Here is a 103051-nt window from a genome sequence, read left to right on the forward strand (position 1 = left end):
TGGGGTCAGTGTTTAATACTGGTTAGTAGTACTGACCACATTGAGATAATTGTTAATGGTTTGCACATACAATGTGCAGATATTATAAGAAATTCATCACCAATAACAAGTATTTTCACAAGTTATTGGTGTATTCCCCACAGGAGCACTACATAGATAGACCATGTACTGCTCTAGTTTTGGGATTTACTCGTCGTCATCTTTAGAGTTGTACTTAGAGATGATCGCTTCTGAAACTGATTTTGGAATCTCAGCGTACTTTTCAAACTCCATAGAGTAAGTAGCACGGCCTTGTGACATTGAGCGCATTTGAGTGGCATAGCCAAACATTTCTGCCAATGGTACTTCAGCACGGATCTGCTTGGTACCACCAGGCAAGTCTTCCATACCCTGTACCATACCACGGCGACGGTTAAGATCGCCCATGATATCACCCATGTAGTCTTCAGGCGTTTCAACTTCTACTTTCATTACTGGCTCAAGTAGTGCTGGGTTGGCTGCCATGAAGCCTTTTTTGAATGCCATAGAACCGGCCATTTTGAACGACAACTCATCAGAATCGACGTCATGGTAAGAACCGTCATACAAGGTGGCTTTTACGCCAACTACTGGATAACCAGCAAGTACACCGTTCTTCATGCGCTCTTGAATACCTTTATCGACCGCACCGTGGAATTCTTTTGGTACCACACCGCCCACGACTTCTTCGGCGAATTCGTATTCAGTGTCGCCTGCTGGATCAAGCGGCTCAAGACGTAGCCAAACGTGACCGAATTTACCACGACCACCAGTCTGACGTACAAATTTGCCTTCTTGCTCAACCGTGTTACGAATCGTCTCACGATAAGCAACCTGTGGCGCACCGATGTTGGCTTCAACGTTAAACTCACGCTTCATACGATCAACCAAGATCTCTAAGTGAAGCTCACCCATACCACTGATGATGGTCTGACCTGATTCTTCATCCGTATGAACGCGGAATGATGGATCTTCTTTAGCCAGACGACCAAGGGCGATTGACATTCTTTCTTGGTCAGCCTTGGTTTTAGGCTCAACCGCCAGGCTGATTACTGGATCTGGGAATTCCATACGCTCAAGGGTGATTACATCGCTTTCATCACACAAGGTATCACCAGTGGTGACATCTTTCATGCCAACCAATGCTGCGATATCACCAGTACGAATCTCTGCAAGCTCTTCTTGAGAGTTTGCCATCATCTGTACGATACGGCCAACACGCTCACGTTTCATTTTAACTGGGTTATAAACGCTGCTGCCTTGCTTGATCACACCTGAGTAAACACGAACGAAGGTTAGGTTACCAACGAATTTGTCATTCATGATTTTAAATGCAAGGGCTGAGAATGGCGCATCATCAGATGCTTCACGGCTGCCTTCGCTTTCGTCTTTGTCATCAAGAATACCTTTAATAGCAGGTACGTCGATTGGTGCTGGCAGATACTGAATAACCGCATCCAACATCTTTTGTACACCTTTGTTTTTAAAGGCAGTACCACAAAGAAGTGGGATGATTTCGTTATCAATAGTCAACTGACGAATCGCTGTATGAATTTGCTCTTCAGACAATTCACCATTGTCCAAGTACTCATTCATAAGCTCTTCTGACGCTTCGGCAGCGTTTTCTACCAAGTACTCACGGTACTCGTCTGCTTTGTCTTGAAGCTCAGTTGGGATATCACGCTCTTCATACTTCATGCCCTGAGATGATTCATCCCAGTAGATGGCTTTCATGGTAACAAGATCAACAACACCTTCAAAATCGTCTTCTTTACCAATTGGAATAACGAGTGGTACAGGCTTGCCGCCTAGACGGGTTTTGATTTGATCGATGACACGATAAAAGTCAGCACCAACACGGTCCATTTTGTTAACAAAGGCCAGACGTGGTACTTTGTATTTGTTTGCCTGACGCCATACGGTCTCAGACTGTGGCTGAACGCCGCCTACTGCACAGTAAACCATGCACGCGCCATCAAGTACACGCATAGAACGTTCAACTTCGATCGTGAAGTCAACGTGACCTGGGGTGTCAATGATGTTAATACGGTGTTCATCAAACTGCTTGGCCATACCAGACCAAAAACAGGTTGTCGCCGCTGAAGTGATGGTGATACCGCGCTCTTGCTCTTGTTCCATCCAGTCCATGGTGGCTGCGCCATCATGTACTTCACCGATTTTATGACTGACACCTGTATAGAATAAGACACGCTCAGTAGTGGTCGTCTTACCAGCATCAATGTGCGCTGAGATACCAATATTGCGATAGCGCTTTAGGGGAGTTATACGAGCCATAGTGTTTTCCTAGGGAAAGTCGTGTATGTATTAATATTTTATATGTCACTACCGTATATTCTGTAAAGAAGCGGCCAGCTCTTGCTCTGACTAACTGATTAGTAACCCTAATGCGGTTAAGATATGAGCCTGTACGAAGAATATAGTGGTATTAGATTCGAGACAACATCATCATAGAGTGCTGCCATCTTAGCGATAAGTTATACCATCGCTACATGGGTGATGGCAGGCATTGATAGAGTAATCAACAATAGTATCTTGCATGTTTCCAGATATGAGGTATTGCGTCATTGTTGTCGCGCTATTCTCTATCTGAAATAATGGTCAATGATACGCTCTCATTGACCACCATAAAAAGCAAATGGGCTGCTTAGAAGCGGTAATGAGAGAATGCTTTGTTAGCATCTGCCATGCGGTGAACTTCGTCACGCTTTTTCATAGCAGCGCCTTTACCGTCAGCAGCGTCATTCAATTCGCCAGCTAGGCGTAGAGCCATTGATTTTTCAGAGCGCTTAGCGGCAGCTTCAGCCAACCAACGCATGGCCAATGCAGTACGACGGGAGGGGCGTACTTCCATTGGTACTTGGTAGGTAGCACCGCCAACGCGACGTGCTTTTACTTCAACCATTGGGCGTACATTTTCAAGTACGTCTTCAAAGAAAGATACTGGATCTTCGATGTTACGCTTTTGGCTTACTGTCTCTAGTGCACCGTATACGATACGCTCAGCAGTAGATTTTTTGCCATCGCTCATAACATGGTTGATGAATTTAGCAATAGTTTGGCTACCGAACTTAGGATCTGGAAGGATCTCACGGGCAGCAACGACGCGACGTCTTGGCATAATAAATTTCCTTGTCTTCAGGAGTGTCTGACATTCACAACCTCGCATTGACTTTCGGTCTACGTGGTATCTGGCGAGTTGTCAGTCAGCCTTACTGCATGGTGGTATGTCTAAAATAGGCTTGAAGTAATAAGCATTATCTACAAGCAATTTTTAGCACCAAACCCATGCACAGTTAATGTGTCGTACAAATCAGCTTTTGGCTTATATTAAGCTTTAGGCTTCTTCGCACCATATTTAGAACGACCTTGCTTACGGTCTTTTACGCCTGCACAGTCAAGAGCGCCACGAACGGTGTGATAACGTACACCGGGTAGATCTTTTACACGACCACCACGGATAAGTACAACACTATGCTCTTGGAGGTTATGACCTTCACCGCCGATGTAGCTTGATACTTCATAGCCTGAAGTCAAACGTACACGACATACTTTACGCATGGCTGAGTTAGGTTTTTTAGGGGTGGTAGTATATACACGAGTACATACACCGCGACGCTGTGGGCACGCTTGCAACGCAGGAACTTTTGACTTTTCCTTGATGGTTTTGCGACCCTTGCGAATCAATTGGTTAGTTGTTGCCATAAGGCATCCTTCTCCCGTTTGGTATAAAACAAAAAAATGGGGATAGCCAAAAAGACCCAGCGCAGTACGCAGGTTTTTTCGGGAGACCCATTTTTAGGACAGTGTATTATAAAGACTTGTTACTGCTATTTCAACCACTTATCAGCATTTTTGCTTTACAAATATTCTCAGATGTGCTTTGAGCACAAAGCTGACAATGAGCAGTAAATGGTGACATCATGACATTTTTCAAGTATTTACTGATAGGAATGATGCTTGTGGATGAATGAGTGGCATTATACCGCGTTTTTGATGACGCCGCAGTGACATTATCACCACTGCGGCGCCTATGAATGATATTATTTTTTTGTACCTGTTTTTGCGTTTTCAGCCGTATCACTCGCGTCTTGATCTTCAGCTGCATCCTCTGAGCTATCGCTTGTGTCCGTCTGCTCAGTGCTTGCCTTGTCTGTAGCGGTTTGTCCTGCAGCATCGGCACTGTCATCTTGGTCAGCGGCACTGTCTGTATCGCTTGCTTGGTCGGCATCTTGTTTTTGGACTTTGGCTTCGCTACTGCTGTCGTCAGTAATCAGTTGATTGGCCAGTTTGGGCTCTGGGGCAAAAGTTGCTTGCGCCACGCCGATCACTTCGTCAATCAATTGGCTGTTATAACGCATGCCAACGCCAACAGCAGTCACTGGTAACAGACTACGTACCCAAGTTAGGTTAACCTGATCGAGATCAATACCCACTTGGCTGGCAACGCTATCAACTTGCTCAGCATAATAGTTGACGTTTTTGTTTTTGAGGCCGAGGTTTTTGAGCTCGCTGTGCAGGCCGCGAGTTTGGGCATTATCAAGCAACTGCTTGCCCACGCCAATACCAGCCAGCAAGGCTTGTTTTTCTTGCATTTTGCTGAGGTCTGCCTTGCTGAGTAGCTCATAAGCCATCTTCATACCTTGCTTGCCTGTCAAGGGCTTGTCATAAACGGCGGCCAACTGATATACCGTACGCAGTGACACCAACAACAACCATAAGGTATCAGCCAGCAAACCCGGTAGACCTATCAAACCGGTAATGCCGCCTAGCGTGGCAAGGGCGCGATTTTGGTTGGCAATGTCGGTGGCGAGCGCATAGCGCTGCTCGTCGTCTAGGGTGGTGATGTCAGCAAAGCGATGTTCGTTTGGTAAGTCAAGCTGACTCCAACTGGCTGCCATTTTTGCCATTTGCAAAAAGACGCTGTCTAAAAATGATTGCAGCAAACTGTTTGGCACCACCTTTTTGGCATACTTGCCATACATGGCAAAACGTGGGCCCAAAAGCTCTTGCGTGGTTTTTAGGGTTTGATCGCGAAACGGGTTTTGTCTCTCGCCGTCATCTTCAAGGTTGACCGCTTCGTATTTGCGCGGTTTGCCAGTTTTGGCGTTGATGCTATCAATCAGGGAGCCTGCGCGTTCTAGATTGTTGCGAGTCATGCGCCCTACAGTGCTGATGCCTTGAGATAATGCGCTACGTTTTGCCATGTTTACGTCCTTAGTATTATGATTATAAAAATGAGGTACAAATGATGATTAAAATCGCGTTATGTATGAATCAGTGTATGACGATGCCAACACGTCATCAACCTGTCATGATAAAGGGGATTTTATAATACATCTGCGCTCGTTAACAGATTTATAGCTATTGTAGTTAAAACTGAATGAAGCTGTCAGTGATAACAATGTTATTGCAATGACAGGGTTTGTATCCTTATTGACCATGAATACCGAGCTGAGGTATCAGAAAACCATCAACACGCCCTATTATCTGCAAACAGTTTTTGCGATTATTTTACAGTTTGGCAAAGATTTTGCGGTGGTGATACGGTATCATACCGCAGATAAAATCATGATGGCACAGCATCGATATTGCCGCTGTTATGACGCGTCAACTTATTTTATTGCCAACAAATTTTTGGCAATCAGCTTAAAACAGTTATCATAAGGAACATAGTATGCGCCGAGTTGTCATCACTGGAGCCGGGATTGTCTCTTGTATCGGACATGATTTGGACACCGTCACCAATGCGCTCAAGCAAGGGCAATGTGGTATCACATTCAATGAGACTTATGCAGAACATGGCTTTAAGTCACAAGTTAGCGGCAGCATCGATAAATCAGCATTGAATACTGCTGCTATTGATCGCAAATTAAAGCGCTTTTTTAGTGATGCCAGCTTATATGCATACATCAGCGCCTTAGAAGCGATTGAGCAATCTGGACTGACGCTTGATTATGTCAATCACAATCCGCGCGTAGGTGTGGTGGCAAGCTCAGGCGGCGCGTCTACTCAAGATGTGGTCAATGCCGTCGATGCAATGCGCAACAAGGGCTTGCGCGGTGTGGGTGCGATGGCAGTACCTAAGACCATGGGCAGCTCGGTATCCGCAGCGCTGGCTACGGGTCTAAAAATCCAAGGCATCTCTTACTCTATTTCGTCTGCATGCGCGACGTCTACCCACTGTATCGGTCATGCGGCAGAATTGATTCAATTGGGCAAAGCAGATGTGATCTTGGCAGGCGGTAGTGAAGCAGAACACTGGACGCAGTCGTGCATGTTTGATGCGATGGGTGCGATGAGCACGCAGTATAACGACACCCCAAAACAAGCCTCACGCGCTTATGATAAAGACCGTGATGGTTTTGTCATCGCTGGTGGCGGCGCTATGGTAGTGGTTGAGAGCTTAGAGCATGCACAAGCACGCGGTGCAACCATCTTGGCCGAAATCGTTGGCTACGGTGCCAGCTCAGACGGCGCAGAGATGGTCGCTCCCAGTGGTGAAGGTGCGGTACGCTGCATGAAGCAAGCACTGGCAGAAGCAGGTCTATCCACTGTTGACTATATCAACAGTCACGGTACCAGTACACCACTTGGCGATATCACTGAGCTCAAAGCCATCGCACAAGCATTTACCACGTCAGGTAGTGACAGCGTACCGCCCATCAGCTCAACCAAGTCGATGACCGGTCACAGCTTGGGTGCTGTCGGCGCGCAAGAGTTGATTTACTGCCTATTGATGCTAAAAGAAGGCTTTATCGCGCCAAGCATCAACATCGAGCAGCTTGATGAGGCTGCCGCGGACTACGATATCGTCACCGAAACCCGCCAAGCCCCGCTAAAAACCTTGATGAGCAACAGCTTTGGTTTTGGTGGCACTAACGCAACCTTGATCATCAAGCAGTTTGATGCCTAATAATGATCGATCACCGCCATACACACCATACGACAACAGCGCCACTCATGACATCACATGAGTGGCGTTTTGGCGAGATGAGCGCCGCTCTATTGTTGCCACATTTGCAGCAGCAGTTGATGACCTGTGATGCTTTCATGCATTGGCAATTGATATGGTTGAACAATGATGGACAGCCGATCATTGCACTGGCACCAAAAGTAGCATGGAGCGTTTACCTCAGCGTACAGTCCGATATTCAACTGCCTGACTCTGATATCAATGCTGAGCTTAATACTGGTGATTATATCGTTGCCACCACTTATCGAGGTCATGCTCATCCTGTTGTCACGCAGATGAGTTATGACGTGTGGCAACAGCAGCTGATTGCCTATAGTCAGCAGCAGTTGGACGCGCTCACCAGTACTGAAAACCAAGCGCAAAAGGATGAATCATCACTCCGTTATACGCGTGGATTGATGGGCTTTATCGGCTATGATGCGGCAGCAGCAGCACTCAGCCCTCATACGATGATCGGGCAGGCCGAGGATCAACCACTGGCATTTATGGGTGATTATGATGTGTATCTGACCCAAGGGGCTGATAAGCAGCGCTGGGTGCTGTGTGATGCGCGCACAAACACTGATAAGGACTCAGAACTGTGGTTTGGCGATCTGATTGATCATTTAAACCAGTTGGATGGTAAGCTCAGCGCAACTGTTGAGGCGCCGCGTTTGCCAGAGGTGGTGCTTAATACTGCATGGATGCCATCCGATTATCAGCACGCCTTTGCCCGCACGCAGGACTATTTATATCAAGGCGACTGCTATCAAATTAACCTAACACAGTTATGGCAAGGTCATCTGCCAGTAAAGAATACGGCAACGCAAGTGCTACTCGATTATCTGCCTGCGCTTGATGCCAATACACAAGCGCCTTTTGCCGGTTATTTGGGGCTACAACACCCACTGTCTGCTGAGACACTGACCTTTGAACTACTCAGCTGCTCGCCTGAGCTGTTTTTTACCTTTGTCCGTGATAAACGGTATGATAACCCACTTATCCGCACCAAACCCATCAAAGGCACGCGGCCGCGCGGCGCTACTGCCGAACAAGACAATGCTTTGCAGCAGGAGCTAATAGACAGCGAAAAAGACCGCGCCGAAAACGTGATGATCGTCGATTTGCTGCGTAATGATTTGGGGCGCTTTGCCAAAACGGGCAGTGTCAAAGTACCGCATTTATTTGCAATCGAAAGCTTTAGCAATGTCCATCATATGGTCAGTACCATCACCGCTGAACTTAAACCTGATGCTCATTCACTGGCCGTGTTGTTTGGTAGCTTACCTGCAGGCTCTATCACTGGCACGCCCAAAAAACGCGCTGTTGAAATCATATCCGAACTAGAAGCTGCCCCGCGCGGCGCGTATTGCGGCACCATGGGCTATATGAATTTTGATGGTAGCGGTCAATGGAACGTCTTAATTCGCACCTTACAAGCTCAGACAAATCAGGATGAAGACGAGCTTAATCGTCAGGTAAGTCTATGGGCGGGTGGCGGTATTACTGTTGCCTCAGAGGTTGAGGCAGAATATCAAGAATGTTTGGACAAAGTGGGTAATCTACTAAAAGTGCTGGCGCAAAAAGCGTAGGCGGCCAAAGTAAAATACCATTTTTAATGACAAATAAAAATAAAGCCTGCCAACACATCATTGGCAGGCTTTTTATGAGTTCGTATACGTATAAAGGGGACACTTCGTTAACGTACAATAACTAAGTCTTTGTGTACATCACAGATATATTGCTCGGTACATGACATCCGTTCGTAGTACGTATTTAACACCTGATACCACTGGTGCACCTTCATGACATTGCTGATGAGCAAACAATAGCGCTTGCCCCTTTTTCGGTGTGACAACATAAGTCGGCGTGTCATTGTCATACCAACCACCTTGCCATTGATAAAATTTCGTTTCACCACCTGCAAAGTCATCATTCAAATAAAACAATAATGTTAAAAAGCTCTTATGAAACTTAGTCTGCTCATAGGCACCATCAAAGTGCGGTTTGAAAGTTTGACCTTCGCCATAACGATAATAACGGAAACGCTCATTTAGCCCCGACAATTCCCATAAACCCTCATCCCATGTTTTGGGCAAGTAACCCTTCACTTGGTCAAAAAGTTCTGTTGCCAGTATCGTATCATCAAATATGATACGGTCATTATTCCGAACGTTTGTATCTGTCCTAAATTCACCTTTACCTACGGTGATTTGTGCTTGTTCGTATGGTTGCCTCTCACTTTTTTCAATCAGCTTATCGCAAAAAGCGTTATCAAAAATATTATCTATAGTACAAATGAGTGGTCGCTCTCTAATGATGTTCTTCAGAGCTTTCATTTATCTGTGTACCTCTTGCAACGCATCAAGCAGACGCTGGTGCTGCTCAGCAGTACCAACGGTGATCCGCAAATACTCACTAATGCGCGGTTTATTGAAATGACGCACGATAATCCCTTGCTCGCGTAGCATAGTCGCAATCTCACTGGCATTACCCGCTGGTGGACGGGCAAAAACAAAGTTGGCGTGTGATGACAGTACCTCATAATCAAGCGCCCGCAGCTGCTCAGTAAGCGACTCACGCAGCTCGATCACTTGCTGGCAAGTTTGCTCAAAATAGGCATTATCAAGCACGCTGGCGGTCGCTCCAGCTTGCGCCAGTTTATCTAACGGAAAGCTGTTAAAGCTATTTTTCATACGCGTTAATGCTTCGATCAGTGACGCATTACCAAACGCCATGCCCACACGCAGTCCTGCCAATGAGCGCGATTTTGAAAAGGTTTGCGTCACCAATAAATTGTCAAATTGATTGATCAAACTGATTGCAGAAGCGTCCGTACTGGCAAAATCAATATATGCCTCATCAATCACCACCACCGCGTCAGGATGTTCTGTTGCCAAGGTACTGATGTCTTCTAGCGACAGCAATAATCCTGTCGGCGCATTGGGATTGGCGATGATGATGCCATCACAAGGCTGGCGATAATCATTGATATCCACGCCAAAATCAGCCGCCAGCGGTACTTGAGTGAAGTTCACCCCAAAGGTCTGCGCATACACAGGGTAAAAGCTGTAGCTGATATCCGGTGCCAAGATCGGCTGCGGCTTGATAAAGAAACTGGCAAAAACCAATGCCAGCACTTCATCTGAGCCATTACCGACGAACACCTGTTTGCTGTCTAAACCATGCAGCTGTGACAGCGCTTGACGCAGTGCGTCTGATTCAGGCGCAGGGTACAAGCGTAGCTCATCAGCTTGCTGACTCAATACGGCACTAATCGCCTCTTGCACTTTTGGCGATGGTGGAAATGGATTTTCGTTGGTGTTTAGTTTGCACAAATTGTCATGCTGTGGCTGCTCGCCTGGGACGTAAGGTGACAAGTTACGGGCGTTTTCTGACCACAGGCGGGTATCAACAGTTGCAGTACTCATAAATAATCCTACGACAGAGCGCGACAAGGGCGCTAAAAAAGGGGCATTGATAAAAAAGGTAACCGCGTCATGGTCTACTGATAACGGTAGCGGGCAGAACGTGCATGGGCATCCAAATCTTCGCGCTGCGCCAACACGTCAGCAGTTTTTGCTAAGGGCTTGCTACCCGCCTCAGAGCAATAAATCAGCGATGACTTCTTTTGAAAGTCATAAACGCCAAGCGGTGAAGAAAATCTTGCGGTACCTGATGTTGGCAACACATGGTTGGGCCCTGCACAATAGTCGCCAATGGCCTCAGGCGTGTGCCGACCCATAAAGATTGCCCCTGCATGACGGATGTCGTCAATCAACGCATCTGGCTCATCCACAGACAGCTCTAGATGCTCGGGTGCCACGCGGTTGATTAAGGCCAAGCCTTCAGCACGGTCTTTGACCAAAATGAGTGCGCCACGGTTTTGTAGCGAATCGCGCGCAATACCTGCCTTTGGTAACTCAGCCAATGCTTTTTCGATCTCTTTTGCCACTTCTTTTAACTGCGTTTCACTGGTGGTCACAAAAATCGCTTGGGCAATACGGTCATGCTCTGCTTGTGACAACAAATCCATCGCCAGCCAATCGGCACGATCTGCCGCCTCGCCTTCGGCATAAACCAGTACCTCAGATGGCCCAGCAATCATGTCGATACCCACTTGACCAAATACCGCACGCTTGGCCGCCGCTACGTATTTGTTACCCGGGCCTGTGATCTTGTCTACGGCTGGAATGGTTTGAGTACCATAGGCTAAGGCTGCAACCGCTTGCGCACCGCCAATCGTAAACACACGATCCACTTTAGACAAATGCGCGGCAGCAAGCACCAAAGGATTCAGCACGCCTTTGGGTGCAGGTACGACCATAATCACTTCATTAACACCCGCCACCTTGGCTGGAATGGCATTCATCAACACTGACGACGGATAAGAGGCCAGACCACCGGGCACATAGATGCCCACGCGATCAAGTGGCGTCACCTTCTGACCCAAACGGTTGCCCAACTCATCGGTATACTGCCACGTCTCTTGCACTTGGCGCTCATGGAATGTCTGCACCCGCGTCGCTGCCGTAGTGAGCGCCTCTTTGACCTCATCATCAAGCCCTGCAAACGCTTGCGCCAAGGCATCTTGGCCGATTTCAAGCTCGTGCATATGATGGGCAGGATGCTGATCAAATTGCTGCGTCAAAGACAGCACCACGCTGTCGCCCTCGGTGCGCACTTGCGCGATGATGTCGTCAACAGTCGTGAGTAACGCGCTGTCATTGACGGTTTCAAAAGCAAGCAAATCCGCGAGCTGCTGCTCAAAATCGGCTTCTTGGGTACTTAACTGACGCATAACCTAATCCTATATATTAGCAAAAAATGATCATTAACGGGTCACGTCTGATGTTGCCAGTGGATTGCTATCCATGCTATGGCTAGCATCTGGTGGTAAAGGTTTGCTGGCAAGCAGACACAAAAAAACCAGTGTAGCACGCCAAATATATCTTGGCGGGCAAAACTGGTTTAAAAATTTATATGCTGGGGTTTTAATGCATTAACAGCATACGCTTAAGCAGTGGCAGCAGCGATGCTGTCTTTAAAGCTGTCCAAAATCGGCTCCAGCAAAGCAAATTTGCGCTTGTAACTGACTTGATTGACGATCAGGCGTGAAGACACATCACAAATATGATCGAGTGGCTCAAGTCCATTGGCACGCAAGGTATTACCCGTATCGACCACATCGACGATCAAATCACCAAGGCCGACCAAAGGCGCAAGCTCCATCGAGCCATACAGCTTAATCACATCGACCTGCTGCCCTTGACTGGCAAAATAGGCACGCGCCACATTGACGTACTTAGTCGCGATACGCAGACGGCGATTGGGCAGTGTTGCCCCCGTAATACCTGCAGTCATCAGCTTGCACTGGGCAATCTGTAGATCGAGCAGCTCATAGACATGATTGGCCCCATGCTCAAGCAAGACGTCTTTACCCGCTACCCCAAAGTCCGCCGCGCCGTGCTCGACGTACGTCGGCACATCACTTGCGCGTAAAATCAGTACGCGCACATGCGGATTGGACGTTGGAAAAATCAACTTGCGCGAAGCATCAGGGTCTTCGAGCAGCTCGATACCCGCCGCTTTTAATAACGGCATGGTTTCTTTTAAAATGCGGCCTTTGGATAATGCCAGCGTGAGGCCTGAAAACTCATTATCCACTTCATTTAACAAGCCGCTTTTTGGGGTGCGCTTGGTTTGCTCATTCATAGGGGCATGGTGTCCGTATCTGTGGGTGATCTTTGGCTGATCAAAGGCCGTCAGCCAGTAGGTATCATTGATTTTGTTATGGATGCTGCTTAGCCGCTGATATCAAGATCCTTGGAGTTGACTCGCTCAATATTAACGCCAAGCGCGCGCAGTTTGTTTTCCACATCTTCGTAACCGCGGTCGATGTGATAAATGCGATCAATCAAGCTCTCACCCTCTGCTGCTGCAGCGGCCATCACCAGCGACATCGAGGCACGTAAGTCAGTAGCCATGACAGGCGCGGCGGTAAAGCGCTCAACCCCTTTAACCACTGCGGTATGACCATCAACTTTGATGGCTGCTCCAAGGCGTTTGAGCTCAGGCACGTGCATGTAACGGTTTTCAAAGATGTTTTCGATAATGGTGCTGGTGCCATCGGCCAAGCAGCACACCGCCATCAACTGCGCTTGCATGTCAGTTGGAAAACCCGGATGTGGCTGAGTGCGAATGTCCACCGCCTTGGGACGACCGCTCATTTGCGCCCGAATCCAATCATCACCTGTGGTAATCACCGCACCCATCGCCTCAAACTTTGACAATACAGGCAGCAACAAATCGGCAGACGTGTTTTTGGTCAACACATCACCGCCCGTCATCAATGCGCCTGCCAAGTAAGAGCCCGTTTCGATGCGATCAGGAACGACCGAATACTCGCAGCCTTGCAAGTGCTCAACCCCTTCAATGGTCATGGTCGCGGTGCCAATACCGCTGATTTTAGCGCCCATTTTGACCAGCATGTTAGCCAAATCGACCACTTCAGGCTCAAGCGCACAGTTGCCAAGCACCGTGGTGCCTTTAGCAAGTACCGCTGCCATGATGACATTTTCAGTGCCACCAACGGTGACCATATCAAACGAGAAGTTACCACCGATTAGGCGACCGCCTTGAGGGGCGCGGGCTTTGACATAGCCGTTTTCGACGGTAATCGTCGCACCCATGGCTTCAAAAGCCTTGAGGTGCTGATCGACAGGGCGTGAACCAATCGCGCAGCCGCCCGGCAACGACACTTCGGCTTCACCAAAACGTGCCAGCAGCGGCCCAAGCACTAAGATTGAGGCGCGCATGGTTTTTACCAAATCATAGGGCGCATAAAAGCTGTCGATATTTTTGGTGTCACAAGTGACAGTGTCGCCTTGCTTTTCAATATCAATACCCATACCAGCGATCAGCTTGATCAATGTGCGTACATCTTGTAATGACGGCACATTATGTAGTGTCGTTGGACTTTCGGCCAATATCATCGCGGCGAGCAATGGTAAGGCGGCGTTCTTAGCCCCTGAAATGGTAACTTCCCCTGCGATACGACTACTACCGGTGATTAAAAACTGATCCATAAAGGTAACAACCTGACTGTAAGTATAAAAAATAAAAGTGGAATAAGTCTCTAGCCGCGTGGCTGAGCTTCCCATTCCTCTGGGGTTAATGCTTGAATATTGAGCGCGTGAATCTCGCCGCTGGCAATTTTGTCATTCACAAGCGCATAAACGGCCTGCTGACGCTGCACCAAGCGCTTGCCTGCAAAACTGGCATCCACCACACGCACGTCAAACTTATTGCCTTGGTTGGCGGCCTGAATCAAAGCGTCTGGGAAATGCTGCTGTAAAAATGTGATCAAGTCATCCGCGTTCATACTCATAAAACTACCTATATGGGTGGTTGAAAAGGTGCCATTGCTATCAGATAGATGGCCAAAGTGGCGCCATTATAACAAGACTTTATCCATCATACAGTATTGTCTATCAGCGTCGGCTCGGTATTTATTGTCGCTAATAGCTGATGCGTGATGGGCTTACTTGGCAAGTGTTGTATCCAAGTAATCCAGCACTTGGACGCGGCTATCATTGAGCCAGCGCAGTGGCATGGCCATTGAACCAATACTGCTGGCATGGCTGGCACCCTCGATGACACCATTTTCAACGCTAGCACCATGATCTTTTAGCGCTTGGGTCATATTGATCGTATTTGAGTCGTGGACGACTTGGTCATCGCCTGCCGTCAGCAACAAATATGGCGGCTGCGCCCCTTTAATCCGCCGATCTGGCATCACCTCATCTGGTGTGGCATCTGCTGGAAACGCGGTCGCCGTTGGGTAATTGCGAAAATCATAGCTGTATGGCCCCGCGATACCCACGACGGCACTGATGTCTGTAGGCTTCATCCCGTAGGGTGCTAAAAAGTCGGCGTCTGAAATCGCTGCCATCATGTTAAACGCGCCAGCAGAATGGCCCACCACCGCAAAGCGCTGTGGATCGGCGTGCAAAGCAGACGCATTATCATAACTCCACGCTATGGCTCGCGCCGTATCGTCAACATAATCTGGATAGACATGCTCAGGTGCTTTGCGATAATTGATCACCGCTGTCACGTACCCTGCTTGCGCCAAACTCTCGCCTACAAAGGCATAGTCTGCTTTGCTGCCATTTTGCCATGAGCCGCCATGCACAAAGACCACCATCGGATAGGACTGGATGCTACCTTGATCGGTGCGCATCGCTTGAGCCAGTGGTTTTGGATAATAGATATCCAAATCCTGCAATGGCGCATCGCCATACAAGATGTCTTTGCTCACGCCCACGCCGCCGCCTGTACTGATCTTATTGACCACATCCAGTGCGGAAAACGCTTGAGCTTGCTGAGCAGCAAAAACCAAACCGCCAATTGCAACGATGGCACTGATACCAACGGTGCCAAAACGTTTTGCATGGTGCGTAGTACGGCTTTTTGAGCGCATGACTGCACCTGAGGCGGCCGTATCGGTTACTGACTGTTGGTTCAACTCTTTTTCTACCACGTCTGTTTTTATTTTTTTCATCAGGCAAATCCTTTCTGCATCAGTGCTTATATCGTCACTATGGTGCTACATAGTGTACCGACTACGTGCGGATTTGCCGTGTTTTTCCTGTTATGTCTGTTTAGCATTCTTGTGAGTGCGCCTTGCGCCTACTGACGCGGCAGCACTCATGGCTGCCGTCGACGACTACTGGTTTTGATAACGCTCGATATAGCCGCTGGTCGTGCCTTGGCTCGCTGGTGCCTCATCAATGACGATCACAGGGCCGCTATTGCCACTTCTCACCACAGGTGCGGCGACAGTAGACGCACTGGGCGCGGCTGCCACTTGGCCTTCTTGCATAATGTCATCATCATCAACAGGCTCGCCTCTGTCATTAACCAATGTGGTCAGTAGCACCAGTTCCGTCACACCCACGGTGGTATTGGCAATATCAATTAAATAGTTCTGCTGCGTCGGGGTCAAGCGTCCCATGACATAGACCACGCCATCATCAGTCACGACTTTGACCTGTGAGGCTTTGACGCCATCGCTGGTGGCTACTTTTGCCATCAACTTTGAGGTGATGTAACCATCATGAACGGTGGCGCTATAACCACGCGCCACGCTGACATTGAGCTCGTTATAGACGCGGCGTACATCTGGCATGGAGCTGACCATTTGCTCAATTTCGGTCTTAATGGCTTCAGTAGGCACTTCACCACTAAGCAGCACTTCACTATAGAAGCTGTCGATACTGATACGGCTATTGGCCTGTAAGTTTTCTTGTAGACTGTAGGCGTTGACCTTGACGGTATGCTCAATGCTGCTATCAAGCAAGCGCTGGGGGATGGTACGCTCTGTGACAGGTACACCATACGTTCCTTGCGTGCTGTTGGTCAGGTAATTGGTGGTACATCCAGTGCTAACGATGCTGGCCACCACCATCGACCCCATCACCATGCGGCGCGGCCAGCCAAAAGTTGGTCTTAAAAGCGTGGTAAGCGTGTGCAACCTTGTCATGATCTACCCCATAAAGCCATAAAAATTGTCGTTAAATGATGATGTTACCGTTTCGTTCGCTACTTTACTGAATTTTTGCTACCAACGGTTAGGTTTTTAGTAACGGTAACTTGTTGTAATACGTCCAGCAATCTAAAGCCGCTGCTGACTTTTCTTTGTGTTGCCACTACCATGCATTGGCCATAAACGCGCCTTGTATCCATGTGACCGCTGGCATATTCGGCGCATATTGCGGCAAATAATTGGCATGGTCACTTTGATGCGTACCATCATAGGTGACCACGTCAAAACGGCACTCATAATCGGCATATTGCGGGTGCTGCTGCAAAAAATAACGTGCCGCTTTGATCAGTTTGCGCTGTTTGGCTTTGGTAACGCTCATTGATGCGTCACCAAATTGTGAGCGAGCGCGCTGGCGCACCTCCACAAACACCAAAATTGGCCACGCTGACCCCTGCTCAATCATAATCAGATCAATTTCACCGATTTTTGGCTGCTGCCAGTTTTGCGCAATCAGCGTCAAACCTTGCTGCTGTAAAAAGCTCAGCGCCTGCGTCTCAAAGTGCTGACCTTGGCGCTGTTTTGGTGCGTTTAATAGCAATGGACGGCGTTGATGCGGCGTGGACATGGTACAGAAGACTTGTCTTTAACATTTGTAAATTATCATAGCACAACATGCTAAACTAACCACTTTTAAGCGTTATTATCCTGTCTGTTGGTGGGATTTTTTTGCGTTTTTTGATTTATCATGCTCAATATGCCAAAGAGGTTTTCATGTCTACCCCTACCACCATGCCAGCGTGCCTGTATATCGTTGCCACGCCGATTGGCAACTTAAGCGACATGACGCCGCGCGCCATTGATACCCTAAAGCAGGTCGCTATCATTGCCTGTGAGGACACGCGCACCTCAGGCAAATTGCTGGCACACTTTGGTATCGATACCAGAGCGGGCGACAACAAGGACAGTGATGGCAAAGCGACCAACGATGGACAGGCAAATAATCAGGGCGAGCAAAAAAGCCGTGGTCATCATAAGCTGTGGGCCTATCATGAACACAATAGCGCCATTCAAACACCCAAAATTATCGAGATGATCCAGCAAGGCCATTCGGTTGCCTTGATCAGTGATGCAGGCACACCACTGGTCAGTGATCCCGGTTATCAATTGGTGCAAGCAGCGCATGACGCAGGCGTGACCGTATCACCCATCATTGGTGCGTCCGCTGCGATTGGTGCATTGTCGGTGGCAGGTCTGCCCTCAGATCGATTCAGCTTTATTGGGTTTTTGCCTGCCAAAACGCATGGTCGCCAAAAGCAACTCAGCGCCTTAAGAGAGCGTGCCGAAACGCTGATATTTTATGAAGCACCGCACCGCATCATTGCAAGCTTAGCAGACATGGCAACGATATTTGGGGACGAGCGCGAAGTGACGTTTTGTCGTGAGCTGACCAAAACCTTTGAGACGGTTCATAAAAGTACGCTTGGCGATTTGGTCGAGTTTGTCAAAGCCGATGACAATCAGCAACGCGGCGAGATCGTGGTGGTGGTTGCAGGTAACAGTGCAGGACAAGAGGACGACGACATCAGCGTCCATGACGAGCTATTGCAGCGCTTGTTGCTGGACTTGTCGGTTAAGAAAGCGGCCACCTTGGCTGCTGATTTAACAGGGGTGAAAAAAAACGCCCTCTATCAGCGGCTGCTCACGCTACAAGCCTAAGGCTGCGATTTGATCGTTTTATTGATATGATTTTGATTACTGAAAAAGTGGGAGAGAGACAATGTACGATGTGATGGCAATAGGTAATGCCTTGGTGGATCATGAATATGTGCTCAGTGATAAAGCGCTTGCTGAAACCGAGTTGACCCGTGGCAACATGACCTTGGCAACGATTGAAGAGCAGCAGCAGCTACTGGCATATTTTCAGCTGGCAGAGATTGCACCGTCAAAACAAGCGGGCGGCGGCTCAGCAGCCAACTCGATGTTTGCGTTTGCCAGTTTGGGCGGTAAGCCCTTTTATGCCTGCCGCGTGGGTGATGACGCGCAAGGCCAGTTTTATCTTCAAGATTTGAATAACGCAGGCGTGGCAACCGCCCCGCAATCTGTGCAGACAGGCGGCGTTACTGGATCTTGTGTGGTGGTGGTCACTGATGATGGTGAGCGCACCATGCAGACCTATCTTGGTACCTCAAGCGAGATCGCCGCAGAAAATATTGATTTTGATGCCTTAATGCAGTCTGACTGGCTATATCTGGAAGGCTATTTGGCGATGTCTGAAAGCATTCAACCTGCCATGACCCAACTGCGCCAACAAGCGGGCTTGCACAATACCAAAATCGCTGTCAGCTTTGCCGATCCTGCGGTGGTCAAATTTGCCAAAGACGGCTTGCTCAATATGCTGGGCAATAAAGTGGCGGTCATCTTTTGCAACAGCGAAGAAGCGCGTTTGTTTACCGATAAAAAGCAGCTAAAAGCAGCAGCGCGCGCCTTACTCGACCACAGTCAGACTGCGGTGGTGACCGATGGCGCCAATGGTGCCATCATCGCCCATAAAGCAGATGACGATAGCGAGATCGCCATTTATGAGATTGCCACCCCAGCCGTGGCTGATGTCATCGATACCAATGGCGCAGGGGACAACTACGCAGGTGCCTTCTTGTATGCCTTATCTCAGCATCACGCGCTGCCTGAATGTGGTCGTCTTGCCAGCGAAGTGGCGGCGCAAGTGATTCAGCAGTTTGGCCCGCGTCTTGCCTCTAAAGTTTATCAAGATATCGCTCAGCGTGTCCTATCTGCCTAGGGCGCGTCCTCATCGCGAAGATTATCTGATGGCTACATTGTTACATTGCTGCCAAACAAAAAGCCCATATCGACTTGATATGGGCTTTTTACTAATAGGCTCTATGACAGAGCTTACAAAATGGTTTTATTTTTTCAGCTTAGCAGGCAGACATATTTTATATTATGCTGCTGCTAGCGCTTGCGCCAAATCAGCTTTTATATCTTCAATATGCTCGATACCAATCGACAATCTGACCATATCTTCACTTACCCCTGCCTGCTCAAGCTCTTGCCCATTTAACTGACGATGGGTCGTTGAGGCTGGGTGACAGGCCAGTGATTTGGCGTCACCAATATTCACCAAGCGCGTAATCAGCTGTAGCGCATCGATAAAACGCGCACCTGCCTCACTACCACCGCCCTCATCACTACTACGAACACCAAAGGTTAAAATCGCAGACGGTGTGCCTTTCATATACTTTTGGGCAAGCGCGTGCTCGGGATGGTCAGATAAACCGGCATACTTCACCCAAGCGACTTTGTCATGTCCACGCAGATATTCGGCGACCGCCTGCGCGTTTTGTACATGACGCTCCATGCGTAGGCTGAGTGTCTCCATACCTTGCAAAATACCAAACGCATTGAGTGGGCTAAGCGCCGCGCCAGTATTGCGTAATGGTGCGACGCGAGCACGAGCAATAAAGGCTGCCTGCCCCACGTCTTTAACAAAATTAACCCCATGATAGCTGGCATCTGGTGTGTTCAATAATGGAAAGCGCTCAGGATGATCTCCCCACGCAAACTGACCACTATCGATAATCGCACCGCCAATGGATGTGCCCGTACCGCTCATGTATTTGGTCAACGAGTGCACCACAATGTCTGCGCCAAACTCAAACGGACGGCATAGCGCAGGCGTTGCTACTGTATTGTCAATGACTACGGGCACGCCCTGCTCATGAGCAATATCGCTTAATGCTTGGATATCAACGATGTTACCCAGTGGATTACCGATACTCTCGGCAAAGACCATTTTGGTTTTGTCATCGATCAAATCACGAATCGCTTCTGGGTTTTTGTGGTCAAAAAATCGTACCTCAATCCCTTGGCGCGGCAACGCATGAGCAAACAAATTATAAGTGCCGCCATATAGCGTTGAGACCGCAACGATGTTATCGCCCGCTTCGCAAATAGTCTGCACTGCATAAGTGATGGCCGCCATACCAGAGGCGACGGCTAGCGCGCCGATACCACCTTCGAGCGCCGCGACGCGCTCCTCTAGCACCGCATTGGTCGGGTTCATAATACGCGTATAGATATTACCCGCCACTTTTAGATCAAACAGATCCGCACCGTGCTGGGTATTATCAAACGCATACGAGCTGGTGTGATAAATCGGTACGGCAACCGCTTTGGTGGTCGGCTCCACGCTGTAGCCTGCGTGAATCGCCAAGGTCTCTAAACGCTGCGCCTGCTCGGAGTTATTTGCTGCTCCATCACTCATGGTCTACTCCTGTATGATATTGTAGTTACTTAATAGTTACTTATTAAAATAAGAGGTAAAATCGGCTTATTAAAAACGGTCGACCCACCTGTATTATCAGTATCTGCTATCAGACACCCATAAAAAAAGCTGAGTTCATCATAACTCAGCTTTTTTATGAATAAAACCATCTATTGTTGAGCGCCTAATGAATGATATTCATAAGCGGCCAATAAGGGCTTATTTGTAGTACGCGTTTTCGGTGCGCGTGTGGTCGGTATCATCAACGACTTGGGTCAGCTCAGGGATTTGCTGCTTAAGTTGTACTTCGACACCTTGACGCAGCGTCATGTCTACCGCTGAACAGCCTTGGCAACCGCCGCCGAATTTGAGCACCGCAGTCAGGCCAATGCCTTCTTCTTCAATCAGCTCAAGCAGTTGGACATCACCGCCGTGCGCGGCAAGGCCTGGGTTGATCTCTGACTGCAAGACGTAGTTGATACGCTCCTCAACGCTCGCATCCGCACCGACTTTGGGCACCTTAGAGTTGGGCGCGCGGAAGGTCAGCTGACCACCGAAACGGTCTTTATTATAATCAATCACTGCATCTTCTAGATAAGGCACCGATGCCGCTTCGATAAAGGCCGAAAAGTCATCGTAAGTGAAACGCAGATCAGCACTGTCTTCTTCACCCGGCTGGTTATAAGCCATACAGCACTCAGCACGCGGCGTACCAGGGTGCTCAACAAAGATACGCACACCAATACCATCAGTATCTTGCTTTGAGAGCAGCTCAGCCAGATAGCCTTGTGCCGACTCAGTGATGGTGATATTGCTTTTTGCTTCGGCTTGCTCAGTATCTAATGCTGACTCATAGTCAGCAGCTTGGTTTTGCTCAGTCATAATATTTCCTATGCGTTGTGACACAAGCGCAATATCTATGATGGCTATTGTGTCGTGAATGTGGAGGCTGACAATGTCTACAGTTTTGTTTACAGTTTTGACAAGATTGGCAGGCTATCAGTGAGTCAGGTTTATTATTGTATGACGTTGGCTGCCATAAGTAGCGTTGTTAAGCCGTTTATACCCGCTATTATACCTGAACTAAGCATCAATTCCGACCGCGCTACTATGGATTGGAGGACGAGTGCGACTAATGGTTGTGATTGATTTTTTTAATAATAAAACAACGCATAATAAAATCAAAAGCACCGATCCCATGTATCACCAAGCGTACCACGTAAAAGAGGCTCATCACTCAAGCCATTGCTGCTTATATTAAGCCTGCCAAGCCATTTATCAAGGATAAAAAAGTAGTGGCGATTGGCTAGGGCGTTTTCCTATTTTAAAAATGGTAATAAAAATGAGAAAGGTAGCCGCCAGACAAGGCTACATCTATTAAAACTAAACTCACATAACATAACCGAGTGGCACAGCTTGGTTGTTTAGACTCAATTTAGTAAAAAGACAGATCCAAAATAATAGATAAAAAGGAATAGATTATGAAGTTATATATCATGCCGGGCGCGTGCTCAGTGGTTCCACATGTGGCGCTTGAGTGGACAAACGCAGATTATGAATTGGAAGTACTAGATCACGACTCTGTCAAATCAGAAGCGTATTTACGCATTAATCCGCAGGGCTCAGTACCTGCCATCGTAGACGGCGATACCATCGTCACGCAGAATCTTGCCGTACAGACCTATATTGATGCTAAGTATCCTGACGCCAATATTTTTGGTTCTGCTAACTCGCCTGCGCAGCGTGCAGAAATCATGCAATGGTTGGCTTTTATCAACTCAGACGTTCATAAAAGCTTTGCACCGCTGTTTGGCCCTGATGGCTTTGTTACCGACGACGCGGCGCAAGCAGAATTAAAAGAAACTGCCAAGAAAAAAATCGTTAGCCTGCTTGAGTATCCCAATAAGCAGCTTGGCATACAGGACTATCTGACAGGCACTAAAACCACAGCCGATATCTATCTTTATGTCATACTCACTTGGGCGAAAAAAATGGAGTTAGACCTCTCTGATTATCAGAACTTTAATGCCTTCATTAGTCGCATCGAGTCCGATGCTGGCGTGACTGAAGTGATACGCCAAGAAGGTATCAGCAAGATTGAGTCGCTTTAAGCGTTGTTAGTCATATCTATTGTCGTTTTGTCGTTTTTGTATGCCGACTTCTCTAGGGCGTGTCCCTATTTTAAAAATAGTGATAAACGATTGAAGTAGGGACACGCCCTAAACATGTAGAGAGGCTTTCGTTATTACTGTGTTTGAAGCACGCTCAAAATTATAGCGCGTAAAACATCTTTACACTTGTCAGGAAGTCACAGGCTGTGTCAGTATGAGCGTCATTAATTTTTAATCGTAAAAAAAGTCGTAGGAAATGGACGTCTATGAGTGAATCAGCAGCGCAATACACAGGCCAACCAGAAGCGAATAAACAACCTGCCGAGCAGCAAGATAACAAACACTATCGTTATCTGGTCTTTATCGGCCGTTTTCAGCCGTTTCATCGCGGCCACAAAGCAGTCATTGATGAAGCACTCAAGCGCTCGGATGACGTCATCATGCTGATCGGCTCTGCCAACCTACCACGCAGCTTACGCAACCCCTTTAGCGTCGCTGAGCGCTCGGCGATGATTAAAGGCGCTTACTCCGCAGAAGACGCTGCACGGATTCACTGCGTTGGGCTAGACGACGCGCTTTACAATGACACGCGCTGGTTACAATACGTGCAAGCAGGCGTCAAATCAGTGACGGGCGATCTGCACGCGGATATTGGTCTGATTGGACATTCTAAAGACAGCTCATCGTACTATTTATCGCTGTTTCCCAACTGGGCATCAGTCTCCGTGCCCAATTATCATAACTTGTCCGCTACCCCTATTCGTGACAGCTACTTAATGGGGGCGACACCAACGCCTGAGCGTACGCCTGAGTCCACCCGTCATGTCCTTGATAACTTCAAAAAAACGGACGAGTATCAACGACTACACGAAGAAGCCGACTTTATTGATAAATACAAAAGACAATGGGCATCTGCGCCTTATGCGCCAACCTTTATGACCGCCGATGCGTTAGTGGTGCAGTCAGGGCACATTTTATTGGTTGAGCGCCGCAGTATGCCAGGACGCGGACTATGGGCACTGCCAGGCGGGTTTTTGAATCCAAAAGAAACCCTCTTTGATGCTTGTATCCGTGAGCTGCGTGAAGAGACGCGCCTCAAAGTGCCAGAGCCTGTATTGCGCGGCTCTTGCCACAGCCAGCACACCTTTGATGATCCGTATCGCTCAGCGCGTGGACGCACGATTACCCAAGCGTTTTACTTTCAGCTCAAAAATGATCCCAAAGGGTTGCCAAAAGTAAAAGGCGGCGACGATGCCGCGCAAGCCTTCTGGCTGCCGCTCGCTGAGCTAGACGCTGAGATGATGTTTGAAGATCACTATGCGATTATCACCAAGATGGTTGGGCTGTAGTTTTTTAGTCACTAAAGTACACTGTTTTAACACCAAATATCGTCATAATAGACGGTATCCGTTTCACGCCAACGCCGATAGACGGCAATGGTTCACCGCCGCAGCGATGCTGTTATCAAAGCAGCCGCGGCACATCAAAGCAGAGGAGTTCTGTGATGTACACCAGCAATTTCAATAATTTAATATTAAACAGCGACAGCTATAAAACCTCTCACTGGGTGCAATACCCAAGTGGCAGTGAGTATATGTCGAGCTACATAGAGGCGCGTAAAGGCGACTATGATGTGGTGTTCTTTGGTCTACAAGCCTTTATCAAAGAGTATCTTAGCACCCCCATCACACACCAACATATCGATGAGGCCGAAGCCATCATCACCGCCCACGGCCTGACCTTTAACCGAGAAGGCTGGGAGCACTTGGTAGACAAACATGGCGGCTATCTGCCCCTGCGCATCCAAGCTGTCCCCGAAGGTAGCATCGTCCCTGTATCCAATGTCGTCTGTCAGGTCGTCAATACCGACCCTGGGTTTTACTGGCTGTCCAGCTATATCGAAACCGCCCTACTGCGTGCCGTTTGGTATCCATCAACCGTCGCTAGCGTCTCTCGCTACTGCAAAGGCATCATCCGCCAAGCCTTAGAAAAATCAGCAGACAACACAGAGTCCCTACCATTTCGTTTGCATGACTTTGGCGCGCGCGGCGCATCAAGTATGGAGACCGTAGCGCTTGGTAGCTTGGCGCACTTGGTCAACTTTGCTGGTACTGACTCCATGACCGCGTTGGTGGCTGCCAGTCGCTGGTACCAGATGACTGAAGACATGCCTGCCTTTTCTATTCCAGCAGCCGAGCACAGCACCATGACCGCATGGGGACGCGATAGCGAAACGGCGGCATTTGCCAATATGATTGAGCAATTTGGCGGCGAAGGCAAAGCGTTTTCGGTGGTGTCTGACAGCTATGACTTGTGGAATGCCATTGATAATATTTGGGGCGATGCCTTAAAAGATGACGTCACAAATATGGGCGGTACCTTGGTCATCAGACCTGACAGTGGCGAGCCGACCAAAGTAGTGCGTGAAGCATTGGAGCGCTTGGCAGTGAAGTTCGGTACTACCGTTAATAGTAAAGGCTATAAAGTGCTGCCCGATTACGTGCGTATTATTCAAGGCGACGGTATCAGCGCACAAAGCTTGAGCAACATTATTGATGTGGTGCTACAAGCAGGCTTTAGCGCCGAAAATATCACCTTTGGCATGGGCGGTGGTCTCTTGCAGCAAGTCAATCGCGACACCATGAGTTGGGCGATGAAAGCCAGCGCCATCTGTATCAACGGCACATGGAAAGACATCTATAAAGACCCTGTAACCAGCCGCTCTAAACGCTCTAAAAAAGGCCGCTTGGCCCTTGTCAAAGACGAGAGCGGTCAACCCAAAACCATCAAAGAAGACGCCCTTAATAGCAGTGATGACAACTTACTGCGTGATGTGTATGTCGATGGTCAATTACTCATTGAAGATAGCCTGACGACTATTAGAGAGCGTGCCGGATGGTAGACACCACCAAACTGACCTCAGTGGCAAGAGATGTGCTGTTTGCGCCGATATACCTGTATCAAGGCCGTAAGATCAAACGTGACACCGTTCGACTGCCAGAGCCTGTAGGCGAACGTTTCGGGCAAGTTGATTTGATACCCAAGGCGGATATAAACACCAGTCAGCGTCAGCAGACTCTGACGCTAATGGTCGTCGGTGACTCGGCAGCGGCTGGGGTCGGTAGTGACACCCAGCAGGCCGCACTGACAGGCCAGCTGATTCCTGCATTACAGCAGCAGCCAACAATAGAGGCACGATTTGCAACACTAAGCTGGTTATTACAAGCCACCACAGGGCATACCAGCTTTGATATTTTACGTCGTCTCTATGTGCTGCCAGTACCACCGCAGCCTGTTGATGTCATGGTGGTCAGTGTTGGCGTTAATGACACCACCAAAAACGTCGCGCGGGTACGGTGGCAGCAGCAACTTGAGCAAATCATTGCCATTGCCCAGCGCAAGTTTGGCGTACAGGTATTGATTTTTCCAAGCTTACCACCAATGGCAAAAATGCCTGCCATACCCGCGCCGCTCAATGGTTTTATCGGTGCCAAAGCGCAGCGCATGGATCAAGACCTACAAGCCATTTGCGCGCAGCATAACGGTGTGTATCATATACCCGTTGATTTTTTAGAACTGGCGGCCACCCACAGTAGCAACCCTGCCATGATATTTGCCAGTGACGGCTTTCACCCAAGCAGCCTCACCTACCAGCAGTGGGCGGAGCAACTGGCACAGACGATTGCAGAACTGATATAGCGCATGCAGGCCATGCAGGCCATGCAGACATAGCCATCCAGTTATCATACAAACGAAAAAAAACCGCTGAAACATCAGCGGTTTTTTTGACTTGCTATATCGCGCAGTTTGATTATCAATATGCAATCATCAAGCTGCTAATACAGCAAACGGTGATCTCAAAGAACAATCTTGCTTATTCGCCAGATTTTTTCTTGTTACGACCACCAAATGCGCCAAAGCGCTTGTTGAAGCTAGCAACACGGCCTTCGGTAGACGTTTTACGTTGCTCGCCTGTGTAGAACGGATGTGACGCACTTGAGATATCAAGTGGGTAGTATGGGTATTCTTTACCTTCATACTCACGAGTTGCTTTAGTCTTAGCCGTTGAACGCGTCAAGAAATACACGTCAGCATTGGTGTCATGGAATAAAACTTCTTGGTAATCAGGATGGATATCTTTACGCATAATATACTCTCTAGGTCCGATGTATGGATGGCAACCCATCACATACGTAACTGAGGCACTAAGAACATCTCAAAACATGGCAACTCGGTCACTGGCTTATTCCAGCACAAAGCACCACCTTTTTGTTCACTTAGCCTTCCCCAGTGGGAAAATCAAACCGCGATTCTAACGGTTTTTTGTCACTGGTGCAAGTTATCCGCAACCCTACCTGATCCTTATCTGGCAAGTACTGGTACGCACCTTACCATAACGATCATAACCGCTCGCTTAACACCCAATCAAACAGATGATTTAAGTTTACAATGTCACAATTAGGTTAAGATTAAATTAATAATACTGACTTTTTACCGACAATACGTTATAAATAGCAGGCAGTATTTTAATTTTTATTGAACACTTTCTATTTATATTAAGGAAATTTAACGATGGCCACATTATCTATGCTAACAACAAAACGCGCCGTGACCACCATGGGCAAAACCCTACTACTTTCATCAGCGCTTGCTGTTACCACGGTTGCCAGCGCCGCGCTACCAATGCATTGGCAGCTTGATAACTCACATACTCACGTGGGTTTTTCAGTTGAGCACATGGGCTTTTCAACGGTAATGGGACACTTTAGCGATGTTGACGGCAGCATCACTTATGACATGAAAAACCCTAATCAAGCACAAATGAATTTTGTTATCGATACCGACAGCATCGACACCGCATGGGAAGCACGTGATGAGCATCTAAAAACCGAAGAGTTTTTTAATGTTGAGCAGTATCCAACTGCGACGTTTAACTCCACTCAGGTCACCTTTATCAACCCGCAACAGGCCAAGGTCATGGGTAATCTGACCATGCTCGGTCAAACCAAACCAATGATCCTAAACCTGACCCTCAAAAAGATTGCCAAGAGTCCTTTAACCAAAGAGCCTGTGATTGGCTTTCGTGCAACAGGCAACATTGATCGTACCGCCTACGGTATGGACGCTTATGCGCAGGGCATCACCACCAATGTACCGATCCAAATCGACGGTGAGTTGGTTGAGAAAAAAGCAAACTAAGCACAGATCAGGTTAAGCAAATGGTCTGATCAAAAAAAATGCTGATGGTTCGTTTTTCTGACTGTCAGTCATTATGATAAAACATGATCATAAAAAAAGCAGCAACGGATAACGTTGCTGCTTTTTTATCAAGCAAATGCGGTCAGATTATTTGGTTGGCACCACATGCCACACTTCAAATTTTCCGTTGCCATTCATATCGCCTGCTTTGGTATCATTGGCATAAAAGTATAGCGGCTTACCGTTCATCGCCCACTGATATTTACCATCTTTACGTTTAAACGCATCGAATTCGCCAGACGCTTCGGCATCAGCAGGAGCCATAAAGGGAGGCCATGCAACCATACATACTGAGCCACACTCAGATTTGTTCATGGTGTCTTTGTCATACGTGTATAGGGTCATGTGGTTGGCTGCATCAACCAATACGCCATTTTTGCTGTCCACAGGTGCCGTATCGCCATAGGTGCTGTGCGTGTCGTGCATGCCTGTTTCATCTTGACCGATCAGTCCTTTAAATGTTGAACAACCAGTAACCGTCAATATGCCAGTCAATGCTGATAATGCGATAATACGTTTCATAATGATTTCCTTGGGATGATAAGTGGAGCTGATATCCATTTTTTAGTGGTTGCGGCGCGCTACCTGTCAGGGCGGGTCGGCAGATATGGCCTGATTTTGGGTATGCTTGGTTGGTATGGTTGTCGGTTAAAACTGTATCGTGACACTCATGACGCACAGTATACGCCCAATCTGATAAGGGTTGTTGAGTAACAGCATTAAGCTGCTATGCATCACCGCAAGTGATTTTACTATAGCATACGCCCCAAAACTCTCAGCAATGACAGCGTGAAAAATTACAAAATCGTGAGAAAATTACAAAATACATATGTGAAATGTGTTGTTACTGCACAGTTATTTTTAGCAAAAGAACAGACTATTTTTTATTAGTAAACATTTGATTATTAAGACAGTTTTTTTTGATTTGTAACATACTCGTAGTGCACAGATAACCACCTGTGGTGACAAAATGTATGCAACTGCTTACGTTTTTACTGCGCTATTTGAGGCGATTTTTCGTACACTACTTTAATGAATAACTAGTTATGGGCGGTGCACCTATTGTAGCGCTGTCGTACCAGATTTGACCGAATGCGTTGACGTTTTTTGTTGATAAGGACAGCTCCACTTGGATCTGAACCGCACTACCCAAAACCTATGGCAAAAACTTTAAAAAATGGCCTCAGGATAAAAGACAGTCTCTATAAAAGACGACCTCTATAAAAGACGACCACTTAAAATAAAGATGATGATACTTTCTGAGTACAGCCCATACCCATATTCTATATTTTCATCCATACAACCTTAACCGATTACGATATTTCTTTTACCTATGATGATGACATCAAGGACATAATAACAACCATGACTGACTCTGCTATGAACATTTTACCCCAAGCCAGTAACGACACCGATATCAATAACCAAGGCAATACGAGCGCCGCAAAACGCGTGGGTATTTTGGGCGGCGGTACGGCTGGCGCAACCATCGCTATCCGTTTGGCAGCGATGGGACTCAAGACCTATTTATTTGAACAAAAGACCTCGCTCATCGATGGCCCGCCAATGTGTCACCTGCATGCTGGTGGCAACTTATACCGCGAAATACCTGATGAAGACTGCGTGGCACTCCTTGAGCAATGTATTGATATTTTGCGTCTCTACCCCTACACCATCGATGTGCGCCCAACCGTATTTGCTGTGCCCACGCGTGATGATGGGTTTCCTGAAGACTTATTGCCACGCCTTGATACCCTGACAACGGCTTATCGTGAGCTGATCGCAGCAGATGACAACAATAAAGTGCTGGGCGAGCCTGATAACTACTATCGGCTTTATAGCCGCGAGCAGGTTATCGCACTGTCTGAACGTGAACAAGTGGCGGTGCCGCACAGTATGGATGAGTGGATGATTCCTGTTGCCAAGCATTTGGACTTAAACAAGGTCAAGTTTCCGCTGATTATGGTACAAGAGTACGGCTGGAATATCTTTCGCTTGGCAGCGTCTGCGCAACTGGCACTTGAACAGTATGACAATGCCCATATCTTTACCCAGACCACGGTTAAGCAGGTGACACCAGTCACTGATGGTCACCATCAGACAGATGGCACAGGCGAGTCCTCAGATAGTGTCCAAAAATGGCGCATCGACTATCAACCACAAGACCGCGCCCAAGGGCATGTTGAGGTGGATTACTTGATCAATGCCTGCGGCTTTCGTACAGGTATGATTGATGATATGGTCGGTGTTGAGGTCAAGCGCATGGTGGAGTTTAAGTCCTCTTATGTCACGCACTGGAATGATGCAGGCGGACAAATACCTGAGATCATCATCTACGGAGAGCGCGGTACACCTGAGGGCATGGCGCAGCTGACCCCGTATCCTGATGGGTATTTTCAGATTCATGGCATGAGCAAGTTTATTACCCTCTTTGAGGATGGTTTGGTAGCCTCGACTGATGACAGCGCCCAACCCGAACTGCCTGACCAGTACCTGCACTATATCGACGATGGCTGGGACAAAGCGCCGCTACAGGCGCGCAGTCAGCAAGCGATTGATTATGTTGCCGCGTTTGTGCCGACTTTCAACAGTGCCCATACGGTGGGTAATGCTCTATACGGTGGTCAGCAGATCCCTGGTGAAGATGACACCTTGCGTGTGGCTGATGTCAGCCTCTACCCTGCCAAGCACTATGCGCGCGCCGAAAATGTCAAAGCCTCATCGACCCTGCTGGCTGCTGATGAAATCGTCAAGCAGCTGTGCGCGCTTGGGTTATTAGCGGACAACTTGCCTGCCGATCAAAACCGCTACGCTCACGAATGGCAATATCTGGCCCACACTGACAATGGTATCGTAAATGCTGTTGCAGCGGACCTAGCCAAGCAGCGCGGTTTCCCTGTTGCGATGGCAGGCGTCAATCACAGTATCCGCGAGCTAACCTTGGCCAGTATCACTCCTGCGGATGCCTAAGCTGTTCATAACGGCAGATAACCATCCGTCTACAGCGCACACAAAAAAGCGCCCATCTAATATGTAGATTGATACCACTCTAGATAAACATACTAGAATAGCGTTATAAATACGGGATGAGGTGGGATAGCTAGGGATATACTGGGATAGATATGTAATGAGGTTGCACTAGGTGTAATTAGAAAGCCAGATTAAATATGAAGACCTACTCGTTATCGAATAGGTCTTTTTGTGGTTTAGGGAGGGTGCTTTGAATGTCAGCTAGGATTTGATAGACCGTTGGTGTTGCCAGATCATACTTTTGAGCGAGCTGATGATGATTGTTGCCTGTGAAGTCATTCCAAATGGCCAGATTACGTTTTAGAATCTTTTCAGGGTTGGTTTTGGGGACATAGAGCATGCTGCCGCCCCAATGCGCAGTCATAGACTGAGCGAGATCATAAGCTATCTGCTGGGCTTGCTCGGTCGGTATCTGTGCGCTGGTAGCGATAATGCCAGAACCGATGCCTACCATGTCCTGCAAGAAAGCAGTGCCTAGAGAGGTAAATTTGCCGTTTGGTTTGGGGTATGACATCATCGCTCCGATTGTTTGACCTTATTGTTTGAATCTTACTATAGTTGATAAAAATAAGGTGTAGGTAAGATGGCAGGTCTGCCATTTATAACCGATTATTTATTATCAATATTGGCCATCAATTGGGTGTCTTCTACTCGCTGTTGCCACTTCTTTAGAGTTTCGATGACTCGGCTGGCATCCTCTGTGCTGATAAATTGTAGTGCTGATTTGCCTGTTTGACGCTCGACGTACTTGGCTAATGCACGCTCGCTTGCATTGCGGACTGCACCTAAATCACGCAGGGTGAGCCATAGGCTGCGTATCTTACGTGATTGGGCATCGTCTGCTTGAGCGACCTTGCCCGCTGATTTGGCAGGTGTGGTCTTAAAGCCTAAGGATTTTAGATGCTCAAATACGACGACGAGTTCGCTTTTAGACATTTTGCTACAACTGTCCTTACCAGTTTGCTCGGTGAGCATGTGGCGGTAAGTGGCGTCATCAAGCTTAAGCTGGCTCTTAGCTATGTGAATGAATTGGATCAGCTTTGGTTTGTTTGGGGTACGCTGTGACATGGTTATGCTCCTATTGGGCGATTCGTTTGGTTTGGTGCGCGTCGGTGTTCATGCCATGGTTTAGCTGGGCGTCTTTGCCTACTATGCGGCCGTTATGAAAATCATTGGTTGCGGTTTTGGCTTTACTCTTGGACACTCGGTCTACGCCGCTTGTAGACTTTAAGTCTAACTCTGAGCGCATCGCCCGCTCTATAAGTGTCATGTCAGTCGATAAAGGCACTAGTTTTCTGACCAACTGGTGCACTGTTGATACCCAGCCAAGACAAAACGCATCCGCGCGGGCTGCTTTGTTTTTGGTAAGTCTGACTCGTTTTAACTCTGTTTTAATATAGGCTTGGCGAGCTTGTTTTAGCTGACGAAATAGCGTGTCGTAAGAGTAGCTGGCAATGTCGCTGTGTATCTCTAAACCTACAAAACACATCACGCGAAGATGGCTACGGTCACCAGTACCATTGCCCATATAATTCTGACAACCAAAAAGCTTGGCGATCATGTTGGCAAGGGAAATTTGATAGATAGGTGGACGCTTTGCAGAGCGTGTGTTTGAGGCTTTAAACTTGATATCGGCTAATTCAACATCTTTCACGCTGATGTCGTGCTTTTGCATCAGTGCATGAGCTTGACGCAATGCTGTGGCAGCCTCATGTTCGTTACTTGATTTGCTAAGCGCTAAGCAGCGGATAATCTTATCCATGATGCGTTGTTTGCTTTGATGACTCATATGGGTTCCTTATTATGAAAGTAAAAAAGGTGGATAGCGCTAATGCGTTACCCACCTTTGTGTTTACCCAGAGGGCTTAATGATTGCTTAAGACAGCTTGTTTTGTTCCGCGCCTTGTACGGCTTGGAATAGTGCTTCCTTAGCATTAAAGCCGTAAAGCTGCCATAGCTTGCTAAAGGCATTCTGGTAAGCCAAATCTTTACCTACCTCAGCATCAAACATTGACTGGTCGATACAAGCGCTTTGACCAATGGTGTTATAACCATTCTCTAAGGTTAGGCAGCAGATGGTGACTGTCGTGCCGTCAAACTGGTGATAGGCTTCGCCTGTGATTTTGCGTTTTAATAGTTCGGGAGTTAGTTTTGCCATTTTTATAATGTCCTATAATGATGAGTGAAAAGTTAGGTACCAAATTAATTAACAGCGTCTTTTAGGGTTTTGCCTGCACTAAATGTGACCGCTGTCTTAGCAGGGATTTGAAGTTCCTCGCCTGTCTTTGGATTGCGTCCAGTTCGGGCTTTGCGCTCGGAGGTTTTGAAAGTACCAAAGCCTACTAATTTCACTTCGTTACCTTGTGTGAGTGAATAGCCTACGATATTTATAAAACCATCTAATGCAGCCGCTGCTTGCTCGTTCGTAAGTTCTGCTTCGACAGCGATTGCTTTGATTAATTCTTGCTTGTTCATAATGTATACCCTTAAGTTGAGTTGGTTGCCAGTGTCCGACTGGCGGCGGTTAAAAACCTTTTAAAAATGTGTTGAGTTTGATATCTGTCATGGCCATTAGGTGGCCTAAGATATAGTCGTCTAAATAAAAGCCAGTACCGACAATCTGATCCAGACCATGGGTGTTGATAAAATACGTGTCGCCCTCCCACCAAACGCTCATATTCATTTTTGCTAGGCGCTCATTGAGCGGCGTAACTCTGATAGTGAGCTGATAAGCAGTGTGGGCGGCCTGTATTTTTAGCTCATCAATAGTTGTCATATTCAGTGGGATGTTATTCATGTTTGCCGCCTTACACTTTGCTAAAGTCGAGCGGGATCTGGACGTATTTGCCTTTGTCGTCCCGCTCATACATGCGAATGTACTCAGTGGTACTGGCGGTTTGGCTGGCGTCTGCTATGGCTGCCATTGCTTTGAGCCACTTGGGGTGATCAAAATCATGGCGGCGCAAACCTAAAACACGGTGCGTTGATACTTTTCCTTCTTTATCAACCTGAAACGCGTCGTTTACCAGAGTCATGATTTCAGTGGCGCTGCCTGCACTCCATTCACTAATGCACTCGTCAATGAGGTTTTTGGCGATCTGCAAGCGCTCATCAAAGACAATATTGTCACTCATGGCGATCTGGACTTTGTATCTGCCGTCAAAACTTGGCAGGGATACGTTGCCTTTTTTGCCACCATATTTGGTGTCGTACTCGGCTGCGGATAGTTCCAAAAAGTCATAGACCAATGCGAACAGGGCTTCTTTTTCGGACTTCATTGTCTGATGTAAAGCGACGACTTTTTGCGCAGCTTGGCAAACGGTTTCGTCACGTAATTTGTCAATAGGCTTGATGGCGTCAACAGGTGTTAAGCGGCCCTTGTCATCGCTCATGTATTCTTTGCCATCAATGGTAGTGATTGGACTGGTGGTTTGATCAATCATTAGTGTCTTCCTGTGTTTGAGAGGCTGCAATATCAGCCAGAATAGTGTTAGTGACTTGTTCAGTCGTAAATCTGATAGGCTCAGCTAGCCTTGTTCTATCAGACTCAGGGTGCGCTTCTAAAATTTCATTAGCAGACCTTGTCATCTCATCTACTAAGTTGGGAGATAATCGGACAACGGTTCTAATAAGTAGTTGACGTTCAAGGAGCTTACACATTGCCAGCCAGTCGCTTTCATCGTTTAAATCAAATTGATGCCGCATATTTATTCCTTATACATTCATAATGATGTCGCGGGTGACGGTGGGGACGCCTAAGTCGGCTGCCATGTTCATTGCGCCTGTAATGAGGTTGCCGACGGCTAGCGGATATAGCAGGCTTTGCATAACACGTCCTTTGCTATCGGTACGCACGAGGCGACTGACCATGGCATCAATGCCAGACTCATCAATGATGCCGCTAAGCTCGGACTGCTTGCCCAAACGCTTGGCAAAATAGCTTGATAACTCGCTTGGGGCTATCGGCTCTAAGGTGACAATCTCACAGCGCTGGACGACTTCGCGGATAGAGGGGTTTTCCTCCGATAGTTTGAGCGCTAATTCGTTTTGTCCAATTAAGACAATTCCTAAAAGCTTGTCATAACCGTCTTCTAGTTCAAAAAAGCGTTTGAGGTGCTTCAATGTCGGGATCGGTAAGCTGTGCGCCTCTTCAATAATCAGCACATGGCTGTTGCCTGCTTTGTGCGACTCACGTAGTAAGTTATGCACTTGACGGAAACGGGCTTCAGGGCTGCGCTTTGGGTTGTCGAGTGGGCTTAGCGCGTGCAAGATGGCCTCGGCAATATGCGCGGCTTTTAGCGTTTTGCCTTTCATATCGTTGTCTTCAGCGGCTAACACGTACGGCTCAATGGTGATGATGGATTGGTTCTCACGCTTGAGACGGTCAATGAGGTCGCGCTTCAACGTGGTTTTTCCTGCGCCCGACTCGCCAGTGACTGCGATGAAGCCGCCATGTTTTGCGGTATGGTGCATGGCGGCTCGGACGTATGCGGTATCGCTTGACTGATAAAGTTCATCCGCACTGCGAATGTCACTGGTGAACGGGTTGGTAAATAACTTGAACTGCTTACGTGCTGGCTGGGTTAAGGTTTGTTTGCGAAGTAACATAAGGTCTTCCTCTAAGTTATTGGTTGGTTTTGGATGGTCAAATTTGATGCCGTGATTGGTTAAAAACTGGTTAATACTGTTAACAATGACGCTCTTGGCTGGCGCTGCTGGGTATTGGTCGTGGTTCAAAATCAGATTGACGGCAGCAGGGCTAACGCTTAAATGGCTGGCCAAATTGCGCTGGCTGATGCCGTTGTCCTTTAATAATTGTTTGACGTGTTGCATTGATACCTCCTGAGTGGTCGCTACTCATTAACTGCTTTTAAATAGGTAACTGGTTTGCCCATGATGATGCGGTCTGCAATCTCGCTAATGGCGCTGTGTGGTACGCCTTGTGGATATTGCTTTTGCAGGTCGGCAAAATGGTCACTTTTCCACTGGCTGCCAAGCAATCCGCGCAATTGCATGGCGGCTTCAACATGGGTGTATGGCTTGACCTCACGGCTGGCGACGTGAACGCTGGTGTCTACGGTCTGCGCAGCTTTGGTAATGACGTTTGGCACGTTTCCATCGCTATAGCTATTATCAACGTCTGCCATAGCGTCGACTGTACCGACGTAAGCGGCTTGTTTTTGCTTACGGGCTTTATCGACTTCGCTTTCGGTATCCGCGCCATAAGCGGCTTTCATCATGGCTTTGCGGTTGCTATCAGCTTGGCTCTCAGGCTTGGCAATCATCTGTACACCAATGACGGGCGCATGAATGGCAAAACCTGCGGCGTCAGTCTCTACTGGGCTAATGGTGTAAACGGTATCTAGCCAAGTGACATCAATATCAGGGGCGCGGTAAGGGTTGACGACGATATCGATCTCGGCTTTGGGGTAGATATCAGGCAGATGCGTCAGGTCGTAGGCTTGGTTTGCATAGCCTTTTACGGTATGAGTAATGGTCAAGTCGCCACGCACTTTGACGGTTTTAGGCTTAGTAGTGACCAGCTCGCGGCATATCTCTAATGACGGCGCTAACCGCAGCTGCTGATTGGTAATCGTGAGCCATATGGCGTTGCGCGTCTGACGAGTGCGGCTGTGCACGGCATTAGCATTAAAGTGCGCGCGCCACTTAGTGCAGTAGGCGTTTAGCTCATCCAGTGATCTGATGTTCAAAAAGGACAAGCGGCTCTCAAACTTACACTCAACGATGTCGTTGTGCTTTTCGACTTGCCCTTTAGCACGGCTATTGCCTGCGGCGTGTTCGATATGCTCAACGCCCAAACGGTCTAAAAGGTTAAGAAACAGCCCTGATAAGTTGGCGCTACCTTTATCCATGACTAGGATGTTTGGCACGCCGTGCATGGGGTCGTTGGCGTCGCGGCGCTGGATAGAGTTTAAGAAGACTTGCGTTAGGTTCTCGCTAGACTCTGCGCCCATGACATATTCCACGTAAGTTGCGGCACTATAGTGGTCGGTGACGACGTAGCGGATAACGCGCTCTTTTTCAATCTTTTTGACATTGGCAGGTTTGTTTTTATAGAACTCCTTTTGCTCCATCACTGCCAATCCACCTTTTGGCAAATAAAACAGCACGCAGACTGAGGCGTCTATTTGCCAGACATGATTGGGATGCAAACTGCGCTGGGTGACGTGCGCTGTCGGTGTTGCTAACTGGCTTGGGTGGCAGTGGTAGGCCTTTAGCGCTCGTAGTATGGTACTAACGGCCACGTCTGGGATTTTGCCTTGTGCCTTTAGCATTTCAGCCGCGTCAGTGACCGATAATATTTTCTTGCCATTGGCACGGGTAGCGACCAATATCATGCCGCCGATCAGCTCGGCTTGAGCGCGGGTGATGATAGACTCGCCTTTGTCCGTGCGAGTTTTACGCGGTGTAGTAAGCCCCGCATCTTTTAACAGTTGATAGACTTGTTTGTTTGAGCAACACAAATATGCTGCTGCTAGCTCAACGATGGCTGACTTTTCGCCATGTTTAGCACTGTCTAAGCGCTTGGCAATGGTGCGTAAATAGTCAAGAGTTGCGGTATCCATAGTGTTGCTCTTATTGGGTTATAATCATGGCTTAACTTTAACTGGAGAGTGTTGTATGACTAACGATGAGCTACACAAACAAATCAATGAGCTAAAGGCTGAGATTAATCGGGTTGACGACTGGGCAAATGGCATCTTTACTTTGTTGGTTCAGATACTGCCTTTGCTGCTAAAAGAGCATCCTGAGGTGATAGCAAAGGTTGTGCCGATGCTGCGCTCTGATGAGGAGGAGTATCAGAGGGCGTGTCAGGGGTTGACAACGGAGCAGTCGCTTGAGTTTTTGGAAGCTCGGGCGAAGTTTCATCAGATTTTGATACTGCTAACAGGTGATGCAACTGATCGTCAGTAAGGAGCTGTTTGCCATTGGCACGGGTGGTTGGGTTGTTCATAGTGGTTTTCCTTATGGTTAATAATTGGCTGTGATTAATCGTCAAGCTCATCTGGGGTCTGACCGCGCAGCTCAAAGTCATCATCGTTGACATAGCCTTGCTCCTCGCGCCACGCCTGAAACGTAGCTGCCTCTTGCGCTGGGTCACTGGTAGGCTGAGGTGCTGCGGCTGGTATATCTACAGATGGTGTGTCCATCATCCAATCAGGGGTGACCATCTGCGCCAGATCAATCTCAATCCCATCGGTCGCGGCAAGCTCGGCAATGCGGCTATAGGCGTAGCTGACATCAGAATCAATCTTGGTCATCAGGTGCGGTGCATCGGTATCTGCTTGCTCGCGCAGGGTCAGAATGGCAGCATTAAACTGACTGATAGCTGTTAGAACACTGGTGACAGACTGCGCCAACTCACCACTGATATGTGCCTCAAGCTCGCGGCTGATGCTGTGCTGTTGGTCGGGCTGACGGCGCAAGCTAAGCTTGGCGTCTAGTTCGTCGATTTTTTTGTTTTTGGTCGATAGGACGTTATCTTTGGCTTTGGCGTCGGCTGATAAGGCGTCAATCTGCTGCTGCATGGTTTGCTTGGTTTTGAGGTTTTTGGCGCTCATCTCTTCGATAAGATCAATTAAGCTGTCCTTGTCTTCAGCTTGGACAGACTCGCCGTTGATGATAACCTCACGCTCGGCGTCGGGGAGCTTACGCAGCTTACGCAAGTCACGGTAGCCGACGCCCATGCGCTGAGAGGTTTCTAAAAAGTCTTCACCAAAGGCGGATAGGTTGCGGATTTCCTCATCAATGTGCTGATGACTTTTATCGATAGCTTGGCAAAATTCTGACCAAGTGCTGACGGTCAGCAGTTTTCCTTCTTGCCCGATCACTTGCAAACCCTTGTATTCTTTAGTTTCCTTGATTTCAGCAAGCATTTTAATAGTGCTGACGGTCAGCAGTTTTTTGGTAAACTCAAAAGCCTTTAACGCCCCTACTTTTTCAGACAGTGCCATTTGCTGTTGGCTGACGGCATCGGCTAGTTGGGCGGCGGTGGTTTGGATTTGGTTGTTGTCCATGATAGTGTCCTTTATTTATTAATCTAAAAGTTGATGGGCGTGGGCATTGACGCGCTGGCTCATACCATCGATGCGCTCTTGCGCCGCTCTCATCTCTAAGCTGTGGGCGGTGGCAATGGCGACACAGGCAGTCGATAATGCGTAGTATTTACTGTGCTCAAACTGGATGACCATGCCCTCATCTATCATGTCCTGCAAACTGCGATGGGCATTGACATTGCCCTCACCAATGGCGGCGGCTATGTCCTTTAGGCTCATGCCCTGTAAGCTCTTACCTGCCAGTACCTTTTGGATACGGAGGGCGCGAATGGTGCTACTGGCCATGTTGCTCTCCTGTCGGTGCTGTATGCGCTATCTGCGCGGCAAATAAATCACGATCTTGCTGAGCGCTGTACCACGCCAAGCCTAGTAAAACGCACAGCGCTATCAGTATGATTTTTAGGTAGTCGCGTTTTGGGGTAATGCGGTGCATTACTCGCTTACGTGATTCGCTTCTAAAAGGATCTGATGAGGTAGTACCTGCATTGATAGCGTTCATGGCTTCAAGGCAGTCCTTTTGTTCATCAATAATGATCGATTCGATGTTGGCAATGATCGTGTCGGCATAAGCCAATTCACGGCGTAACTCTTTATTGCTCAGATGGAGCAGGCTTGCGCCCGTTGGTTGGTTTAATGGATGTAACTTCACTTTGTCACCTCGTCTTCAGCACTGGTGCTTAAATCGACTTTTAGTCCCATAGCGACTTTGATTTCGTGGCCTTTGCCGCGCACACCTTTGACCATGCCAGTCAATACACGAGAGCAATACTCAGGGTCGTATCCGCGAGATTCAGCCCACTGCTTATGCGTGATGCCTTGGTCAATAAGTGACTTGCGGAACTGGTCAGGGGTGATGGGCGCGGCGTGCGTACTCTTGGTAGATGCGGTGTTATCAGTCATGTGCTAGTATTCCTATATAAGTTAATGAAACAATCTTGTACCGTTTGACGTGAATATATAATAGTGCAGATATCTGCACTTGTAAAGTTAAAAGTGAGGTTATTTGCATGTTTGGTCAAAGATTAAAGGAAGAGAGAAAGCGTATAGGCATAACACAGCCACAATTAGCTGAAGCCGTAGAAGCATCTAAAAGAACGATAATTGACTGGGAAAAAGACAAGTCATCACCTACCGCTGTGCAGTTGATGGCTATGATAGACAAGGGTTTAGATACAAATTATCTTTTGACTGGGCAGCGAAGTCAGTCTGAAAAAATGCCTACTGATGAGGCGTTTTTATTAGATAATTTTCGTAAACTTTCTGAGCAGAAAAAGAAAGTGGCGTTGCAGTTCTTGATAGGTGGGATTGAAGGATTGCAAGATAACAAGCCTAGTATTGTCACTAAAGGCAGCATAGGTTCTGTTAATGGCGGTACAGCTACCATCCACAACAATCAATCTGGCTTTACGCAGCTTCCATTTCTATATGCTTGTATATTTTGCTGTAGCCTAGCTTGGTTACTGGGTGTGATGGCAAATATGAAAATGATGACTGACATAGCGGGGTCTATGGCGTTTGGTATCCCAGCATTAGTGATGTGGGGCATTGGTATTATAATGGCGATATTTGGTTATCAGATCGGAATGGAGCAGCACAAACGATACAACGAAAATAAAGAGATGGTATGACAATATTAAAAGTGCTTACTCAAGAGATATAAGTTTTTAAAATTGCTGACGGTCAACACTTTTAAAATATAATGAATAATAAAGACGCTTATAAATAAGAGACATATATATTTTTGATAATAAAAAACTACTGACGGTCAGCAGTTTTAATAACAATTAACGGGGTGGTTATGCCAAGTATGGAAGAAGTAAAATCAGCTATAGATAATCTAGACGGGGTGAGTGCTTTATTAGGGCGGAAAGAGATTAAGGAGTTGCCTAGTATCCTGTGGGAAAATGAGTTGCCTGAAGCCATTATTCAAGGCATGTATAACAATGGACAGGGCATACTGGTCTGTACTAACAGTCGCTTAATATTCATAGATAAAGGTATGTTTTATGGACTCAAAGTTGAGGATTTCGCATTAAAAAATATATCATCTATTCAGTACGAGACAGGCATGTTGATGGGTAAAGTGACGATATTTGCTTCTGGTAATCGTGCTGATATTGAGCAGACAGACAAAAAGTTTGCTAGAGACTTTGCAGAATATGTACGTTCTAAGATAGCGTTATTAAGCTCTGATAGCTCTTCTAGTATGGGGATATCACCAGCAACGAATGATGTCAAAAATACCACTGATGTTATGATAGAGCAGCTTGAACGATTGGCTATTCTCAAAGACAAAGGGGTTTTAACGAATGATGAATTTGTCACTCAAAAAGCAAAGATTCTGAATAATTAAGGAAATGATTCAAATGAAAAAAATATTTGCAACGATGCTATCGTTAAGCCTCATAGTCACCGCTACCCCTGCATTAGCTAAAGCCAAGAGCTGTAAAGACTTTAAGACGCAACAAGAAGCACAAATCTATCATGATGCTCGTAAAAAAGCAGGACAGACAGGCTGGAAAAGTTTAGATCGTGACAAAGACGGTCGCGCCTGTGATTGCAATAAAGGGGGTAACGGCAAAAACTGTCCTAAGAAAAAGTAATCCTTAATCCCCTATAAAATCAAAAAACGTCTGTTTTTTATAACCTGTTAGCAATAACAAGCTAATAGGTTTTTTTATGTCTGATAATCAAGCAAGTGACCAAGTACTGACCGAAGAAGCCTTTTTTGATTGGCTGCGTGACCAGCAGGATGCTAAGAGCCTTACCCAGACCATGGTAGACGGTGCTCATAAGCTATTGGCACTGATGCCGCCTGCGGCTCTAAAATCTATCATTATGCAGCTCAACGACTGGCAAAACCCACCTATCGCTGTGTCCAACAACCATCTAGCATGGATCGATGAAGCGCATAAATATGCGGGCTTAACAGAAATCAAAGGCACACGTCATAACAAAACCATTACCAAATGGCTGCAAGCGCTTGGTGCATGGTGGACGGATGACGAAACCCCATGGTGTGGTGTATTTACTGCACACTGTCTGACAGTAGCGAATCGCGCTATCCCTAAACACTGGTATCGTGCCAAGGCCTATGCTGATTATGGCACGGTGCTCACTAAGCCAGCATTTGGCTGCCTTGGCGTTATGAGCCGTACAGGCGGTGGTCATGTGTGTTTTGTCATTGGTGAGACCACAAATGATCGCTTAGTCGTTATTGGTGGTAATCAAAGCAATCAAGTCAGTATCGCATCATACCCGCGTAGTCGTTTTAGTCACTTTGTCTGGCCACCACATGGCAATGGTGTGGCGTCCTTACCATACGAGAGTCGTTATGAGTTGCCACGCTATGCCGCTGGTAAATATAACCAGCCGCTGTCTGAAGCATAGGAGCGTGTATGACTGACCGTAATTATGTACAACCTACAGCCAATAACCAGCATGTGTTAAATATTGATGAGCTACCCAAGCACAATAATAGTTTAAGTTTAAGTGCTGATAATCTATCGCCCTTATCACCTGAACCCAAACACTGGTATGAGTCTAAAACCATCTGGTTCAATCTCATCATCACTGCGATGACGCTGGCAACGGCTGCTACGCCTAGCCTTGAGGCGCTAATGACCCCTGAGGTCTACGGTGTACTGGCAACAGGCGTGGCGTTTATCAATGCCATCTTGCGCTTACTAACGGGTAAGCCGATTAAGGGCGGTGGCAAGGTAGGTGGTAATGGGTGACATTATTGATGATGCCAACAAAATCGCGGCGGTGCATCTAAACGCCGCGCTATCCCGTATCAAAACCCAAGCCGCTAATGATATTACGGACTGCATCGATTGCGGTGACCCTATCGGTACTGACCGCAAAAAAGCCGCCCCTCACGCCACCTACTGCATTGAATGCCAGCCATATCACAAGGAGCAGTAATGACATTGGAACTTGAAGCCTATCAGGCCATCGTTATCTTGCTCACCATTGGAGGCTCAATCTGGGGTGCAGGTAAGGCGTTTTTTGCCCGCTTTGATGAGTCGCTACGTGAGCGTGATGACGGTCTAAAGCAAGAGTTAAATAAGCTATCAAATCAGATGGCAACTGAGTCTGATGCCATTCGTAAATTAGACCGTGAAATGATGGAGCTAAAAGCAGAATTGCCGCGTGAGTATGTGGCAAAGGCTGATTTCATCCGCTCATTTACCGTCGTCGAGGGCAAAATTGATGCCGTCTATAACCTCATTATCCAAAAAAACAAGGAATAACCATGCCGATCAACTTGGACAAGGCACGCCGTGAGGGCATGCGCTGGCATCTACTTAATGCTTTAGATAAGGCACGTCCGATTGGCGCTATTGATATCTTGCTGCTTGATGTCGTGCGCTGTATCTACCCTGATGCGACCCCTAACGAGCTGCATAGTCAGTTGGACTACCTTGATAATAAATCGCTTGTAGTGCTAGTCAAACAACCTGATGGCCATTGGCACAGTTGCTTAAATAGCAACGGTGTGGACATGGTTGAATACAACGTGGATTGTCCTGCTGGCATTGCCCGCCCTGATAAGTACTGGAGCTAAGCATGGCACGCGAAAGTGCGATCGACAAGCTGGCTGCTGACCACAAAAAACAGCTCGACGATAAGCTGTTTGACAATGGCTTTAATGGCTATGAAGACTTGGCAGGTTGGCTACAACGATTAGGCTATGAGATCAGCAAATCAAGCGTCCATCGCTATGGTAAAAAGCTGGAGACCAAGCTGGCCGCAGCCAAAGTGGCGACCGATATGGCGATACACTTTGCCGAAAATTCCGCCGATGATACGGGTGCGCTATCGAATGCCACCATCACGCTGATGCAGACTGAGGCCTTTAATGGCCTTGTTGCCTTAAAAGAGCTTGAGGACGACCAGACCCCTGAAGAGCGATTGCTGCTACTCGCTAAAATTAGTAAATCTATGGCTGAGCTGACCCGCGCCAACATCACCCAAAAGAAATGGGAAACAGAAGTCAAAGCTCGTGCTCGAGCGGAACTGCTCGCTGAACAAGCCGAAAAGCTTGAAGAACATGCACAAGCGGGTGGTCTGGGTGCGGAACAAGTAGACTTTTGGCGGCGTGAGTTCCTCGGTGTCAAATCAGGGGTTAAAAAAGGGAGTTAACGTGAGCGACAAGATAAAAGCCTTTGCCAATAGCGCAGCCGTCGCTGGTGCTAAGCTTATGAGTACGCTTAAACCTGCCCGTGACACAAAGGCTATCGTGGAATGGGAAGAGCTACCCCAGTCGGTACGTGACATCCCTGATACATTTAATCCGATGGCGGACGGATTACTCATGCGCCACCAATCAGAGACCATTGCATTGTCCCATGAGTATGACATCTTGGTCGTAGAAAAAGGACGGCGAACAGGTATTACCTTTGGTATGGCGCTTGATAAGTCTCTGGTGGCAGCCAGTCAACGCCATGCGGGCGGCGATAACGTCTACTACGTGGGCGATACCAAAGAAAAAGGCCTTGAGTTCGTTGGTTACTGTGCCAAGTTCCTGCGTACGATTGCAGTCGCTCAGGGTCAAGGTGTGAGCGGTATTGAAGAGTTTTTGTTTGAAGACCAAGACGAACACGGCAAAACCAAATACATCACTAGCTGGCGTATTCGCTTAGCCAGTGGCTTTCAGATTGTCGCGCTATCAAGCCGTCCTGAAAACATCCGTGGTCTACAAGGACACGTCATTATTGATGAAGCGGCGTTTCATAGGAACGTACAAGCGGTACTGGATGCTGCAACAGCGCTACTGATTTGGGGCAGCCGCATTGTTATTATCAGCACCCACAATGGCACGACTAACGCCTTTAACCAGCTTATCAAAGAGATTGAGGGTGATGTCTATAAAGACACGGCCATCGTCTATAAAGTTACCTTTGATGATGCAGTAGCCAATGGGCTGTATGAGCGCGTGTGTCTCATTAAAGGCGAGCTACCAACTGCTGAAGGTAAAGAAAAATGGTACAAGAAGATCCGCCGTGGGTACGGTAGCCGCAAGGCACAGATGCGTGAAGAGCTGGACGCCATACCGCGTGATGGTAATAGTACCAGTCTGCCGACGGTATGGATTGAACGCGCATCGGTACAAGGTCGCACTGTGCTGCGCTTGATACTGCCTGAGAACTTCGTCGAAAAGACAGTTGAGGAGCGAGAAGATTTTGCTGATGCGTGGATTAAGGTGCATCTACAGCCACTACTGGCAGAACTAGACCCGCGTCTACCATGGTACTTTGGACAGGATTACGCCCGTCACCGTGACTTTAGTATTATCAATCCACTCGGCATTGAGCAGAACCTGCAACGTAACGTGCCCTTTGTCATTGAGATGCAAAAAGTACCTGCTCGTCAGCAAATGCAAATCCTATGGGCATTTATCAATGGTCTACCCAACTTCATTGGCGGTGCGATGGATGCCACGGGTACAGGTGAGACCACGGCTGAGTTGACCGCTGATAAGTTTGGGCACTCGCGTATCATGCAAGTCAAAATCAATCTGTCCTGGTACGGGGAATATATGCCCAAAATGACGGGGCTATTTGAGGATGACATGATAACGATTCCTGCTGACCAGAACCTCACGCAAGACCTGCGCCAGATTGAGGAGGTAAACGGCATCAAGATGGTTAATGCGTTACGCCGTAAAGATTTAAAAGACCCTGATCTTGTCCGTCATGGTGACTTTGCGCCGTCCTTGTGTCTATCCAATTGCGCCTATCTCAATCTCAAAGGTGGCAAGCTGATCGTTAATAGCCGACCCGCCGCCACTGACAAAAGCGTCCAGCGCGGTGTCGGTATGCGCCAGCGTTTTAACTCTATCATTCGAGGCTATTAAATGACCACACAAATAACCCAAAGCTTGTCGTCAGAGATCGCTAGCCGTGCGGCTGCCATGTATGGCGGCTTTGATATCAGTGGCCTAATGATGGCGCTGCCCAATCCTGATGCGGTGCTCAAAAAACTGGGACGTGATGTCGAGGTATACCGCGATATCCTAAACGACCCTGCGATCAAAGGTGCAGTACGGCGTCGTCGCTCATCGGTGGTCGGTCTTGAGTACGGTCTCACGCAAGGGAATGCCTCTGATAAAACCCTCAATCTGTGCCAGCAAACTTTGGCCAATATCAATATGCGAGGACTCACTCGTGAGCTGCATGACGCAGCACTGTACGGTTATAGTCCTGCTGAGGTGTACTGGTCTAAAGGCACTGGCAAATCAAGTGGGTTATGGCTGCCTGAGCGAGTGATCGGTAAACCGCCTGAATGGTTTAGTTTTAACCATGATAATGAGCTGTGCTTTCGCCAATTAGGTAATATCACAGGCGATGCTGTGCCTGATATGAAGTTCATCATGGCGCGTAATGATGCAACCTATGCCAATCCTTATGGCGTGGCAGACCTTGCCGCCGTCTATTGGTCAGCGGTATTCCGTAAGGGCGGCTTGAAGTTTTGGCTACGGTTTGCCGATAAATATGGGCAAGCTTTTATCGTGGGTAAGCACCCTCGCGGCACGCCTGATAGCGAGGTTAATCTAATCTTAGATAGCCTTGAGACACTAGCGCAAGACGGCGTAGCAGCGATCCCCAATGACGGCTCGGTTGAGATACTGGAGGCCGCTGGTAAAGGCGCTACCGCTGATATGTTTGAGCGGCTGCTGAAGTACTGCCGTAGCGAGATTAATATTGCGCTGCTCGGTCAAGACCAATCGACCGACTCATCCAGTACCAATGCGAGCGCACAAGCAGGTCTTGAGGTCACAGACGATATCCGTGACGCTGATGGCGAGATGATCGCTGAGGCCATTAATACGTTGCTACGTTATGCGGTGCAACTAAACATCGGTGACAATGAGATCATGCCAACATGGTCGATGTGGTCAGATGAGGACGTGACGGATAAGCTCGCCACTCGTGATGAAAAACTACAAAAGGCCGGCGCACGACTAACGAAAGTGTATTTTCAACGCGCATATAATTTGGCAGAAGATGAGGTAGAAGTCGATGAAGTAGCCAAAGCTACGCCTACTTCGCGTGCTAGCAAATCTAATGCTATCGCTCAAGTATCAGGAATGAAAGCGGATTTTGCTGAGCAAGGTTTTACGCCTGTACGTCTAGATTATGCAGAGGCTAATATTGATAAGCTAGCTGCTGCCAGTCAGTCATCGGTCGATGAGTGGTTAGTACGTCTTGAGACTATTATCAATACTGCACCAAGTCTTGAGGCGCTGCCTGATATGATCGCCCGTGAGTTTGATAACTTGGATGATACGCAGCTCATTGAGGTGATTGCAGAGGCAATGACAGCGGCAACGCTGGCGGGACGTGCTGAAGTGAGCGCTGAAGTTGTTGATGAGTTGACCTTATGAGTGAGTTATCGAAAACCCAAGCGGCATTTGGCCTTAAGTTTCAATCGCAAATAGCCTTCTTTAAACAAAAGACGCTGCTACTAACGCCCACGTATAAAGACATACAAGCGCATCAGCACGACAAAGCGTTTACGGTAGCAGGTGCGATGAAAGCCGACTTATTGCAAGACCTGAATGATGCGGTAGGTGCTGCTATTGAGGATGGTGAAAGCCTTGGCTCGTTTCGGAAACGCTTTAAAGACATCGTGCAAACGCGTGGTTGGAAAGATTACACAGGCAGTGATAGTGCCGCTGGCCGCGCTTGGCGCACCCGTGTTATCTACTTAACCAATATGCGCACCTCTCACGCTGCTGGACGCTGGCAGCAGATGACTACGCCTGAGATGCTTCAATCTCGTCCTTATTGGCAGTATCGCCATGTGACGCGCAGCAATCCACGCCTATCGCACCTGCGCTTAAATAATACCGTGCTACGCGCGGATGATATCTGGTGGTCGATTAATTACCCGCCAAACGGTTACGGCTGCAATTGCTATGTGCGTGTATTGAGCATGGCTGATATGGATAGATTGGGTCTAAGCATTGCTGATACACCCGATATTGACGGCGTGGCAGCAGCAGGCTGGGAACATGCGGCAGGTAGTACGTGGAAACCAACGATTAGTAAATATGCACCCATCATTGGTCAAGCACTACTGACAAGCTTGCTTAATGCGGGTATTGATGTCGATGATGCTTTGTAAGGGCAATAATGATTACCATCACTATAGACGGTCTTGAGCAAACCCAGCGCTATGTGCTACGCATCATAGAGCGTGGCGGTGATCTGTCTCCTGTGTTTAGCGACATGGGTGAGCATATGGTCAATAGCACCCATGATAATTTTGAGAACTCAACGTCGCCTGATGGTGAGCCGTGGGCGGCTAACTCTGAGGCGACATTTGCCAGTATGCTTGGCGCATCTGATACCAATCAAAGTGGTCGTCTAAACAGACGCGGCGCAAATAAAGTGGCAAGCAAGCAGCCGCTTATCATGAATCATACGCTGATGCAGTCAATTCATTATGAGGCAGCAAGTGCTGGTGTGACCATCGGTACAAACATGGTGTATGGCGCGATGATGCACTATGGCGGCACAAAAGCAGATTATCCGCATTTATGGGGTGATATTCCTGCACGTAATTATCTGGGCGCAAGTAACAATGACGTGACTATTTTGACTGATCTCATCAAGAACCATTTAATAGAGTGATAGGCGCTCAAATGCGATTTAAGCGCCTTTGGCGTGTCGATGCGGTGAATGCTCATGCTTGGTTGTTCAGCTCGTTTATAAACGTTTATAAACGCCTTTTTGATACGCATTATAATACTACTCATCACATCATCTGCTAGTTATTGTCTTAGTCCTTATCTTATCCTTAATCTGCTATAAAATAATCTGTCCCGTCAATCACCTACCATGTGTCTAAATGCCAAACGGTACACCGACACATGAAACGCATTCACATCTTTAAAACAGGTACGCATACCGACAGTCACGGCCAGACGCTGACATTCAGTGAGGCAGACCTTACCGCTGCTGTAGCGGCCTACGATCCTAATCTGCATCAAGCCCCTATCGTCGTCGGTCATCCTAAGACTGATAATCCAGCTTACGGCTGGGTGCAGTCATTGAACGGTGATGGTGGCAATCTGTTTGCCACCCCTGAGCAGGTCAACACTGAGTTTAGCGAGCAAGTCGCTAACGGTGCTTATAAGAAAGTATCCGCCTCGTTTTACCCACCCAACTCTCCAGCCAACCCTGCCAAAGGCGCGTACTACTTACGCCATGTGGGGTTTTTGGGTGCTGAGCCACCAGCCATCAAAGGTCTACAGCCGATTGAATTTAGCGAGTCTGATGACGCGGTGACGCTGACTGTAGACTTTGCTGAGGTAAAAAACTCCGCCTTTGACACGTTTGTGTCCGCCATGCGTACGCTATTTTTTGGCGAAGACACTACGACGGATACCACGACTCATGAACAAAATATTAAACATGATACTCAAAAGGATAACTCTATGTCTAACCCTGCTGCTCCTGCTACGCCGCCAGTACCGCCTGCTCCGACCACGCCACCAGCCGTACCCGCGACACCGCCTGCCGATACGACGGATAAAGACGCCACCATTGCGGCACTACAAGCGCAATTGGATGCAAAAGCCCAAGCGGAATCGACAGCCAAAGTCCAAGCAGCTGAGAAAGAAAACGCTGACTTTAGCGAGTCTTTAGTCACAGAGGGCAAGGTTGCGCCTAGCGAGAAGTCAATTATCACCGCAATGCTAGATGCGCTAGATCGTGACAGTAGCCATGCCCCTGTTGAGTTTGGCGAAGGCGATAACAAACAGCCGCTAAAAGCTGCTGTCAAATCGAAACTGTCTGACGCAAATGCGAATACGTTTTCGCATTTGTTCAGTGAAGCTGCTGGGAAACCTCAAACCACCAATACAGCATTTGGTGCACCAGCAGGTACGGCGGTAGATGCTGATCGCCTAGCGTTACATGAGCAAGCGCTGACTTACAGCGAAGCACACAAGGTTGATTATAGTACGGCAATTATTGCTATTAGCCGCTAAGAGGCGCGTATTAGTAAAGCTCTACAGCTCATAAATTATCTCAATTAATAAAGGTCATAACGATGGACAATATGGATAAAAGCGTACAGCACCGCGCGATCTTATCGCTGCCAGTAGTCGTACAACAAGATACAGTCAAAGGCACATGGGTAACTGCGCTCGGTCTGGCTCTAAGTGCGGACGCGCTACCGTTAGGTGTCACTCAATACGACGCAAACGCAGGTGAAGTCGTAGCGGTCACGGTGCTGGGTACGGCAAGCGTCAACATGGTGGGTATTGCAAGCAGCCAAGTGCTAAGCGGCGATGCGATCTGCTATGAGGCGGGAGCGATGAGTGTTAAAGCATCAAGCGCGGCAGCAGCTACGCCTGCTACCGTGCGCGGTATCGTGCTCTATGACGCGGCAGCCACAGGTCATGCTGAGGTGTTGCTACGCTAGTTTAAGCGTAAATAGAGCAGCTCGCAGCGGCTATAAAATAAACCTCAAATTTATAATTAAAGGATAAATCCCATGGTACAAATCGTTATTGATCCTATCTTAACCAAAGTCGTACAGGGCTATGGCTTGCAAACTAACGTAGGACATATTTTGTTCCCACGCGTCCCTGTGCAAACCACAGGTGGTAAGGTCGTTATGTTTACTGACCGCGACTTTAAAATCTATAACACGGCGCGTGCGCCTGGTTCTAATACTAAGCAAGTTGAAGTTGGCTATGCAGGAGCGGACTATGTCCTAGAAAACCATAGCCTAGAGGGCGTGCTACCGCGTGAGAAATTACGCGACGCTAATATTACCGCGCCTAATATTAAAGTTGAGCAGCGTACGATCCGCAAACCATGGAATGCCCTTGCTTTAGAACTTGAAGTGCAACAAGCGCTTACTGCTCGTAATCCTGACAGCTACGCGACTAGTAATAAAAAAGTACTGTCTGGTACAAGTCAATGGACGGATCCTGATAGTGACCCTATCGGCGATGTCGATGCAGGTCGTGATGTAATCCGTGCTTCTTGTGCTGTCGAACCTAATCGTTTGGTGCTTGGCCCTGCTGCGTTTACCGCACTTAAAAACCATCCTAAGATTCGCGCCCGCCTCACTATCACGGCGGACGGTAAAGCGGTCAATGCTGAGATGCTGGCTGAGCTATTCGACTTAGAAGAAGTTGTGGTCGGTCGCGCTCTATACTACAGCGAAACAGCAGATGATACCGTGGATGCATGGGGTAACGATGCCATCTTAGCTTATACGCCAACTGAGGCTGAGCTTGATAATGAGATGCCTGCTTATGGCTATACCTATGAGATGGAAGGTCATCCGTATGTCGAGCAAAAGTATTTTGATGAGAATAGAAAAAGCTGGATCTATCCTGTGACGCATGAGCGTAAGCCTGTTATCGCAGGTATCAGCGCAGGGTTTCTGTTTAAAAATGTGGCCTAGTCACGTTCAGTTAGGTACTGAATAAGACGCGTTGCTAGACACAGCGTGTCTTATTTAAAACAAAATTATTAAGGATAACCCATGAAACAGACCAAACGATTAAACGCCATCGTCACAGCGATAATGGCGATCAGTCATAACCGTATCGACTATCCAGCGGGTACGACATTTGAAATATCAAAGCAGGACGTCGTGTTTTTGCGAATGAGCGGTAGCGTCCGTGAACCGACAGCCGATGAGCTAAAAGTCTATGAAGAGCGTCAGACTGTAGCGCAGGTAGAAGCGACTGAACCTGATGCAACGGATCATGCAGGTTTGGACGCTAAGCCGAGTAGTGACAATGAAGACGCAGCGGATGTAAAGCCTGAGGCTGTAGTCATCGCCGCACCAAAACCGCCAACGGTCGAGGCGCACCACATCACGCCACCTATCGATAATGTGCAGACTATCGGCCTGCCCATCGAGCCTGATGCGCCGCAATCTAAAGTTGTGAAGGTTGTCGAAGCTGATCCAGAAGCAGTGCAAGCCGAGACAATTGGTTCAGTAAACATGCCACCAGCTGAAACGGTAGAAGTTGTTGAGCCTGAAACGCTACAACCTGAGACTGAGGCAGTCGCAAACCCTTATGACGGCTGGCTGAAAAAAGACCTAAATGCGGAATTGGATAAGCGCGGCGTAAATCATGATGCGACGGCTACCAATGACACGCTAGAAGCGCTACTCATCGAAGACGATGCAGTAAAAGCTACGGCTGCGTCGTGATGAGTTATATCAGCGCGACCGACCAAAAGTCACTCGTACCAGATCGCGTCATGATTGAGCTAACGGATGACGATGCCGATGGTATCGCTGATGTTGGGGTTGTTGAAACGGTCATTATGGAAGCTTGCGAGACAGTCGATGGCTATCTACGTGGGCGCTATAGTTTACCGTTTCGCAATACACCAACGATCATCTCATCCATCGCCAAGCAGATCGCGCGCTACAAACTTTATGAACGCCGCCCTGAAGGCTTTGAATTACCAAAGACCGTACGTGATGGCTATACGGACGCGCTCAAAATGCTGGTGCAAATACAAGACGGCAAAGTGACATTGGGTGTACCAGCAGGCGAAATACTAGCAGGTCAGCAAGTCGTGGAAGACGGTGAGTTTAAAGTCCATGTGCGCCCCAGCCGTAATCGCCAATCGACTTTCAGCAAAGATCTACTTGACCAATACTAAGCATCAACACTAAGGCGGCTCCATCATGGCGATACCAGAACACGGCCAGACTAAATCTATTACTCAGTCTATCGTTGACCAGTTGGCAAGTATGGTAGGCACGGATTTGGCGGTTGATTTTTATCCAGAAAAGCCTGCCAGTTATCGGCTCAATCATGCTAATGGGGCGCTGCTGGTCAACTATGCTAAGTCCAATTATCCAAAGCATGACGATACGTATGCGATGGTACGACCACGGCAAATGGGTTTTACGGTGACAATCATCAGTCGCGGGCTACACGACAGATATGGAGCAGTACCGCTAGTCGATTGGGTGCTAGCAATGCTATCAGGGTATCGTCCTGAGCACACCGATAAGACGCTAGCGCCTGTACGTGATTACTTTATCCAACATCAGTCAGGATTATGGTACTACGGTGTGGACTTTGATGTTGAGGCGGTGCATGTGCAGAGTTTAGCGGTTAACGAAATTTAAAAGGACACTACGATGGCAAATTATGAATATACAGGCTGCGTGACAGGGTTTAGCGAAGCGGGGAACATACAACTGATACAACCTACACAGCCACTATATCCAGTCAGTCGCCCAAATGATGCCTATAGTAAACGCTTGGTCAGTATGAATATTTTGATACCTACTGCCGTACAGCCGATAGTTTGTATACCAACAACACTATCTATGAAAGAGTATAACGGAGATATCCCCGCACCTGATTTTAGTACAGGGCATCACGGAAAATATCGAATTAATGGTGGGGATTGGATTGAGTATGTGGGGGGCACATCAAGCTATGATGAGGGGTTTATACCTGAATACTATGTGGACGCATTTGAAATATTTATGGGTAGTATTGCTACTGTACGTCGTGTAACCGCTATCGATGGTGGTGAATATGAAGCATCTGTACCCTTGATTGCTACAAATGATATGGGTAGCGCATTGGTTGAGGTTTTTGATGATGCGGGTAACCTTATAGTACGTTCTTTTGATGTGCCTGTTGCTTTTGTTATGCGTAAATTTCCATTGAATCTCATAGGCTCACCGTCCGATAGTGACGATACTTTTGATGTAAGTACGGTTGAGACAACGACTATTGAATTTGTACCATCGGAACGTGCTGGGTCTATTGATTTAGTGACAGAAATGTTCGGCGGTGCAACTACAGCGATGAGCTGTGGATTTGCTGTATCTCAGGGCTACTAATACTAAGGAGCAAAGATGGCTAACTATCAATATACAGGCTGTGTGACAGGGTTTAGCGAAGCTGGAAACATACAACTGATACAACCTACTGAAACGCCCATACCAGTTAATCGCACACCAAATGCCTATACTGAACGACTTTTGGGTATCGGTTTGTTGCTGTCAGGTGATGAGGGTGCTGGTGGCGGTCAGTTAAATACAGTCAACTTTTTAAAACTTCAAAACGATGAACAGATTAATGGCAACGATGGAATCATAGGCGGCTTAGTTTATAGCGTCAATGGCGGTGAAATACAGGCTGTAAAAGAAGCACTGCCAGTAATCACAGAGGAGGATCTTGGCGAGCCATTAGGCCATTCTTTTACAATGTACGCATTTTTACCTGAGCTTGAGGCAGGCGAACCTTTTCTATCTCTTGGACGCGATGGTGGATTTGGATGGAATGATACTGATATGCCAAATGGCCTCGACGTTGATAAGTTCTATTGGTTTGGTCTTAACAACATTGCCTTGCAAGATTACTTTATCAGTCAAAATTTATCTATACCAGACGGTGTGGTGCAAGGCGAAGTTGCATTGACTGTTTATCCAGCGAGCAAGCTATCATCGGCAAATATCGACTATGATATTTTTGATTTGATTATCGACCCCAGTGTCTATACGACATCAGAGTTAGCACATTTTGCCGCCCAAGGCATAACACCAGCGATAAAAAATCTTGATGGGTCATACACGATTAAATCTCAATTAACGCTACCGCCTTTTGAGGCCCCCACCGAGTTTTAAAAATCAGACCAGTAATATCTATGTTAAGTATAAGGACAAACCATGACCCAATTTCTACACGGTACAGAGACTATCGACGTCTCACAAGGCACAACGACCGTCCGCGAAGTGCGCTCGGGCATCATCGGCTTAGTGGGCACAGCGCCTACTGGTGATGTCAACACTTTGACCATCTGTCTCTCATCGACTGATGACGCTCAGTTTGGTGAGATTACCAGTAACCATACCATCCCAGCCGCATTAAAAAGCTTACGCGAGCAAGGCGCTGGTATGGTCATGGTGATTAATGTCGGCGCTGATACGGATACGATTACTACGGCTGATATTATCGGCACTACGACCGCTGAGGGCGCGCGTACGGGCATTCAGCTGCTTGGCGATGGCTACGGTATCTACGGGTATGATGCCAAGATTCTGATTGCCCCAGGCTTTAGTAGTGTGCCCGCTGTGGCAGGTGCGCTTGAGGTCATGGCGCATAAAGTCAAAGCGGTCACTTATATTGATTTACCGCTTGGCCTTACGCCCACTGAAGCGGTTGCCAGTCGTGGCGGAGTCGCACCGCTTGGCGTTGATATCTATCAAACCCAGTCCACACGCGTACGTATTTGCTATCCGCACCGCAAGGTATTTGATCCTGTCACTGATGGTATTAAGCTTGAGCCATCATCTATCGCATGGGCTGGTGTCCGCGCCCGTGTCGATCGTGAGATTGGTTACTGGACAAGCTCATCTAACAAAGAGATGCGCGGGACGCTTGGGCTTGAGCGTGTCATCTCAGCACGTATCGATGATCCTGATACCGAGGCTAATTTGCTCAATGAGGCGGGTATCTCAACGATGTTTAAATCCTTTGGTACAGGGTTTCTGACATGGGGCAATCGCAGTGCGGCATATCCAGTCAACAATAGCTTTGATAACTTTGAGCAAGTCCAGCGTACCAAGGACATGATTGAGATCAGTATTCACCAATCCAGCTTGCCATTTGTTGATAGCGATATTCGCCAGCCACAAATTGAAGCATTGGTCGGCTTTACTGATGATTACCTGCGTGTGCTAAAAATGCGGGGTGCAATTGTAGACGGTGCGGCGTACTTTGACCCTGCTCGTAACCCAGCAAGCGAGCTGTCCCAAGGGCACATTCGTATCGGCTATAAGTTCACGCCGATATTCCCAATGGAACGTATCACCTACGAGCGCGAAGTCACAGGCGAGTATCTGCTTGACCTAAAATCTGTCAACATGGGAGGCATCTAATATGTCCAATAACGGTATTGAAGTTCATAAAATTACACAGGGTATCGTCTATCTGGATGGTAAAAGCATGCTGGGCAAATGCGAAACGGTCGATCTGCCTGAGCTTAAATTCTTATTTGAAGAGTTCAAAGCGCTAGGTATGATCGGTAAGATGGAACTGCCTACCAATGGCGTCGATAAGCTTGAGGGCAAGATGAAAATGAACAGCTTGTACGCGGATGTATCGCGGCAACTGACACCATTTCGTGCCCGTCAAATCCAAGTACGCTCTAGCGTTAGTGTCCATACCAGCATGGGGCGTACCAATGAAGTGCCATTGGTAACATTCCTAACTATCTCTCCCAAAAACATGCCGCTTGGTAAATTAGGCGATCACAAAAACGTCGACTTTGAATATGACTTTGCCTGCACGTATGTTAAGCAAGTGATGGATGGTGTCGAAATCGTTGAGTATGACGCGATGGCAAATATCTTTAAGATCGGCGGTGAGGACATGCTGGCAGACTATCGCAGCAACGTCATGTAATCTGCATTAATCCTTAATGCGCTATAAAATTAAGTAAGCCTATATTTGTTTATCCTAGCCTTAATGTCCAAAGTGACATTAAGGTTTTTTTACGTCAATTATAAAATTACGTTTCATTATCAAATATTAGGATAACCATCATGACCAAAGCTAAAGCTCCAATCGCTAACGCGCCTATCAAGCTAAAACACCCTTTTACCACTGCCGCTGGTGCGCCAATTGAGCAAGTGCATGTGCGCGGCATCAAGGTGCGTGAGATGAAACAAGCCCAGCGCCGTGGTAACGGTGACAGCGCTGAGATTGAGCTTGCGATGATAGCGGTCGCTTGTGATCTGGTTCTAGAAGATTTAGACGACATGCACATGATTGACTATCAAGCCGTAAGTGCGCGATTTTCAGAGATTAATATCGGTAGTGCCGACGAATCAGTGGCAGATGCTTCAGGGACTGCTGGCTAAGTGGTTTCATATTCAGCCGTCTGAAATTGACGAGATGGTAATAACAGACTTTATTGGCTGGATCGATGAAGCCAACGCGCAGATAGCCGCGCAAAATAAGCAAGCAAATCAATAAAGGGTAACGTATGGCGGATATGTCGTTAAGTATGCGGATCGGCGCTGTCGTAGACGGCTCGCTGAACCGTGTGCTGGGCGGCGTCAATCGTGACTTTGATCGCCTAGGTAGCAGTACCGCGCAATTAACCGCCCGCCAAGAGCGGTTGAACCGCATTATCACACGCGGCGCACAAAACGGCAGCCGTGATCTAACGCGCTATCGACGTGAGCAAGAACGGGTCACCCGCGCGATCGAAGAGACGCGGCGGGCACAAGAGCGCCTCAATCGCTCGGTTGAGCGTGGGCGGCGTATCGGTGAAGCGCAGCAGCAAGCAGGTAGTAACTTTGCGACCAGCACCGCTCAATTGGCGGCGTTTGCCGTGCCTGTTGGCGCGGCGGCAAAGTCAGCAATCGAATTCGAAACAGCACTAGCAGAGGTTAGCAAAACTGTCGTTTTCGGAGAGGGTAATAGTCTTGCAAAATTAGGCGAGGAGCTAAAAAAGCTCTCATTACAAATACCGCTGTCAGCCGTTGAGTTAGGTAGTATTGCATCAGCGGGTGGACGTCTGGGTGTTGCAGATGATCAACTCATCGGGTTCACTGAAACCATTGCAAAAATGGGTGTCGCATTTGATATGTCCGCCGAAGTAGCGGGCGACTCAATGGCAAAGCTGTCCAACGTCTTACAAATACCCATTGCTGAGATCGATCGCGTGGGCGACATGATCAATACCATCGCTAACAACTCACCTGCCACTGCTGCTGAAATTGTTAACGCCCTAGGCCGCGTCGGTAGCGCTGTTAGTAGTGCTGGATTTACTGAGCAGTTCAGCGTGAGTCTGGTGGGCGGATTGATCGCACAAGGTCGAGACGCCTCTGTTGCTAGTAGTGCTATTGAGTCGATGATTACGACATTCTCCGTACTTGACCGCGCTACTACTCGTCAAGTAGAGGGGTTTAAAGCACTTGGCACAACCTCTGATGAGTTTGCCAAAAGATTTATGCAAAATGGTCAGGCGGCAACCCAAGAGTTTTTTGACCTTGTCAACCAGCTACCCGTAGAAGAGCGTACAGGTGTGGTTTCAAGCATCATTGGTCGTAACTACGGTGGTGATATCTTAACACTCGCTAATAACACAGCACTGCTTGGCAATAACATGGATTTGCTCGGCATGAATGCCGACGGCAGTGCAAAATACCTCGGTTCAATGCAAAACGAATTTGAAAAAATGAGTGGCACGACGGCAAGTAAAATAAAGTTATTTAAGAATGATATAAACGTATTAGCAATAACTGTCGGCGATGCACTACTGCCCGCGCTTAATGAAATAATAGTTTCAGTGACCCCAGTCGTACAGTCGTTTGCAGCTTGGGCAAAAGAAAACCCTGAGCTGATAGCAGGCACGGTCAAGATCGTCGGCGGTCTGCTATTGGCCAAAGTCGCGTTTTGGGGCGTAAGCTTTGCCGTGCTATCCGTCATACGTCCTATTGCGTCGTTGGTCACCACATTTAACCGATTGCGGGCGGGCATCACTGTTCTACGCAATATGGCAATACTTGGTCAGTTATCACCGATACTCATGAAGCTTGGTGGTGCATTAAGGTTTGTCGGTGGTGTGCTACGTGCTATCGGACTTGCAGCGATGGCGAATCCATTATTTATCGCTATTGGGCTGCTGGCTGTGGCCGCGTATCTGATTTACCGCAACTGGGCACCGATTAAGGCCTTCTTTGTTGGCTTGTGGAATGGTCTTAAGTCTGCGGTCACACGCGGCGTTGGTGCTATTAAAGGCGCATTGGCAGGCTTTCAGCCGTTGGCATTTTTTAGCCGTGCATGGGCATCAGTTACTACTTACTTTGGCGCATTGCCCGCCCGTTTCAGACAGTTCGGTGTCAATATTATTCAAGGGTTAATCAGTGGCGTCCAAGTCAAATTTGGTGCATTAAAAGCCACTATTACCAATATGGGCGATTCAGTATCAGGCTGGTTTAAATCTAAACTGGGCATCAATTCACCGTCCAAAGTATTTACCAAATTAGGCGGCGGCATCCCTGAAGGGGCTGCGCTCGGTATTACTCAGCAAACACCGCTTGCACTAAAAGCCTCTGAGCAAATGGCAAAACGCCTCGCGCAAACGCAATACTCAAACAGTGTATTGGGTTCGCAGAGCTTAGGCGGTGGTATGAGCGCAGGCTCTATTAGCTTTAGTCCAACCATTAATGTGCAAGTGGCCGCGGGTGCTGGCGATGTATCAGGCCAAGTACAACAAGGGCTTGCAGCAAGCTACGCAGAATTTGAGCGGATGCTTGAACAGGTCGAGGGCAATAGACAACGGAGGGCGTTCGCGTGATTACTCATTTAGGTGATATCAATTTAGGCGCAGTACGCGGTGCTCATGGCCTGTCTCTACGCACAGGCTATGATTTTGCCAAGCACGAACGGCCACTAAATAAAGCCATTAAGCAAAAGATGGGCGCAAGGCTGGATGAGTGGCGTCTAAGCTTTAAATTGCACCATGCTTTTTGTGATCCACAAGTGGTTTTGGATAAGATTTTAACGACCTGCAATAAAGGCGAGCCAATGCCGCTGGTGTTTGACTATGTGGACTATAAAGGCTGGGTGACGCTTGATGATGTCGATGTCAACTATCAAGAGATTGCACCCAATGGCAAGCCACTAGTGATTACAGGCTCGCTCTCATTATCAGAATTTACAGGCGACACGACGACGAAACCTACCGCCCCTGCGGTACGTGATGACAATCAATCATTATCCAATCCTGTGCCCGTACAAACCGCTACCAGTGATAATGTCAGTGAGCTATTGCCCACGCGGCAACCGATGCAACATTTGGAGGATGCGCTTATTGCTCAGCATCGAGCGCGAGCACTAATACGCACATTAAGCAGTGCGTCCAGTGGTGACTTTTCTGCCATTAATAATGCCACGTCTATCGTAAATGGCTATTTTGCTAGTAACGACTGGACAGGCAATACCGTACCACCACTGCCGATCATTGATAGTAGTAACTATGGCAATTTGTCACAGATACTAAACGATCGGCAAGCGATCATGCTTGAGCTGACACGTAGTGCAGCAACGAGGCAATCACTATGAGTCAAATAGTCAAAGGCTATCTACAGCATATCTCATCAGATGGAGATAGATGGGACAGCTTATCTTATCAGTATTATGGTGATGCTACGGCTTACGCGCAGATCATAACCGCTAATCGTCATCTGCCAATCACAGCGATGCTTACGGCAGGTCAGATCGTCTTTATTCCTATTATTAATAAACCCAAAGCAAAAGGCGCGGACACTATACCACCGTGGCTACGTGATGATAGTAGTGAGGTGAGCGATGATTGATATGCCTGCGTTTGAGCTGCTGTATAACAACAAATCAGCCACTCACGACATTGCCTTGCATCTGCTTGATGCCAGTTATAAAGATACGCTAAAGGGCGAGTCTGATGAGCTGGACATCACACTAGGGGATACTGAGCGCAAGTGGATGGATGCGTGGTATCCGAGTAAAGGCGCAACGCTTAACTTTAAGATTGGCATTGAAGGCGATAGCGTACTTGATTGCGGCCAGTTTGAGATTGACGAGATTAATATCACTGATAGCCCAAATACAGTACGGATTCGCGCTCTATCGGCTGGGATTAATAGTCCGTTACGCACAGTGCACTATACGGCGTTTGACGATGTGCTGCTCGCTGATGTAATCGGACAAGTAGCGGCGGCTTTGGGTTATACGGTTGAGGGTAAAATTTACCCGCTGATGATTGAGCGTGTGACACAGAGTGAGACCGACCTTGCGTTTATCTATCGTCTGGCCAAGCAGTACGGCTATATCGTCAAAGTCAAAGGCAAGCGCCTTATCTTTAGCCGCTTAGATCAGCTTAAAACAAACAGCAGTGTCATCACCTTACATCGCAACCAAATTGATCGCGGTTGGGAGTTTCGTGACCAAATTCGCACGGTCAAAAAGGAGGCCGTTGTCGCACGCCAAAATCCAAAATCTAAACGCCTGGTAAAGTCACAATCTAAATCTAAAGGCAAAACATCAGCGGATAAATCAGTCAGTCGCGGTCAGGCCAGTACTGACTCAGTCGCTAATGCTCGCGCTGATGCCAATTTGACGCAAGACAATGACCCAAAAGCCATAGGTCGCTTGAGCAGTGCAGGTAATACCTTGCTTGTAGCTGGTGCTAATTTTGATTTAGTAGGTTTTGCAAGGTTTGATGGCAAATGCTTAATCAATACTGCCACGCATACTATTTCTAGGCGCGGGGGCTATAGTACAGGCATCGAATTTATAAGGCTTAGTGCATGAATATTGTCTTTGGACTGGTTGAAAACATCGAATATAAACCGCTACGCATTCAGGCAGTACTACCAGACATGGGTGATATCTTAAGCCCGTGGGCACTCGTGCTTACTGCACGTAGCCAAGGCGCAAAGACTTACGATCCGCCTGTAAAGGGTGAACAAGTCGCTTTACTGCTGTCTGACAATAATGAAACAGCCATTTGTCTTGGCTCTGTGATGAGTGATATCGACAACAGCCCAGCCGACGATCACCGTTATATCAAAAAATTTGACGATGGTACGCGCATCGAGTATGACAGCGCCGCGAGCTTATTAGATATTAGCGCTGTGGGGTCTATTCAAATCGTTTGCGATGGTGATTTCAATCTGACAGCCGCATCAGCCACTATTAACGCACCGACCACTATCAATGGTGACACGACTATTAACGGTATAGCCACTATTGTAAAAAACGCAGTCATTGCTGGTATCTCATTTATTTTGCACGGCCATACTGGTATCGAACGTGGCAGCAGCAAGACCGATAAACCCAGCTAATCCTTAATTTGCTATAAAATTAAGAAACTGCTTAGCCCCTTAATATAAAGCCTCTCCCCCAAGATAATACGATTACTCATTAGGTATAGGAGGCGATTATGTAGTGCTTAACTCATCAAAAATGAAAACCGAGAAGTGAGATACCCATAATACGGATGGCACATGACAAAAATCAGTAACAGCTTACATTGGCAGTCAAGCTTGAGTAGCGACGGTATTGTCGAAGGCTTCGCCGATGTTGAGCAAGCCATCCGTATTATTTTATCAACACCAAAAGGCAACGTACCGCACCGCCCAGAATTTGGCTGTGACGTACTGCCCTTAATTGACGGTAACTTTAACGATGTTGCCCCTTTATTTATTGCCCGTGCGACTGATGCCATATTGGCAAATGAGCCGCGTGTACAGTCGCTTAAAATTACCGCCCAGCAGTTCGGTGCGGCGCAAAGCTTTAGCGGCGCACTGTTTAATATCGCATGGACACCGATTGATAGCTTAATTCCGCAAAATATGACTTATAGAGTGTAACCGATGGATATTAGCAAGCTTGCCGAGCCAAACTTTATTGCCCGTGATGCAGATAAAATCACGGCTGAACTCGTTGCCAAATATGAGGAGTTCAGCGGTAAGCCATTATATCCAGCACAAGCGGATCGCTTGATGATTGATGTTATTGCCTATCGTGAGATGTTGATTCGTAGCGCTATTAATGAAGCGGCTAAGCAAAACCTGATCGCATTCGCGAGCGGCGTCATGCTGGACTACCTAGGTGACTTTTTTGGTGTGGTGCGATTGGATGCTGAGACAGATGAACAGCTGCGAACACGTATTCGCTTAGCGCCTGAGAGCTACGCCACTACTGGCAGCCGCCAAGCTTATATTTTTCATGCACTATCCACTGATGCCGCCATTATTGACTGTGAGGCGGTGCGTGGCACAAGTGGTAAGATTTTTATCTATATTTTAACGGCTGATGGAAATGCTAGCCCTGAGCTTATCCAAGCAGTACTGGACAATACCAGCGATGAAAAAAAGCGCCCCTTATCTGATCGTGTGGACGTCATCGCAGGTCAAGCATTAGATCTACACTTAAAAATCAAAGTGACGCCGCTTACCAGTGCTAACCCTCAGGTTGCGCTTGATAATGCTCGCGTCAACGCTCAAGAATTTGCTGATAAGCTCAAAGTAAAACTAGGGCAAGATATTGTACCTAGCCAAATTATAGACGCGCTAAGTGATGATAATGTCTGGCAAATTGAGGTAATAGCGCCTGCTAAACCCTTAATGGTAGAACCATGGCAATGGGCAAATGTTACTGATATCACGGTCACATTGGGAGCCGCGCAAAATGGCTGATTATGACGATAGCGTCTTACCGATGCCGTTACAGCAAACGCGGTTCATCGTATTAGAGCGCTTACTCAAAAGATTAGATTCACTGAGTCAGCATACTATTATCATGCTAACCGATCTTAATCCCGCAGACACATTACCATTCTTTGCAGATCACTTTAGCTTATTTGGTGATGGCTGGGAGTTTGCAGTCTCTGAAAACGACAAGCGCAAACTGATAAAAGAAGCGATTGAGATTCACAGGTATAAAGGCACACCATGGGCGATTAAGCGAGTGCTCAAGCTGCTAGGTTTTGGCGACTGTGAGTTGATAGAGCGAACAGGCTTCTTAGAGCATAACAGTGTTGCTAAGCACAACAGTAGCCACCGATATGGCTACGGCGGGGACTGGACACATTATAAGCTGGTAACACCACGATTAATGAGCATAGCAGATGCTGAACGCATACGTGTACTACTGATTGATGTTGCACCACTGCGCTGCAAATTAATCTCAATCAACATACCAGTGAACCACAATGGCTCGATTAGACATGACGGCACTTACAACTACGATGGAGTAATTGGACAATGGCGGTAGTTACTGAAAAACCAGTTTGGGAAGGTAGTATCCGACTCATCGACCCAAACGATCCTGTACAAGGCGGCGCAGGCGGCGTAGATAATGTACCGCACGAGCAGCTCGCCAATCGTACTGCCTACCTTAAGCAGGAAATAGAAGGTATTTACGGCGAACCGACTGAAGATGTTACTCTTGAATCACTACTAAAGCGCATTAAAGAGTTAGAAGAAGCCCCTGCTATTACCGTACCCGTTTTGCCAATCGGTGCAACATTCGAGACCACATTGGTTTATACATCAGGCCAGGAAGTAGCAGAGGCGATAGGTTATGGAGAGTGGCAACCGTTCGCAGAAGGTCGCGTAACCGTTGGGGTATCATCTAAAACAGATGATCCAGATTGGACTAAGGTTATTGGTTCTGAAGAGGGTGAGTATGAGCATCAATTGACACTTGAGGAGTCTGCAAGTCATAAGCACGCATATAACGCTAGCCATGAAAATAGCTCAAGTAATGATAATGATCCAGACGGATGGTTTGCAACTAATAATTCTCCGCCTGTCTCCAAGCATGAAGCCAGTGAGATGGATGGCAGTAAGGCTCTGTCCAGTGGAAGTGGCAATAATTTATTCTCAGCAGGGGGCGATAAACCCCATAATAACGTTCAACCATCAGTCGTCGTCGGTAAATGGGTGCGTACTGCATAGTAGCGCTCACATAAACATGCACAATCAAAAAGGCTCACTGATGATACAGTGAGCCTTTTTGATAAATCATACAAAGCGCCTACGCATTCGTATTTGTGTAATGCTGTTGCATACTGTGCAATAATATCCTAGCACATTTATAACGCAATTTCGGCAAAAATATAACGCGCGGCATCAGTAGATGGGCGCTTTTTTATCGGTAGTTTGCGCTATTGATTAGCGGCCTGCCATTTTTTCAGTATCTACGTGGTCATCAATCTTGACCACCATTTGAAGTACGTCAATGGCTTCGGCGATGGTATTGCATACCACCAAGCGCTCAAGGTCTTGCGCCTTCATAAACCCTTGCTCCGCGGTGTATTGCAAGTGCTCAATCAGACGGTCATAAAAGCCGTTGATATTGAGAATAATCATGGGTTTTTCATGCTGATACAGCTGACGCCATGTGGCAATCTCCATGATTTCCTCAAGCGTACCCAAGCCGCCCGGCAAGGTAATAAAGGCATCGGCATACTCTGCCATCACGGTTTTGCGGGTATGCATGGTATCGGTCAGATGCAGGCGGGTAAGGCTTTGATGGGCGATTTCATGCTTGAGCATAAAGGTTGGAATCACACCGACCGCCTGCGCGCCGTGCGTGGTTACCGCATCAGCCACCGCGCCCATCAGGCCGATGCTGGCGCCGCCATAGACCAGTCCTAAGCCATTTTCGGCCAACGCTTGACCCAAATCCTGCGCCGCTTGTTCATACACAGTACTGTTACCCAGTCTAGAGCCACAATATACGGCCACTAAAGGCATCTCTAGGCTGGATTTGTCGACCATTTTTTCGATCTGGGTGATGTCTTGGCTGGTAATGACATCGTAAGTCTCGTTGTTAATCGTACTTTGCATAGATGTTCCTTCGTTGTTATATCGGTTTATCGTGATTTTTATGAGGCGATTATTATTAGAGAGGTTCATTTTTACTTTAACACAAGCCATGCTATCACATAGTTGCTACAATTTATCATTCCCATTAGCGACTGGTAACCATACTAGGGTTAGGCTTGATACAATACATGGTACATTCGGGCATCAGCGAGCGCGTCATGGACAGCTGTCATCTAGGTATGGGGTTGACAGTTACCGATGACAATGCGATACAGACCCAAATCGTAAAGGCTTTTATAATAGCCACTGAGCGATAACCCACCAATAAGAGATGTCTATGCAAGCAGACCCCAACCAACCACCACCAAAACCTGCGTTGATCCGTCGGATACTGGGCGTTCTGATCAAAGCCACGCTGGTACTGGCGCTGTTATTTGTAGTGGACAAGCTACTGCCCAGCATAAGTCAGCAAACCCAGTCCTTCGTGGTTGCAAAATGGCAACAGCTCAGCTTACTGCAACAGGAGCCACCAAGTGAAAACAGCTTGCCAAATCCGCTGATTGATCGACCGTTGACCGATACATGGGGCGCAGCACGTAGTGAAGGTCGCTCTCATGAGGGTATTGATATTTTTGCACCACGTGGCACACCGATCCAGAGCACCACACGCGGTGTGGTCAGAAAGGTGGGCAATGATCGTTTGGGCGGGCGCGTGGTCGTTGTTGTTGGGCCGGGCGGTGTGGGTCATTACTATGCGCATTTAGAAGATTATGCAGATATTAGCCCGAACGATTGGGTCAATGCGGGGGATGTCATTGGCTACGTTGGTGACAGTGGCAACGCCAAAGGCACACCGCCACATGTACATTACGGCATTTATATTAATGGTAGTGCTGTCAACCCTTATCCCCTACTAATAAAAAATGACTAGGCATCACCAGTTTGGACCAACCAAACCTAGCATGGTAACGGATCACTTAAATGACTTAGGAGGGCGGCTTGTGCTGCATGCTGGTTTGGCGCGTAGTATCCTTGATCGCAGGGGGCTTGTGCACACAAATACTATCCGCCGCAAACAAAATACTAAAGGTCGAGCCTTCGCCTTCAGTGGACTCGATATGTAGCGTGGCTTTGTGTTGATAGAGCACATGCTTGACAATGGCCAGACCCAACCCTGTACCACCTGTGGCGCGGCTGCGGCCACTATCAACACGGTAAAACCGCTCGGTCAAACGTGAGATATGCTGGGGTGCAATGCCAATGCCATCATCAGTGACTGAAAACTCGCAGCCATCGACGGTCGCATCCCAACTGATATGAATATGGCCGCCTTTGGGCGTGTATTTGATGGCATTGACCACCAAGTTGAGCAAGGCGCTGTTTAAATACAGCTCAGCGCCATAAAGATTGTCCTCAGTACCGATATCAAGGGTGATGTTGTGACCGTATTCTTTGTTATAAACGAGCGCGTCATCATACAGCTGGCTCAGCAGCTTATGCATGTCAATTTCAGTCAGCTCAGGCTTTTCTTCATTCTCTAGTCGTGACAACAGCAGCAAGTCATTCACAATGCTGTTCATCCGTGCCGTTTGCTGCGTCATCAGTGCCATGCCACGTTGCCACTGCGGGGCGATGTCTGGCTGGTCTGAAAAGGTTTCTAAATAGCCCATCAATACGGTCAGCGGGGTACGCAGCTCGTGCGAGACATTGGCAACGAAGTCGCGGCGCATTTGCTCTAAGTGCTGCAGGCGCGTCACATCATAGATGATCAGCAGCTTTTCACCACCAAAATGGGTCACTTCGCATTTAAGATAGCGGCCTGGTGTTTTCCATGAGACCAAATGAATACCATTGTTGGGCGCGGCGGTGGTTTGGTAATACTCGCGAAACTCAGGCACGGTAATGAGATTAAAGATACAGTTGCCCTGATCGCTGGACTCTAAAGACAATAGGTTTTCTGCGGCTTGGTTCCACCACTCCAGCCCATCGGTGTCATTTAACAAAATCACCGCGTCTTGTAGCGCCAATAGTGAGCTACGAATTTTTTTGACCAGTCCCATCATTTTTTGTTGGGTGATTTTTTCTTGCTGGCGGTTTTGGTAGAGCTGATGTGCCACCACGCTCAGGCCGCCGAGCATGTCAGGCGGTGAGGTATTGGTGGGTTTTTTGACCCATTCATCAAAGGTATGCAGCGCGTACATGCGCCAAAAAATATACAGCAGTAGCGCAATGATGATACTGATCAGTAGATATGATGTGTATAAACCCAGCGCCACGCCCACAGCCAGCGAAAACAGCAGCCAGCGCAGATCTGCCAGCAATAACGCGTAGCGGTGCGTTTGCTGTTGCTCGTCGTCTTTTGGCGTCATCATCAGTTGCTACTATGCCTCGCTTTCGCTCATATTCGAAAAGCGGTAGCCTGTGCCGCGTACCGTCTGGATCAGACCAGCACAGTCATAAGGCTGAAGCAATTTGCGCAAGCGGCGAATATGGACATCAATGGTGCGATCTTCAATATAGACATTACCGCCCCACACTTGATCGAGCAGCTGAGTGCGGGTATAAGCGCGGTCTGGGTGACTCATAAAAAACGCCAGCAAGCGGTACTCAGTTGGGCCGATATCGATCACTTTACCATCAGCACTGACACGCTGGCTTTTTGGGTCAAGGCTCAGGCGCGATACGGTGATCGGCTTGTCAGCTGAGAGCGCGCTACTGCGGCGCAGTACCGCTTTGATACGTGATACCAGCTCGCGGGTCGAAAAGGGCTTGGTAATATAGTCATCCGCGCCCGCGTCTAAGCCGTGCACTTTGTTGTTTTCCTCACCTTTGGCGGTGAGCATGATGACTGGTATCTCAGAGAGCAAGTCATCTTTTTTGAGCATACGGCAAAAATCGATGCCGCTTTTATCGCCGGGCAGCATCCAATCAAGCAAAATCAAGGCAGGACGATGATCCACCACTTGCTGATGCGCCTCAGAGATATCCGCCGCCTGCAAACAGACAAACCCTGCCATCTCTAGTGTCATCACAATCATCTCGCGAATTGCAGGTTCATCCTCAACGATTAAAATCTGCTCACTTTGCATACGGCTGCCTCATGGTTTGGGTATAAAAAACGATAAATACTCGCCACTATGCGCTTATTAAACGGCCTTTTTATGACGACTTGATGACAATTTGACGGTATCACACTTCTAACAAAAAATTCAGGGGGCCATCATTGGCACTCTCAACCAACATAGTAGCACCAAACTGTCCGCACGCCACCTGTGGGTACTGCGTTTTTGCATAGTCGGTCAGCGCGGCAAACAGCGCACGCGCTTTATCTGGTGCCATAGCCTCTTCAAAGTCAGGACGGCGGCCCTTGTTGGTCTTAGCCATCAAGGTGAACTGCGATACCAATAAAAGCCCGCCACCTGCTTGCTGTACGTTATAATCCAGTAGCCCTTTTTTGGCAGGATCATCATGGTTTTCAAAAATGCGGTAAGTGAGTATTTTGTCAATCAAACGCTTGGCGGCTGCAAGGTCATCATCATGCCCCAAACCAATATAAGCCAATACGCCGTGTTCAATCGCACCAACGACGTGTCCCTCGACCGTGACGCTGGCATGACTGACGCGCTGGATCAATGCTTTCATAAATTATCTCCTTAACAGATTGTGGTGGTACAGGCAGCCAACCCGCGTGATAATATAAACTTATCTGTACGTATTTTGATGCGCCGCCATCGGCGTTTATATTAACCTTTACTTTGGTAGCCTTGTTATGACCTTATTTACCACGATCCAGCAATTTGTACCACAGCAGCAGTTGAGCGAAGTGGCTGGGCGCTTGGCCGCCAGTCGCCATCCCTTAGTCAAACGTGCGTTTATCCGTAGTTTTGCCAAAGCCTATCATGTTAAATTAGATGAATATGAGCGTCAAAGCCTCAATGCGTATGACAGCTTTAATGACTTTTTTACCCGCGAGTTAAAAGACGATGCGCGTATCATCGACCCCACGCCAGATGGTATCGTCAGCCCAGCGGACGGCGTCATCTCTCAAATGGGTCAGATCGAAGATTACAAGCTGCTCCAAGCCAAAGACCGTTACTATGACATCGGCCAGCTACTGGCGGACAGTGATGATGGCAGCTACTTTGCCGATGGCAGCTTTGCTACGGTTTATCTTGCACCCAGCAATTATCACCGCGTCCACATGCCGTTTGCAGGTACGCTAACCAAAACGCGCTATGTGCCCGGCACGCTTTTTTCAGTCAATACCACCACCGCAGCCAACATCCCTGACTTGTTTGCGCGCAATGAGCGCTTGGTGTGTTTGTTTGACACCGCTTATGGCAAAGCGGCCGTGGTGATGGTCGGCGCGATGATCGTCGCTGGGATTGAGACCGTCGCGACGGGCAAGATCAGCCGCAGCCCCGACATCCAAGAAGCCACGCATGACATACTATTGGCACAAGGCGATGAGCTGGGACGCTTTTATTTGGGCTCAACAGCGATTGTGATATTACCAAAAGCCGCTGGGGCCATGTGGCAGGTCGATCTGGCACCAACCACCCCAGTACAAATGGGTCAACTGATGGGTATGACCAACCTCGTGTAACCCTCAAATGGCTCTCAGTAATGCACGCTCATCGGCGGCTGGTATGGCGCGGATTGATCATGATTGATACCGAAAATGAGTATGGATGGGGTACTTAAATAAGATATTGGTCTCTTGCGTACCACGGCCAATATTGTGGATGATCAGTGGCGTGCCATCATAGGCGCGCTTGTCTGAGACAATACCAACGTGCGGCAAGTTACTGTCAGGCAACCGCCATGTCACCACATCTCCTGCTTGAAAACTCTTTACATCTGTCGTTGATAACGACTGTCCATGACGGGCAAAAAATGTCTCAAGATTGGGCACGCGGCGATGGTCGATATTTTTATCGGTTGATTTTAGCCCCCAGATTTTGGGGTAAGCAGACCAGTTCTGTTTCATGTCGTGATTGACCAACTGCTGCAAGTCGATATTTTGTAAACGATAGGCACGAATGACCACATCCGTGCAGACCCCCGTCTCTATTGGCACGTCACCACGCGGGAAGTCCAGCTGACGATAAGAGGGATCATAACTGGTAGTAACACCGATTTGCTTTTTGGCATCTTGTGCCAATTTACCACCATTACCAATCGTCTCAGCCGCCTGCGTGAGCGGTGCCAAGCTGAGTAGAACCATCATGGCCACCGAGGTTGCCATGCCTTTACATAGGCGAGTTGCGCTCATAAAATCATCTCTTGAGTTCAAAAATAGTGACAAACAATGTCATGGCTTTGCTGGGTTAAACAGCATCGGCTTACGCATCGATCAGCCATCCTTGCTTGGTCGCATAGTCAATATTGTGTGATAGCCACTTATGAATGGGCGGAAAACTGTCGTGGATAAACGCATGAGCACCCTCGACCTGGCTATGCGTGACCCCAAGCTCACGCCACGTTTTGCCCTCGGTATTTAAGTTGAGTAAAAACGGCAATAAGCGATCCACCACTTTGAGCAGCTCGGTCTCCTTGCTCTTGCCAGTCTCCTGCGCTTCCCAAACCGCGCTCAAATCCGTAATACCATTGCCCCGCTCGCGCTGCAATCTGGCCATGCCCGCACGCTCTTCAACATGCGCGTCCCCGCGCGTCGCAGCATACAAAAATGTATCGCCAGCATCAATCTCACCCAAGTCATGTACCAGCGCCATCTTCAGCAGCTTTTCATGATTGACGTCTAATGTAAACAACTCAGCGATTGACCAGCAGGCCATGGCCAAATGCCAAGAATGTTCGGCGGCGTTTTCTCGCCGCGTGGTCTGGGTCACGTAGCTGCGACGACTGACCCGTTTGAGGGCATCCAGCTCTAATAAAAAATGAGTGACATCATCGATATCAATGCTTGAGTTGGCTTCACTTAATGGCATATATGTTTTCAACTGTTTTTAAATAAAGATAAACAAATGATACCTTGTTAAGCGGCAGAAAAAATAGCGCTTAACGAATTAAGCGCTATCTTTTTGACAGTGGCGGTCACAGAGCAGAACCGCGCGGCGCTGAGATCAGGTGGCTATTTGATCAAATTGCTGATGGTCTTAAACGCAGGGTCTTCGCTGCTGCGGCACAGCTCAAATAAGATAGACTCCACAGTAGTCACCACAGCACCTGCGCGGCGGATACGGCGAATGGCTTGTTTTTTATCATAAGGAAATCGTGAGCCAATGGCATCGGCAATAATCACTGGCTGCATGCCGTTATCCAACAAATCAAGCGCCGTTTGCATCACGCAGACATGCGCCTCAATACCATACACCAGCACCGTACTGCGGTTTTGCTGTGCCAGATAGTGCCATGAGTCATTGTTGTCACAGGCGCTAAAGGTTACTTTGTCAAAACGGGTGCGGTTGGAACCCTCTAATAACTCAAAAATCTCAGGCAAGGTATCACCCAGACCCTTGTTATATTGTTCATTGAGCATAATGGGGATGCCAAGTGCTTGTAGCCCTTGCGTCAATGTGGCGATTTTTTTGGTGATGGCTTCGTGGTCATAGATGTGCGGCATGAGGCGCTCTTGCACATCAACCATCATGGCTTGGGTATTTTCGCGGGCAATGCGATAAGTGCGGTGGGTAATCATGGAAGGCATAATACACTCCTTGTACAGCGGCGTGGATGGATGACGCTGATGACCAACATGTTCATTCATGGCGGCGTCATTAAGCATTTTTGTTATCAATAATTATGACTGCTTGCTTATCATTTAGTCATACTTTGTTTGGTACGTCAATGAGGATATCTTTTCGTTATCAATAATATAAAAAGGCCTCACAATAAATGTAAGGCCTTTCCATTTCGATTGAATAATTTTAGATTGTTTAAATTTAAATTTGACGACCAAACATGCATCACATAGCCATCTTATCTAAATACCATTCCTCCATCCGTCAAGATGGTTTGTCCAGTGATATAATCAGAGTCTTCTGATGCTAAAAATGATACTAAGTTGGCAACATCATTGGGCTGTTGTGGACGACCAACCAAAATCCCGCTCGTAAATTCTTTCCATGCTTGCTTAGGTTCATAGCCTTTATGGTCAACGAACGCTTGGTCGATGCGCTCCCACATCGACGTGTCAGCGACCCCAGGACAATAAGCATTGACACGAATATCATACTTCGCAAGCTCTTTAGCCGTCGCATACGTAAATGCACGTACCGCAAACTTACTGGCACAATAAAGGCTCAACATCTCATAACCTTCATGACCTGCAATACTACAAGCATTGATAATCTTGCCAACACCGTCTTGGGTTTTCATTTGTTCAGCAGCCGCTTGTGTACCAAAAATGACCCCTTTGATATTGATATCAAGTACCCGATCAATTTCTGATTCTTCAATCTCTAAAAAAGGAGACACCGACTCTACACCGGCGTTATTAACAAAGACGTCTAGGCGACCGAATTTGTCTACCGCATGTTTCGCCACCTTAAACTGATCCTCACGATTGAGCACATTACCTACTACCGCGCTAACGTCAAAACCCGCATCAGACAGCGTTTTCTCCGCCTTTTGAAGGTTTTCTTCATTGATATCATGTAGCACAACTTTGAAACCGTCATTCGCTAACCGTGTCGCAATTGCATTGCCCAAACCGACTGCTGAGCCGGTGACTACTGCCACTTTTGTAGATGTTGTTTTAGATTCTTGAACGTTCTGACTGTCTGACATAATCGACCTCATATTATTATCGTTTGTTTTTCTAAATAAAATAGCTCGTCTGTGTTATCACTACTGACTCACATAGTGCACATTGTCAGAATATCATAGACAAATGCCCTTCATTAAGAGCTGATACTCTTTTAAACAAATCTAAGAACGGGCAATACATAACAAGATATTGGCTTTTTTACACCCGCTCAATCACCGTCGCAATGCCTTGACCAAGGCCGATACACATCGTCGCTAGACCGATTTCGGTATCCATCTGCTCCATGGCGTTGAGCAAGGTGACGGTAATACGCGCACCTGAGCAGCCGAGCGGATGCCCAAGAGCGATCGCGCCGCCATTGATGTTAACGATGTCTTGCTTGTCTTGCAGGTTCAATGCTTTGAGCACTGATAGGCTTTGCGCGGCAAAGGCTTCGTTCAGCTCGATGGTCTGGATGTCTTCTAGACTCATGCCAGCACGCTTCAATGCTTTGTTGGTGGCTGGGACAGGGCCATAGCCCATGATCGCCGCATCACAGCCAGCAATCGCCATACTACGAATACGGGCGCGTGGTTTGAGTCCCAAGTCTTTGGCTTTTTGGGCGCTCATGACCAGCATGGCAGACGCGCCATCAGACAGTGCTGATGAGGTCGCAGCAGTGACGGTACCGCCTTTTGGATCAAAAGCAGGGCGCAGCTTTTGCATCTGCTCGATGGTCGCATCAGGACGGATCACTTCATCAACGGTACACAGCTGCAAGCGGCCTTGTTCATCATGGCCTTCGATACCGATGATTTCATTATCAAAACGACCTTCGGTGGTAGCTTCCCACGCACGGCGATGTGATTCGAGACCGAAAGCGTCCTGCTCTTCGCGGGTTACGTTGTTCATGCGTCCCAGCATTTCAGCGGTGAGACCCATCATGTTTGAGGCTTTGGCATAGTGCTTTGACGCTGCTGGATTGAGATCAATGCCATGCATCATGCCGACGTGACCCATGTGCTCAACACCACCGATGATAAAGGTGTCGCCTTGGTTGGTCATGATTTGTGCAGCTGCGGTATGCAGTGCTTGCATGGACGAGCCGCACAAACGGTTAACGGTCTGTCCGCCTGCGGTTTTTGGAATGTCGGCAAGAAGACCGATATTGCGGCCAATATTCATGCCTTGTTCTAGGGTTTGATTGACACAGCCCCAGATAATATCTTCGATATCATTGGTATCAAAGTCGTTACGTTCTACTAACGCCCGTACCAGCTCGGCCGACAGACTATCAGCACGCACATGACGGAACATACCATTTTTTGAGCGGCCCATGGCCGAACGGACGCCATCGACGATGACCACATCTTTTGGACTTAATACTGTCATTTTATATTCCTTTTCATTTGTTATTGTTGGCAGCAGCGGCGCTTATGGATAATGTGATAGATAACCCTGCTCCTACTTCATATAGGTACTTAATATAGGTACTTATCAGCGGTTTGTTGTCTCATTGCCCTGCTTACTGCCATAATTCCGTTGCTTTTTACTTGGCATGATGGCCTTTATCAATAGCGCTTAAAACGCTTAAGCTACTGGATAAAAACACTCACCATTTGCTGCCATGTCGCGAATCTTTTGCGGGGCTTCATAGGCTTTGCCAAGATGGGCGTATTTGTCACACAGTGCCAAATAGTTATCCAGACCGAGCTGGTCGATATAACGGCAAGGGCCACCGCGGAACGGCGGGAAGCCGACGCCCATAATCATCGCCATATCGGCCTCAGCAGGCGTGCTGACGATGTTGTCTTCTAGGCAGCGCACGGTCTCATTACAAAATGCCAGCATGGTACGGTCAATGATGGCTTGGTCATCAAAGGCTTGAGTGTCGCTATCGGTGGTGGCTTTGAGCAGCTCATAGGTAGCCTCATCAGCGACTTTTTTGGGCTTACCGCGCTTGTCAGTTTCGTACTTATAAAATCCAACGCCGTTTTTCTGACCCAGACGCTCGTTCTCGTATAGATGCTGGATGGCACCTTTATAGTCAGGCTTCATACGATCAGGGAAGCCGTCTGCCATCACTTCTGCACCATGCACGCCCGTATCTAGACCGACCACGTCGATAAGATAAGCAGGACCCATCGGCCAGCCGAACTTTTCCATGACTTTATCTACGTGGGCGAAGTCAGCACCTTGCTTGAGCAGTAAGTCAAACGCGCCAAAGTATGGGAACAGCACGCGGTTGACCAAAAATCCTGGGCAGTCATTGACCACAACAGGCGTTTTGCCCATTTTGCTTGCCAGCGCGACGGTGGTGGCAATCGCTTCTTCAGAGGATTTTTCACCGCGAATCACTTCAACCAGTGGCATGCGGTGCACAGGGTTAAAAAAGTGCATCCCCACGAAGTTTTCGGGACGCTCCAGCGCTTCTGCTAGATAAGTGATCGAAATCGTTGAGGTATTTGACGCTAGGATACAATCGTCTTTGACCAGCCCTTCGACTTCTTTGAGTACGCTGCGTTTGACATTTGGGTTTTCAACCACTGCTTCGATGACGATATCGGTTTCGCCAAAGTCGCCATAGTTGAGCGTCGGACGGATACGGCTGAGCGTTTCACCCATTTTTGCTGGGGTCATTTTGCCGCGATCGACCATTTTGCCCAGCAGTTTGCTGGCTTCACCCATACCAAGGTCTAATTGCTCAACCTTGATGTCTTTCATGATGATCGGCAAGCCTTTGCTGGCTGCTTGGTAAGCGATACCGCCGCCCATGATACCTGCGCCTAAGACAGCCGCCTCATTGATATCATGTGCTTGCTTGCTGTGTTTTTTGGCCAGTTTTTTGACCATCTGATCGTTTAAGAACAGACCGACCATGCTTTCTGCTTGCGGGGTTTTCGCCGCCTTAGCAAAGCCTGCTGCCTCAACCTCAATCGCTTTATCACGGGGCAGGTTGACGTGTTTTTCAATCGCTTGGATGGCGATAGCAGGTGCGGGGTACTGCTTGGGATTGGCTTTGGCAAAGATCATCCCTTTGGCGCTATTAAAGGCCATAGCCTGTTCTAATTGGTTTAGCTTAATGGGGTTGAGTTTTTCTTCACGCTTGGCTTGCCAATCAAGTTCACCTGAGATACATTTTTTGACCAAGTCGATCGCCGCATCTTGTAAGTCATCAGCAGGAACGGTGGCATCAACCAAGCCGAGTTGTAATGCAGCCAATGGTTTTTTCGGTTGACCAGTGGCAATCATCTCTAGCGCATTGTCCACACCGATTAGGCGTGTGCTACGAACTGTACCGCCAAAGCCTGGGAACAGACCCAACTGACTCTCTGGCAAACCAATAATGGCTTTTTCGCTCATCACGCGATATTCACACACCAGCGCCATCTCGCAGCCGCCGCCAAGCGCCGCACCATTGATGGCCGCAACTTTGGGGAATGGTAAGTCTTCAAAGCGATTGAACACTTCATTGATATCAATGATCCAATGCTTGATATCATCTTCTGGCTTTTTAAAGGCCGCGACAAACTCGGTGATGTCAGCGCCCGCGATAAATACGCCTTTACTTGAGGTGACGATCAGCCCTTTGACATCGTCTGCTTGCTCAAGCGCGCTGACCGCGTCGCCAAATTGCTTGTTGGTTTCGGCGTCGAATTTGTTGACGCTCTCATTTTCGGCATTGAATTGCATGTTGGCGATGCCATCCTCTAGCATTGTCACCGTGATGCGATTTCCTTGATATACCATGTGGAACTCCTTGTTGTATGATAAAAGCGATGTGATAAACGTGGTAAAAACTGGACTTATGCGGTGCTAATCCAGCACTTGTTGTTGTTATAAACCGTGTTGTTATAAACCGCACCAAGCCATCAAAACGCCTGTTTTGATCTTGCTGACTGAGTACGGCAACGCGTGCTAAATAGTAGCAGATACGAGCGGCATCAAAGCAAACCCCGCATCCTGTAAGCGCCTGCGTACAAACCCCACTAACGTCAATTAGTGTAGGGATTATGGCAGTGACTGTCACAAGCTAAAGCCAGACTCACAAGTCACTATCTATTGTTTACCGCACCTAAGGCCTGCTTTATGTCTCAGCACAGCGCCGCCGCAATAACCAACAAGTGTCAAAAAAAACACGCAACCTCATCAAAACATATTCGCCGTGTAAGTTAAATCACCAATGCGTAACCAAAACCAACAGCGCACATACGGTAGCGGCGAGCAACCCGCACTATCATGCTACACTAGCCATATTTTTACGTTTTCTTTGATCACTTTGATAATGGGTTAGATTATGACTGCCTCTTTGACGCTGCGCCCTGCGCCGGTAACCACGTTTTCGACCGATCATGACGTCCTGCGCGCGCAGCTGGGACAAGATATCGAAACCCTCCTTGAGTACGCGCAGCTGCCAAATCCCCTGCTGGATGCCTGCCATTATGTGATGACCGCCCAAGGCAAGCGGGTACGTCCGTTACTGGTAATGAGCAGCTTTAGCAGTGTGCACGCCGCGCAGCCAGACACCGTCGCCATCACTGAGGCACATTATGATATGTGCCGCCGCGCTACCTTAGCAGTTGAGCTGCTCCATACTTATTCACTGGTGCATGATGACTTGCCATGTATGGATGATGACGAGCTCAGACGCGGACAGCCAACCGCTCATATCGCCTTTGATGAAGCGACAGCGCTGCTGGCAGGCGATGTGTTGCAAACTTTGGCTTTTGAAGTATTGACTGCGGAGATGCCAACCTTCGCGCCGTTCGACACCGCTATCGCAAGCCAGTTACTCGCGATATTTGCCCCGCGCGCACGGCGCATGGTGTCAGGTCAAATGCTCGATCTCAATGCCGAAGCCAATAACGACATTGCACAAAACGATTTGGAAGCCATCCACCGTGATAAAACAGGGGCGCTCATTGAGGCGGCGATGCTCATGGGCGGCATTTGTGCGGGCGCAACTGCCCCGCAGCGCATGGCATTGCAAGAGTGCGCCCAGCATATTGGGCTGGCCTTTCAAGTTCAAGATGACGTACTCGATGTCACGATGTCGACTGATGCGCTGGGCAAACCTGCAGGTAGCGATGAAAAGCTGGATAAATCTACCTATGTCAAACTCATGGGCGCTGATGGTGCGACGAGTTATGCGCAATCGCTGTTTAATGAGGGACGCGCCGCTATCAGTCGTGAGCTTGGCGACACTCAAGACAACATTGGCAAAAACAATGACGCGTTATTGGCATTGATTGAATGGTTATGGGCGCGTAAAAAATAAGACTTTTTTAATACTCGTCTATTGTTAATCTATTTGATGATGCCTATATCAACTATAGCAAAACCGCCATAACGATTAACGACAACCCTTAACCATAATGAATCCACCCTATGAGCACAAATTCGCCATCAGATCCTGAGCCGTCACATCGCGACGCCCACCATGCCAGCGCGCACGATCACGCCAACTATACGCCAGATATTGGCTCACAAACGGCTGAGAGCTTCGCTGAAGCGGTAAAAGGTAAGACTGGCTTGAACCGTATTGTTAAAGCCGCAGGTTTTTCGGCAGATGGCTTTATCGCTGCTTATAAAAACGAAGCGGCGTTTCGGCAAGTGCTTTGGCTCAATTTGGTATTATTGATCGTGCTGATCTTCATACCGTTTACTATTCCTATTAAGATGGCGCTACTGATTGCCTCGTTTGTCTCACTCATCACCGAGCTGTTTAACACAGGGATTGAAGCGAGCGTCGATCACACCTCCACCGCCAAGCACCCACTGGCGAAAATCGCCAAAGATGTTGGGTCAGCCGCGCAGTTTTTGGCATTGGGCTTGTTGTTTATCTTATGGCTGATGGCGCTGTGGTCTTTGTATTGACTTACTTGCAGCTTAATAGCCATCTGTTTTTATCACCTGATTATCGTGAGTGGTGACTTATGACCTCGCAAGCAACGCCCAGCCCGCGTATCTACCTTGGCACTGGCGGCTATAGCGATACTGACTTGCTCGGTACGCTGTATCCGCAAGGCACCAAAAAGACGGATTTTTTGCGTGAATACGCCAAGCAATACGGCGCAGTCGAAATTAATAGCACATTCTATGCCCCCATTGGTCAAAAAGCCTTTTCAGGTATGGTGGATAAAGCCTATGCGCAAGCCAATAGTGAATTAAAATTTGCCGTCAAACTGCATCAAGACTTTACCCATGCGCGCAAAGGAACAAGCGATCATGCACAGGCCTTTCTAAATGCCTTATCTCCACTTATCGAAGCGGATGCGTTAGCGCCATTATTACTCCAGTTCCCGCATGGCTTCGATCGTACTCGCGAGCATCGCCTCTACTTAGCAGAGCTTGTCAGCTGGTTTCAAGACTACCCACTCGCCATTGAGTTTCGTCACAACGGCTGGCACACGCCGCAAGTCATTGATAGCTTTGCACAGCAAGGCTTGATTTGGTGCAGTGTCGATTATCCCAAAGTTGGTGGATTGCCACCATCACGTCTGATATTCACTGAGCGTACTGGTTATTTGCGGATGCATGGCAATAACCTGAACTGGTGGGATGCGATGAGCGCGGCTGATCGTCATGATTATCGCTATAGCGAGGCGGAGATGCAGGATTGGGCACAAGCGATTGCCAATCAGCTTCAGCACTTTGACACGCTCTATATTTTCTTTCAAAACACCGTCAATGCGCATGCGTATTATAATATTGCCATGCTGCGTGAGGCGCTGGGAAAGCTTGAATTTGAGGTGTTGTGATGCTGATAAACCTAGCGAACTTGTTTGGTTTTTCTCGGTCTCAAAAAGAACCAAAAAATGAGCAGATAAAATCGATCCAACTGTTACAAACGATGCAATGGTCAAGATTATGTTGGGATGAAAACTGGGAAGAAATAATCCAGCTAGACAGCTTACTACCAAAAGTCGGTCAAACCTACCCTATAAAGCTTGATGAGAATGAAGACTATGCAGAGGAAGGACATGCATACCTGTTATGGTTACCGCCTCACTCAGAGCTTAATGGGTGGTACGATAAAAGACCATCTGAAATTCTCAAATCCTATGTATTGGAAGGTACTTTGTCTAATGCCGTCTCAAATTATGAAAAACGCGAGTATTTTTTTGATTTTCAGGTTATAAGCCGCAGAAGGCTAGTTGATTACTTTGTTAGCATTCATAAAATGTACAGTGTCTACATACCCTACTTTCTAAAATATAAAGGCAATTTGGCATCAGATTGGGAAAATGCTCAATACCTTGAAAAATGCAAAGTAGGAGACTACTTGTATTTACATGGGGTCAAATCAGAATCTAGCTTAGAAGCTATATTTTCTTTTAAAGAAGACAGCTTTTGCCTGCATTACTCAGCAATTCTACATTATCCTGCTGACTATGAAACTGTTGTTACAAGGTATTATTTGGATAGCCAAGAGCAGAAATTGTTTAGAAAATTAATAGCAAAAGCGAGTGAAATAACCGATAACTCAATGGATTCACTAAAAGATAATCAAATTTACGGTGCTGAGTACTGGTAGGATGCTATGAATGTCAGCACTTTGACACGCTTTTACCCGATAGCCATCCACATCACTTATCCAGTAGTATTCGTTTACTGTATTAATATCATCAATCATCTTGGGGTCACCATCACTGCATATGGACTCACTCAGTCAAATTGTCTTAGGTGCTAGCGTCCAAGGGACGATACTTGGCAAATACCAAGGCCGTAAAGCCTACTTATATGGGGCGATGTTAGGCACGCTACCTGATTTGGATGTACTCATCAGCTACCCCGATCCCATCAGTGACATGACCTACCATCGCAGCTTTAGTCATTCATTACTCGTCTTGACCGCAGTGGGTATCATCGGCGCGTGGCTGCTTAGTCGCTATCATCACTGGCGCGATATGCCGCTGCCCTATTCCACGCGGCGCTTAGCACTCGCCATGACGCTAGCTTTGACCACCCATCCGATTTTAGACAGCTTTACCGTCTATGGCACGCAGCTGCTGTGGCCGCTACAAGACCCGTTACAGATTACCCCGATCAGTATTGCCTCCGTCTTTATCATTGATCCACTCTATACCCTGCCGCTCCTTGCAGCCCTGATTGTGGGACTTATTAAAGGGTGCAAACTTGCGGTATTTAAGTCAGGACTGCTGGCTAACTGTCAACGCTTTGCCCTGTGGATGCTGCTGCTTAGTAGCAGCTATTTACTGCTCGGCTTAGGCTTAAAATACCATGCACAGTCCCAAGCTAAGCAAACTTTGGCAGCGGCTAATATCCATACCACGCGCCTTAAAACCATGCCTGTCTTACCGACGATCCTTATGTGGCGTACCGTTGCCGAAGACGATCAAAATAGATTGATCGAACTCAGAGGCAGTGTCTTAGACAGCCGCTTGCCTGAATATCGCTACCTAACGCAGTACGACAACACGCAGACGCTACGGGCAAACCTGCCAGCGCAAAGCCGACCTTATGCCGAGCGTCTTGATTGGTTCTCAGGTGACTGGACAGGATATCGCGTCCAAATGCCACTCGCCACTTCTATTACTAGCGATGCAGCCGAACAGCTGGTCGTTGATGATTTGCGTATGATGGCAGGTGATACGGCGTTCTTTAGTTTTGTATTAGCGGATAAAGCCAATGACAGTGCGCAATGGCAAGCTATCACACCGATAGATGCACCTGTTATCAAAGTAGATAACGAGCCTACGCCATCACGCTTTGAGCTGATTCAGCAAGGTTTTAGACGGGTGTTTGATGAGTCGATGGTGGATGGAGATAATGGCTGGAAAGTAGTTGAATAAAGTTGGTCATTAGTGGTGACAGGGATAGGGTTTTTGGAGTAAGGTTGATGCTCATTCTTCTTATGATATTTCGATGTTGCGAGAAACGTTGAGTAAGTTTGAGGTGTTGTAATCCAAAGTTCAAACCCTCTATAAAGTAATATTTTATACATTGCCAATTTCTGGAGTCTCAAATGATACCAAGGTACAAAGATAATAAATTTCAATGTCCTAATTGTAATACTATTGCAATTCAAGAATGGTTTGATGCTAATGAGGCTGGCACTACAGCTATGCAAATTATTAACCACCTCTATTTAGACTATAGATCAAGCGTTAATGTTACTGCCCAACAACATATAATTAAATTTTTAAATAAAGTTGACAACAATTTTCAAAATCATCTTTATCAGTTTATACCTAAGGGTTTCTCAATAGCAACCTGTGCATCGTGCGAAGAATCCACTTTGTGGATAAACGAAAAGATTATTTACCCGAAGAAAACTACGGTTCCATTACCTAATGAAGATTTAGATGAAGACATAAAAGTTCTTTACCTTGAAGCTTCAACTATCTTAGTAGATTCGCCAAAAGGTTCTACAGCTCTTTTGCGCTTAGCTCTTCAAAAATTATTGAAGCAAGTAGGTAAAAGTGGTAAAAACATTAATAGTGATATAAAAGATTTAGTAGCAGAAGGTTTAAGCCCTAAGATACAGCAAGCTTTAGACTTACTAAGAGTAGTAGGAAACAATGCCGTACATCCTGGGCAGATAAATTTAGATGATAATGCAGAAGTAGCCGAGAAGTTATTTAGTATTTTGAACTTTATTGCAGATGAGCTAATTACTAAGCCAAAAGAGCTAGAAAGTTTGTATGCAGACTTAATTCCACCTGATACACAAGAACATATTAGGACTAGAGACCAAAAATAGTATCTAACAAAAAAGGACACCCACCGTGTCCTTTTCTTATCTCTAATAGCCTTACACCTATCACCCAGAATTAGGCATATTCACCACCTTAACATACCAACCTGCACTCACAAACAGTAGTACCGCCAGCACAGCGCCAAACACTTCTACCGCAAACAGCATCTGCCTTATCGGTTCTGCCGAGTGCGGGAAGATATTAGTGATACCTAGTACATACACCACAAAAAACTCCAACGCGAGTAGTAGCAGTATATTACCGCGCATCGCTTGGCCGTCGAGTCCCGAAAACAGTTGCCAGATACTCAGCACCCCAAGGGTAATCAAACACACCGTAAACAACGTGATGACTATTGGCGGGTAGTCGGGCATTGAATAATCAGAAAAGCCGCGCGTTTTCGTCATCATACTGAGTATCATCACGCACAGATTCAGCACCGACAGGGTCAATGTGATTAGTACTGCGCTATGTGCTTTGTTCACGCCATCCCCCTCTTTACATTGCATCCTTGCGTTGCCTGTATTATAGCGTCATCACGCATAATTTTATCAAGTGCGGTCAGTCGCCTCGTTATGCGCCAGCCATTCTTTTTTTAATATCGCATATTGCAGCGTGTCTTCATATTTTGGCGTGCCATCTGCGTTTTTGATAAACGAGATAAACTCTACAAAGTGTCCCTCTTTACGAAGACCCAAGCGCTCGCACAACTTTTGCGAGGCGGTATTGTCCACCTCGACATAGGCATAGATGCGGCGGGCACCCGCTTGGTTGAACAGATAATCAATAAAAGCATGGGCGCTCTCGCTCGCGAAGCCTTTACCATGAAACGCTTCGTTAAAGTTCCAGCCGACAGAGTAGGTATCAGGCTCCTCCTTATTAAAGAAAATCTCACCAATCACTTGATTTGAGTCTCTAAGACAGACCGCAATATAGTCACCATCTTTTTGTCTTTTGGCGATTTTTGCCAGTGCCTCATCCATCGAGGTCACCTTATCGCCTGCAAAACAGTTCGGTATGGGATTGGACAGATAAGCCAATAAATCGGCGGCATCGGCGGCGGTAAACAGACGCAAGGTTAGGCGTAGTGTTTGGATATGTGGGGTCATGATTTTTCTCGTTATTGGTCGTACCAGTTATACACTATTTGCAGTAGCGTGGTGATTTTTATTTGCTAGGTGTGTCATACACGTTAGTTTATTTATTACGTGAATACGCTTCACTGCTAATAGCGATAAAACTGGCTAAATATTTTTGACTTACCTGCTCATAGAGACACGGCATAGCCGCACGCAGGCGCTCAATTCTTTCTTGAGCGCTGGCAACCATCAGGATGTGCTCTCGTGCCAGCTTATCTGTCAAATACTGATTAAGGATATCTAGGAGCAGTGCCTGAAAAGGCAGCGCTTGTACCAGTGCCATGGGCAATCGTAACAAAATACAGCGACTGATTGTTTCATACTGGGTTATGTGGCTGGATAGACTTTGGTCATCGTTTAAGCTGACTGTCGGTAGGATAAATTTACCCGCATTCAGCAGCTCACAGGTGACCTCTTTGCCTGACGCGCTCACATAACCACGTGCCATACCTGAATACAGCAGCCAGCACCAATGTTCCGTCGGCTCGCCAGTTGGAATCAGCGTTTTTTTATCCGCTTCAAATACTGCCACATCGGTATACGCATCTACGATACTTGGATTGATATGCAAGGTCGCCAGCTTGTCTTTGAACAAGTCAATAAAAGCGCGCTCACGAGCAGCAGTCAGCATTGCCATGACGCATCCCCCTACCCATCTGCGAGTAGAATATTTTTTAACGCAGTTTCTTGACCCGACAGCACATCTTGCAAGGTGAACTTTTCTAGCTCCAATAAAAATACCTTGGTAGCGTCCGCAAAGATATGCTTTAAGCGGCAGGCAGGCAAAATCGCGCAATGGGGCTTATTGCAATCAATGATATTTAATGTGGACTCCAAGAGCACCAGCGTCTTACCGATATTAATCTCTTCGGGGTGTTTAGTGAGTCGAAAGCCACCGTTTTTACCGCGCTTGGTCTCAATAATGTGCTCTTGACCCAGTTGATGCACGATTTTATTCACATGGTTTTTAGACAGCTGATATGCCTCACAAATATCATCAATGTGCGCCAACTCGTCCTTCGGCAGCAGTGCCAAATAAATCAATATGCGAAAGCCATAGTCTGTATAGCGAGTGAGCTGCATGAACCACCTTCATATCTTTATAAAAATATAAGATACATTTTATATGTATCTTTGTAAAGATAGTTTATGACGCTCACTCTGTTTTTTATTCATTTTCTCGACAATATGCCACAATCATGATTTGAATCAATAGATGCATTTGACATGTATCTATTTACGTTCGTATGATTTGCCTACTAACTAAGGAGGCAGTATGGCAACTATCGTAATGATTACGGGCGCAAATTCAGGTATGGGTCTGGCAACAGCAACCCTACTCGCCAATCAAGGCTACCGTGTTTATGCAGGCTACAGACAGCAGCAGAAGTCAGCACAACTACTGAATCAAGATCAAAGACTCAGTAACCTGATACCGATTTATCTGGATGTGATGGAGACGCACAGCATCACGCAGGCGGTCGAGTATATTATTGAGCAAGAAGGCAGGCTTGATGTCTTAATCAATAACGCAGGATATGGCTACATCTCAACTATCGAACACTGTGATGCCAACGAGCTGTATCGTCAATTTGATGTCAATGTGTTTGGCGTGGTGCGCTGTATGCAGGCAGTCATCCCACAGATGATGGCGCAAGGCATAGGGCATATTATTAATATCAGCTCATTCCTTGGCAAAATGGGACTGCCTTATCTGTCGCTATACAATGCTTCTAAATATGCCGTTGAAGGCATTAGCGACAGTGCCCGCTACGAGCTTGCTCCTTTTAATATCAAAGTCAGCACCATCGCGCCTGGTCTGTTTCAGACAGGCTTTGCCAATAGCGGGGCGCATATTGAGCCTGCAACCATAGACCCCAACAGCACCGCAGGGCAGACCGCTAGTCACTTTATCAATAATTTGGCGAACAAGATTAATCATGGCAGCGACCCTGCTCTTATCGCCCAATCCGTGCTCACGCTCCTTCAGACCCCGACCAATATTTGGCGCACTGCTATCGGTGCGGATGCACAAGTGCTCGATGATCAGCAGCACACCTTGTCACACCGAGCGTTTGAAACGGCTGTCGCAAGCCGCTTTGGTATTACTGATCCCAATACCCTCATCTTTTCGTTAGATAACCAGTAACGCTTGACACACCCGCATACTGACCATTGTTTTATGACCCACTCTTAGGAGATTTCTTATGTTATCGCAGCACACCATGGATATTGTAAAAAGCACGGTTCCCATTTTAGAGAAAGCAGGCACAGACATTACGGACCACTTTTATAAAAAAATGTTCAGAAAAAATCCTGAGCTGATGAATATTTTTAATATGAGTAATCAAGTCACAGGCGCACAGCAATTTGCCTTATTTTCTGCAGTTGCTGCTTATGCCAAACATATTGATGACTTAGAAGCATTAGACGACATTATCGCAAGGGTTGCACACAAGCACGCCAGCCTATACGTCCAGCCTGAACATTACCCGATTGTCGGTGCCAATTTGCTGGCGACGCTCAAAGAGCTGTCACCTGAGCAATTCACACCTGAAGTTGAGCAGGCGTGGAGTGAGGCGTATCAGTTCTTGGCAGATTTGTTCATTCATTATGAAGAAAATCTGTATCAGCTTAGTGAAGAAAAAGTGGGCGGTTGGCGCGGCGCACGCCCATTTATTATTAGTGAAAAAATCCAAGAGTCAGATTTGGTAACCAGCTTTGTGCTCCGTCCTGAAGATGGCAAAGCCGTAGCGGATTATCGAGCGGGACAGTTTTTGGGTATCAAGGTCAAACCCGCACATCACGACTATGAACAAATCAGACAATATTCGCTATCCGACTGCCCTAATGGTCAGACTTACCGTATCAGTATTAAACGTGAGCAAACACCCAAAGCTGGTATTGTCTCAAACTTATTTCACGATGTGCTGCATGTCGGCGACCGTGTAGAGGCATTCCCGCCAGCAGGCGCGTTTTATCTCAATAGCGTGGCAACAGACCATGCTGTAGTATTGATTTCTGCGGGTGTGGGTATTACGCCCATGCTCAGTATGCTCGAATTATTGCAGGCGGCTACACCTGACAAAGAGACCTTTTTCTTGCACGCCTGTGAGAATAAGACGCAGCATTCTTTTGACGCACGCATTGCCAAGATTGCCACGAACAATCCACATGTACATACCCATACGTGGTATCGACAAAATGAAGAAAAGACCACTGATATACGGCTTGGGTTACACTCAGGGCTGATGGTGCTCGATGACATTCAAGAGAAACTACCATTAAGTAATGGGCACTTTTATATCTGTGGACCGACGCCATTTATGGCATCTATACGACACCAGCTGATGGCGCTTGCTGTCCCTGCAGGTCATATCTTTTATGAAGTTTTTGGACCGCACAAAGATTTGTAAGCCATGAGGTCACCCAACCCCTACTGCGCGAATAGGAGCGAACCATGTCGCTAGATGATAAACAAAAAAAAGTATTGGCAGGTATGTTAATCGGTGCTTTGGTGGCAATAAGTACGGTTGTACTTAGCGCGTGGTTCAATCCTCTGTCTTATAATATTAACATGTCTCATGCTGAGCGTCTGAGCATTGGTATTCAGTCATTGACGTTACCCGCACTGTGCTTGATGGTAGCAATCGGTCGTATTGCCAGATATCGCTTTTTTTCGCCCTCTGATATAGACGGCTCAATAACCGATAGCAGTCAAACATTAAGGCTTTTACAATCCTTGTTACAAAATACGCTCGAACAATTCGTTTTAGCGATAGCTGCTTATCTGCTGTGGAGCGTGACCATGCCCATCTCTTGGCTGTCGGTACCAGCCTTAGCAGGCGTGCTTTTTGCTATTGGGCGTGTGCTGTTTTTTATGGGCTATCGTCATGGCGCGCCAGCACGTGCTGTCGGTTTTACCCTCGCCTTTTATACATCCGTACTGATGCTAGCAACGGTCGCTATCACATTGCTATATCGACTGCTACTGTCCTGAGCTGCGCGCTGTCATTATCAACACCCCAGCTTTCTCTAAATCAAAAAAAAGAGCACCAAACGGTGCTCTTTTTTATTAATCAATTGCTAAACTAAAGATTACGCTTCAACACCAGCGTCTTGACCTTTATATTTTGCGTTTGCGTAGTCCCAGTTCACAAGCTTGTCTAGGAACGTGTCTACATAGTCAGGACGACGGTTACGGTAATCGACATAGTACGCGTGTTCCCATACATCGCAAGTCAATACCGCGACTTGGTCATGTGCAAGTGGAGTATCAGCGTTTGCTGTTTTGGCGATTGACAATTTGCCACCGACTTTATCAGCAACTAGCCATGCCCAACCTGAACCAAACTGAGTCAATGCAGCATTTTTAAACTCTTCACGGAACTTGTCATAGCTACCGAAGTCTTCTTCGATTTTGGCTTTTAGGTCACCTGTTGGTGCGCCGCCGCCATTTTTTGGTGTCATGCAGTTCCAGTAGAACGTATGGTTCCATACTTGGGCTGCTTGATTAAACATACCTTGTTTGCTGTCATCTTTAGCAGTCGCTACGATGATCTCTGGCAAGGTTTTGTCTTCTAGGCCAGAACCTGGCAGCATGTCTTTTAGCTTGTTAACGTAGGCAGCATGATGCTTGTCATGATGGTACTCTAGCGTTTCAGCACTGATATGCGGCTCTAGCGCGTCTTTGGCATATGGTAGGTCTGGTAGTGTAATGTTTGACATAGTTATTTTATCCTTGCTGGTTTAGTCGTTAAAATATGTGTCCGCTTACATGTTATTAACGCATACGCATGTTGCGCATGACGATCATACATACAAGCAGCGATCTAAAGTGGCTAAGTTATGTATGGTGAATGACTATTCTTGTTCGATGTGGCTTAACTTATCAAGTTGTTGGATTCGACATTAACCTTGTGCTGACTTACTCATAAGGTAAGCATTTCATAAAGTCATTGTTAAAATAATCTTTATCACTGATAAGCTATCATTCACTATAGCTTGCCAGCTATTATAACAACTGCCGGCTACAATATCCGTTACCGAATGTTATGCGCCGCAGCAATCCGTAGCAAGTGTTTGATATTGAGTACAATATCAAAGCATATTTTTTATCTTATCGTTGTCGATATCGTACCAATATTACGATTATTGGCGCAAACCACTGCAAATAGGCAATCGATGGTCAAATACGCTAAAATAATGCCACTTATTGCCAACGGTTTTGGCAGTACTATCGCCCGATTTTAACCATTACAGGCCACCTTTATGACTGATACCCAACCTGCAACTGACCGCCCTACTAACGCCTCATCACAGTGGGTACTTGCCAGTAATAATCGCGGCAAATTGGCCGAGTTTGAGCGACTGTTTGCGGCTGCGAATTTGGATGTGACCATCACCCCTCAAGGCGCGCTTGATATCGCAGATGCCGTGGAGGATGGTCTCAGCTTTGTCGAAAACGCCATCATCAAAGCACGGCATGCCAGTCGCTGTAGCGGCTTACCTGCCATTGCTGATGACTCGGGACTATGCGTGCCAGCATTGGGCAACGCCCCTGGTATCTACTCGGCGCGTTACGCAGGTGAGCATGGTCATGATGACAAAAACAACGCCAAACTGATCGCCGATTTGCAGCCGCTTCGCGCCGCCCAACCTGACACGCCAATCAAAGGCATGTTCGTCTGTGTGCTCGCCATGGTAGGTCATGCAGACGATCCATTACCTATTATTGCTCAAGGCTTATGGCAGGGCGAAATTTTGGACACGCTACATGGTGACGGCGGCTTTGGTTACGACCCGCTGTTTTGGTTGCCTGATCTGCACACCTCTGCCGCGGGTCTGAGCGCGATGGACAAAAACCAAATCAGTCACCGCGGCCAAGCCATCCGTCAGTTACTAACGCAATTATCAGCGCAGTCAAGCGGGCAATAACAACCTGATGGCTAACACACAATATTGGGGCAAACGTCCACAAAACATGGTCAAAAAACAGATAACTTTTACTTTAATTAGCAGATAGATTATACTGGCCTACTTTTAAAATTTTGTCCCAACCCCCATTCATTCCATGGCAATCGGCTAGCGCGCAAACGTACTTTGAGGGCACGATTGCCAGCTACTTTAATCCTAAAGGTGTAACTAACATGGCTACAGATTTACAAATCACTACCAACAAGCTGTCTGAAAAAGAAACTCAGCTGACCGTTAAAGTACCTGTTGAAAAAATTCAAAACAAGGTCGAAGGTCGTATTCGTCAAGTGGCAAAAACAGCCAAAATCGACGGCTTCCGTAAAGGCAACGTTCCTGTTTCTCACATCCGTGCTCAGTACGGTGCTGGCATCCAGCAAGAAGTGATCAATGATGTGATCCGCGACACCGTTTTTGAAGCGATCAAAGCAGAAGACATCCGCGCCGTTGGCATGCCTAACATTGATGATGTGAAACTAGAAGACGACTTCTTGGTCTATCAAGCCACTGTTGAAATCTTCCCAGAAGTTGACGTACAAGGCGTAGACGAGATCGAAATCGAGCGTCAAACTGCCACTGTCAATGAAGAAGACGTTGACACCATGATCGAAAACCTACAAAAGCAGCGCGAAGAGTTTGTTGAAAAACGCGGTAAAGCCGATAAAGGCAACCAAGTGATTTTTGACTTTGAAGGCTCTATCGACGGCGAAAAATTCGAAGGTGGCTCAGCTGAGGACTTCAAATTGGTGATCGGTAGTAACCAGATGATCCCAGGTTTTGAAGCGGGCATCAAAGGCATGAAAGCTGGCGAAGAAAAAGTCATCGACGTGACTTTCCCAGAAGATTACCAAGCTGAAGAGTTGGCAGGTAAAGAAGCTCAGTTCAAAATCAACGTGAAAAAAGTTGAAAAATCAAAACTGCCTGAAATCAACGAAGAGTTCCTTGAGCTGTTCGGCGTAAAAGAAGGTGGCGTTGAGAAGTTAAAAGAAGACGTTCGCAAAAACATGGAACGCGAAATCAAAAACGCCGCTCGCAGCCAAGTGAAGCAAGCAACTTTTGATGCGCTACTTGAGAAAAACGAATTTGACGTCCCAAGTGCCATGCTAGAGCAAGAAATCGAGCGTCAGCGTAACATGATGATGCAGCGTTTTGCCCAGCAGTTCGGCGCTGGCGCAGACAGCTTCAACAAAGACATGTTGCCAAACGAATTGTTTGAAGAGCAAGCCTTGCGTGCCGCTCGCCTAGGTATCATCGTTGCTCGTATTATCGATACCCAAAACCTAGAAGTGGATCAAGAACGCGTTGAAACCTTCATCAATGAAGCGGCTGAAAACTACGAAGATCCAAGTGAAGTCATCGAGTACTACACCACCGACAAGCAGCAACGTGCGAACATTGAGTCTGTGGTATTAGAAGACCAAGTGGTTGATTACCTCATCGCTCAAGGTAAAGTAACTGACAAAGAAGTCAGCTACCAAGATCTATTGGCTGCTCAGCAGCAGCAGCAACAAGGCATGTAATTTTTTACGTGACCGCTGATTTTTAAAAAAATGCCCCAACAAATGCTGTTGGGGCATTTTTCTTTTGGCTTTATGTCACAGGCTCTTGATAAATAAGCGCAGACACCTTATTAATAGGGGACGATTTGATGCCGTGTCCAAAGTAGCGCTGACCATAACGTGACCATGCGCCATCATCACGGCCATCTTAGCTGCTGGTATGCACCGTCCTATAAGCAAGTCGGTTGCCTCATCCATAACAAACATACTGCCCAAGCGACATCGACACCTATTTGCCCAGCACTACCGATTTTGACCAACTATAAGCGGGTTTGAGCGCTTACCATTACTTTTTTATTTCTAGGATATTTTTATGACAGATTATGATCGTATTACTGCCAATCCTCATTTTGATACCTTAATGAGTGCCCATCAAGAGGTACAAGGTAGCAATGCGCAAAACGCGCTTGTGCCGATGGTGGTTGAGCAATCATCTCGCGGTGAGCGCTCGTTTGATATCTTCTCGCGTTTATTGCGTGAGCGTGTGATCTTTTTGACAGGCCAAGTCGAAGACAACATGGCCAATCTGATTGTCGCCCAGATGTTATTTTTGGAAGCCGAAAACCCTGATAAAGACATTCACCTGTATATCAACTCACCAGGTGGCGTGGTTACCGCAGGCATGGCGATTTATGACACCATGAACTTTATTAAGCCTGATGTCTCAACCATCTGCATGGGTCAAGCCGCCTCTATGGGCTCATTCTTGCTATCAGCAGGCACAAAAGGCAAACGCTATGCGCTTGCCAACTCTCGTGTGATGATTCACCAGCCCCTTGGCGGTTTCCGTGGTCAGGCCTCAGACATTGAGATTCATGCCCGCGAAATTATCGAGCTTAAAGCCAAGCTGAACCGTTTGCTGTCTGAGCACACAGGCCAGCCTGTTGAGCAGTTAGAAAAAGACACTGATCGTGATAACTTTATGAGTGCCGCTGCTGCCAAAGATTATGGCTTGGTTGATGAAGTATTAGAGCGTCGCCCAGCATCACTATAAGTGGTACGTGATTCACGCAACATGTGACACCTACCCAATGTATACGTTTGATATTTTAGGAGTATCCTTATATGGCAGAAGACAATCAACCGCACTGCTCGTTTTGCGGCAAAGCCAAAGATGAAGTCAAGCAACTGATCGCTGCTGACGATGCCAATATTTGTAATGAGTGTATTGAGCTGTGCACCGATCTGATCGCTGATAGCGCTCTAGATGACGGCGCGGATGGTGAGCTTGACACGTCTTGGGTCAACAAAAAGCTACCTACTCCAAAAGAGCTGCGTGCCAAGCTTGATGACTACGTGATCGGACAAGACTCGGCCAAAAAAGCGTTATCGGTAGCAGTGTATAACCATTACAAGCGTCTAAAAGTTAGCCAGACACTCGCCAATGACAGCAAAAAAGCCAAAATTGGTGCTGATGACGCGATGGTAGAATTGGCAAAAAGTAACATCTTGCTGATCGGCCCAACGGGTTCTGGTAAAACCTTGCTCGCACAAACGTTGGCTCGTCTGCTTGATGTGCCGTTTGCCATGGCTGACGCCACCACCTTGACCGAAGCGGGCTACGTCGGTGAAGACGTTGAAAACATCGTCCAAAAACTGCTTCAAGCCTCTGACTACGATGTGAGTAAGGCAGAACAAGGCATCATCTATATCGATGAGATCGACAAAATCAGCAAAAAAGGCGACAACCCGTCTATCACGCGTGACGTGTCAGGCGAAGGTGTGCAGCAAGCCTTGCTCAAATTGATCGAAGGCACAGTTGCTGCGATTCCGCCGCACGGTGGCCGCAAACACCCACAGCAAGAGCTGATCCAAGTCGATACCAGTAACATCCTGATTATCGTTGGCGGCGCGTTTGCAGGACTTGATAAAGTGGTGCAGCAGCGTACCGAAAAAGGCGGGATCGGCTTTAACGCCGATGTCAGCTCAAAAGATGACAGTCGCCGCAGCTCAGACTTGCTACAAGAAGTCGAGCCAGAGGATCTGATTAAGTTTGGCTTGATTCCTGAGCTGATCGGTCGTCTGCCAGTACTTGCAGCGCTGCGTGAGCTTGACGAAGAAGCCTTAGTGCAAATCCTTACTGAACCTAAGAACGCACTGGTCAAACAGTACAAGTATTTGTTCGATATGGAAGGTGCTGAGATTAGCTTCACGCAAGAAGCACTTGATGCCATTGCCAAAAAAGCGATGGAGCGTAAAACAGGTGCGCGTGGTCTGCGCTCTATCGTTGAGAACGCCTTACTTGAAACCATGTATGAGCTGCCCTCAATGGAAAATGCCAAATTGGTCACCGTCGATGAAGACGTGATCAACGAAGGCAAAATTCCTAAAATTGCTTAAGTTCATCTGTGCTATGAACTGACAAAAAGTCCAGCATGCATAAAACAAAACGCCAGGTATTGGCCAGTTTTGTTTACCCAAGGACTGATTTCTGTACATTACAGGAATCAGTCTTTTTCATTTTAGTGGAATCCGCTTCTTATTGTCATAGTAAATCTATATGCGCCGTTATACGCGTAGGTGCATTAGCGACTGCGCCCAGTAAAACATATGGTTAGCCGTTGTTTAATCTCGACCGCCCGAATCGTCCACGCATACGGAAGCCATCTCTCATATTCATACCCATCAAGATCAGATTGGTAGCACCAGCCAACAATTCAACAGCTTGCACGACATAGAATTTGATATCAAAAATACCTACCGATGCCCATTGATCAAGAAATATGGCACACGGAATCAGAACCAGTATGCCGTTAGCGGCAATAAATGGCATTCTTGTCTTTTTTTGACGAACGAGCTTTCCGCTTCTAGATTTTGCCAAAGCGAAGCCACTGCCTCCAGTTAATACAACTGCAGGAATAAGAATGAATAAACCTAGCCATAAGATTAGGCTTTTCACGGTTGCGATAGATTCGGCTGTGCCAAAAAGCTTGACGAATATCGTTGCTGTAAAAAACGTGGCTATACAGAGGATCGCTATTTGGGCGGAAATTCTATGAAGGTGAGTTATCATGGTTTCTTCCAACGACATTAATTGGTAACATGTTGTCATTATGTGACTGGTATCCCATATTGTCAACATATTGTCAATTTAACCATAGGATGGAAGATGAAAGAATCTAACAAAGGCCCTATATTCACCGATATTGTTCTTGAAGTATTCAAGCTAGGCGGTCTTTTTGTCAGTGAAGGCGACCAGATGGGGGCTGAATATGGCATCACGAGTGCCCGCTGGAAGGTTTTGGGCGCGCTATCACTGGCAGGTGAACCGCAAACTGCGTCACAAATCGCCAGAAACATGGGACTAACACGGCAGGCGGTTCAACGACTTATTGACGTCATGCACGAAGATAAACTGTTATTGTTCCATGACAATCCAGAGCATAAGAGAGCGAAATTAATCCGCTTATCGGAACGTGGAGAAGTGATATATACGCAATTGTATGACAAGCAATTGGCATGGGCAGTTGACGGCTCAACAGATATTTCTGAAGCAGAGCTTGAGACAACACTGTCTGTGCTTAAGCGAATTGCTCATACGATTGACCGCTAATCATTGCATAGATTCGTCTAAAGCTGGCTTAAAGAAGCCAGCACTTAGTCATATAGTGTTGTTCGTAATTGGTTTGAATACACTGCTCTGGGTGTGATTAAAAATGAGTTGAACCCCAAATTTTGGATGGTTTCGTGCTTGTTTAGGGCGTGTTGAACATTTACAAATAGTCTCTGCTAGTGCCATGGTCGAATGTTCAATACGCCCCACTCATTTGAGTCACTAAGGCAGCTTCATATCACCAGCAACGATCAGACCAGCGCGGCGCATAACAAAGGCAGTCGCCCATGCGATCAGTGCAGGCAACACAAGCATCAGCAAGATAATCGCGCTCCACAGCTGGGTTTGTCCCATCATATCCTTAGACGCTTCTAATACCCCAAACACACCAACCAAACCCGCCGTGCCCATGCCTGCGCCCGTCGCCGTACACGCCAGCCCAAAGCCAACCGTGGCAATCGGCCCAACGATGGCACTGGCAACCACCGCAGGCAGCAGAATAATCGGCTTTCTGAGCACGTTGGGAATCTGTAGCATGCTTGTGCCCAGACCTTGTGATATCAGGCCGCTCACGCCATTGTCTTTATAACTGGCAACGGCAAAGCCCACCATATGCGCCGCACAGCCCACAACAGCAGCCCCGCCTGCGACGCCGCCAAGTCCAATCGCAATGCAAATGGCGGCGCTCGAGGTCGGCAGTGTCAGCAAAATACCAACCACAACCGCAATGACGATACCCATCAGTAATGGCTGCAGCTCAGTCGCTGCTTGGATAGCATAACCTATAGCATTGACTGCGGCCACCACTGGCGGATTGAGCCACGCGCAGACAGCGAGCGCCACGCCGCAGACCACCAACGGAATAAGCAAGATATCCAGCTTGGTTTTACCCGCCACCCACGAGCCTGCGCGGTAAGCAAACACGGTACTCAAATATGCGCCAATCGGATTACCAGGCACAGCGGTAAAGGTCGCTGGCGCACCGTCAACAGGGGTAAATAACGTGCCTGCCATCAGCGCTTCTGAATGTGCGCCGAGCATACCTGCCACCAAACAGCTGAGCATCACCAGTGTTGGCGCTTTTAGGTAATAGGCAATGCCAACGCCGATACCAGCACCCATCAACACCGCAGCCATTTTGCCAATCGCCATCAAGGCAGGCCACTGTATCCAGCTACCGATTTGCGAGAGGATCAAACCTGCAATTAGGGTGACAAATAACCCCAATGCCATGCCTGTGAAGGCATCGATAAAATACTTTTGAAAAAATGACTTCATCGCACTGGGCGGTGCGGCGGGCGTAGCAGATACCGTCATGATCAAGCTCTTTATGTGAGTAAAAATAATAATAGGTATAAAAATGAAAACATCAGCATCGATGATCTCAACACAGATACAAAAAAAGCGCCATAGTCAGACGCTTTTTTTAATAACGATGTTCAACTGCAAGCGCCTTTTACGATTAGCGGCGCTGTTCGACAATGATAGAATCAATGCCGTTATTTTGTAGGCGCTGCTGGGCACTGGTCACCGCTTGGCGGGTATTCATGGGTCGTGAAATGACTTGATAAATCGGCAGACCGTTACCCGTGGTGTTTTTGACCACCTTGGCATCCACCCCTGCCATCAGCACTTGCGCGCGGCGGCGATCGGCTTCATCAGCGTCACTAAAGCTGTTGATCTGCAGTATGTATGTTGGCGCTGTCGCTGCACGCTGCACACTGGCCGTACCAGCATTGGCATTGTTGCTGCCTGCGTTAGCCGCGCCATTACCGTTGCCATTATTACTGGCAGGTGATGTGCCGTCATAAGTGGCGTTTTCTTCTACGACCACGATCTGACCGTCACTCTCATTGTTTGCCGCATTGCTGCTACGACTGGGCTCAATGGTGGTGGTTTCCGAAATACCAAAATTGCCCTCATCTGCAGGTGGCTCAGGCTCAGTGACTACCGCATCTGGCTCAAAGTCTCTCATGCGATCCATAGCATCAACATCGTTATCCCCAACGTCTTCATCAGGAATGGCTGCCATTTCTTGATTGGGCAAAATGTCATAAAACTCATAGTCGGTATTGTCTGTGTCCGTATTGACGCGCGGCTCTACCTGCCGATCTGGCTCAGCGGTGGCATTGCTCGATTGATTAAAATCAAACAGCGGCGACAAATACAAAAACACGCCGATCATCAAAGTCAGTACCGCGCCAACAAACATCCATAATAAGCCTGATACGCTACTGGTCTTGCGCTTGGTGGTGGCACCTTTCGGTTTTTTGGCCAACATGGATCACTTTCTCCCTACGAGTTTCTCTGTCGTTATCAATGATAGCAAATGGCCATTATCAGCCATGCCGCAGTGGTCATGTACAGATACTATTTTAGCAATTGCCTACAGTTTTGGGCATAGCGAATACGTAACGTCGGTATGCTTGGCTATATCCTAACAGGCCAGCCGTATCTATACAGCTGGCCTGATATAGACGTGAGCAGGTCGTTACATGCTGGTCGGTGCAGACAAGCCCAGTAGACCAAGGCCGTTTGCCAGCACTTGTCTGACTGCTTTAGACAAGCGCAAACGTGCCTGCATCAAATCCAGCTCGTCCTGACTTGGCGTGTCTCCTGAGGTTAGGCTCAGTGGCAAAATACGGTTGGTATCGTACCAGCCGTGGAATAATGCGGCCAGCTCTTTGAGATAATTGGTCAATACGTGCGGCTCATAACCCGTTGCGGCACGCAGCAAGGTAGCAGGATACGCGGCAAGTAGTTTTAATAGCTCATCTTCGCTTGGTGCGGTCAATAACTGCTGGTTGTCAGCACCGATGGTATCATCAACAATAAGACCCGTTGCAGCCAGCTTGTCCATAACGCGGCAAACGCGGGCATGAGCATACTGGATGTAGTAAACCAAATTGTCTTTACTTTGTGACTTTGCAAGCTCTAAGTCAAAGTCCACGTGCACTTCAGGCTTACGCGCCACATAGTAAAAACGTGCCGCGTCATTACCCACTTCCGCACGCAGTTCACGCAAGGTGACAAATTGACCTGAACGCGATGACATCTGTACTTTTTCACTGCCGCGCCATAACGCCACAAACTGTACCAGTACCACATCCAAACGCTCGGCATCAATACCAAGTGCCAACAATGCGGCACGCACACGCGGCACGTAGCCGTGGTGATCCGCGCCCCATACGTTCACCACTTTGTCAAAGCCGCGATCAAACTTGTTTTTGTGATAAGCGATATCAGAAGCAAAGTATGTCGACTGACCATTGGCACGGCGTACCACGCGGTCTTTTTCGTCGCCAAAATCGGTCGATTTAAACCACGTATTACCGTCTTTTTGGTATAAGTAACCTTTGTCATCGAGTATTTGCAGTACAGGCTCAATCTCAGGCTCAATAGATTTTTCGCTAAACCAGCACTCATAGCTCACACCAAAGTCATTCAGGTCGTCTTTGATGTCTGCTAGGATACTGGTCAGTGCCGCGTTTAAAAACAGCGTGTAGCTGTCGCCAAGCAGCGCCTTGCTGTTAGCAATCAAGCCATCGATATGCGCCTCTTTATCGCCTGAGAGTAGCGTTTTTTCGCCATCAGCATTGCTCTCAAACTGAGCATCTTCTGGCACGTCTTTGGCAACGTCTGCGAAACTGTGTACATAACTGTTGCCATGCTGCGTCTTAACCGTCTCTGCGATATCGCGGACGTAGTCGCCTTGGTAGGCATTAACAGGGAATATGACCGTTTCACCGTTGGCCTCTAAATAGCGCAAATAAGTACTGGTCGCCAAAATATCCATTTGACGACCCGCGTCATTGACATAATACTCGCGCGTGACGTCATAGCCGACAGCTTCGAGCAAGTTTGCCACACTCATTCCAAATGCCGCCCCGCGTCCATGACCGACATGCAAGCTTGAGGTTGGGTTGGCCGAGACGAACTCAACTTGTACCTTTTGACCATCAAACTGATCACTCAGACCAAACTGCTCTTTTTGCGCAAAAATGTCACCGAGTACCGCAAACTTGGCTTCGGCATTTAAAAAGACGTTGATAAACCCAGGTCCTGCGATATCTACTTGTCGGATGTCTTGATTCTCAGGCAAGGCGGCAACGATTTTTTCGGCCAAGGCACGTGGGTTGGTCTTGGCCGCTTTGGCCGCAGTGAGCGCGATATTACTGGCAAAGTCACCATGACTGAGATCTTTGGTACGGGTGATTTGACTGTTGTTCTGCCAATCGCTTGGTAGCGTGCCATCTGCTTGTAGGGTTTGCACCGCATCGTTAAATAGGGATGCAAGCGTATCAATTTGGGCTTGTGACATAGGATTATGAACTCGGATCAATGATAAAGATAGATGATAAAAAGGAAGACAGCACGGCCACCGATCAGCGCTTTTGCTCGATGTATCAGCATTAGCAATGCAGCGTCATGCCAACCATCACCAAGCGCGCTGAACGCAGCAGTGATGCAAAAAGATAAGTAACCTGTAAATATAACAATCTTTGCGATGCAATGCACCATTTGCGCTAAAAATAGCACCGAAATTGCTACCACACATGATAACCAATTGGCCCCTGACTCGTTAACCCTATCGGTAACAGCCAGTAGCTAAGGACAAAAATGGTTATTGTAGCCTTCGTGTTCCCTCACCCTGCCAGTCATTTATACCTGCCTACTTCTAGCGTATAATAACGGCTCGTATGTGCGGGCTGGATCGTTGTTTTTTATTATGGTTGGTTATGGCACAAATGGCGTGCGTGTCAGCGCGCCTATTATTTTGACCACCATAATCAAAAACTGCCGCCAGTCAGGCACATGATGATTTGATTTATAGGATACTGCCATGTTTGCGATTGCATCTAGTACCGTCACCAGTTGGGGACTGTACGTTTTATTACCGATATTTATTGCGTTCTTATTCTTTATTATGTGGGACATCTCCAAGACGTCAGAAGCAGGCCGTGCAGGTACCTTTTGGATCTTTTTAGCACTTGGCGCAGGCTCTATTGGGTTCATACTTAAGATAATTATGGAAGTCGCGTTCAAAAAATGGCTGATATAATCAGCCATTTTTAGTGATTGGTTGCTCAGATTGGTTGCTTGCCCTGACTGCTTGGGCAGCCAATAAACACCGCTCATGATTGACACCCCCAATCAGGTGCCTATCATTGCGATGATATGATGGTTTATTGATCATTATTATCGATGACTTTACTCACATAGGTGGGTAGATCCCATGCCCCGCCAGCAAAACCGCGACACAAGCCTGTGCTCGACTCTTCGCTTTTTGCAAATGTCTGACCATTCCATGTCCATGTCGCATGACTCCAGCAGTCACCAACGCCTCGGCCTTTGTGAGCAGCACTGATCTCACCTGCCTCATAGTCATTACCTGCAGCCGTGATCAGTACAGGATTGCTCGGCTTATCGTTGTTAATGAGCCAATAGCCTCTGCTTGAGTTATATGCCCCTGACGAGCAAAGATGCGTGGCTAAGGTATGCGCGTTATCTACTGCTATAAAATCCCAACCAAGTACCGTAGAGCCATATGCTGCCATACGCTGATATTCTGATGTTTTTGGATTGACCAGCTCACAAGCACCAATATCGTTTCCGGCACCCGTAAGTTGCTTGGAGTCAATATCGACCCACTGGTTTATATTTTGCTGAAAGTATTTACGTTTTGATGCAGTGCGTGTTTTGCTGTCTTGTTCCGAATACGCAAAGGCCTTTTCAATCGTGGGCATTGGTAATGCCGCCTTAGGCGTTTGGCGATTTGAGCGACGCTTACTGATCAATGCCATTGATGACCCGACTCGGCCCTGTACGTCATCGAGCTTGAGCAGTACCGCCGATATCCCTTTGTCGCTGATACGCCAGCGATTATTGCCCGCTCTGACTTCTATCTTGTTGTTGATACGGGCCTTATCGATGATTGCTTGCGTTTGCTTGGCAGATAAATCGTATAACGCAGCGTCACTTCCAGTGGGCTGCAACGTTCCATAGTTTTTATTGTTTAACCACAGCTCAGCCTTAGCTTTTGATGGTTTTGATGCCAACTGAATTTGCGCCTTTGGCAAGGCGACTTTTGGCGTTACGGTGAATAGTACTGAGGCGGGCTGATCCATTGAGGCGTCACCTGAGTAGCCAGCCACTCGGCACGTCCGTGTGTTATCACAAACCACTTGCCAATCGTCCTGTACAAAGCCTTCGCCTTCAGACGGTGTGCCGTACCCTGCAATGGCAGGTAGCGAGAGCGACCCGATCGTGGCCAGAATTAAAGCTGCTGATATTTTCATTATTATTTCCTATTTCTAATATAATAAACGCTATTTTTTTGCAATTAAGGTTGCACGCATGGGTGCAGGATAACCCTCAATGGTTTTATTATAATCAGCGGGATCTAAGAAGTCTGTCAACGAATGGTAGGTCATCCATTCAGTCTGTCGTTGCTCGTCAGTGGAGGTAACGGCGACATCAACGCAGCGCACATCCGAGAAACCGACTTTTTCTAGCCAGCCCGTTAATGCGGCGACCGATGGTAAAAAGTACACGTTATTCATCTGCGCATAGCGGTCATGCGGCACCAGTACGGTGTTGGCATCGCCTTCGACAACCAAGGTTTCAAGCACCAGCTCGCCACCTTTGACAAGCTGGCCTCTCAGCTGCTGCAAGTGCTCGAATGGCGACTGACGATGATAGAGCACCCCCATACTAAACACGGTGTCAAATAACTGACTGTACTCAGGTAATGCTTCTAGCGGTACAGGAATATAATGCGTGCGGTAGCGACCCGTCTCATGAGCATCCGCGCCACCAACAAAATGACGAATCGCCATAAACTGATGATAAAACAAGCAAGACGGATCAATGATAATAACGGTATCTGCCCCCGCGCCAGCCATCCGCCAGCCATGATAGCCAGAGCCGCCGCCGACATCCAATACGCGGCGACCATCAAGTCTGCTCAGGTGCGGGGCGACCCGTTGCCACTTCCAATCGCTGTGCCATTCGGTATCAATCTGAATACCTGATTCATCATTCCCAATCTGAAAGGGCCCTTTGCGCCACGGCATCAGCTGTTTTAATAATGCTGTCGTTTGTTTATATTGAGACTGATTGAGACTTGCATCAATCGTCAAGGTATCACTGTTTAGATCGACATGATTGACCGTCAACTTTGGCAGACGTGCTACCGATGCTTGGTAAGCTGGTGCATGCGCGTAATTGGCTTTATCTTTGATCGCATTTAACCACGTTGGCAGTCGCGTCAGCCACTCATAAGCGTTTGGCTGCTGCTGGGCCAGCTCTAATAAGGTGAGATATAGTTCGCGTTCGGCGTGCGTGATGGTGTCGTTGAGCATAAAAAACCATGTTTGATAAAAAGGAAGAAGTGAATTAACAAAAAACAGCGCATTTTTTGAACTTACGTAGAATGCGCTTAGAGCACCCAAAAAGCAAATATCTATGTACAATTGATAAATAGGCTGTAACTTTTAAACGCCTATACTGCTTAGTTTTGACTCAATGATTAGGCTTTACCCTGTAGAGTCTCCACCTCATTACGAAAGTCGTCGTATTCAAAAACACCGTAGCCATTATCTTGACCTTTGAACACAATCTTATCTTCTTCTAACCAATGTAAGACGTTTTTAGCATCCTCAATAATACTGGGATAAAGCTTATCAATGATATTAGCAGATCCGTCAGCTAAGCTAACTGGATAAGAACAATCTAC

Annotated in this window: 116 protein-coding genes; 62 read left to right on the forward strand and 54 right to left on the reverse strand. The window is 47.5% G+C overall.

Annotated elements, in window-relative coordinates; translation table 11 throughout:
* Nucleotides 1–186: 186 nt before the first annotated feature.
* The 4 genes from fusA to ACFI32_RS09830 form a co-directional block, all read right to left on the reverse strand.
* A complete protein-coding gene (gene fusA, locus ACFI32_RS09815; protein ID WP_462626413.1) occupies nt 187–2313 on the reverse strand; it encodes an elongation factor G in 2127 nt (708 codons plus the stop codon).
* Nucleotides 2314–2683: 370 nt separating this feature from the next.
* The gene (gene rpsG, locus ACFI32_RS09820) at nt 2684–3157 is read right to left on the reverse strand and encodes a 30S ribosomal protein S7 (RefSeq protein WP_462626414.1); all 474 of its coding nucleotides are present in this window, start codon (nt 3155–3157) and stop codon (nt 2684–2686) included.
* 209 nt (nt 3158–3366) lie between these two features.
* Nucleotides 3367–3741 (reverse strand): 30S ribosomal protein S12, encoded by a 375-nt coding sequence (gene rpsL, locus ACFI32_RS09825; protein ID WP_025646352.1) that lies wholly within the window; start codon nt 3739–3741, stop codon nt 3367–3369.
* 338 nt (nt 3742–4079) lie between these two features.
* The gene (locus ACFI32_RS09830; protein ID WP_462626415.1) at nt 4080–5243 is read right to left on the reverse strand and encodes an EcsC family protein; all 1164 of its coding nucleotides are present in this window, start codon (nt 5241–5243) and stop codon (nt 4080–4082) included.
* Nucleotides 5244–5713: 470 nt separating this feature from the next.
* Between ACFI32_RS09830 and ACFI32_RS09835 the strand changes: the two genes are divergently transcribed.
* Together ACFI32_RS09835 and ACFI32_RS09840 are read left to right on the forward strand one after the other, a co-directional pair.
* Nucleotides 5714–6952, forward strand: coding sequence for a beta-ketoacyl synthase N-terminal-like domain-containing protein (locus tag ACFI32_RS09835; protein ID WP_462626416.1), 1239 nt, complete (start codon nt 5714–5716; stop codon nt 6950–6952).
* Nucleotides 6953–6999: 47 nt separating this feature from the next.
* Nucleotides 7000–8583 (forward strand): anthranilate synthase component I family protein, encoded by a 1584-nt coding sequence (locus tag ACFI32_RS09840; RefSeq protein ID WP_462626417.1) that lies wholly within the window; start codon nt 7000–7002, stop codon nt 8581–8583.
* 138 nt (nt 8584–8721) lie between these two features.
* Here ACFI32_RS09840 and ACFI32_RS09845 read toward each other — a convergent pair whose 3' ends face one another.
* The 9 genes from ACFI32_RS09845 to ACFI32_RS09885 form a co-directional block, all read right to left on the reverse strand.
* Nucleotides 8722–9330, reverse strand: coding sequence for a prolyl hydroxylase family protein (locus ACFI32_RS09845; RefSeq protein ID WP_462626418.1), 609 nt, complete (start codon nt 9328–9330; stop codon nt 8722–8724).
* Nucleotides 9331–10422 carry a histidinol-phosphate transaminase gene (hisC, locus tag ACFI32_RS09850; RefSeq protein ID WP_462626419.1) on the reverse strand — a complete coding sequence of 364 codons (1092 nt, stop codon included), beginning with the start codon at nt 10420–10422 and terminating at the stop codon, nt 9331–9333.
* 74 nt (nt 10423–10496) lie between these two features.
* Entirely contained in the window at nt 10497–11792 is a 1296-nt protein-coding gene (gene hisD / locus ACFI32_RS09855; protein ID WP_462626420.1) for a histidinol dehydrogenase, read from the reverse strand.
* Between the two features lie 215 nt (nt 11793–12007).
* Entirely contained in the window at nt 12008–12706 is a 699-nt protein-coding gene (gene hisG / locus ACFI32_RS09860; RefSeq protein WP_462626421.1) for an ATP phosphoribosyltransferase, read from the reverse strand.
* A gap of 89 nt (nt 12707–12795) precedes the next feature.
* Nucleotides 12796–14079, reverse strand: coding sequence for a UDP-N-acetylglucosamine 1-carboxyvinyltransferase (gene murA / locus ACFI32_RS09865; RefSeq protein ID WP_462626422.1), 1284 nt, complete (start codon nt 14077–14079; stop codon nt 12796–12798).
* A 50-nt stretch (nt 14080–14129) separates the two neighbouring features.
* A complete protein-coding gene (locus tag ACFI32_RS09870) occupies nt 14130–14381 on the reverse strand; it encodes a BolA family protein (protein ID WP_462626423.1) in 252 nt (83 codons plus the stop codon).
* Between the two features lie 153 nt (nt 14382–14534).
* Nucleotides 14535–15557 carry an alpha/beta hydrolase gene (locus ACFI32_RS09875; RefSeq protein ID WP_462626424.1) on the reverse strand — a complete coding sequence of 341 codons (1023 nt, stop codon included), beginning with the start codon at nt 15555–15557 and terminating at the stop codon, nt 14535–14537.
* A gap of 165 nt (nt 15558–15722) precedes the next feature.
* On the reverse strand, nt 15723–16538 hold the full coding sequence (locus ACFI32_RS09880) for a BON domain-containing protein (protein WP_462626425.1): 816 nt from the start codon (nt 16536–16538) through the stop codon (nt 15723–15725).
* A 166-nt stretch (nt 16539–16704) separates the two neighbouring features.
* Nucleotides 16705–17166 carry a YraN family protein gene (locus ACFI32_RS09885; protein ID WP_462626426.1) on the reverse strand — a complete coding sequence of 154 codons (462 nt, stop codon included), beginning with the start codon at nt 17164–17166 and terminating at the stop codon, nt 16705–16707.
* A 146-nt stretch (nt 17167–17312) separates the two neighbouring features.
* Between ACFI32_RS09885 and rsmI the strand changes: the two genes are divergently transcribed.
* Together rsmI and ACFI32_RS09895 are read left to right on the forward strand one after the other, a co-directional pair.
* Nucleotides 17313–18257: a 16S rRNA (cytidine(1402)-2'-O)-methyltransferase gene (rsmI, locus tag ACFI32_RS09890; protein ID WP_462626427.1), complete on the forward strand. Its 945-nt coding sequence runs from the start codon at nt 17313–17315 to the stop codon at nt 18255–18257.
* 61 nt (nt 18258–18318) lie between these two features.
* A complete protein-coding gene (locus tag ACFI32_RS09895; protein WP_462626428.1) occupies nt 18319–19338 on the forward strand; it encodes an adenosine kinase in 1020 nt (339 codons plus the stop codon).
* Nucleotides 19339–19500: 162 nt separating this feature from the next.
* Here ACFI32_RS09895 and ACFI32_RS09900 read toward each other — a convergent pair whose 3' ends face one another.
* Nucleotides 19501–20823 carry an O-acetylhomoserine aminocarboxypropyltransferase/cysteine synthase family protein gene (locus ACFI32_RS09900; protein ID WP_462626429.1) on the reverse strand — a complete coding sequence of 441 codons (1323 nt, stop codon included), beginning with the start codon at nt 20821–20823 and terminating at the stop codon, nt 19501–19503.
* Between the two features lie 219 nt (nt 20824–21042).
* Nucleotides 21043–21705, reverse strand: coding sequence for a Fe-S biogenesis protein NfuA (gene nfuA, locus ACFI32_RS09905; RefSeq protein WP_462626430.1), 663 nt, complete (start codon nt 21703–21705; stop codon nt 21043–21045).
* A 599-nt stretch (nt 21706–22304) separates the two neighbouring features.
* On the opposite strand from nfuA, the gene ACFI32_RS09910 reads away from it, so the two are divergent.
* The 4 genes from ACFI32_RS09910 to ACFI32_RS09925 all read left to right on the forward strand — a co-directional run bounded on the left by ACFI32_RS09910 (nt 22305) and on the right by ACFI32_RS09925 (nt 26633).
* Nucleotides 22305–22934: a glutathione S-transferase family protein gene (locus tag ACFI32_RS09910; protein WP_462626431.1), complete on the forward strand. Its 630-nt coding sequence runs from the start codon at nt 22305–22307 to the stop codon at nt 22932–22934.
* Between the two features lie 266 nt (nt 22935–23200).
* Nucleotides 23201–24283, forward strand: a complete 1083-nt coding sequence (locus tag ACFI32_RS09915) for a bifunctional nicotinamide-nucleotide adenylyltransferase/Nudix hydroxylase (protein ID WP_462626432.1) — start codon at nt 23201–23203, stop codon at nt 24281–24283.
* Nucleotides 24284–24438: 155 nt separating this feature from the next.
* Nucleotides 24439–25836 carry a nicotinate phosphoribosyltransferase gene (locus ACFI32_RS09920; RefSeq protein WP_462626433.1) on the forward strand — a complete coding sequence of 466 codons (1398 nt, stop codon included), beginning with the start codon at nt 24439–24441 and terminating at the stop codon, nt 25834–25836.
* Nucleotides 25830–26633 carry an SGNH/GDSL hydrolase family protein gene (locus ACFI32_RS09925; protein WP_462626434.1) on the forward strand — a complete coding sequence of 268 codons (804 nt, stop codon included), beginning with the start codon at nt 25830–25832 and terminating at the stop codon, nt 26631–26633. The genes ACFI32_RS09920 and ACFI32_RS09925 overlap by 7 nt, the downstream gene beginning before the upstream one ends.
* 175 nt (nt 26634–26808) lie before the next feature.
* Here the strand turns inward: ACFI32_RS09925 and ACFI32_RS09930 are convergent, their stop codons facing one another.
* Nucleotides 26809–27081 (reverse strand): type B 50S ribosomal protein L31, encoded by a 273-nt coding sequence (locus tag ACFI32_RS09930; protein ID WP_462626435.1) that lies wholly within the window; start codon nt 27079–27081, stop codon nt 26809–26811.
* Between the two features lie 425 nt (nt 27082–27506).
* Between ACFI32_RS09930 and ACFI32_RS09935 the strand changes: the two genes are divergently transcribed.
* A complete protein-coding gene (locus ACFI32_RS09935; RefSeq protein WP_462626436.1) occupies nt 27507–28133 on the forward strand; it encodes a YceI family protein in 627 nt (208 codons plus the stop codon).
* Nucleotides 28134–28280: 147 nt separating this feature from the next.
* Here ACFI32_RS09935 and ACFI32_RS09940 read toward each other — a convergent pair whose 3' ends face one another.
* The gene (locus ACFI32_RS09940; RefSeq protein WP_462626437.1) at nt 28281–28715 is read right to left on the reverse strand and encodes a COG4315 family predicted lipoprotein; all 435 of its coding nucleotides are present in this window, start codon (nt 28713–28715) and stop codon (nt 28281–28283) included.
* An 858-nt stretch (nt 28716–29573) separates the two neighbouring features.
* Here ACFI32_RS09940 and ACFI32_RS09945 point away from each other — a divergent pair.
* Nucleotides 29574–31163: an FAD-dependent oxidoreductase gene (locus tag ACFI32_RS09945; RefSeq protein ID WP_462626521.1), complete on the forward strand. Its 1590-nt coding sequence runs from the start codon at nt 29574–29576 to the stop codon at nt 31161–31163.
* Nucleotides 31164–31368: 205 nt separating this feature from the next.
* Here ACFI32_RS09945 and ACFI32_RS09950 read toward each other — a convergent pair whose 3' ends face one another.
* The 10 genes from ACFI32_RS09950 to ACFI32_RS09995 form a co-directional block, all read right to left on the reverse strand.
* Nucleotides 31369–31737 (reverse strand): Mor transcription activator family protein, encoded by a 369-nt coding sequence (locus ACFI32_RS09950; RefSeq protein WP_462626438.1) that lies wholly within the window; start codon nt 31735–31737, stop codon nt 31369–31371.
* A gap of 95 nt (nt 31738–31832) precedes the next feature.
* Nucleotides 31833–32291 carry a gp16 family protein gene (locus tag ACFI32_RS09955; RefSeq protein WP_462626439.1) on the reverse strand — a complete coding sequence of 153 codons (459 nt, stop codon included), beginning with the start codon at nt 32289–32291 and terminating at the stop codon, nt 31833–31835.
* A gap of 10 nt (nt 32292–32301) precedes the next feature.
* Entirely contained in the window at nt 32302–33012 is a 711-nt protein-coding gene (locus tag ACFI32_RS09960) for a DUF2786 domain-containing protein (RefSeq protein ID WP_462626440.1), read from the reverse strand.
* An 87-nt stretch (nt 33013–33099) separates the two neighbouring features.
* Nucleotides 33100–33381, reverse strand: a complete 282-nt coding sequence (locus ACFI32_RS09965) for a Gp49 family protein (protein ID WP_462626441.1) — start codon at nt 33379–33381, stop codon at nt 33100–33102.
* A gap of 44 nt (nt 33382–33425) precedes the next feature.
* Nucleotides 33426–33698 (reverse strand): HU family DNA-binding protein, encoded by a 273-nt coding sequence (locus ACFI32_RS09970; RefSeq protein WP_462626442.1) that lies wholly within the window; start codon nt 33696–33698, stop codon nt 33426–33428.
* A gap of 49 nt (nt 33699–33747) precedes the next feature.
* Complete coding sequence (locus ACFI32_RS09975) at nt 33748–34020, reverse strand: hypothetical protein (RefSeq protein WP_240365162.1); 273 nt, start codon at nt 34018–34020, stop codon at nt 33748–33750.
* A 10-nt stretch (nt 34021–34030) separates the two neighbouring features.
* Nucleotides 34031–34666 (reverse strand): DUF3164 family protein, encoded by a 636-nt coding sequence (locus ACFI32_RS09980; protein WP_462626443.1) that lies wholly within the window; start codon nt 34664–34666, stop codon nt 34031–34033.
* Nucleotides 34659–34928, reverse strand: coding sequence for a hypothetical protein (locus ACFI32_RS09985; RefSeq protein WP_462626444.1), 270 nt, complete (start codon nt 34926–34928; stop codon nt 34659–34661). The genes ACFI32_RS09980 and ACFI32_RS09985 overlap by 8 nt, the downstream gene beginning before the upstream one ends.
* Nucleotides 34929–34937: 9 nt before the next feature.
* Nucleotides 34938–36056 (reverse strand): ExeA family protein, encoded by a 1119-nt coding sequence (locus ACFI32_RS09990; protein ID WP_462626445.1) that lies wholly within the window; start codon nt 36054–36056, stop codon nt 34938–34940.
* Nucleotides 36057–36076: 20 nt separating this feature from the next.
* On the reverse strand, nt 36077–37810 hold the full coding sequence (locus ACFI32_RS09995) for a transposase family protein (RefSeq protein ID WP_462626446.1): 1734 nt from the start codon (nt 37808–37810) through the stop codon (nt 36077–36079).
* Nucleotides 37811–37865: 55 nt separating this feature from the next.
* Between ACFI32_RS09995 and ACFI32_RS10000 the strand changes: the two genes are divergently transcribed.
* Nucleotides 37866–38159 (forward strand): hypothetical protein, encoded by a 294-nt coding sequence (locus ACFI32_RS10000; protein WP_462626447.1) that lies wholly within the window; start codon nt 37866–37868, stop codon nt 38157–38159.
* Between the two features lie 74 nt (nt 38160–38233).
* On the opposite strand, the gene ACFI32_RS10005 is transcribed toward ACFI32_RS10000, so the two are convergent.
* Genes ACFI32_RS10005 through ACFI32_RS10020 form a run of 4 tightly spaced genes read right to left on the reverse strand, consistent with a single transcriptional unit; the run spans nt 38234 to nt 40201 of the window.
* Nucleotides 38234–39262, reverse strand: coding sequence for a hypothetical protein (locus tag ACFI32_RS10005; RefSeq protein WP_462626448.1), 1029 nt, complete (start codon nt 39260–39262; stop codon nt 38234–38236).
* 18 nt (nt 39263–39280) lie between these two features.
* Nucleotides 39281–39586, reverse strand: a complete 306-nt coding sequence (locus ACFI32_RS10010; protein ID WP_462626449.1) for an IclR family transcriptional regulator — start codon at nt 39584–39586, stop codon at nt 39281–39283.
* Nucleotides 39576–39950, reverse strand: a complete 375-nt coding sequence (locus tag ACFI32_RS10015; RefSeq protein WP_462626450.1) for a hypothetical protein — start codon at nt 39948–39950, stop codon at nt 39576–39578. Before ACFI32_RS10015 ends, ACFI32_RS10010 begins: the two co-directional genes overlap by 11 nt.
* A complete protein-coding gene (locus ACFI32_RS10020; protein ID WP_462626451.1) occupies nt 39947–40201 on the reverse strand; it encodes a DNA-binding protein in 255 nt (84 codons plus the stop codon). Before ACFI32_RS10020 ends, ACFI32_RS10015 begins: the two co-directional genes overlap by 4 nt.
* A gap of 107 nt (nt 40202–40308) precedes the next feature.
* Here ACFI32_RS10020 and ACFI32_RS10025 point away from each other — a divergent pair, with 107 nt between their 5' ends.
* The 34 genes from ACFI32_RS10025 (at nt 40309) to ACFI32_RS10190 (ending at nt 64783) form a co-directional block, all read left to right on the forward strand.
* On the forward strand, nt 40309–40929 hold the full coding sequence (locus ACFI32_RS10025; protein WP_462626452.1) for a helix-turn-helix domain-containing protein: 621 nt from the start codon (nt 40309–40311) through the stop codon (nt 40927–40929).
* 170 nt (nt 40930–41099) lie between these two features.
* Nucleotides 41100–41654, forward strand: a complete 555-nt coding sequence (locus ACFI32_RS10030; RefSeq protein ID WP_462626453.1) for a PH domain-containing protein — start codon at nt 41100–41102, stop codon at nt 41652–41654.
* Between the two features lie 34 nt (nt 41655–41688).
* Nucleotides 41689–41904 carry an excalibur calcium-binding domain-containing protein gene (locus ACFI32_RS10035; protein WP_462626522.1) on the forward strand — a complete coding sequence of 72 codons (216 nt, stop codon included), beginning with the start codon at nt 41689–41691 and terminating at the stop codon, nt 41902–41904.
* 76 nt (nt 41905–41980) lie between these two features.
* Nucleotides 41981–42691, forward strand: coding sequence for an NlpC/P60 family protein (locus tag ACFI32_RS10040; RefSeq protein WP_462626454.1), 711 nt, complete (start codon nt 41981–41983; stop codon nt 42689–42691).
* Nucleotides 42692–42699: 8 nt separating this feature from the next.
* The gene (locus ACFI32_RS10045; protein WP_462626455.1) at nt 42700–43038 is read left to right on the forward strand and encodes a hypothetical protein; all 339 of its coding nucleotides are present in this window, start codon (nt 42700–42702) and stop codon (nt 43036–43038) included.
* Entirely contained in the window at nt 43031–43228 is a 198-nt protein-coding gene (locus ACFI32_RS10050; RefSeq protein ID WP_289115982.1) for a TraR/DksA C4-type zinc finger protein, read from the forward strand. Before ACFI32_RS10045 ends, ACFI32_RS10050 begins: the two co-directional genes overlap by 8 nt.
* Nucleotides 43228–43557: a hypothetical protein gene (locus ACFI32_RS10055; protein ID WP_462626456.1), complete on the forward strand. Its 330-nt coding sequence runs from the start codon at nt 43228–43230 to the stop codon at nt 43555–43557. Before ACFI32_RS10050 ends, ACFI32_RS10055 begins: the two co-directional genes overlap by 1 nt.
* Nucleotides 43558–43559: 2 nt before the next feature.
* The gene (locus tag ACFI32_RS10060; RefSeq protein ID WP_462626457.1) at nt 43560–43871 is read left to right on the forward strand and encodes a hypothetical protein; all 312 of its coding nucleotides are present in this window, start codon (nt 43560–43562) and stop codon (nt 43869–43871) included.
* 2 nt (nt 43872–43873) lie between these two features.
* Complete coding sequence (locus ACFI32_RS10065) at nt 43874–44449, forward strand: DUF3486 family protein (RefSeq protein ID WP_462626458.1); 576 nt, start codon at nt 43874–43876, stop codon at nt 44447–44449.
* A gap of 1 nt (nt 44450) precedes the next feature.
* Nucleotides 44451–46163 carry a terminase large subunit domain-containing protein gene (locus ACFI32_RS10070; protein ID WP_462626459.1) on the forward strand — a complete coding sequence of 571 codons (1713 nt, stop codon included), beginning with the start codon at nt 44451–44453 and terminating at the stop codon, nt 46161–46163.
* Nucleotides 46164–47693: a DUF935 domain-containing protein gene (locus tag ACFI32_RS10075; RefSeq protein ID WP_462626460.1), complete on the forward strand. Its 1530-nt coding sequence runs from the start codon at nt 46164–46166 to the stop codon at nt 47691–47693.
* Nucleotides 47690–48436 carry a phage head morphogenesis protein gene (locus ACFI32_RS10080; RefSeq protein ID WP_462626461.1) on the forward strand — a complete coding sequence of 249 codons (747 nt, stop codon included), beginning with the start codon at nt 47690–47692 and terminating at the stop codon, nt 48434–48436. Before ACFI32_RS10075 ends, ACFI32_RS10080 begins: the two co-directional genes overlap by 4 nt.
* 8 nt (nt 48437–48444) lie before the next feature.
* Nucleotides 48445–48945 (forward strand): phage virion morphogenesis protein, encoded by a 501-nt coding sequence (locus tag ACFI32_RS10085; RefSeq protein ID WP_462626462.1) that lies wholly within the window; start codon nt 48445–48447, stop codon nt 48943–48945.
* 239 nt (nt 48946–49184) lie between these two features.
* On the forward strand, nt 49185–50306 hold the full coding sequence (locus tag ACFI32_RS10090) for a hypothetical protein (RefSeq protein ID WP_462626463.1): 1122 nt from the start codon (nt 49185–49187) through the stop codon (nt 50304–50306).
* Nucleotides 50307–50368: 62 nt separating this feature from the next.
* Complete coding sequence (locus ACFI32_RS10095; RefSeq protein ID WP_462626464.1) at nt 50369–50743, forward strand: capsid cement protein; 375 nt, start codon at nt 50369–50371, stop codon at nt 50741–50743.
* A 72-nt stretch (nt 50744–50815) separates the two neighbouring features.
* On the forward strand, nt 50816–51739 hold the full coding sequence (locus tag ACFI32_RS10100; protein WP_462626465.1) for a major capsid protein: 924 nt from the start codon (nt 50816–50818) through the stop codon (nt 51737–51739).
* A gap of 81 nt (nt 51740–51820) precedes the next feature.
* Nucleotides 51821–52501, forward strand: coding sequence for a hypothetical protein (locus tag ACFI32_RS10105; RefSeq protein ID WP_462626466.1), 681 nt, complete (start codon nt 51821–51823; stop codon nt 52499–52501).
* Nucleotides 52501–52962 (forward strand): gp436 family protein, encoded by a 462-nt coding sequence (locus tag ACFI32_RS10110; RefSeq protein ID WP_462626467.1) that lies wholly within the window; start codon nt 52501–52503, stop codon nt 52960–52962. Before ACFI32_RS10105 ends, ACFI32_RS10110 begins: the two co-directional genes overlap by 1 nt.
* 25 nt (nt 52963–52987) lie before the next feature.
* Nucleotides 52988–53437, forward strand: coding sequence for a Gp37 family protein (locus ACFI32_RS10115; protein ID WP_462626468.1), 450 nt, complete (start codon nt 52988–52990; stop codon nt 53435–53437).
* Between the two features lie 12 nt (nt 53438–53449).
* Complete coding sequence (locus ACFI32_RS10120; RefSeq protein ID WP_462626469.1) at nt 53450–54166, forward strand: hypothetical protein; 717 nt, start codon at nt 53450–53452, stop codon at nt 54164–54166.
* Nucleotides 54167–54181: 15 nt separating this feature from the next.
* The gene (locus tag ACFI32_RS10125) at nt 54182–54952 is read left to right on the forward strand and encodes a hypothetical protein (protein WP_462626470.1); all 771 of its coding nucleotides are present in this window, start codon (nt 54182–54184) and stop codon (nt 54950–54952) included.
* A 42-nt stretch (nt 54953–54994) separates the two neighbouring features.
* Entirely contained in the window at nt 54995–56206 is a 1212-nt protein-coding gene (locus ACFI32_RS10130) for a phage tail sheath subtilisin-like domain-containing protein (RefSeq protein ID WP_462626471.1), read from the forward strand.
* Between the two features lies 1 nt (nt 56207).
* Nucleotides 56208–56732, forward strand: a complete 525-nt coding sequence (locus ACFI32_RS10135; protein ID WP_462626472.1) for a phage major tail tube protein — start codon at nt 56208–56210, stop codon at nt 56730–56732.
* 140 nt (nt 56733–56872) lie between these two features.
* Nucleotides 56873–57190 (forward strand): phage tail assembly protein, encoded by a 318-nt coding sequence (locus tag ACFI32_RS10140; protein WP_462626473.1) that lies wholly within the window; start codon nt 56873–56875, stop codon nt 57188–57190.
* A gap of 34 nt (nt 57191–57224) precedes the next feature.
* Entirely contained in the window at nt 57225–57305 is an 81-nt protein-coding gene (locus ACFI32_RS10145) for a hypothetical protein (RefSeq protein WP_353935590.1), read from the forward strand.
* 10 nt (nt 57306–57315) lie between these two features.
* Nucleotides 57316–59637: a phage tail tape measure protein gene (locus tag ACFI32_RS10150; protein WP_462626474.1), complete on the forward strand. Its 2322-nt coding sequence runs from the start codon at nt 57316–57318 to the stop codon at nt 59635–59637.
* The gene (locus ACFI32_RS10155) at nt 59634–60404 is read left to right on the forward strand and encodes a phage tail protein (RefSeq protein ID WP_462626475.1); all 771 of its coding nucleotides are present in this window, start codon (nt 59634–59636) and stop codon (nt 60402–60404) included. Before ACFI32_RS10150 ends, ACFI32_RS10155 begins: the two co-directional genes overlap by 4 nt.
* The gene (locus ACFI32_RS10160) at nt 60401–60658 is read left to right on the forward strand and encodes a tail protein X (protein ID WP_462626476.1); all 258 of its coding nucleotides are present in this window, start codon (nt 60401–60403) and stop codon (nt 60656–60658) included. Before ACFI32_RS10155 ends, ACFI32_RS10160 begins: the two co-directional genes overlap by 4 nt.
* The gene (locus ACFI32_RS10165) at nt 60651–61631 is read left to right on the forward strand and encodes a phage late control D family protein (protein WP_462626477.1); all 981 of its coding nucleotides are present in this window, start codon (nt 60651–60653) and stop codon (nt 61629–61631) included. The genes ACFI32_RS10160 and ACFI32_RS10165 overlap by 8 nt, the downstream gene beginning before the upstream one ends.
* On the forward strand, nt 61628–62164 hold the full coding sequence (locus tag ACFI32_RS10170; protein WP_462626478.1) for a phage baseplate assembly protein V: 537 nt from the start codon (nt 61628–61630) through the stop codon (nt 62162–62164). Before ACFI32_RS10165 ends, ACFI32_RS10170 begins: the two co-directional genes overlap by 4 nt.
* A gap of 162 nt (nt 62165–62326) precedes the next feature.
* The gene (locus ACFI32_RS10175; RefSeq protein WP_462626479.1) at nt 62327–62692 is read left to right on the forward strand and encodes a GPW/gp25 family protein; all 366 of its coding nucleotides are present in this window, start codon (nt 62327–62329) and stop codon (nt 62690–62692) included.
* 3 nt (nt 62693–62695) lie between these two features.
* Nucleotides 62696–63520, forward strand: a complete 825-nt coding sequence (locus ACFI32_RS10180) for a baseplate assembly protein (RefSeq protein ID WP_462626480.1) — start codon at nt 62696–62698, stop codon at nt 63518–63520.
* Nucleotides 63513–64097, forward strand: a complete 585-nt coding sequence (locus ACFI32_RS10185; RefSeq protein ID WP_462626481.1) for a phage tail protein I — start codon at nt 63513–63515, stop codon at nt 64095–64097. Before ACFI32_RS10180 ends, ACFI32_RS10185 begins: the two co-directional genes overlap by 8 nt.
* Nucleotides 64088–64783 (forward strand): phage baseplate protein, encoded by a 696-nt coding sequence (locus ACFI32_RS10190; protein ID WP_462626482.1) that lies wholly within the window; start codon nt 64088–64090, stop codon nt 64781–64783. The genes ACFI32_RS10185 and ACFI32_RS10190 overlap by 10 nt, the downstream gene beginning before the upstream one ends.
* A 216-nt stretch (nt 64784–64999) precedes the next feature.
* Here the strand turns inward: ACFI32_RS10190 and ACFI32_RS10195 are convergent, their stop codons facing one another.
* Nucleotides 65000–65677, reverse strand: coding sequence for an LOG family protein (locus ACFI32_RS10195; RefSeq protein ID WP_462626483.1), 678 nt, complete (start codon nt 65675–65677; stop codon nt 65000–65002).
* A 316-nt stretch (nt 65678–65993) separates the two neighbouring features.
* Between ACFI32_RS10195 and ACFI32_RS10200 the strand changes: the two genes are divergently transcribed.
* A complete protein-coding gene (locus tag ACFI32_RS10200; RefSeq protein WP_462626484.1) occupies nt 65994–66587 on the forward strand; it encodes a M23 family metallopeptidase in 594 nt (197 codons plus the stop codon).
* 55 nt (nt 66588–66642) lie between these two features.
* Here ACFI32_RS10200 and phoR read toward each other — a convergent pair whose 3' ends face one another.
* The 3 genes from phoR to dtd form a co-directional block, all read right to left on the reverse strand.
* A complete protein-coding gene (gene phoR, locus ACFI32_RS10205) occupies nt 66643–68028 on the reverse strand; it encodes a phosphate regulon sensor histidine kinase PhoR (protein ID WP_462626485.1) in 1386 nt (461 codons plus the stop codon).
* Between the two features lie 9 nt (nt 68029–68037).
* The gene (gene phoB / locus ACFI32_RS10210; protein WP_462626486.1) at nt 68038–68745 is read right to left on the reverse strand and encodes a phosphate regulon transcriptional regulator PhoB; all 708 of its coding nucleotides are present in this window, start codon (nt 68743–68745) and stop codon (nt 68038–68040) included.
* 100 nt (nt 68746–68845) lie between these two features.
* Complete coding sequence (gene dtd / locus ACFI32_RS10215) at nt 68846–69298, reverse strand: D-aminoacyl-tRNA deacylase (protein ID WP_462626487.1); 453 nt, start codon at nt 69296–69298, stop codon at nt 68846–68848.
* A gap of 127 nt (nt 69299–69425) precedes the next feature.
* Here dtd and asd point away from each other — a divergent pair, with 127 nt between their 5' ends.
* The gene (gene asd, locus ACFI32_RS10220; protein WP_462626488.1) at nt 69426–70262 is read left to right on the forward strand and encodes an archaetidylserine decarboxylase; all 837 of its coding nucleotides are present in this window, start codon (nt 69426–69428) and stop codon (nt 70260–70262) included.
* Nucleotides 70263–70319: 57 nt separating this feature from the next.
* Here the strand turns inward: asd and ACFI32_RS10225 are convergent, their stop codons facing one another.
* From ACFI32_RS10225 to fadB, 6 genes are all read right to left on the reverse strand, one after another.
* Nucleotides 70320–70931 (reverse strand): DUF1287 domain-containing protein, encoded by a 612-nt coding sequence (locus ACFI32_RS10225; RefSeq protein ID WP_462626489.1) that lies wholly within the window; start codon nt 70929–70931, stop codon nt 70320–70322.
* 70 nt (nt 70932–71001) lie between these two features.
* Nucleotides 71002–71607, reverse strand: a complete 606-nt coding sequence (locus ACFI32_RS10230; protein WP_462626490.1) for an HD domain-containing protein — start codon at nt 71605–71607, stop codon at nt 71002–71004.
* A 143-nt stretch (nt 71608–71750) separates the two neighbouring features.
* Entirely contained in the window at nt 71751–72386 is a 636-nt protein-coding gene (locus ACFI32_RS10235; protein ID WP_462626491.1) for an isochorismatase family protein, read from the reverse strand.
* Between the two features lie 212 nt (nt 72387–72598).
* Complete coding sequence (locus tag ACFI32_RS10240) at nt 72599–73408, reverse strand: acetoin reductase (RefSeq protein WP_462626492.1); 810 nt, start codon at nt 73406–73408, stop codon at nt 72599–72601.
* Nucleotides 73409–73586: 178 nt separating this feature from the next.
* Nucleotides 73587–74759, reverse strand: coding sequence for an acetyl-CoA C-acyltransferase FadA (gene fadA / locus ACFI32_RS10245; RefSeq protein ID WP_462626493.1), 1173 nt, complete (start codon nt 74757–74759; stop codon nt 73587–73589).
* A 198-nt stretch (nt 74760–74957) separates the two neighbouring features.
* Entirely contained in the window at nt 74958–77117 is a 2160-nt protein-coding gene (gene fadB / locus ACFI32_RS10250) for a fatty acid oxidation complex subunit alpha FadB (protein WP_462626494.1), read from the reverse strand.
* A 547-nt stretch (nt 77118–77664) separates the two neighbouring features.
* On the opposite strand from fadB, the gene ACFI32_RS10255 reads away from it, so the two are divergent.
* From ACFI32_RS10255 to ACFI32_RS10280, 6 genes are all read left to right on the forward strand, one after another.
* Nucleotides 77665–78645 carry a polyprenyl synthetase family protein gene (locus ACFI32_RS10255; RefSeq protein ID WP_462626495.1) on the forward strand — a complete coding sequence of 327 codons (981 nt, stop codon included), beginning with the start codon at nt 77665–77667 and terminating at the stop codon, nt 78643–78645.
* Between the two features lie 200 nt (nt 78646–78845).
* Complete coding sequence (locus tag ACFI32_RS10260; protein ID WP_462626523.1) at nt 78846–79244, forward strand: diacylglycerol kinase; 399 nt, start codon at nt 78846–78848, stop codon at nt 79242–79244.
* 59 nt (nt 79245–79303) lie between these two features.
* Nucleotides 79304–80128 (forward strand): DUF72 domain-containing protein, encoded by an 825-nt coding sequence (locus ACFI32_RS10265; RefSeq protein WP_462626496.1) that lies wholly within the window; start codon nt 79304–79306, stop codon nt 80126–80128.
* On the forward strand, nt 80125–80904 hold the full coding sequence (locus ACFI32_RS10270; protein ID WP_462626497.1) for a hypothetical protein: 780 nt from the start codon (nt 80125–80127) through the stop codon (nt 80902–80904). The genes ACFI32_RS10265 and ACFI32_RS10270 overlap by 4 nt, the downstream gene beginning before the upstream one ends.
* Before the next feature lie 121 nt (nt 80905–81025).
* Nucleotides 81026–82183, forward strand: coding sequence for a metal-dependent hydrolase (locus ACFI32_RS10275; protein WP_462626498.1), 1158 nt, complete (start codon nt 81026–81028; stop codon nt 82181–82183).
* Nucleotides 82184–82356: 173 nt separating this feature from the next.
* Nucleotides 82357–83094 carry a DUF4145 domain-containing protein gene (locus tag ACFI32_RS10280; protein WP_462626499.1) on the forward strand — a complete coding sequence of 246 codons (738 nt, stop codon included), beginning with the start codon at nt 82357–82359 and terminating at the stop codon, nt 83092–83094.
* A gap of 60 nt (nt 83095–83154) precedes the next feature.
* Here ACFI32_RS10280 and ACFI32_RS10285 read toward each other — a convergent pair whose 3' ends face one another.
* The 4 genes from ACFI32_RS10285 to ACFI32_RS10300 all read right to left on the reverse strand — a co-directional run bounded on the left by ACFI32_RS10285 (nt 83155) and on the right by ACFI32_RS10300 (nt 85311).
* Nucleotides 83155–83499, reverse strand: a complete 345-nt coding sequence (locus tag ACFI32_RS10285; protein ID WP_462626500.1) for a hypothetical protein — start codon at nt 83497–83499, stop codon at nt 83155–83157.
* Nucleotides 83500–83640: 141 nt separating this feature from the next.
* Nucleotides 83641–84198: a GNAT family N-acetyltransferase gene (locus tag ACFI32_RS10290; protein ID WP_462626501.1), complete on the reverse strand. Its 558-nt coding sequence runs from the start codon at nt 84196–84198 to the stop codon at nt 83641–83643.
* A gap of 88 nt (nt 84199–84286) precedes the next feature.
* Nucleotides 84287–84865 (reverse strand): Crp/Fnr family transcriptional regulator, encoded by a 579-nt coding sequence (locus ACFI32_RS10295; protein WP_462626502.1) that lies wholly within the window; start codon nt 84863–84865, stop codon nt 84287–84289.
* A gap of 11 nt (nt 84866–84876) precedes the next feature.
* Nucleotides 84877–85311, reverse strand: coding sequence for an Rrf2 family transcriptional regulator (locus ACFI32_RS10300; protein ID WP_462626503.1), 435 nt, complete (start codon nt 85309–85311; stop codon nt 84877–84879).
* A gap of 193 nt (nt 85312–85504) precedes the next feature.
* Here ACFI32_RS10300 and ACFI32_RS10305 point away from each other — a divergent pair, with 193 nt between their 5' ends.
* From ACFI32_RS10305 to ACFI32_RS10315, 3 genes are read left to right on the forward strand one after another with little or no spacing between them, the layout of a single operon-like run.
* A complete protein-coding gene (locus ACFI32_RS10305) occupies nt 85505–86377 on the forward strand; it encodes an SDR family oxidoreductase (protein ID WP_462626504.1) in 873 nt (290 codons plus the stop codon).
* Between the two features lie 58 nt (nt 86378–86435).
* Nucleotides 86436–87644 carry an NO-inducible flavohemoprotein gene (gene hmpA, locus ACFI32_RS10310; RefSeq protein WP_462626505.1) on the forward strand — a complete coding sequence of 403 codons (1209 nt, stop codon included), beginning with the start codon at nt 86436–86438 and terminating at the stop codon, nt 87642–87644.
* 44 nt (nt 87645–87688) lie between these two features.
* The gene (locus ACFI32_RS10315) at nt 87689–88228 is read left to right on the forward strand and encodes an MAPEG family protein (RefSeq protein ID WP_462626506.1); all 540 of its coding nucleotides are present in this window, start codon (nt 87689–87691) and stop codon (nt 88226–88228) included.
* A gap of 98 nt (nt 88229–88326) precedes the next feature.
* Here the strand turns inward: ACFI32_RS10315 and ACFI32_RS10320 are convergent, their stop codons facing one another.
* Nucleotides 88327–88956 (reverse strand): superoxide dismutase, encoded by a 630-nt coding sequence (locus tag ACFI32_RS10320; RefSeq protein WP_462626507.1) that lies wholly within the window; start codon nt 88954–88956, stop codon nt 88327–88329.
* A gap of 543 nt (nt 88957–89499) precedes the next feature.
* On the opposite strand from ACFI32_RS10320, the gene rdgB reads away from it, so the two are divergent.
* From rdgB to clpX, 4 genes are all read left to right on the forward strand, one after another.
* Nucleotides 89500–90165: an RdgB/HAM1 family non-canonical purine NTP pyrophosphatase gene (rdgB, locus tag ACFI32_RS10325; RefSeq protein WP_462626508.1), complete on the forward strand. Its 666-nt coding sequence runs from the start codon at nt 89500–89502 to the stop codon at nt 90163–90165.
* A gap of 212 nt (nt 90166–90377) precedes the next feature.
* On the forward strand, nt 90378–91721 hold the full coding sequence (tig, locus tag ACFI32_RS10330; RefSeq protein ID WP_462626509.1) for a trigger factor: 1344 nt from the start codon (nt 90378–90380) through the stop codon (nt 91719–91721).
* Between the two features lie 400 nt (nt 91722–92121).
* Entirely contained in the window at nt 92122–92754 is a 633-nt protein-coding gene (clpP, locus tag ACFI32_RS10335) for an ATP-dependent Clp endopeptidase proteolytic subunit ClpP (protein WP_462626524.1), read from the forward strand.
* 71 nt (nt 92755–92825) lie between these two features.
* On the forward strand, nt 92826–94100 hold the full coding sequence (gene clpX, locus ACFI32_RS10340) for an ATP-dependent protease ATP-binding subunit ClpX (RefSeq protein WP_462626510.1): 1275 nt from the start codon (nt 92826–92828) through the stop codon (nt 94098–94100).
* A gap of 214 nt (nt 94101–94314) precedes the next feature.
* On the opposite strand, the gene ACFI32_RS10345 is transcribed toward clpX, so the two are convergent.
* The gene (locus ACFI32_RS10345) at nt 94315–94773 is read right to left on the reverse strand and encodes a hypothetical protein (protein WP_462626511.1); all 459 of its coding nucleotides are present in this window, start codon (nt 94771–94773) and stop codon (nt 94315–94317) included.
* A 96-nt stretch (nt 94774–94869) separates the two neighbouring features.
* On the opposite strand from ACFI32_RS10345, the gene ACFI32_RS10350 reads away from it, so the two are divergent.
* Nucleotides 94870–95313, forward strand: a complete 444-nt coding sequence (locus ACFI32_RS10350) for a MarR family winged helix-turn-helix transcriptional regulator (protein WP_462626512.1) — start codon at nt 94870–94872, stop codon at nt 95311–95313.
* A gap of 222 nt (nt 95314–95535) precedes the next feature.
* Here ACFI32_RS10350 and ACFI32_RS10355 read toward each other — a convergent pair whose 3' ends face one another.
* The 4 genes from ACFI32_RS10355 to ACFI32_RS10370 form a co-directional block, all read right to left on the reverse strand.
* The gene (locus ACFI32_RS10355; protein WP_462626513.1) at nt 95536–96630 is read right to left on the reverse strand and encodes a PTS transporter subunit IIC; all 1095 of its coding nucleotides are present in this window, start codon (nt 96628–96630) and stop codon (nt 95536–95538) included.
* Between the two features lie 145 nt (nt 96631–96775).
* Nucleotides 96776–97594, reverse strand: a complete 819-nt coding sequence (locus tag ACFI32_RS10360; protein WP_462626514.1) for an SPOR domain-containing protein — start codon at nt 97592–97594, stop codon at nt 96776–96778.
* Nucleotides 97595–97804: 210 nt separating this feature from the next.
* Complete coding sequence (gene argS / locus ACFI32_RS10365; protein ID WP_462626515.1) at nt 97805–99634, reverse strand: arginine--tRNA ligase; 1830 nt, start codon at nt 99632–99634, stop codon at nt 97805–97807.
* Nucleotides 99635–99651: 17 nt separating this feature from the next.
* Nucleotides 99652–99867 (reverse strand): hypothetical protein, encoded by a 216-nt coding sequence (locus ACFI32_RS10370; RefSeq protein ID WP_462626516.1) that lies wholly within the window; start codon nt 99865–99867, stop codon nt 99652–99654.
* Nucleotides 99868–100156: 289 nt separating this feature from the next.
* Between ACFI32_RS10370 and ACFI32_RS10375 the strand changes: the two genes are divergently transcribed.
* The gene (locus ACFI32_RS10375; RefSeq protein ID WP_462626517.1) at nt 100157–100375 is read left to right on the forward strand and encodes a DUF2788 domain-containing protein; all 219 of its coding nucleotides are present in this window, start codon (nt 100157–100159) and stop codon (nt 100373–100375) included.
* A 124-nt stretch (nt 100376–100499) separates the two neighbouring features.
* On the opposite strand, the gene ACFI32_RS10380 is transcribed toward ACFI32_RS10375, so the two are convergent.
* From ACFI32_RS10380 to ACFI32_RS10390, 3 genes are all read right to left on the reverse strand, one after another.
* Nucleotides 100500–101612: a DUF1176 domain-containing protein gene (locus tag ACFI32_RS10380; protein ID WP_462626518.1), complete on the reverse strand. Its 1113-nt coding sequence runs from the start codon at nt 101610–101612 to the stop codon at nt 100500–100502.
* 30 nt (nt 101613–101642) lie between these two features.
* The gene (gene cmoB, locus ACFI32_RS10385; RefSeq protein WP_462626519.1) at nt 101643–102677 is read right to left on the reverse strand and encodes a tRNA 5-methoxyuridine(34)/uridine 5-oxyacetic acid(34) synthase CmoB; all 1035 of its coding nucleotides are present in this window, start codon (nt 102675–102677) and stop codon (nt 101643–101645) included.
* Between the two features lie 167 nt (nt 102678–102844).
* The coding region (locus ACFI32_RS10390; RefSeq protein ID WP_462626520.1) for a hypothetical protein at nt 102845–103051 on the reverse strand (207 nt) is incomplete at its 5' end.

The sequence above is a fragment of the Psychrobacter sp. PSi21 genome (assembly GCF_054960615.1).

What these genes read in the sequence shown, in the direction of transcription:
- fusA (WP_462626413.1), bottom strand. Translation starts at nt 2,313, where the DNA reads ATGGCTCGTATAACTCCCCTAAAGCGCTATCGCAATATTGGTATCTCA.
- rpsG (WP_462626414.1), bottom strand. Translation starts at nt 3,157, where the DNA reads ATGCCAAGACGTCGCGTCGTTGCTGCCCGTGAGATCCTTCCAGATCCT.
- rpsL (WP_025646352.1), bottom strand. Translation starts at nt 3,741, where the DNA reads ATGGCAACAACTAACCAATTGATTCGCAAGGGTCGCAAAACCATCAAG.
- ACFI32_RS09830 (WP_462626415.1), bottom strand. Translation starts at nt 5,243, where the DNA reads ATGGCAAAACGTAGCGCATTATCTCAAGGCATCAGCACTGTAGGGCGC.
- ACFI32_RS09835 (WP_462626416.1), top strand. Translation starts at nt 5,714, where the DNA reads ATGCGCCGAGTTGTCATCACTGGAGCCGGGATTGTCTCTTGTATCGGA.
- ACFI32_RS09840 (WP_462626417.1), top strand. Translation starts at nt 7,000, where the DNA reads ATGACATCACATGAGTGGCGTTTTGGCGAGATGAGCGCCGCTCTATTG.
- ACFI32_RS09845 (WP_462626418.1), bottom strand. Translation starts at nt 9,330, where the DNA reads ATGAAAGCTCTGAAGAACATCATTAGAGAGCGACCACTCATTTGTACT.
- hisC (WP_462626419.1), bottom strand. Translation starts at nt 10,422, where the DNA reads ATGAGTACTGCAACTGTTGATACCCGCCTGTGGTCAGAAAACGCCCGT.
- hisD (WP_462626420.1), bottom strand. Translation starts at nt 11,792, where the DNA reads ATGCGTCAGTTAAGTACCCAAGAAGCCGATTTTGAGCAGCAGCTCGCG.
- hisG (WP_462626421.1), bottom strand. Translation starts at nt 12,706, where the DNA reads ATGAATGAGCAAACCAAGCGCACCCCAAAAAGCGGCTTGTTAAATGAA.
- murA (WP_462626422.1), bottom strand. Translation starts at nt 14,079, where the DNA reads ATGGATCAGTTTTTAATCACCGGTAGTAGTCGTATCGCAGGGGAAGTT.
- ACFI32_RS09870 (WP_462626423.1), bottom strand. Translation starts at nt 14,381, where the DNA reads ATGAGTATGAACGCGGATGACTTGATCACATTTTTACAGCAGCATTTC.
- ACFI32_RS09875 (WP_462626424.1), bottom strand. Translation starts at nt 15,557, where the DNA reads ATGAAAAAAATAAAAACAGACGTGGTAGAAAAAGAGTTGAACCAACAG.
- ACFI32_RS09880 (WP_462626425.1), bottom strand. Translation starts at nt 16,538, where the DNA reads ATGACAAGGTTGCACACGCTTACCACGCTTTTAAGACCAACTTTTGGC.
- ACFI32_RS09885 (WP_462626426.1), bottom strand. Translation starts at nt 17,166, where the DNA reads ATGTCCACGCCGCATCAACGCCGTCCATTGCTATTAAACGCACCAAAA.
- rsmI (WP_462626427.1), top strand. Translation starts at nt 17,313, where the DNA reads ATGTCTACCCCTACCACCATGCCAGCGTGCCTGTATATCGTTGCCACG.
- ACFI32_RS09895 (WP_462626428.1), top strand. Translation starts at nt 18,319, where the DNA reads ATGTACGATGTGATGGCAATAGGTAATGCCTTGGTGGATCATGAATAT.
- ACFI32_RS09900 (WP_462626429.1), bottom strand. Translation starts at nt 20,823, where the DNA reads ATGAGTGATGGAGCAGCAAATAACTCCGAGCAGGCGCAGCGTTTAGAG.
- nfuA (WP_462626430.1), bottom strand. Translation starts at nt 21,705, where the DNA reads ATGACTGAGCAAAACCAAGCTGCTGACTATGAGTCAGCATTAGATACT.
- ACFI32_RS09910 (WP_462626431.1), top strand. Translation starts at nt 22,305, where the DNA reads ATGAAGTTATATATCATGCCGGGCGCGTGCTCAGTGGTTCCACATGTG.
- ACFI32_RS09915 (WP_462626432.1), top strand. Translation starts at nt 23,201, where the DNA reads ATGAGTGAATCAGCAGCGCAATACACAGGCCAACCAGAAGCGAATAAA.
- ACFI32_RS09920 (WP_462626433.1), top strand. Translation starts at nt 24,439, where the DNA reads ATGTACACCAGCAATTTCAATAATTTAATATTAAACAGCGACAGCTAT.
- ACFI32_RS09925 (WP_462626434.1), top strand. Translation starts at nt 25,830, where the DNA reads ATGGTAGACACCACCAAACTGACCTCAGTGGCAAGAGATGTGCTGTTT.
- ACFI32_RS09930 (WP_462626435.1), bottom strand. Translation starts at nt 27,081, where the DNA reads ATGCGTAAAGATATCCATCCTGATTACCAAGAAGTTTTATTCCATGAC.
- ACFI32_RS09935 (WP_462626436.1), top strand. Translation starts at nt 27,507, where the DNA reads ATGGCCACATTATCTATGCTAACAACAAAACGCGCCGTGACCACCATG.
- ACFI32_RS09940 (WP_462626437.1), bottom strand. Translation starts at nt 28,715, where the DNA reads ATGAAACGTATTATCGCATTATCAGCATTGACTGGCATATTGACGGTT.
- ACFI32_RS09945 (WP_462626521.1), top strand. Translation starts at nt 29,574, where the DNA reads ATGAACATTTTACCCCAAGCCAGTAACGACACCGATATCAATAACCAA.
- ACFI32_RS09950 (WP_462626438.1), bottom strand. Translation starts at nt 31,737, where the DNA reads ATGTCATACCCCAAACCAAACGGCAAATTTACCTCTCTAGGCACTGCT.
- ACFI32_RS09955 (WP_462626439.1), bottom strand. Translation starts at nt 32,291, where the DNA reads ATGTCACAGCGTACCCCAAACAAACCAAAGCTGATCCAATTCATTCAC.
- ACFI32_RS09960 (WP_462626440.1), bottom strand. Translation starts at nt 33,012, where the DNA reads ATGAGTCATCAAAGCAAACAACGCATCATGGATAAGATTATCCGCTGC.
- ACFI32_RS09965 (WP_462626441.1), bottom strand. Translation starts at nt 33,381, where the DNA reads ATGGCAAAACTAACTCCCGAACTATTAAAACGCAAAATCACAGGCGAA.
- ACFI32_RS09970 (WP_462626442.1), bottom strand. Translation starts at nt 33,698, where the DNA reads ATGAACAAGCAAGAATTAATCAAAGCAATCGCTGTCGAAGCAGAACTT.
- ACFI32_RS09975 (WP_240365162.1), bottom strand. Translation starts at nt 34,020, where the DNA reads ATGAATAACATCCCACTGAATATGACAACTATTGATGAGCTAAAAATA.
- ACFI32_RS09980 (WP_462626443.1), bottom strand. Translation starts at nt 34,666, where the DNA reads ATGATTGATCAAACCACCAGTCCAATCACTACCATTGATGGCAAAGAA.
- ACFI32_RS09985 (WP_462626444.1), bottom strand. Translation starts at nt 34,928, where the DNA reads ATGCGGCATCAATTTGATTTAAACGATGAAAGCGACTGGCTGGCAATG.
- ACFI32_RS09990 (WP_462626445.1), bottom strand. Translation starts at nt 36,056, where the DNA reads ATGCAACACGTCAAACAATTATTAAAGGACAACGGCATCAGCCAGCGC.
- ACFI32_RS09995 (WP_462626446.1), bottom strand. Translation starts at nt 37,810, where the DNA reads ATGGATACCGCAACTCTTGACTATTTACGCACCATTGCCAAGCGCTTA.
- ACFI32_RS10000 (WP_462626447.1), top strand. Translation starts at nt 37,866, where the DNA reads ATGACTAACGATGAGCTACACAAACAAATCAATGAGCTAAAGGCTGAG.
- ACFI32_RS10005 (WP_462626448.1), bottom strand. Translation starts at nt 39,262, where the DNA reads ATGGACAACAACCAAATCCAAACCACCGCCGCCCAACTAGCCGATGCC.
- ACFI32_RS10010 (WP_462626449.1), bottom strand. Translation starts at nt 39,586, where the DNA reads ATGGCCAGTAGCACCATTCGCGCCCTCCGTATCCAAAAGGTACTGGCA.
- ACFI32_RS10020 (WP_462626451.1), bottom strand. Translation starts at nt 40,201, where the DNA reads ATGACTGATAACACCGCATCTACCAAGAGTACGCACGCCGCGCCCATC.
- ACFI32_RS10025 (WP_462626452.1), top strand. Translation starts at nt 40,309, where the DNA reads ATGTTTGGTCAAAGATTAAAGGAAGAGAGAAAGCGTATAGGCATAACA.
- ACFI32_RS10030 (WP_462626453.1), top strand. Translation starts at nt 41,100, where the DNA reads ATGCCAAGTATGGAAGAAGTAAAATCAGCTATAGATAATCTAGACGGG.
- ACFI32_RS10035 (WP_462626522.1), top strand. Translation starts at nt 41,689, where the DNA reads ATGCTATCGTTAAGCCTCATAGTCACCGCTACCCCTGCATTAGCTAAA.
- ACFI32_RS10040 (WP_462626454.1), top strand. Translation starts at nt 41,981, where the DNA reads ATGTCTGATAATCAAGCAAGTGACCAAGTACTGACCGAAGAAGCCTTT.
- ACFI32_RS10045 (WP_462626455.1), top strand. Translation starts at nt 42,700, where the DNA reads ATGACTGACCGTAATTATGTACAACCTACAGCCAATAACCAGCATGTG.
- ACFI32_RS10050 (WP_289115982.1), top strand. Translation starts at nt 43,031, where the DNA reads ATGGGTGACATTATTGATGATGCCAACAAAATCGCGGCGGTGCATCTA.
- ACFI32_RS10055 (WP_462626456.1), top strand. Translation starts at nt 43,228, where the DNA reads ATGACATTGGAACTTGAAGCCTATCAGGCCATCGTTATCTTGCTCACC.
- ACFI32_RS10060 (WP_462626457.1), top strand. Translation starts at nt 43,560, where the DNA reads ATGCCGATCAACTTGGACAAGGCACGCCGTGAGGGCATGCGCTGGCAT.
- ACFI32_RS10065 (WP_462626458.1), top strand. Translation starts at nt 43,874, where the DNA reads ATGGCACGCGAAAGTGCGATCGACAAGCTGGCTGCTGACCACAAAAAA.
- ACFI32_RS10075 (WP_462626460.1), top strand. Translation starts at nt 46,164, where the DNA reads ATGACCACACAAATAACCCAAAGCTTGTCGTCAGAGATCGCTAGCCGT.
- ACFI32_RS10080 (WP_462626461.1), top strand. Translation starts at nt 47,690, where the DNA reads ATGAGTGAGTTATCGAAAACCCAAGCGGCATTTGGCCTTAAGTTTCAA.
- ACFI32_RS10085 (WP_462626462.1), top strand. Translation starts at nt 48,445, where the DNA reads ATGATTACCATCACTATAGACGGTCTTGAGCAAACCCAGCGCTATGTG.
- ACFI32_RS10090 (WP_462626463.1), top strand. Translation starts at nt 49,185, where the DNA reads ATGAAACGCATTCACATCTTTAAAACAGGTACGCATACCGACAGTCAC.
- ACFI32_RS10095 (WP_462626464.1), top strand. Translation starts at nt 50,369, where the DNA reads ATGGACAATATGGATAAAAGCGTACAGCACCGCGCGATCTTATCGCTG.
- ACFI32_RS10100 (WP_462626465.1), top strand. Translation starts at nt 50,816, where the DNA reads ATGGTACAAATCGTTATTGATCCTATCTTAACCAAAGTCGTACAGGGC.
- ACFI32_RS10105 (WP_462626466.1), top strand. Translation starts at nt 51,821, where the DNA reads ATGAAACAGACCAAACGATTAAACGCCATCGTCACAGCGATAATGGCG.
- ACFI32_RS10110 (WP_462626467.1), top strand. Translation starts at nt 52,501, where the DNA reads ATGAGTTATATCAGCGCGACCGACCAAAAGTCACTCGTACCAGATCGC.
- ACFI32_RS10115 (WP_462626468.1), top strand. Translation starts at nt 52,988, where the DNA reads ATGGCGATACCAGAACACGGCCAGACTAAATCTATTACTCAGTCTATC.
- ACFI32_RS10120 (WP_462626469.1), top strand. Translation starts at nt 53,450, where the DNA reads ATGGCAAATTATGAATATACAGGCTGCGTGACAGGGTTTAGCGAAGCG.
- ACFI32_RS10125 (WP_462626470.1), top strand. Translation starts at nt 54,182, where the DNA reads ATGGCTAACTATCAATATACAGGCTGTGTGACAGGGTTTAGCGAAGCT.
- ACFI32_RS10130 (WP_462626471.1), top strand. Translation starts at nt 54,995, where the DNA reads ATGACCCAATTTCTACACGGTACAGAGACTATCGACGTCTCACAAGGC.
- ACFI32_RS10135 (WP_462626472.1), top strand. Translation starts at nt 56,208, where the DNA reads ATGTCCAATAACGGTATTGAAGTTCATAAAATTACACAGGGTATCGTC.
- ACFI32_RS10140 (WP_462626473.1), top strand. Translation starts at nt 56,873, where the DNA reads ATGACCAAAGCTAAAGCTCCAATCGCTAACGCGCCTATCAAGCTAAAA.
- ACFI32_RS10145 (WP_353935590.1), top strand. Translation starts at nt 57,225, where the DNA reads ATGGTAATAACAGACTTTATTGGCTGGATCGATGAAGCCAACGCGCAG.
- ACFI32_RS10150 (WP_462626474.1), top strand. Translation starts at nt 57,316, where the DNA reads ATGGCGGATATGTCGTTAAGTATGCGGATCGGCGCTGTCGTAGACGGC.
- ACFI32_RS10160 (WP_462626476.1), top strand. Translation starts at nt 60,401, where the DNA reads ATGAGTCAAATAGTCAAAGGCTATCTACAGCATATCTCATCAGATGGA.
- ACFI32_RS10165 (WP_462626477.1), top strand. Translation starts at nt 60,651, where the DNA reads ATGATTGATATGCCTGCGTTTGAGCTGCTGTATAACAACAAATCAGCC.
- ACFI32_RS10170 (WP_462626478.1), top strand. Translation starts at nt 61,628, where the DNA reads ATGAATATTGTCTTTGGACTGGTTGAAAACATCGAATATAAACCGCTA.
- ACFI32_RS10175 (WP_462626479.1), top strand. Translation starts at nt 62,327, where the DNA reads ATGACAAAAATCAGTAACAGCTTACATTGGCAGTCAAGCTTGAGTAGC.
- ACFI32_RS10180 (WP_462626480.1), top strand. Translation starts at nt 62,696, where the DNA reads ATGGATATTAGCAAGCTTGCCGAGCCAAACTTTATTGCCCGTGATGCA.
- ACFI32_RS10185 (WP_462626481.1), top strand. Translation starts at nt 63,513, where the DNA reads ATGGCTGATTATGACGATAGCGTCTTACCGATGCCGTTACAGCAAACG.
- ACFI32_RS10190 (WP_462626482.1), top strand. Translation starts at nt 64,088, where the DNA reads ATGGCGGTAGTTACTGAAAAACCAGTTTGGGAAGGTAGTATCCGACTC.
- ACFI32_RS10195 (WP_462626483.1), bottom strand. Translation starts at nt 65,677, where the DNA reads ATGCAAAGTACGATTAACAACGAGACTTACGATGTCATTACCAGCCAA.
- ACFI32_RS10200 (WP_462626484.1), top strand. Translation starts at nt 65,994, where the DNA reads ATGCAAGCAGACCCCAACCAACCACCACCAAAACCTGCGTTGATCCGT.
- phoR (WP_462626485.1), bottom strand. Translation starts at nt 68,028, where the DNA reads ATGATGACGCCAAAAGACGACGAGCAACAGCAAACGCACCGCTACGCG.
- phoB (WP_462626486.1), bottom strand. Translation starts at nt 68,745, where the DNA reads ATGCAAAGTGAGCAGATTTTAATCGTTGAGGATGAACCTGCAATTCGC.
- dtd (WP_462626487.1), bottom strand. Translation starts at nt 69,298, where the DNA reads ATGAAAGCATTGATCCAGCGCGTCAGTCATGCCAGCGTCACGGTCGAG.
- asd (WP_462626488.1), top strand. Translation starts at nt 69,426, where the DNA reads ATGACCTTATTTACCACGATCCAGCAATTTGTACCACAGCAGCAGTTG.
- ACFI32_RS10225 (WP_462626489.1), bottom strand. Translation starts at nt 70,931, where the DNA reads ATGAGCGCAACTCGCCTATGTAAAGGCATGGCAACCTCGGTGGCCATG.
- ACFI32_RS10230 (WP_462626490.1), bottom strand. Translation starts at nt 71,607, where the DNA reads ATGCCATTAAGTGAAGCCAACTCAAGCATTGATATCGATGATGTCACT.
- ACFI32_RS10235 (WP_462626491.1), bottom strand. Translation starts at nt 72,386, where the DNA reads ATGAATGAACATGTTGGTCATCAGCGTCATCCATCCACGCCGCTGTAC.
- ACFI32_RS10240 (WP_462626492.1), bottom strand. Translation starts at nt 73,408, where the DNA reads ATGTCAGACAGTCAGAACGTTCAAGAATCTAAAACAACATCTACAAAA.
- fadA (WP_462626493.1), bottom strand. Translation starts at nt 74,759, where the DNA reads ATGACAGTATTAAGTCCAAAAGATGTGGTCATCGTCGATGGCGTCCGT.
- fadB (WP_462626494.1), bottom strand. Translation starts at nt 77,117, where the DNA reads ATGGTATATCAAGGAAATCGCATCACGGTGACAATGCTAGAGGATGGC.
- ACFI32_RS10255 (WP_462626495.1), top strand. Translation starts at nt 77,665, where the DNA reads ATGACTGCCTCTTTGACGCTGCGCCCTGCGCCGGTAACCACGTTTTCG.
- ACFI32_RS10265 (WP_462626496.1), top strand. Translation starts at nt 79,304, where the DNA reads ATGACCTCGCAAGCAACGCCCAGCCCGCGTATCTACCTTGGCACTGGC.
- ACFI32_RS10275 (WP_462626498.1), top strand. Translation starts at nt 81,026, where the DNA reads ATGGACTCACTCAGTCAAATTGTCTTAGGTGCTAGCGTCCAAGGGACG.
- ACFI32_RS10280 (WP_462626499.1), top strand. Translation starts at nt 82,357, where the DNA reads ATGATACCAAGGTACAAAGATAATAAATTTCAATGTCCTAATTGTAAT.
- ACFI32_RS10285 (WP_462626500.1), bottom strand. Translation starts at nt 83,499, where the DNA reads ATGATGACGAAAACGCGCGGCTTTTCTGATTATTCAATGCCCGACTAC.
- ACFI32_RS10290 (WP_462626501.1), bottom strand. Translation starts at nt 84,198, where the DNA reads ATGACCCCACATATCCAAACACTACGCCTAACCTTGCGTCTGTTTACC.
- ACFI32_RS10295 (WP_462626502.1), bottom strand. Translation starts at nt 84,865, where the DNA reads ATGGCAATGCTGACTGCTGCTCGTGAGCGCGCTTTTATTGACTTGTTC.
- ACFI32_RS10300 (WP_462626503.1), bottom strand. Translation starts at nt 85,311, where the DNA reads ATGCAGCTCACTCGCTATACAGACTATGGCTTTCGCATATTGATTTAT.
- ACFI32_RS10305 (WP_462626504.1), top strand. Translation starts at nt 85,505, where the DNA reads ATGGCAACTATCGTAATGATTACGGGCGCAAATTCAGGTATGGGTCTG.
- hmpA (WP_462626505.1), top strand. Translation starts at nt 86,436, where the DNA reads ATGTTATCGCAGCACACCATGGATATTGTAAAAAGCACGGTTCCCATT.
- ACFI32_RS10315 (WP_462626506.1), top strand. Translation starts at nt 87,689, where the DNA reads ATGTCGCTAGATGATAAACAAAAAAAAGTATTGGCAGGTATGTTAATC.
- ACFI32_RS10320 (WP_462626507.1), bottom strand. Translation starts at nt 88,956, where the DNA reads ATGTCAAACATTACACTACCAGACCTACCATATGCCAAAGACGCGCTA.
- rdgB (WP_462626508.1), top strand. Translation starts at nt 89,500, where the DNA reads ATGACTGATACCCAACCTGCAACTGACCGCCCTACTAACGCCTCATCA.
- tig (WP_462626509.1), top strand. Translation starts at nt 90,378, where the DNA reads ATGGCTACAGATTTACAAATCACTACCAACAAGCTGTCTGAAAAAGAA.
- clpP (WP_462626524.1), top strand. Translation starts at nt 92,122, where the DNA reads ATGAGTGCCCATCAAGAGGTACAAGGTAGCAATGCGCAAAACGCGCTT.
- clpX (WP_462626510.1), top strand. Translation starts at nt 92,826, where the DNA reads ATGGCAGAAGACAATCAACCGCACTGCTCGTTTTGCGGCAAAGCCAAA.
- ACFI32_RS10345 (WP_462626511.1), bottom strand. Translation starts at nt 94,773, where the DNA reads ATGATAACTCACCTTCATAGAATTTCCGCCCAAATAGCGATCCTCTGT.
- ACFI32_RS10350 (WP_462626512.1), top strand. Translation starts at nt 94,870, where the DNA reads ATGAAAGAATCTAACAAAGGCCCTATATTCACCGATATTGTTCTTGAA.
- ACFI32_RS10355 (WP_462626513.1), bottom strand. Translation starts at nt 96,630, where the DNA reads ATGACGGTATCTGCTACGCCCGCCGCACCGCCCAGTGCGATGAAGTCA.
- ACFI32_RS10360 (WP_462626514.1), bottom strand. Translation starts at nt 97,594, where the DNA reads ATGTTGGCCAAAAAACCGAAAGGTGCCACCACCAAGCGCAAGACCAGT.
- argS (WP_462626515.1), bottom strand. Translation starts at nt 99,634, where the DNA reads ATGTCACAAGCCCAAATTGATACGCTTGCATCCCTATTTAACGATGCG.
- ACFI32_RS10375 (WP_462626517.1), top strand. Translation starts at nt 100,157, where the DNA reads ATGTTTGCGATTGCATCTAGTACCGTCACCAGTTGGGGACTGTACGTT.
- ACFI32_RS10380 (WP_462626518.1), bottom strand. Translation starts at nt 101,612, where the DNA reads ATGAAAATATCAGCAGCTTTAATTCTGGCCACGATCGGGTCGCTCTCG.
- cmoB (WP_462626519.1), bottom strand. Translation starts at nt 102,677, where the DNA reads ATGCTCAACGACACCATCACGCACGCCGAACGCGAACTATATCTCACC.